Annotated in this window: 108 protein-coding genes, 2 tRNA genes, 1 pseudogene and 1 riboswitch (2 of these 112 cut by a window edge); of the genes and pseudogenes, 70 read left to right on the top strand and 41 right to left on the bottom strand. The window is 65.1% G+C overall.

Annotated elements, in window-relative coordinates:
* The 5 genes in view from cobN to cobJ are tightly spaced (at most 2 nt apart) and all read left to right on the top strand, a layout consistent with a single transcriptional unit that may run on beyond the window.
* Positions 1-1263, top strand: the 3' end of a protein-coding gene (gene cobN, locus ACSR1C_RS04600) for a cobaltochelatase subunit CobN (protein ID WP_460258165.1). The gene continues 1983 nt to the left of window position 1, outside the view; the window shows 1263 of its 3246 coding nt (coding positions 1984-3246); the start codon falls outside the window, past its left edge; it ends in the stop codon at positions 1261-1263.
* A complete protein-coding gene (locus ACSR1C_RS04605) occupies positions 1260-2462 on the top strand; it encodes a precorrin-3B synthase (RefSeq protein ID WP_460258166.1) in 1203 nt (400 codons plus the stop codon). Before cobN ends, ACSR1C_RS04605 begins: the two co-directional genes overlap by 4 nt.
* The gene (locus tag ACSR1C_RS04610; protein WP_460258167.1) at positions 2463-3092 is read left to right on the top strand and encodes a precorrin-8X methylmutase; all 630 of its coding nucleotides are present in this window, start codon (positions 2463-2465) and stop codon (positions 3090-3092) included.
* 2 nt (positions 3093-3094) lie between these two features.
* Positions 3095-3811, top strand: coding sequence for a precorrin-2 C(20)-methyltransferase (gene cobI, locus ACSR1C_RS04615; RefSeq protein WP_460258168.1), 717 nt, complete (start codon positions 3095-3097; stop codon positions 3809-3811).
* On the top strand, positions 3808-4545 hold the full coding sequence (gene cobJ / locus ACSR1C_RS04620) for a precorrin-3B C(17)-methyltransferase (RefSeq protein ID WP_460258169.1): 738 nt from the start codon (positions 3808-3810) through the stop codon (positions 4543-4545). The genes cobI and cobJ overlap by 4 nt, the downstream gene beginning before the upstream one ends.
* Here the strand turns inward: cobJ and ACSR1C_RS04625 are convergent.
* Entirely contained in the window at positions 4521-5270 is a 750-nt protein-coding gene (locus ACSR1C_RS04625; protein ID WP_460258170.1) for a cobalt-precorrin-6A reductase, read from the bottom strand. The two genes, cobJ and ACSR1C_RS04625, sit on opposite strands and share 25 nt — an antisense overlap.
* Here ACSR1C_RS04625 and cbiE point away from each other — a divergent pair.
* The 8 genes from cbiE (at position 5269) to ACSR1C_RS04665 (ending at position 11982) form a co-directional block, all read left to right on the top strand.
* The gene (gene cbiE / locus ACSR1C_RS04630; RefSeq protein ID WP_460258171.1) at positions 5269-6456 is read left to right on the top strand and encodes a precorrin-6y C5,15-methyltransferase (decarboxylating) subunit CbiE; all 1188 of its coding nucleotides are present in this window, start codon (positions 5269-5271) and stop codon (positions 6454-6456) included. The two genes, ACSR1C_RS04625 and cbiE, sit on opposite strands and share 2 nt — an antisense overlap.
* Positions 6453-6815, top strand: coding sequence for a cobalamin biosynthesis protein (locus ACSR1C_RS04635; RefSeq protein ID WP_460258172.1), 363 nt, complete (start codon positions 6453-6455; stop codon positions 6813-6815). The genes cbiE and ACSR1C_RS04635 overlap by 4 nt, the downstream gene beginning before the upstream one ends.
* Positions 6812-7597 carry a precorrin-4 C(11)-methyltransferase gene (gene cobM, locus ACSR1C_RS04640; RefSeq protein ID WP_460258173.1) on the top strand — a complete coding sequence of 262 codons (786 nt, stop codon included), beginning with the start codon at positions 6812-6814 and terminating at the stop codon, positions 7595-7597. The genes ACSR1C_RS04635 and cobM overlap by 4 nt, the downstream gene beginning before the upstream one ends.
* A complete protein-coding gene (locus ACSR1C_RS04645; RefSeq protein WP_460258174.1) occupies positions 7594-8907 on the top strand; it encodes a cobyrinate a,c-diamide synthase in 1314 nt (437 codons plus the stop codon). Before cobM ends, ACSR1C_RS04645 begins: the two co-directional genes overlap by 4 nt.
* Positions 8904-9626: a uroporphyrinogen-III C-methyltransferase gene (gene cobA / locus ACSR1C_RS04650; RefSeq protein WP_460258175.1), complete on the top strand. Its 723-nt coding sequence runs from the start codon at positions 8904-8906 to the stop codon at positions 9624-9626. The genes ACSR1C_RS04645 and cobA overlap by 4 nt, the downstream gene beginning before the upstream one ends.
* A 16-nt stretch (positions 9627-9642) precedes the next feature.
* Positions 9643-9859, top strand: a riboswitch (cobalamin riboswitch).
* A gap of 75 nt (positions 9860-9934) precedes the next feature.
* Positions 9935-10612 (top strand): energy-coupling factor ABC transporter permease, encoded by a 678-nt coding sequence (locus ACSR1C_RS04655; protein WP_460258176.1) that lies wholly within the window; start codon positions 9935-9937, stop codon positions 10610-10612.
* 62 nt (positions 10613-10674) lie between these two features.
* Complete coding sequence (gene cobF, locus ACSR1C_RS04660; protein ID WP_460258177.1) at positions 10675-11427, top strand: precorrin-6A synthase (deacetylating); 753 nt, start codon at positions 10675-10677, stop codon at positions 11425-11427.
* Positions 11428-11610: 183 nt separating this feature from the next.
* A complete protein-coding gene (locus ACSR1C_RS04665; RefSeq protein ID WP_460258178.1) occupies positions 11611-11982 on the top strand; it encodes a hypothetical protein in 372 nt (123 codons plus the stop codon).
* 494 nt (positions 11983-12476) lie between these two features.
* Here ACSR1C_RS04665 and ACSR1C_RS04670 read toward each other — a convergent pair whose 3' ends face one another.
* Entirely contained in the window at positions 12477-12845 is a 369-nt protein-coding gene (locus ACSR1C_RS04670) for a hypothetical protein (RefSeq protein ID WP_460258179.1), read from the bottom strand.
* 150 nt (positions 12846-12995) lie between these two features.
* On the opposite strand from ACSR1C_RS04670, the gene ade reads away from it, so the two are divergent.
* The 7 genes from ade to ACSR1C_RS04705 all read left to right on the top strand — a co-directional run bounded on the left by ade (position 12996) and on the right by ACSR1C_RS04705 (position 18577).
* On the top strand, positions 12996-14696 hold the full coding sequence (gene ade / locus ACSR1C_RS04675; RefSeq protein ID WP_460258180.1) for an adenine deaminase: 1701 nt from the start codon (positions 12996-12998) through the stop codon (positions 14694-14696).
* Between the two features lie 307 nt (positions 14697-15003).
* Positions 15004-15080, top strand: a tRNA-Asp gene (locus ACSR1C_RS04680).
* A 31-nt stretch (positions 15081-15111) separates the two neighbouring features.
* A tRNA-Asp gene (locus tag ACSR1C_RS04685) sits at positions 15112-15188 on the top strand.
* 55 nt (positions 15189-15243) lie between these two features.
* Positions 15244-15465, top strand: coding sequence for an RND transporter (locus ACSR1C_RS04690; RefSeq protein WP_460258181.1), 222 nt, complete (start codon positions 15244-15246; stop codon positions 15463-15465).
* Positions 15466-15591: 126 nt separating this feature from the next.
* On the top strand, positions 15592-17130 hold the full coding sequence (locus ACSR1C_RS04695; protein ID WP_460258182.1) for an alkaline phosphatase D family protein: 1539 nt from the start codon (positions 15592-15594) through the stop codon (positions 17128-17130).
* 330 nt (positions 17131-17460) lie between these two features.
* Positions 17461-17763 (top strand): hypothetical protein, encoded by a 303-nt coding sequence (locus ACSR1C_RS04700; RefSeq protein ID WP_460258183.1) that lies wholly within the window; start codon positions 17461-17463, stop codon positions 17761-17763.
* 199 nt (positions 17764-17962) lie between these two features.
* Positions 17963-18577 (top strand): hypothetical protein, encoded by a 615-nt coding sequence (locus ACSR1C_RS04705; RefSeq protein ID WP_460258184.1) that lies wholly within the window; start codon positions 17963-17965, stop codon positions 18575-18577.
* Between the two features lie 45 nt (positions 18578-18622).
* Here ACSR1C_RS04705 and ACSR1C_RS04710 read toward each other — a convergent pair whose 3' ends face one another.
* Positions 18623-19996 carry a M20/M25/M40 family metallo-hydrolase gene (locus ACSR1C_RS04710; protein WP_460258185.1) on the bottom strand — a complete coding sequence of 458 codons (1374 nt, stop codon included), beginning with the start codon at positions 19994-19996 and terminating at the stop codon, positions 18623-18625.
* A gap of 128 nt (positions 19997-20124) precedes the next feature.
* Between ACSR1C_RS04710 and ACSR1C_RS04715 the strand changes: the two genes are divergently transcribed.
* From ACSR1C_RS04715 to ispG, 4 genes are all read left to right on the top strand, one after another.
* A complete protein-coding gene (locus tag ACSR1C_RS04715) occupies positions 20125-20706 on the top strand; it encodes a 5-aminolevulic acid synthase (RefSeq protein WP_460258186.1) in 582 nt (193 codons plus the stop codon).
* A gap of 563 nt (positions 20707-21269) precedes the next feature.
* The gene (gene hemA, locus ACSR1C_RS04720; protein WP_460258187.1) at positions 21270-22493 is read left to right on the top strand and encodes a 5-aminolevulinate synthase; all 1224 of its coding nucleotides are present in this window, start codon (positions 21270-21272) and stop codon (positions 22491-22493) included.
* A 119-nt stretch (positions 22494-22612) separates the two neighbouring features.
* Complete coding sequence (locus tag ACSR1C_RS04725; RefSeq protein ID WP_460258188.1) at positions 22613-23812, top strand: helix-turn-helix domain-containing protein; 1200 nt, start codon at positions 22613-22615, stop codon at positions 23810-23812.
* 74 nt (positions 23813-23886) lie between these two features.
* Entirely contained in the window at positions 23887-25014 is a 1128-nt protein-coding gene (ispG, locus tag ACSR1C_RS04730; protein ID WP_460258189.1) for a flavodoxin-dependent (E)-4-hydroxy-3-methylbut-2-enyl-diphosphate synthase, read from the top strand.
* A 15-nt stretch (positions 25015-25029) separates the two neighbouring features.
* Here ispG and ACSR1C_RS04735 read toward each other — a convergent pair whose 3' ends face one another.
* Both ACSR1C_RS04735 and ACSR1C_RS04740 read right to left on the bottom strand, forming a co-directional pair.
* Entirely contained in the window at positions 25030-25779 is a 750-nt protein-coding gene (locus ACSR1C_RS04735) for a DsbA family protein (protein ID WP_460258190.1), read from the bottom strand.
* Positions 25780-25895: 116 nt separating this feature from the next.
* Positions 25896-27242, bottom strand: a complete 1347-nt coding sequence (locus ACSR1C_RS04740; protein WP_460258191.1) for a M48 family metalloprotease — start codon at positions 27240-27242, stop codon at positions 25896-25898.
* A 58-nt stretch (positions 27243-27300) separates the two neighbouring features.
* On the opposite strand from ACSR1C_RS04740, the gene ACSR1C_RS04745 reads away from it, so the two are divergent.
* Positions 27301-28446 carry a pyridoxal phosphate-dependent aminotransferase gene (locus ACSR1C_RS04745; RefSeq protein WP_460258192.1) on the top strand — a complete coding sequence of 382 codons (1146 nt, stop codon included), beginning with the start codon at positions 27301-27303 and terminating at the stop codon, positions 28444-28446.
* Between the two features lie 142 nt (positions 28447-28588).
* Complete coding sequence (locus ACSR1C_RS04750) at positions 28589-29803, top strand: N-acetylmuramoyl-L-alanine amidase (protein WP_460258567.1); 1215 nt, start codon at positions 28589-28591, stop codon at positions 29801-29803.
* Here the strand turns inward: ACSR1C_RS04750 and ACSR1C_RS04755 are convergent.
* The gene (locus ACSR1C_RS04755) at positions 29793-30401 is read right to left on the bottom strand and encodes a class I SAM-dependent methyltransferase (RefSeq protein WP_460258193.1); all 609 of its coding nucleotides are present in this window, start codon (positions 30399-30401) and stop codon (positions 29793-29795) included. The genes ACSR1C_RS04750 and ACSR1C_RS04755 overlap by 11 nt on opposite strands.
* 149 nt (positions 30402-30550) lie before the next feature.
* Here ACSR1C_RS04755 and ACSR1C_RS04760 point away from each other — a divergent pair, with 149 nt between their 5' ends.
* From ACSR1C_RS04760 to ACSR1C_RS04770, 3 genes are all read left to right on the top strand, one after another.
* The gene (locus ACSR1C_RS04760) at positions 30551-33103 is read left to right on the top strand and encodes a penicillin-binding protein 1A (protein WP_460258194.1); all 2553 of its coding nucleotides are present in this window, start codon (positions 30551-30553) and stop codon (positions 33101-33103) included.
* A 74-nt stretch (positions 33104-33177) separates the two neighbouring features.
* Positions 33178-34305 (top strand): peptide chain release factor 2, encoded by a 1128-nt coding sequence (gene prfB / locus ACSR1C_RS04765; protein WP_460258195.1) that lies wholly within the window; start codon positions 33178-33180, stop codon positions 34303-34305.
* A gap of 94 nt (positions 34306-34399) precedes the next feature.
* Positions 34400-35176 carry a DUF2189 domain-containing protein gene (locus ACSR1C_RS04770; RefSeq protein WP_460258196.1) on the top strand — a complete coding sequence of 259 codons (777 nt, stop codon included), beginning with the start codon at positions 34400-34402 and terminating at the stop codon, positions 35174-35176.
* Positions 35177-35243: 67 nt separating this feature from the next.
* On the opposite strand, the gene ACSR1C_RS04775 is transcribed toward ACSR1C_RS04770, so the two are convergent.
* The 4 genes from ACSR1C_RS04775 to ACSR1C_RS04790 form a co-directional block, all read right to left on the bottom strand.
* A complete protein-coding gene (locus ACSR1C_RS04775; protein WP_460258197.1) occupies positions 35244-35747 on the bottom strand; it encodes a bactofilin family protein in 504 nt (167 codons plus the stop codon).
* Positions 35737-37080: a DUF5930 domain-containing protein gene (locus tag ACSR1C_RS04780; protein WP_460258198.1), complete on the bottom strand. Its 1344-nt coding sequence runs from the start codon at positions 37078-37080 to the stop codon at positions 35737-35739. Before ACSR1C_RS04780 ends, ACSR1C_RS04775 begins: the two co-directional genes overlap by 11 nt.
* A gap of 190 nt (positions 37081-37270) precedes the next feature.
* Positions 37271-38071, bottom strand: coding sequence for a ferritin-like domain-containing protein (locus tag ACSR1C_RS04785; RefSeq protein WP_460258568.1), 801 nt, complete (start codon positions 38069-38071; stop codon positions 37271-37273).
* Positions 38072-38091: 20 nt separating this feature from the next.
* Positions 38092-38553 carry a peroxiredoxin gene (locus ACSR1C_RS04790; RefSeq protein ID WP_460258199.1) on the bottom strand — a complete coding sequence of 154 codons (462 nt, stop codon included), beginning with the start codon at positions 38551-38553 and terminating at the stop codon, positions 38092-38094.
* Positions 38554-38666: 113 nt separating this feature from the next.
* Here ACSR1C_RS04790 and ACSR1C_RS04795 point away from each other — a divergent pair, with 113 nt between their 5' ends.
* From ACSR1C_RS04795 to lpdA, 5 genes are all read left to right on the top strand, one after another.
* A complete protein-coding gene (locus ACSR1C_RS04795; protein ID WP_460258200.1) occupies positions 38667-41951 on the top strand; it encodes a YhdP family protein in 3285 nt (1094 codons plus the stop codon).
* Entirely contained in the window at positions 41948-42997 is a 1050-nt protein-coding gene (gene queA, locus ACSR1C_RS04800) for a tRNA preQ1(34) S-adenosylmethionine ribosyltransferase-isomerase QueA (protein ID WP_460258201.1), read from the top strand. The genes ACSR1C_RS04795 and queA overlap by 4 nt, the downstream gene beginning before the upstream one ends.
* A gap of 91 nt (positions 42998-43088) precedes the next feature.
* Complete coding sequence (locus ACSR1C_RS04805; protein WP_460258202.1) at positions 43089-44360, top strand: MFS transporter; 1272 nt, start codon at positions 43089-43091, stop codon at positions 44358-44360.
* A gap of 80 nt (positions 44361-44440) precedes the next feature.
* Positions 44441-45013: a DUF924 family protein gene (locus tag ACSR1C_RS04810; RefSeq protein ID WP_460258203.1), complete on the top strand. Its 573-nt coding sequence runs from the start codon at positions 44441-44443 to the stop codon at positions 45011-45013.
* A gap of 124 nt (positions 45014-45137) precedes the next feature.
* Entirely contained in the window at positions 45138-46532 is a 1395-nt protein-coding gene (gene lpdA, locus ACSR1C_RS04815; protein ID WP_460258204.1) for a dihydrolipoyl dehydrogenase, read from the top strand.
* 116 nt (positions 46533-46648) lie between these two features.
* Here lpdA and ACSR1C_RS04820 read toward each other — a convergent pair whose 3' ends face one another.
* Positions 46649-47014 (bottom strand): rhodanese-like domain-containing protein, encoded by a 366-nt coding sequence (locus ACSR1C_RS04820; protein ID WP_460258205.1) that lies wholly within the window; start codon positions 47012-47014, stop codon positions 46649-46651.
* Positions 47015-47229: 215 nt separating this feature from the next.
* Between ACSR1C_RS04820 and uvrA the strand changes: the two genes are divergently transcribed.
* Together uvrA and ACSR1C_RS04830 are read left to right on the top strand one after the other, a co-directional pair.
* Positions 47230-50094 (top strand): excinuclease ABC subunit UvrA, encoded by a 2865-nt coding sequence (gene uvrA / locus ACSR1C_RS04825; RefSeq protein WP_460258206.1) that lies wholly within the window; start codon positions 47230-47232, stop codon positions 50092-50094.
* A 7-nt stretch (positions 50095-50101) separates the two neighbouring features.
* Positions 50102-51034, top strand: a complete 933-nt coding sequence (locus ACSR1C_RS04830) for a patatin-like phospholipase family protein (protein WP_460258207.1) — start codon at positions 50102-50104, stop codon at positions 51032-51034.
* Here ACSR1C_RS04830 and ACSR1C_RS04835 read toward each other — a convergent pair.
* Positions 51031-51633, bottom strand: a complete 603-nt coding sequence (locus tag ACSR1C_RS04835) for a histidine phosphotransferase family protein (RefSeq protein ID WP_460258208.1) — start codon at positions 51631-51633, stop codon at positions 51031-51033. The genes ACSR1C_RS04830 and ACSR1C_RS04835 overlap by 4 nt on opposite strands.
* A gap of 30 nt (positions 51634-51663) precedes the next feature.
* On the opposite strand from ACSR1C_RS04835, the gene ACSR1C_RS04840 reads away from it, so the two are divergent.
* The 3 genes from ACSR1C_RS04840 (at position 51664) to olsA (ending at position 53592) form a co-directional block, all read left to right on the top strand.
* Positions 51664-51846: a DUF3553 domain-containing protein gene (locus tag ACSR1C_RS04840; RefSeq protein ID WP_460258209.1), complete on the top strand. Its 183-nt coding sequence runs from the start codon at positions 51664-51666 to the stop codon at positions 51844-51846.
* Positions 51847-51991: 145 nt separating this feature from the next.
* Positions 51992-52771 carry an L-ornithine N(alpha)-acyltransferase gene (olsB, locus tag ACSR1C_RS04845; protein WP_460258210.1) on the top strand — a complete coding sequence of 260 codons (780 nt, stop codon included), beginning with the start codon at positions 51992-51994 and terminating at the stop codon, positions 52769-52771.
* Positions 52768-53592 (top strand): lyso-ornithine lipid O-acyltransferase, encoded by an 825-nt coding sequence (gene olsA / locus ACSR1C_RS04850; protein ID WP_460258211.1) that lies wholly within the window; start codon positions 52768-52770, stop codon positions 53590-53592. Before olsB ends, olsA begins: the two co-directional genes overlap by 4 nt.
* 95 nt (positions 53593-53687) lie before the next feature.
* Here the strand turns inward: olsA and ACSR1C_RS04855 are convergent, their stop codons facing one another.
* On the bottom strand, positions 53688-54308 hold the full coding sequence (locus ACSR1C_RS04855; protein WP_460258212.1) for a thiamine phosphate synthase: 621 nt from the start codon (positions 54306-54308) through the stop codon (positions 53688-53690).
* A 94-nt stretch (positions 54309-54402) separates the two neighbouring features.
* On the opposite strand from ACSR1C_RS04855, the gene ACSR1C_RS04860 reads away from it, so the two are divergent.
* From ACSR1C_RS04860 to ACSR1C_RS04880, 5 genes are all read left to right on the top strand, one after another.
* Positions 54403-55158: an RNA methyltransferase gene (locus ACSR1C_RS04860; RefSeq protein WP_460258213.1), complete on the top strand. Its 756-nt coding sequence runs from the start codon at positions 54403-54405 to the stop codon at positions 55156-55158.
* Positions 55159-55214: 56 nt separating this feature from the next.
* Entirely contained in the window at positions 55215-56363 is a 1149-nt protein-coding gene (gene ctaA / locus ACSR1C_RS04865) for a heme A synthase (RefSeq protein ID WP_460258214.1), read from the top strand.
* The gene (locus tag ACSR1C_RS04870) at positions 56360-57838 is read left to right on the top strand and encodes a carboxypeptidase M32 (RefSeq protein ID WP_460258215.1); all 1479 of its coding nucleotides are present in this window, start codon (positions 56360-56362) and stop codon (positions 57836-57838) included. Before ctaA ends, ACSR1C_RS04870 begins: the two co-directional genes overlap by 4 nt.
* A gap of 14 nt (positions 57839-57852) precedes the next feature.
* The gene (locus ACSR1C_RS04875) at positions 57853-58749 is read left to right on the top strand and encodes a glycosyltransferase (RefSeq protein WP_460258216.1); all 897 of its coding nucleotides are present in this window, start codon (positions 57853-57855) and stop codon (positions 58747-58749) included.
* Positions 58750-58827: 78 nt separating this feature from the next.
* Positions 58828-59946 (top strand): capsular polysaccharide export protein, LipB/KpsS family, encoded by a 1119-nt coding sequence (locus ACSR1C_RS04880; protein WP_460258217.1) that lies wholly within the window; start codon positions 58828-58830, stop codon positions 59944-59946.
* Here the strand turns inward: ACSR1C_RS04880 and ACSR1C_RS04885 are convergent.
* Positions 59943-60734 carry an enoyl-CoA hydratase gene (locus ACSR1C_RS04885; protein ID WP_460258218.1) on the bottom strand — a complete coding sequence of 264 codons (792 nt, stop codon included), beginning with the start codon at positions 60732-60734 and terminating at the stop codon, positions 59943-59945. The genes ACSR1C_RS04880 and ACSR1C_RS04885 overlap by 4 nt on opposite strands.
* 59 nt (positions 60735-60793) lie before the next feature.
* Between ACSR1C_RS04885 and ACSR1C_RS04890 the strand changes: the two genes are divergently transcribed.
* Positions 60794-61213 (top strand): PaaI family thioesterase, encoded by a 420-nt coding sequence (locus ACSR1C_RS04890; protein ID WP_460258219.1) that lies wholly within the window; start codon positions 60794-60796, stop codon positions 61211-61213.
* Between the two features lie 57 nt (positions 61214-61270).
* Here the strand turns inward: ACSR1C_RS04890 and speE are convergent, their stop codons facing one another.
* From speE to ACSR1C_RS04905, 3 genes are all read right to left on the bottom strand, one after another.
* Positions 61271-62116, bottom strand: a complete 846-nt coding sequence (gene speE, locus ACSR1C_RS04895; protein WP_460258220.1) for a polyamine aminopropyltransferase — start codon at positions 62114-62116, stop codon at positions 61271-61273.
* On the bottom strand, positions 62113-62619 hold the full coding sequence (gene speD, locus ACSR1C_RS04900) for an adenosylmethionine decarboxylase (protein ID WP_460258221.1): 507 nt from the start codon (positions 62617-62619) through the stop codon (positions 62113-62115). Before speD ends, speE begins: the two co-directional genes overlap by 4 nt.
* Positions 62620-62819: 200 nt before the next feature.
* The gene (locus ACSR1C_RS04905; RefSeq protein WP_460258222.1) at positions 62820-63053 is read right to left on the bottom strand and encodes a DUF1127 domain-containing protein; all 234 of its coding nucleotides are present in this window, start codon (positions 63051-63053) and stop codon (positions 62820-62822) included.
* 96 nt (positions 63054-63149) lie between these two features.
* On the opposite strand from ACSR1C_RS04905, the gene ACSR1C_RS04910 reads away from it, so the two are divergent.
* From ACSR1C_RS04910 to rpsI, 3 genes are all read left to right on the top strand, one after another.
* The gene (locus ACSR1C_RS04910; RefSeq protein WP_460258223.1) at positions 63150-64553 is read left to right on the top strand and encodes an aminotransferase-like domain-containing protein; all 1404 of its coding nucleotides are present in this window, start codon (positions 63150-63152) and stop codon (positions 64551-64553) included.
* A 172-nt stretch (positions 64554-64725) separates the two neighbouring features.
* Positions 64726-65190 (top strand): 50S ribosomal protein L13, encoded by a 465-nt coding sequence (gene rplM / locus ACSR1C_RS04915; protein WP_460258224.1) that lies wholly within the window; start codon positions 64726-64728, stop codon positions 65188-65190.
* Positions 65190-65684, top strand: coding sequence for a 30S ribosomal protein S9 (gene rpsI / locus ACSR1C_RS04920; protein WP_460258225.1), 495 nt, complete (start codon positions 65190-65192; stop codon positions 65682-65684). The genes rplM and rpsI overlap by 1 nt, the downstream gene beginning before the upstream one ends.
* A gap of 143 nt (positions 65685-65827) precedes the next feature.
* On the opposite strand, the gene ACSR1C_RS04925 is transcribed toward rpsI, so the two are convergent.
* The 9 genes from ACSR1C_RS04925 to ACSR1C_RS04965 all read right to left on the bottom strand — a co-directional run bounded on the left by ACSR1C_RS04925 (position 65828) and on the right by ACSR1C_RS04965 (position 74804).
* Positions 65828-66448, bottom strand: coding sequence for a TetR/AcrR family transcriptional regulator (locus ACSR1C_RS04925; protein WP_460258226.1), 621 nt, complete (start codon positions 66446-66448; stop codon positions 65828-65830).
* On the bottom strand, positions 66441-67310 hold the full coding sequence (ppk2, locus tag ACSR1C_RS04930) for a polyphosphate kinase 2 (protein WP_460258227.1): 870 nt from the start codon (positions 67308-67310) through the stop codon (positions 66441-66443). Before ppk2 ends, ACSR1C_RS04925 begins: the two co-directional genes overlap by 8 nt.
* Positions 67311-67373: 63 nt before the next feature.
* A complete protein-coding gene (gene metA, locus ACSR1C_RS04935) occupies positions 67374-68297 on the bottom strand; it encodes a homoserine O-acetyltransferase MetA (protein ID WP_460258228.1) in 924 nt (307 codons plus the stop codon).
* Between the two features lie 45 nt (positions 68298-68342).
* Positions 68343-69203, bottom strand: coding sequence for an ATPase (locus tag ACSR1C_RS04940; protein WP_460258229.1), 861 nt, complete (start codon positions 69201-69203; stop codon positions 68343-68345).
* Positions 69204-69338: 135 nt separating this feature from the next.
* Positions 69339-70445: an outer membrane protein transport protein gene (locus ACSR1C_RS04945; RefSeq protein ID WP_460258230.1), complete on the bottom strand. Its 1107-nt coding sequence runs from the start codon at positions 70443-70445 to the stop codon at positions 69339-69341.
* 112 nt (positions 70446-70557) lie between these two features.
* Positions 70558-71427: a DMT family transporter gene (locus tag ACSR1C_RS04950; protein ID WP_460258231.1), complete on the bottom strand. Its 870-nt coding sequence runs from the start codon at positions 71425-71427 to the stop codon at positions 70558-70560.
* Between the two features lie 63 nt (positions 71428-71490).
* Positions 71491-71661 (bottom strand): hypothetical protein, encoded by a 171-nt coding sequence (locus ACSR1C_RS04955; protein ID WP_460258232.1) that lies wholly within the window; start codon positions 71659-71661, stop codon positions 71491-71493.
* 236 nt (positions 71662-71897) lie between these two features.
* On the bottom strand, positions 71898-73460 hold the full coding sequence (guaA, locus tag ACSR1C_RS04960) for a glutamine-hydrolyzing GMP synthase (protein ID WP_460258233.1): 1563 nt from the start codon (positions 73458-73460) through the stop codon (positions 71898-71900).
* A gap of 78 nt (positions 73461-73538) precedes the next feature.
* The gene (locus ACSR1C_RS04965) at positions 73539-74804 is read right to left on the bottom strand and encodes an OmpP1/FadL family transporter (RefSeq protein WP_460258234.1); all 1266 of its coding nucleotides are present in this window, start codon (positions 74802-74804) and stop codon (positions 73539-73541) included.
* Between the two features lie 267 nt (positions 74805-75071).
* Here ACSR1C_RS04965 and ACSR1C_RS04970 point away from each other — a divergent pair, with 267 nt between their 5' ends.
* A complete protein-coding gene (locus ACSR1C_RS04970) occupies positions 75072-76631 on the top strand; it encodes a trimethylamine methyltransferase family protein (protein WP_460258235.1) in 1560 nt (519 codons plus the stop codon).
* Here ACSR1C_RS04970 and ACSR1C_RS04975 read toward each other — a convergent pair.
* Positions 76628-76927: a DUF6477 family protein gene (locus ACSR1C_RS04975; RefSeq protein ID WP_460258236.1), complete on the bottom strand. Its 300-nt coding sequence runs from the start codon at positions 76925-76927 to the stop codon at positions 76628-76630. The genes ACSR1C_RS04970 and ACSR1C_RS04975 overlap by 4 nt on opposite strands.
* A 281-nt stretch (positions 76928-77208) precedes the next feature.
* Between ACSR1C_RS04975 and ACSR1C_RS04980 the strand changes: the two genes are divergently transcribed.
* Positions 77209-78282 (top strand): DUF6456 domain-containing protein, encoded by a 1074-nt coding sequence (locus tag ACSR1C_RS04980; RefSeq protein WP_460258237.1) that lies wholly within the window; start codon positions 77209-77211, stop codon positions 78280-78282.
* A gap of 11 nt (positions 78283-78293) precedes the next feature.
* Here the strand turns inward: ACSR1C_RS04980 and ACSR1C_RS04985 are convergent, their stop codons facing one another.
* On the bottom strand, positions 78294-78998 hold the full coding sequence (locus ACSR1C_RS04985; protein WP_460258238.1) for a VIT1/CCC1 transporter family protein: 705 nt from the start codon (positions 78996-78998) through the stop codon (positions 78294-78296).
* Between the two features lie 128 nt (positions 78999-79126).
* The gene (locus tag ACSR1C_RS04990) at positions 79127-80632 is read right to left on the bottom strand and encodes a catalase (protein ID WP_460258239.1); all 1506 of its coding nucleotides are present in this window, start codon (positions 80630-80632) and stop codon (positions 79127-79129) included.
* A gap of 98 nt (positions 80633-80730) precedes the next feature.
* On the opposite strand from ACSR1C_RS04990, the gene ACSR1C_RS04995 reads away from it, so the two are divergent.
* On the top strand, positions 80731-81672 hold the full coding sequence (locus ACSR1C_RS04995) for a LysR substrate-binding domain-containing protein (RefSeq protein ID WP_460258240.1): 942 nt from the start codon (positions 80731-80733) through the stop codon (positions 81670-81672).
* A 10-nt stretch (positions 81673-81682) separates the two neighbouring features.
* Here the strand turns inward: ACSR1C_RS04995 and ACSR1C_RS05000 are convergent, their stop codons facing one another.
* Complete coding sequence (locus ACSR1C_RS05000; RefSeq protein ID WP_460258241.1) at positions 81683-82216, bottom strand: redoxin family protein; 534 nt, start codon at positions 82214-82216, stop codon at positions 81683-81685.
* A 212-nt stretch (positions 82217-82428) separates the two neighbouring features.
* Here ACSR1C_RS05000 and lipA point away from each other — a divergent pair, with 212 nt between their 5' ends.
* Positions 82429-83379 carry a lipoyl synthase gene (gene lipA, locus ACSR1C_RS05005; RefSeq protein ID WP_460258242.1) on the top strand — a complete coding sequence of 317 codons (951 nt, stop codon included), beginning with the start codon at positions 82429-82431 and terminating at the stop codon, positions 83377-83379.
* Positions 83380-83620: 241 nt separating this feature from the next.
* Here the strand turns inward: lipA and ACSR1C_RS05010 are convergent, their stop codons facing one another.
* Genes ACSR1C_RS05010 through ACSR1C_RS05020 form a run of 3 tightly spaced genes read right to left on the bottom strand, consistent with a single transcriptional unit; the run spans position 83621 to position 85175 of the window.
* On the bottom strand, positions 83621-83803 hold the full coding sequence (locus ACSR1C_RS05010) for a hypothetical protein (RefSeq protein ID WP_460258243.1): 183 nt from the start codon (positions 83801-83803) through the stop codon (positions 83621-83623).
* Positions 83800-84309 carry a hypoxanthine phosphoribosyltransferase gene (hpt, locus tag ACSR1C_RS05015; protein WP_460258569.1) on the bottom strand — a complete coding sequence of 170 codons (510 nt, stop codon included), beginning with the start codon at positions 84307-84309 and terminating at the stop codon, positions 83800-83802. Before hpt ends, ACSR1C_RS05010 begins: the two co-directional genes overlap by 4 nt.
* A gap of 23 nt (positions 84310-84332) precedes the next feature.
* Complete coding sequence (locus tag ACSR1C_RS05020; RefSeq protein ID WP_460258244.1) at positions 84333-85175, bottom strand: capsular polysaccharide synthesis protein; 843 nt, start codon at positions 85173-85175, stop codon at positions 84333-84335.
* A 123-nt stretch (positions 85176-85298) separates the two neighbouring features.
* On the opposite strand from ACSR1C_RS05020, the gene ACSR1C_RS05025 reads away from it, so the two are divergent.
* Positions 85299-85745 carry a type II toxin-antitoxin system RatA family toxin gene (locus tag ACSR1C_RS05025; protein ID WP_460258245.1) on the top strand — a complete coding sequence of 149 codons (447 nt, stop codon included), beginning with the start codon at positions 85299-85301 and terminating at the stop codon, positions 85743-85745.
* Here the strand turns inward: ACSR1C_RS05025 and ACSR1C_RS05030 are convergent.
* Genes ACSR1C_RS05030 through ACSR1C_RS05040 form a run of 3 tightly spaced genes read right to left on the bottom strand, consistent with a single transcriptional unit; the run spans position 85736 to position 87854 of the window.
* Positions 85736-86221 (bottom strand): CinA family protein, encoded by a 486-nt coding sequence (locus tag ACSR1C_RS05030; RefSeq protein WP_460258246.1) that lies wholly within the window; start codon positions 86219-86221, stop codon positions 85736-85738. The two genes, ACSR1C_RS05025 and ACSR1C_RS05030, sit on opposite strands and share 10 nt — an antisense overlap.
* Positions 86218-86712 (bottom strand): phosphatidylglycerophosphatase A family protein, encoded by a 495-nt coding sequence (locus tag ACSR1C_RS05035; protein ID WP_460258247.1) that lies wholly within the window; start codon positions 86710-86712, stop codon positions 86218-86220. Before ACSR1C_RS05035 ends, ACSR1C_RS05030 begins: the two co-directional genes overlap by 4 nt.
* Positions 86709-87854, bottom strand: coding sequence for a bifunctional 2-C-methyl-D-erythritol 4-phosphate cytidylyltransferase/2-C-methyl-D-erythritol 2,4-cyclodiphosphate synthase (locus ACSR1C_RS05040; RefSeq protein WP_460258248.1), 1146 nt, complete (start codon positions 87852-87854; stop codon positions 86709-86711). Before ACSR1C_RS05040 ends, ACSR1C_RS05035 begins: the two co-directional genes overlap by 4 nt.
* 189 nt (positions 87855-88043) lie before the next feature.
* Between ACSR1C_RS05040 and dusB the strand changes: the two genes are divergently transcribed.
* From dusB to hflX, 9 genes are all read left to right on the top strand, one after another.
* Positions 88044-89027: a tRNA dihydrouridine synthase DusB gene (gene dusB / locus ACSR1C_RS05045; RefSeq protein ID WP_460258249.1), complete on the top strand. Its 984-nt coding sequence runs from the start codon at positions 88044-88046 to the stop codon at positions 89025-89027.
* Positions 89024-90106, top strand: a complete 1083-nt coding sequence (locus ACSR1C_RS05050; RefSeq protein WP_460258250.1) for a two-component system sensor histidine kinase NtrB — start codon at positions 89024-89026, stop codon at positions 90104-90106. Before dusB ends, ACSR1C_RS05050 begins: the two co-directional genes overlap by 4 nt.
* A 28-nt stretch (positions 90107-90134) precedes the next feature.
* Positions 90135-91502 (top strand): response regulator, encoded by a 1368-nt coding sequence (locus tag ACSR1C_RS05055; protein WP_460258251.1) that lies wholly within the window; start codon positions 90135-90137, stop codon positions 91500-91502.
* A 99-nt stretch (positions 91503-91601) separates the two neighbouring features.
* Positions 91602-93860 (top strand): sensor histidine kinase NtrY-like, encoded by a 2259-nt coding sequence (locus tag ACSR1C_RS05060; RefSeq protein WP_460258570.1) that lies wholly within the window; start codon positions 91602-91604, stop codon positions 93858-93860.
* A gap of 19 nt (positions 93861-93879) precedes the next feature.
* A complete protein-coding gene (ntrX, locus tag ACSR1C_RS05065) occupies positions 93880-95289 on the top strand; it encodes a nitrogen assimilation response regulator NtrX (protein WP_460258252.1) in 1410 nt (469 codons plus the stop codon).
* Positions 95290-95344: 55 nt separating this feature from the next.
* On the top strand, positions 95345-96721 hold the full coding sequence (trkA, locus tag ACSR1C_RS05070; protein ID WP_460258253.1) for a Trk system potassium transporter TrkA: 1377 nt from the start codon (positions 95345-95347) through the stop codon (positions 96719-96721).
* 4 nt (positions 96722-96725) lie between these two features.
* Positions 96726-98243 carry a TrkH family potassium uptake protein gene (locus ACSR1C_RS05075; RefSeq protein ID WP_460258254.1) on the top strand — a complete coding sequence of 506 codons (1518 nt, stop codon included), beginning with the start codon at positions 96726-96728 and terminating at the stop codon, positions 98241-98243.
* Between the two features lie 139 nt (positions 98244-98382).
* Entirely contained in the window at positions 98383-98616 is a 234-nt protein-coding gene (gene hfq, locus ACSR1C_RS05080) for an RNA chaperone Hfq (RefSeq protein ID WP_037206760.1), read from the top strand.
* Positions 98613-99899, top strand: coding sequence for a GTPase HflX (gene hflX / locus ACSR1C_RS05085; RefSeq protein WP_460258571.1), 1287 nt, complete (start codon positions 98613-98615; stop codon positions 99897-99899). The genes hfq and hflX overlap by 4 nt, the downstream gene beginning before the upstream one ends.
* Before the next feature lie 13 nt (positions 99900-99912).
* Here hflX and ACSR1C_RS05090 read toward each other — a convergent pair whose 3' ends face one another.
* From ACSR1C_RS05090 to ACSR1C_RS05100, 3 genes are all read right to left on the bottom strand, one after another.
* On the bottom strand, positions 99913-100551 hold the full coding sequence (locus tag ACSR1C_RS05090) for a DUF1638 domain-containing protein (RefSeq protein WP_460258255.1): 639 nt from the start codon (positions 100549-100551) through the stop codon (positions 99913-99915).
* A 1-nt stretch (position 100552) separates the two neighbouring features.
* Entirely contained in the window at positions 100553-100714 is a 162-nt protein-coding gene (locus tag ACSR1C_RS05095) for a hypothetical protein (protein ID WP_460258256.1), read from the bottom strand.
* An 87-nt stretch (positions 100715-100801) separates the two neighbouring features.
* On the bottom strand, positions 100802-101503 hold the full coding sequence (locus ACSR1C_RS05100) for a corrinoid protein (RefSeq protein WP_460258257.1): 702 nt from the start codon (positions 101501-101503) through the stop codon (positions 100802-100804).
* A gap of 163 nt (positions 101504-101666) precedes the next feature.
* Between ACSR1C_RS05100 and ACSR1C_RS05105 the strand changes: the two genes are divergently transcribed.
* A complete protein-coding gene (locus ACSR1C_RS05105; protein ID WP_460258258.1) occupies positions 101667-102773 on the top strand; it encodes a PA0069 family radical SAM protein in 1107 nt (368 codons plus the stop codon).
* Between the two features lie 13 nt (positions 102774-102786).
* Here the strand turns inward: ACSR1C_RS05105 and bmt are convergent, their stop codons facing one another.
* On the bottom strand, positions 102787-103800 hold the full coding sequence (bmt, locus tag ACSR1C_RS05110) for a betaine--homocysteine S-methyltransferase (protein WP_460258259.1): 1014 nt from the start codon (positions 103798-103800) through the stop codon (positions 102787-102789).
* A gap of 244 nt (positions 103801-104044) precedes the next feature.
* Positions 104045-104359: a DUF1476 domain-containing protein gene (locus ACSR1C_RS05115; protein WP_460258260.1), complete on the bottom strand. Its 315-nt coding sequence runs from the start codon at positions 104357-104359 to the stop codon at positions 104045-104047.
* A 207-nt stretch (positions 104360-104566) separates the two neighbouring features.
* Between ACSR1C_RS05115 and purC the strand changes: the two genes are divergently transcribed.
* The 7 genes and pseudogenes from purC to ACSR1C_RS05150 all read left to right on the top strand — a co-directional run.
* Complete coding sequence (gene purC / locus ACSR1C_RS05120; RefSeq protein ID WP_460258261.1) at positions 104567-105328, top strand: phosphoribosylaminoimidazolesuccinocarboxamide synthase; 762 nt, start codon at positions 104567-104569, stop codon at positions 105326-105328.
* A gap of 11 nt (positions 105329-105339) precedes the next feature.
* Positions 105340-105579, top strand: a complete 240-nt coding sequence (gene purS, locus ACSR1C_RS05125) for a phosphoribosylformylglycinamidine synthase subunit PurS (protein WP_460258262.1) — start codon at positions 105340-105342, stop codon at positions 105577-105579.
* Positions 105579-106253, top strand: a complete 675-nt coding sequence (gene purQ / locus ACSR1C_RS05130) for a phosphoribosylformylglycinamidine synthase subunit PurQ (protein WP_460258263.1) — start codon at positions 105579-105581, stop codon at positions 106251-106253. Before purS ends, purQ begins: the two co-directional genes overlap by 1 nt.
* 1144 nt (positions 106254-107397) lie before the next feature.
* A pseudogene (locus ACSR1C_RS05135) lies at positions 107398-107571 on the top strand (histidine kinase dimerization/phospho-acceptor domain-containing protein); the annotation flags it as partial.
* Positions 107551-108063 (top strand): sensor histidine kinase, encoded by a 513-nt coding sequence (locus ACSR1C_RS05140; protein ID WP_460258572.1) that lies wholly within the window; start codon positions 107551-107553, stop codon positions 108061-108063. The pseudogene ACSR1C_RS05135 and the gene ACSR1C_RS05140, both read left to right, overlap by 21 nt.
* A 20-nt stretch (positions 108064-108083) precedes the next feature.
* Positions 108084-109415: a sigma-54-dependent transcriptional regulator gene (locus tag ACSR1C_RS05145; protein WP_460258264.1), complete on the top strand. Its 1332-nt coding sequence runs from the start codon at positions 108084-108086 to the stop codon at positions 109413-109415.
* A 398-nt stretch (positions 109416-109813) separates the two neighbouring features.
* Positions 109814-111275 carry the 5' portion of an Rne/Rng family ribonuclease gene (locus ACSR1C_RS05150; protein WP_460258265.1) on the top strand. The gene runs 1211 nt beyond the window's last position, so the window shows 1462 of its 2673 coding nt (coding positions 1-1462); its start codon is at positions 109814-109816; its stop codon lies beyond the right edge, outside the window.

Here is a 111275-nt window from a genome sequence, read left to right on the forward strand (position 1 = left end):
GAAAGCCAGTTCTCCGAAGGCTTGCATGTTTTCGGCACCGGCGCCTGTGGTGACGCCGAACGCGCAGGCTTGATGGCGGCGCTGTCGGGGCGGTTCGTGGCGGCCGGACCCTCGGGTTCGCCTTTTCGCGGCCGATCGGACGTTCTGCCCACGGGCCGCAACCTGTTCACCACAGATCCGCGCGCCGTGCCGTCGTGTGCGGCCCATGCCCAGGGCGTGAAACTGGCCGAGGAACTGCTGCGCCGCCACCTGCAGGATCATGGCGACTGGCCGCGCGGGCTGGTGATTGATCTGTGGGGGTCGGCCACCATGCGCACGGCGGGCGAGGAATTCGCCATGGCCCTGCATCTGGCCGGGCTGGCGCCGACATGGGACGAAGGCTCGGACCGCGTGTCGGGGTTCGAGGTGGTGCCGCTGACCCTGCTGAACCGGCCCCGCATCGACGTGACCTTGCGGGTCTCCGGCCTGTTTCGCGATGTCTTTCCGGGTCTTGCCCAGATGTTCGAGGCCGCCGCCATAGCCTTGGCCGAGCGGGAGGAAGCCAGGGCCGACAACCCCTATCGCGACCGCACCCCGCGCGTGTTCGGCCCCGAGCCGGGCCAATACGGGCTGAACATGACCCGGTATCTAGGCGACTATTCCGACGCCGCCCGGCAGGCGGCGGGGGAGGCCTGGCTGGCCGCTTCGTCGCATGCGATCGATGCACAAGGCCGGATTGCTCCGGCCCGCGAAGCGCTGGAGGCGCGCCTGAACGACGCTGACAGTTTCGTGCATTTGCAGGATCTGCCGGAAACGGACCTTTTGGTGGCCTCGGACTATGCCGCACATGAGGCTGGTTTTGCCGCCGCCATGGCGCGGCTGGGGGCCGGGGCCCCCGCGCTTTATCATCTCGATGCCACCCGGCCCGACGCCCCGCGCGCCCGCGGCCTGGCCGAGGAGATCGCCCGCACGGTCCGCGCCCGCGCCGCCAACCCCGACTGGGCCAACGGTATGATGTCCCACGGTTTTCGCGGCGCGGCGGAAATCGCGGCGACGCTCGATCATATGGCCGCTTTCGCACATCTGGCGGGCGTTGTCCCTCCGCATCTCTTTGACCTTTATTTCGAGGCCACGCTGGGGCGCGACGATCTGGTGGCCTTCATGCAGGCGGCCAACCCGGAGGCTTTGGACGCCCTGCGCGATCAATTCTCCGCTCTGCGCGCAGCCGGGCTTTGGACCAGCTTGCGCAATTCGATCACCGCCGACATGGAGGATCACGGATGAGCGATCCCCTGATCCGCGGATGGTGTCCCGGGGCATTGCGCCCGATGGCCTCAGGTGACGGGCTTGTCGTTCGGGTGCGCCCGCCCATGGGACGGCTCCGTTCAGCACAGGCCCATGGTCTCGGGGCCGTGGCGCAGGCATATGGACGCGGTGTGATCGAGATGACGACCCGTGCCAACCTGCAAATCCGGGGCGTGGCCGAGACCGCTTTGCCCGCTCTTTGGTCCGATTTGCGCGCGCTGGACCTGCTGGATGACAGGGCCGAGGCCGAGGCCCGCCGCAACATCGTGCTGAACCCGTTCCGCTTCAGGGCCGGCGATGATCGGGCGCGTGATCACGAGGCCATCGCCCAAGGGTTGGCGCGCGGCCTCGCCAGCCCGGTCATGCCCGCCTTGCCGGGCAAATTCGGCTTCGTCGTCGATGTGGATATGCGGCTTCGCCATCTTGCGGCTGTCAGCGGCGACATTCGCATCGAAGGTGCCGCAGGCCATCTGATCGTGCGTACCGATGGGGCCGCGATGGGCCGCAAGGTTGCGGATGAGGGCGAGGCTGTCGCGCTGGCGCTGAAACTCGCCCGCTGGTTCGCGGAGTCTGGCGGGATCGGCGCGGACGGGCGCGGACGGATGCGGCACCATCTGGCGAACGGGGCGCGGCTGCCGCAGGATCTTTCCGGTGACCTGCTGCCCAATTCTCCCGCCTCTCCGGCGCATCCCGGCGCTTATGCGTGCGGCGTTTGCGTCGGGGCGGGCTTTGGTCAATTGCCCGCGCACCGGCTGGGTTGGCTGGCCGATCGCGCGCCGGCGGGCGTGTTTGTCACGCCCTTTCGCATGCTCTACCTGCCGCATCCCGTCGATATTACGCAGATCGAGGTGGCCGAGGAACTCGTCACTGCACCCGGCGATCCGCAGATGCGGGTCTTTGCCTGCACCGGCGCGCCGGGATGCCCCCAGGCGCTGTCTGCAACCCGCGAGCTGGCCAGGGTGCTGGCGCGGCATGTGCCGACGGGCAGGGTGCTGCATGTTTCGGGCTGCGGCAAGGGCTGTGCCCATTCTGGCCCTGCAGACATCACGCTGACCGCCACGGCGCCTGACTGCTTCGACCTGATCCGCGATGGCCGGGCCAGCGATGGCCCAGGCGGTTGCGGCCTGACTGCGGCGCAACTGACCCAGACCCCCGACCTGCTGACCGAAAGTCCCTGAATGCCCCACAGCTATGAAACCGACGGCACCAAAATCTACGCCGAAAGCTTTGCCACCATTCGCGCCGAGGCCGATCTGGCGCGGTTCGCTGCCGAGGAGGAACCGGTGGTGGTACGGATGATCCATGCCGCCGGTCTGGTGGGGCTGGAACGCGACGTGCGGTTTTCGCCCGGCATGGCCGGGACAGCCCGCGAGGCACTGGCCGAGGGCGCCCCGATCCTGTGTGATGCGCGCATGGTCTCCGAAGGGATCACCCGGTCGCGCCTGCCCGCCGAAAACAGGGTCATCTGCACCCTGCAGGACCCACGCGTTCCCGAAATGGCGCGCGAGATGGGCAACACCCGGTCGGCCGCCGCGCTGGAACTGTGGCGCCCGCATCTGGAGGGCGCGCTGGTGGCCATCGGCAACGCGCCCACGGCGCTGTTTCACCTGCTGAACATGCTGGAGGATCCCGCCTGCCCACGCCCGGCGGCGATCATCGGCTGCCCGGTGGGTTTCGTCGGCGCCGCAGAATCCAAGGATGCGCTGATGCTGGCCCCGCCTGTGCCCGCGCTGATCGTCAAGGGCCGGCTGGGCGGCTCGGCCATCACCGTGGCCGTTGTCAACGCTTTGGCCAGTCGGAAGGAATGACCATGGGCAGGGTGATCTGCGTCGGGCTTGGCCCCGGCGACCCCGAACTGATGAGCGTCCGCGCCGACCGGCTGATCCGCACCGCGCGCGATGTGGCCTATTTCCGCAAAGCCGGACGTCCCGGTCAGGCGCGTCAGATTGTCGAGGGGATGCTTGATCCCGAGGTCATCGAACATGCCATGGAATATCCGGTGACGACCGAAATTCCGCTCGCCGATCCCGAATATAACCGCCTTTTGGCGGCGTTCTATGACGACTGGACCACACGGCTGGCCACCATGACCGGCGACCGCGACGTGGTGGTTCTGTGCGAGGGGGATCCGTTCTTTTACGGCTCCTTCATGCATCTGCACAGCCGCCTGCAAGGCCGCACCCGGATCGAGATCGTGCCCGCCATCACCGGCATGTCGGGCTGCTGGACGGCCACCGGGCAGCCGATCACCTGGGGCGACGACGTGCTGACCGTGCTGATGGCCACACTGCCCGAAGACGATCTGGCCCGCCGCGCCGCCGACACCGACGCGCTGGTGGTGATGAAGATCGGGCGCAATCTGGCGAAACTGAAACGGGCTCTGACGCGGGCAGGGCGGCTGAAGGACGCCTGGCTGGTAGAGCGCGGCACCATGCCGGAGCAGAAGATCAGCCGTCTGGCCGACGCGATCGCCCCGGTTCCCTATTTCACCATCGCCGTGGTCCATGGCAACGGGCGGCGGCCATGAGCGGCTGGATCGCGGTGGCCGGGCTGGGGCCGGGCGACGATGCGTTGATCACGCCGCAGGTGCAGGCCGCGCTGGAACGTGCCACCGATATCGTGGGCTATTTCCCCTATGTCGCCCGCATCCTCCCGCGCGAGGGGCTGACCCTGCACGGATCGGACAACCGGGCCGAGCTGGATCGCGCCGCCCATGCCTTGCGGATGGCCGCCGGCGGCCGCCGGGTGGTGATCGTCTCCTCGGGTGATCCCGGGGTCTTCGCCATGGCCTCGGCGCTGTTCGAGGCTGTCGAAAACGGGCCGCCCGCGTGGCTTGATCTGGATATCCGCATCCTGCCCGGCATCACCGCCATGCTGGCCGCCGCCGCCCGGCTTGGCGCACCGCTGGGCCATGATTTCTGCGCCATCAACCTGAGCGACAACCTCAAGCCCTGGGCGGTGATCGAGCATCGCCTGCGCATGGCCGCGCGGGGCGATTTCGCGATGGCGTTCTACAATCCACGCTCGGCATCCCGTCCGCATCAGTTCGGGCAGGCGCTGGACATCCTGCGCGCGGAATGCGGCGGCGCGCGGCTGATTGCCTTTGCCCGCGACGTTTGCAAACCCGATGAGCAGCTGCTGACCACCACGCTGGCCGAGGCCACAGCAGAGATGGCCGACATGCGCACCGTGGTGATCCTCGGCAACGCGCAAACCCGGCGGCTGGGCCGTTTTATCTATACCCCGAGGTCCGTGGAATGACCGAGCCAACCCAGAACCCCGGCCACCTGAGAAAACACCATCCGCGCGGGCACCGGCGGGCGGTCAATCAGGATCACCGGCAACCCCAGCATGCGCGCGGCGCCCAGCTTGGCGCGCGCGCCGCTGCCGCCCGCATTCTTGGCGACAATCGCCTCGATCCCGTGGCGCGCCATCAAGGCGCGATCTTCATGGGCTGTGAAAGGACCCCGCGCGATCACCACCGTGTTGCGCGGCAGGGGGACAGGCGTCTCGGGCGGATCGACCAGCCGCAACAGATAGAAATGCTCGGGGCGTTCAGAGAAGGCCGCCAGATGCTGCCGCCCGATGGAAAGAAAGACGCGCGCGGGGTGGCGGGGCAAGGCCCGCGCGGCGGCGGGGATATCGGGCACGCTTGTCCAGCGGTCGCCAGACCCCGCCTGCCATGGCGCCCGCTCCAGGGCACAAAGGGCCACGCCGGTTTGGGCGCAGGCCACCACCGCATGGGTGCTCATCTGCGCGGCAAACGGGTGGGTGGCATCAACGACATGGGTGATCGCATTTTCCCGCAAAAACCGCACCAGCCCCGCAACCCCGCCAAATCCACCCACCCGCGTGGGCAGCGGCTGGGGCATCGGGGCATGGGTGCGCCCGGCATAGGAAAACACCGCATCGGCACCGGCTTTGGCCAGGGCGCGGGCCAGCGCGCTGGCCTCGGTTGTGCCCCCAAGAACAAGGATGCGCGGCATGTCTGACCTTTGGCTCAGCATCATCGGTATCGGCGAAGATGGCCTGAACGGGCTATCCCCTGCAAGCCGCGCCGCGCTGGATGGGGCAGAAATCGTGTTCGGCGGGCCGCGGCATCTGGAACTGGCCGGGGCAGGGCCACGCGGGCGGCCCTGGCCGATGCCCTTTTCGGTTGCGCCGGTGCTGGCGTGTCGCGGGCGGAAGGTGGCGGTGCTGGCTTCGGGCGATCCGTTCTGGCACGGCGCGGGCGGATCATTGGCGGCGCATCTGGCGCCCGGGGAATGGCAGTGCTTTGCTGCGCCTTCGGCCTTCTCGCTGGCCGCTGCCCGGTTGGGCTGGCGGCTGGAAGAGGTCGTCTGCCTCGGCCTGCATGCCGCGCCGTTCGAACGGCTGGTGCCGGTGCTGACCCCCGGCGTGCAGGCGATCTGCCTGCTGCGCGACGGGGCGGCGGCGGGGGCGCTGGCAGCATGGTTGACGGACAAAGGCTTTGGCGCCTCGGAATTGCATGTCCTGGAGGCCCTCGGCGGGGTTCGCGAACGGGTCCGCAAGGGGCAGGCGGATGGCTTCGATCTGGTCGGGGTCGTGGCCCCGGTGGCGGTCGCCATCTCTTGTGCCGGCGGGTCCGGCCTGTCCCGGGCCAGCGGATTGCCGGATGCGCTGTTCGCCTCGGACGGGCAGATCACCAAACGCCCGGTGCGCGCGCTGACCCTGTCGGCCCTGGCACCGCGCCCCGGCGAGCTGCTGTGGGATATGGGCAGCGGCTCGGGATCGGTCGCTGTGGAATGGGCGCTGGCCGCGCCGCGTGCGCGCGCCATCGCGCTTGAGCCGCGCGCCGGGCGATGCGCCAACATCCGCGCCAATGCCGAGTGTTTTGGGGTGGCGCATCGGATCGAGGTGGTGGAAGGCCGCGCGCCCGATGCGCTGGCCGAACTGCCCGCGCCCGATGCGGTGTTCATCGGCGGCGGCGCTGATGGCGCCCTTTTCGACAGGCTTTGGGCCGATCTCCGCGCCGGAACCCGGATCGTCGCCAATTCCGTGACACTGGAAACCGAGGCCCTTCTGGCGGAGTTGCACGCGGACAAGGGCGGCCAGTTGCTGCGCTTTGAGCTGGCCGAGGCGGCGCCGCTGGGCCGCATGCGCGGCTGGGACCGCGCGCGCCCGATCGTTCAGTGGAGCGTGGTCAGATGAGAGTGGCCGGTATCGGATTTCGGGCAGGTGCCCCGGTGGCTGCGTTGCGCGAGGCCGTGGACCGCGCGGGCGGGCGGGCCGATGCGCTGGCCACCGCCGCCGACAAGGCAACTGCACCGGCCCTGGTGGCGTTGGCCGAGGCTCTTTGCCTGCCCGTTCTGTCGGTACTCCCCGCTCAACTCGCCCGCCAGACAACGCTCAGCCAATCGCCGCGCGTCAAGGCCCTTTGGGGCACCGGCAGCCTGGCCGAGGCCGCCGCGCTGGCGGCCGCCGGACCGGGGGCGCGCCTGATCGGGCCGCGTGTGCAATCCGCAGATGGCATGGCCACCGCCGCAATCGCAGAAGGAACAGACAGATGACCGTGCATTTCATTGGCGCCGGCCCCGGTGCCGCAGACCTGATCACCCTGCGCGGGCGCGACCTGATCGCCGCCTGTCCGGTCTGTCTCTACGCCGGTTCGCTGGTGCCCGAGGCACTGCTTGCGCATTGCCCGCCCGGCGCGCGGATCGTGAACACCGCGCCGCTGTCACTGGACGAGATCATCGCCGAGATCAAATCCGCACATGCCGCCGGGCGGGATGTGGCGCGGCTGCATTCGGGCGATCTGTCGGTCTGGTCGGCCATGGGCGAACAGCTGCGCCGGTTGCGCGCCGAAGGCATCCCCTTTGACATCACCCCCGGCGTCCCGGCTTTTGCCGCCGCCGCCGCCGCGCTGGAGGCCGAGTTGACCCTGCCGGGTGTGGCACAATCGCTGGTGCTGACCCGGACCTCGGGCCGCGCCAGCGCCATGCCTGCGGGGGAGGCGCTGGAAAACTTCGCGGCCACCGGCGCGACGCTGGCCATTCACCTGTCGGTGCATGTGCTGGACGATGTGGTGGCCCGGCTGATCCCGGCCTATGGCGGCGACTGCCCGGTGGCGGTGGTCTGGCGCGCCACCTGGCCCGACCAGCGGATCGTGCGCGCCACGCTTGCCACCGTCGCGGCGGCAACGGGGGGCGAACGCGGGCGCACCGCGCTGATCCTTGTCGGCCCGGCGCTGGACCCGCGGGAGTTCGGCGAAAGCTGTCTTTACGCGCGCGATTACGACCGCCGGTTCCGCCCCCAGGGCACCAGCCCCAGATTCCCGGAGGGCCGCGAATGAGCCTGCCCCCCGGCCTGCTGATCTCGGCCCCCGCGTCAGGCACGGGCAAGACGACGCTGATGCTGGGCCTGCTGCGCGCCTTTGCCGATCAGGGCGTGGCGGTGCAACCTTTCAAAAGCGGCCCCGATTATATCGACCCGGGTTTTCACCGGGCGGCCGCCGGGCGCAGTTCGGTCAACCTTGACAGTTGGGCGATGGGCGAGGGGCTGCTGGCGCATCTGCTGCAGGCGGCCGAGGGCGCCGAACTGGTTCTGGCCGAGGGCTCGATGGGTCTGTTCGACGGGGTCGCCTGCCCGGGCGAAAGCGGCATGGGCGCCAGCGCAGATATCGCCGCGCTGACCGGCTGGCCTGTGGTGCTCGTGCTCGACGTTTCGGGCCAGGCGCAATCGGCGGCGGCCGTGGCGCGCGGCTTTGCCGATCTGCGCGCCGATGTGCCGCTGGCGGGCGTGGTGCTGAACCGGGTGGCCAGCCCGCGGCACGAGGCGCTGGTGCGCGCCGGGATGCGCGACGCGGGGATCGCGGTGCTTGGTGCCCTGCCACGCCGGGCCAGTATCGAGATGCCCGAACGCCACCTTGGTCTTGTGCAGGCCCAGGAGCATCACGCGCTTGACCATATCCTGTCCGAGGCCGCCCGGTTTGTCGCCGGTCATATCGACCTGCCGCGTCTGCGCGCCGCCGCACGGTCGACCCGACCCCTGATTGCAACGCCGCCGCCGATCCGCCCGCCGGGGCAGCGGATCGCGCTGGCACGCGACGCCGCCTTTTCCTTCGTCTATCCGCATGTCCTGGACAGCTGGCGCAATGCGGGGGCCGAGGTCATTCCCTTCTCGCCCTTGGCCGATCAGGCGCCGGACCCGCAGGCCGATATCTGCTGGCTTCCCGGCGGCTATCCCGAATTGCACGCCGGCACCCTTGCCGCCGCCCGGAGGTTCCGCGCGGGTCTGTGTGCCTTTGCCGAAACCCGGCCGGTGCACGGTGAATGCGGTGGCTACATGGCGATGGGGGCCGGTTTGATCGACAAGGAGGGACAGCGCCATGAAATGGCCGGGCTGCTGGGGCTGGTGACATCGTACCAGAAACGCAAGATGCACCTGGGCTACCGGCTTGCCGAGCTTCGTGCGCCCTTGCCCGGCCATTCCGCGGGCGCCCGGTTGCGCGGGCATGAGTTTCACTATTCCACCATCCTCGACCAACCCGACGCCCCGCTGGCGCGGGTGTTCGACGCCAATGGTGCCGAAGTGCACGAGACCGGTTCGGGCAGGGGGCATGCCACCGGCACCTTCTTTCACATGATCGCGGAGGCGACATGAGCGGGTTCGTCAGCTTCGTCTCTTCCGGCCCCGGCGATCCTGAGCTTCTGACGCTCAAGGCCGTCGACCGCCTGCAAAACGCAGATGCCGTGCTTTATGACGATCTGTCGGCAGGCCCGATCCTGGAATATGCCCGCGAAGGCGCCGACCTTGTGGGCGTGGGCAAACGCGCGGGCCGCCCGTCGCCGCGGCAGGATCACGTCAGCCGATTGCTGGTCGACTATGCTGCAACCGGCACGCGCGTCGTGCGGCTGAAATCGGGGGATGCGGGGATATTCGGGCGGCTGGAAGAGGAGATTTGCGCCCTGCGTGCGGCGGGGATCGGCTATGAGGTCATTCCCGGCGTAACCTCGGCCAGTGCCGCCGCCGCTGCCGCGGCCATCCCCCTGACCCGGCGTGTCACCGCGCGGCGGTTGCAGTTCATCACCGGCCATGACGTCACCGGCGCCTTGCCGGACGAGATCAACACCGCCGCCCTGACCGATACCAACGCCATCACCGCCGTCTATATGGGCAGGCGTACCTTTGCCGCGCTGGCCGAGCGGCTGATCGCCGGGGGGCTGCCGCCGGACACCCCCGCCTTGCTGGCCGAAGGTATCTCGACCTCGGCGCAGACCCTCAGCCGCCACACGGTTGCGGGCCTTGCAGCGCATTTGCCCGGCCTGTGCGGGAATGCCCCGGCACTTATTTTGTATGGCCCGCTGGCAGAGGAGGATTGACCACAACCGGACAAACCGACAAGATTTCCAGGACGGTTCCCAAAGGCGCGAAGCGCCCGGGATGAAAAGGGAACACGGTGCGGTGTAGCCATCAGGCGCCAAACCCGTGACTGCCCCCGCAACTGTAAGCGGCGAGCCTGCCCGGACAATGCCACTGACCCCGCAAGGGTTGGGAAGGCCCGGAACGGCACAGACCCGCAAGTCAGGAGACCTGCCGTCAGGGGCATGCGCCCCGAAACCCTGACCCGGCACATGCCGGACCAACCCCTTTGCAATGCCGTCGGGTGAGACGGCAGGGAGAAATACCAATGCATATCGAACCCGGACTTGTCGTCGGCGCCAAAATGGCGCTGAGCTATGCCACTGCCGCCGGTGCGGCCGCCTATGGGCTGAAACTGTCCATCGACACCATTCGCCAGTCGGGCGTGCCCGCGCTGATCCTGCGCAGCGTCCTCAGCACCGTGCTGGTCTTTGCCTTCTTTGAAATTCTGCCGCATTACCCGGTGGGCGTGTCCGAGGTGCACCTCATCCTTGGCTCCACCCTGTTCCTGCTGTTCGGCGCGGCCCCTGCCGCGATCGGCTTGGCCCTTGGCCTGCTGGCGCAGGGCGTGTTCTTTGCCCCGTTCGATCTGCCGCAGTATTTCATCAACGTGACCACCCTGCTGGTGCCGCTGTATGCGGTCGGCACATTGGCCAAACGGATCATCGCGCCCGGCACCGCATATGTTGATCTGAAATACGGCCAGGCGCTGGCCCTTTCAACGGCCTATCAGGGCGGCGTGGTGGCCTGGGTGGCCTTCTGGGCGCTTTACGGTCAGGGTTTCGGGGCTGAAAACGTCACCTCGGTCCTGACCTTCGGCGGCGCCTATATGCTGGTGGTGATCGTCGAGCCGCTGGTCGACCTGGCCGTTCTGGCCGGGGCCAAGGCCCTGCGCGGCCTGTCAAAGACGCCGCTTCTGACCTCGCGCGTCTACAACGCGGCCTGAAGCCGTCCAAACCCAACGTGTGCGGTCCCGGTATCGGGGGCGCACACCTTGCCGGAGCCCGCATGATCACGCTCTCCCTCGTCGGTATCGGTGCCGGCAATCCGCAGCACCTGACCCTGCAGGCCATCGAGGCGCTGAATGCCGCCGATGTCATCCTGATCCCGCACAAGGGGCAGGGCAAAGACGACCTTGCCGGTTTGCGGCGGAAGATTTGCGCACAAGTGCTGCAAGCCCCGGGGCCGGGCCTGCACGAATTCGATTTGCCCGAACGCGACCCGGCGACACCGGATTACCTTCGGCGGGTCGAAGACTGGCATGATACCATCGCCGACGTCTGGCTAGAGGAACTCACCGCCGCGCTGCCCGAAGGCGGGAGAGCCGCCTTTCTGGTCTGGGGCGATCCGTCGCTTTATGACAGTACCTTGCGGATCGCCGAGCGCCTCAAGAGCCGAATACCGCTGGAGGTCCGCGTCGTCCCCGGTATCACTGCGATTCAGACCCTCACCGCCAGCCACGCCATCCCGCTGAACACCATCGGCGGGACCTTCACCGTGACCACCGGCCGCAAGCTGTGCGAAGGCGGTTGGCCGGAAGGGGCCGAAACCCTTGTCGTGATGCTGGACAGCGGCGGCGCATTCCGGACTCTTCCTCCCGACGGCCTCCATATCTGGTGGTCGGCCTACGCCGGAATGGAAAATGAAATCCGCCTGTCCGGCCCTTTGGCCGAGATTCGCGACATCATCGTCGCGCGCCGCGCCGCCGCCCGCGCCGAGCATGGCTGGATCATGGACACCTACTTGTTACGGTGGCTTTGACCTGCCGCACCGCGGCCTTTCGCGGTCCCTGTGTATGTCCAATTGCGCGAGTGAACATTGGGCATTCTTCTGGTGTAGCGAACGTCAGCTCCCCGCCCTCGTCAGTCCGCCATGGGTCTGTTGTCGTTTGAGGTTTCCCAAATCGGTTGTTGAGTGATCCATGGTTGCCAAATGGGAGGCACCTTGATCCGCACCGCTCTGACCGACGCACTCGGAAACATGATCGGCTTCCGCCTGCTGCCCGGACAGGCTCACGACCTGCGCGGCACGGCTGCGCTGATCGAAGGGGGCTGCGGCCAGTCCCTCGCTGATCGAGCGTCCGATGCCAGCTGGTTCCGTGAGGTTCTGACCGGGATCGAGGCGCTCATCCCGCCCGAATCCAACCGCCGCTTCCCGGCCGGGCTTGATCGCGACACCTGCCAATGGCGACACTTGATCGGGAACGTCTTCGAAAAGCTAAATGAATACAGAGGGATCGCAATCCGGCGCTGCGAACCCGCTGAAAGCGTTAGCGCCTTCATCTGCCTCGCCGCAGCCGTGATCCGAACACGATGAATGTCAACAGGCGCTGGTAAATTGTTAACAAAACGTTAACGCGATGCAAAAGCGGGTTTGCTCTGATGCCTGTGGGTTTAATGCGAATTGCCCTGTTTTCACCTTATTGTGTTCATATTGCCAATATCCGCGTGCAGTGACGATTGGCTTTTGTGGAGGTTGCCCAAAATAGATTTTTAACGAAAGAGATATTGAATTGGCTATCCGCGTTTTCAGGTGCTACTTTTGCGGGCACCGCATGCGTCTTTCCGGTAAAAACTGCGGGTATTGCTATGCTCGAAAACGGACCCATCAGCGTCTGGGTTTTTATTTACCATATGTCCTTTTTCTTGTCTCGGCAGTGGTGATCGTTCTGGGTTGGGGGGCTGCAGTGCTGAGCTGACCTCCGGATCGGACGGATCGAGGCCCCGGTGTTTTCGCATCACATCCCCGCGCCGTAAAAATGGCGGCCGGCGCGAAGGCCGACCGCCAGATGGGTCGTCGGGGACTGGACGTTACTTGATGACCTCGATCTCGGTCAGTTGCGCTTTGGCCAGACGGTCCACCGCGCTTTCGGGCACGGACAAGGTGACCACGCCATCGGCGACCGCAAGGACGTCGTCGCCATCCATCTCGACCTCGTTGCCATTGGGCAGCTGGAACATGATCCGCTCCAACGCGCCGGTTTCGGGGTCGATGACCGACAGGGTCACGTTGCCGACAAACTGGCCATGTTCGCCCTGCACGGCATAGCCGGCATATTCGCCGGGGGCGTCGGGAAAGAACGGGCCTTCGTCGGCTTCACTGCTTTGTGCCAGTGCGGCACCGCCCAGCGACAGGGCGAGGATCGAGGAAAGGGCGGTCATTTTGAACATCGGTTTCATGGTCGAACTCCTTTCGTTCGGTTGCTCCATTGTGCTGTATCAACGAAGTACCGCGTCGCTTGTTCCCGGGTTTTCCGGCGCGGGCCTCTGCTGCACCTTGATCCCGCCGCCTGTGCCTGCAACTCTGTGTGAAACCGCAGGAGCCCCGCCATGACCAACCCGCGCCTTTCCGATCTCATCGACCAGGGGCGCGGGGCCGCGCCCGCCGATCTGGTGCTGCGCGGCGGGCAGGTGTTCGATCTGGTCACCGGCGCGATGATCGCGGGCGATGTGGCGATCTGCGGCGATACCATCGTCGGGATCGGCGCCGATTACGAGGCGCGCAGGGTGGTGGATGTGTCGGGCCTGACGCTGGTGCCCGGTTTCATCGACACGCATCTGCATATCGAAAGCTCTCTGGTGACGCCGTTCGAGTTCGACCGCTGCGTGTGCCCGCGCGGGGTGACCACGGCGATCTGCGACCCGCATGAGATCGCCAATGTGGTGGGCGTGCCGGGGATCGACTATTTTCTGGACGCCGCGGCACGCACGGTGATGGATATCCGGGTGCAGCTGTCGTCCTGCGTACCCTCGACGGATATGGAAACGGCGGGGGCGGCGATCGGGGCCGACGCGCTGGCCGCGCTTAAGGATCATCCGCGGGTGATCGGGCTGGCCGAGTTCATGAACTATCCCGGTGTGATTTACAAAGACCCCGGCGCCATGGCCAAGCTGGCGGCGTTTCGCGGCCGCCATATCGACGGCCATGCGCCGCAGCTGTCGGGGCGCGATCTGAACGCCTATATCGCCGCCGGTATCCGCACCGAGCATGAGGCGACGACCGCCGAGGAGGCGGTGGAAAAGCTGCAAAAAGGGATGCGGGTGCTGATCCGCGAAGGCTCTGTTTCCAAGGATATGCATGCGCTTCAGCCGGTGCTGACCGAACGCACCGCGCCCTATATGTGTCTGTGCACCGATGACCGGAATCCGCTGGACATCGCTGAATACGGCCATCTGGACTACATGATCCGCACCCTGATCGCGCTGGGTACGCCGGTTCTGGCCGCCTATCGCGCGGCCAGCCTGTCCGCGGCCGAGGCGTTCGGACTGAAGGATCGCGGCCAGATCGCGCCGGGCAAACGGGCCGATATCGTGGCGCTGCCCGATCTGGCCGATTGTCGGGCGGCGCTGGTGATCTGCGGCGGGCAGGTGGTGGAGGATGCGGCATTCGCGGCGCGCGATCTGATCGACCCGGTGGCGCGCCATTCGGTCAAGGCACCGACGGTGACGGCGGCGGCGTTCCGGTCGGTCGGCAACCGCGAAGACACCGATGTGATCGGCATTCTGCCCGGCAAGATCATCACCGAGCATCTGCACGAGGTGATCGCGGTGGCGGATGGCGACAAGCGCCCCGATCCCGCGCGCGACCTGATCAAGATCGCGGTGATCGAACGGCACGGCAAGAACGGCAATATCGCCACCGGCTTCGTGCGCGGGTTTGGCCTGCAGCGCGGCGCGATTGCCTCGACCGTCTGTCACGATCACCACAATATCGCGGTGGTGGGGGCCGATTACGACGATATGGCACTGGCCGCGAACCGGCTGGGCCAGATCGAGGGCGGCTTTGTCGTGACCGACGGCGGCAAGGTGTTGGCCGAACTGGCGCTGCCGGTGGCCGGGTTGATGAGCCTGAACAGTTTCGAACAGGTCGAGGCCGATCTGGTCGCCCTGCGCGCGGCGGCCAAATCGCTGGGCGTGGTACTGGAAGAGCCGTTCTTGCAACTGGCCTTTCTGGCGCTGCCGGTGATTCCGGCGCTGAAGATCACCGACCGGGGGCTGGTGGATGTCACGAAATTCGAGATCATCGCCTGATCTGCGTATCGTTGCACATGCTATGCCTCATGGCGGCGTTTGCATGCGTGGTTGCGGGTAAACTGTATGAGACGGGCAGCGGCAGCTGTCATCGCCGGGGCCTGTCCCGAACCTGCCCATAATCGCGGCGCGGCATGTGGCCAGCCGGTGCGCAGGCTGCCGGTGCGGTGGGCGGATATCGCGCCGCTGGCCGCGCTTGCGCGGGACGGGTCAGGAAAACGTGGTTTTGGGCTTTTATGCTGCTTGACGCCGCCGGACCACACGCCTAAAACCCCCCTCACGCCGGGCCTAGCCCGGGGAAAGCAGAGCGGTTGTAGCTCAGTTGGTTAGAGTACCGGCCTGTCACGCCGGGGGTCGCGGGTTCGAGTCCCGTCAACCGCGCCACTGCTTTTCCCGTATATGTCCTGTGCGATGCGCGGTTGTAGCTCAGCTGGTTAGAGTACCGGCCTGTCACGCCGGGGGTCGCGGGTTCGAGCCCCGTCAACCGCGCCACTTTCTTTCCTGAACCACTGACAAGATCAGGCGCAGCGCCGCCCGAAGGACAGACATGTTGCGATTCATCGACGCTTTGCCGCTGCCGTTGCTGTTGGTTCTGGTGGCCACGCTGGGCCTGGCCCCCTATGTGCCCGAGCCGCATATCTGGGAAAAGCTGACCCTGCTGGCGGCGGGCGATCTGAGCGCCCCGATTGATCTGTTCGATTTTCTGCTGCACGGGGCGCCGTGGCTGTTTCTGGCGGCGAAGCTGACGCGTGGGGATCGGGCGGGCTGAGCCCGGCGCGGGCTGTCACGGGCGCGATGCAATAAGATTACCATATCGTCACATCGGTGACGCAGCCGTGAAATGCGGCTATGCGATCCGGGCCGGGTTCTCATCCTCGAAACGCGGAGTCGTCCCATGCCAAGCATTCGTATCACCCGTCGCCAGGCCCTTGTCGGGTCGGCGGCCCTTGCCACCTCTTTTGCCATGCCGTCCCTCAGCCGCGCGGCCAGCCGCCCGGTCCTGACCCACGGCGTTCAGTCCGGCGATATCGCCCATGACGGTGCCATGCTGTGGGCCCGTGCCGACCGCGAGGCCCGCATGGCCATCGAATGGTCCACCACCGAAAGCTTTGCCAATGTGCAGCGGGTCCAGCCCCTGACCATCGGCGCGCCGACCGACTTTACCGGCAAGATGGCGCTGGCCGGGCTGCCGTCCGATCAGGACATCTTTTACCGCGTCACCATGACCGATCTGGCCGATGCCAATGCGGTGTCCGAGCCGGTGGTCGGCCACTTCCGCACCGCGCCCACGGGCCTGCGCGACATTTCCTTTGTCTGGTCGGGTGACACCGCCGGTCAGGGCTGGGGCATCGACGAATCGCGCGGCGGCATGACCACCTACAAAACCATGCTGGGCCACAAACCCGATTTCATGATCCATTCCGGCGATACCGTCTATGCCGACGGCCCGTTGAAGGAAGAGGTGACGCTGAAGGACGGCACGATCTGGAAGAACGTGGTGACCGAGGCCAAGACCAAAGTGGCCGAGACGCTGGACGAATTCCGTGGCCAGTATCTTTACAACATGATGGACGCCAATGTGCGCGCCTTCAACGCCGAGGTGCCGGTGCTGTATCAGTGGGACGACCACGAAGTGCTGAACAACTGGTATCCGAACGAGATCCTGACCTCTGACGATCGCTATAGCGAAAAGTCGGTGGCGCTGCTGGCGGCGCGGTCTGCCCGCGCCTTCCACGAGATGTACCCGATCCGCGTGAATACCGAAGAGCCGCACCGCGTTTACCGCAAGGTGTCCTACGGGCCGCTGATGGATATCTTCTTTCTGGATATGCGCACCTATCGCGGCGACAACACCGCGAACAACCAGCCCGAAGGCGCCCCCTTCCTCGGGGCCGAGCAACTGGCCTGGCTGAAGCGCGAAATGACCGCGTCCAAGGCGGTCTGGAAGGTCATCGCGTCTGACATGCCGATCGGCATGATCGTGCGCGACGGCGACAATTTCGAAAACGGCGCCAATGGCGACGGCCCGGCGCTGGGTCGCGAGCAGGACATCGCCGAGCTGCTGTCCTTCGTCAAGCACGCCAAGGTGAAGAACACGGTCTGGCTGACCGCGGATGTGCACTACACCGCCGCGCATCACTACAGCCCCGACCGCGCCCAGTTTCAGGATTTCGATCCGTTCTGGGAATTCGTTTCCGGCCCGCTGCACGCCGGCACCTTCGGCCCCAACGATTATGACAACACGTTCGGGGTCGAGGTTCGGTATGCCAAGCACCCGAGCGAGGAGCAGGGCGCGAACCTGCCGCCGTCGATGGGCTATCAGTTCTTCGGCAAGGTGGATATCGCCGCCGATACCGGGGTGATGACCGTCAGCCTGCTGGACAGCGCAGACACGCTGCTGTGGTCGACCGAGATCGAGCCTGAACTGGTCTGACCGGGTCACTGATCGGATTGCGGGGCGTCCCCACCGGGCGCCCCGTGACGTTTCTACAGGCCCCAATCTCAGGCCGATGATGCGGGGCTGGAAACGACGGATTCAAGGATGTAAGAAATAACCCCGGCAGCCAGGGGCTGCCGGGGCATACACTGCTAAGAAAGATCGCCAAGACGCCACCACTCACGGAACTTCGTCTCGAAAAAGTAATGACGCTACAGTCGCGTCAGGTGTCGTTTTTGTCAATATGATAATTTTTGAGAAACTGTTATCCTGTAGCCGGGCGGAGCTGACAACGGCGGGTAAGAGGCCGATCATGGGCATGATGCAATGGACAAGATGAACGCGATTTTCGAGCTTCGGGCGCTGTTGCGCGAGATGGAGCGCGATATCGGAATCGACACGCTGACACAGGCCGAAAAGGATGTGTTCCTGGCGGCCCGAAACTTGACCCGGAAGGTGGGGGATGTGGTTGCGTCGGACGACATCCGCAGCCACGAGCTTGTGCGTTCGCTGGCCCAGGCGACCTATCACCGGACCCTGCGGGCCCTGCTCAAGCGTGGTCTGCTCTGCAAGGCGGACGGATCCAAAGCGAAGTGTTATGTCGTGACGCCCGACATGATCGACGTCTGAAACCGCCGAAGGGATCCCCGCGAATCCTGTCCGCACGGACGGGCGACGGCGGCGGGGCGCAGGATTGCGGCCTTTTTCACGATTTTATCTCGACACTGCCGGGTTTATTTTCGGTACCGTTACGTTATGACGCAGGGGCCAGCCCGGTTGACGTTGGTCAAAGCAATTCATTCCAGACAAAACGGCCTACAATTCCCAAATGATCCAAAACCGCAAATTCTGGACCGACGCCGCCAATTTCCTGTTCATCGTTGCGGCCTATGTCCTGTGCCACGGCATGGCGGCGTTCGTGATAACACCGGTCCAAAGTCTGGTGCTTGCGGATATCACGGTTTTCGCAAGCCTGATCTATCTTCCGCATGGGGTTCGGGTGCTTGCGACCTGGTTTTGGGGCTGGAAGGCGGTGCTGCCATTATGCGTCGGTGCGTTCGTGTCAGAGCTGCTGTTCACTCCCGCGCCGGTCCGCGAGGCCATGCAGTCCGTGCTGTTTCAGTCGATTCTGGTGGGCGCGATGTCGGCCTTTGCTGCGTTCGAACTGTTCCGGCTGCTGGGTGCCAGTCTTTATGCCGGGCACAGCCGGTCGATCGACTGGAAGCGGATGCTGCTTGTCGGCGCGTTGGCGTCGCTGGTCAATTCGACGGGGCAGAGCATCGTGTTCAACGGGCTGATCCTGCCGCAAGACGGCGTTTATGTCTTCATCACCTACGCCGTGGGCGATCTTGCCGGCCTGTTTGTGGCCATGGTCGCGCTGATGATGGCATTCCGATGGATCCGGCTGTCCGGTCAGACGGCGGGCGGCGAAGATCTGCGATAACCGCACTGGCCGGGCCTGCCCCGGACCGGGGCAGGGGGCACATGTTTATTCGGCCAGCGCCGCCAGAATCCGGGCCCAGCTGCGGATACCCTTGTGGAACGATTCCAGGTCGTATTTCTCGTTCGGGGAATGGATCTGGTCGTCGTCCCGGCCAAAGCCGATCAGCATCGCGTCGGTGCCCAGGATTTCCTTGAAGAACCCGGCAATCGGAATCGACCCGCCGCAACCGACATAGGCCGCCGGGGTCTGCCATTCGTCGCTCAGCGCGGCGCGGGCCTTCTCGAACGCCGGATCGCCGATTTCCATCATCCCCGCGGCTGACGCGCCGTGGCCGTGGAACGCCACCTCGCAGTCGAAGGGCAGCAGGGCGCGGATATGGTTGCGGAAATTTTCGCGGATCACATGCGGGTCCTGACCTGGCACCAGGCGGAAGCTGATCTTGGCATGGGCCTCGCTTGGCAGCACGGTCTTGAACCCGTCGCCGGTATAGCCGCCCCAGATGCCGTTCACTTCGCAGGTGGGGCGCGACCAGATCATTTCCAGCGGGGTGCGGTCATGCTCGCCCGCAGGCACCGACAGCCCGACCTCGCCCAGGAACCTGGCATGATCGAAGGCCAGCGCCTGCCACTGGGCGCGCACCGCGTCGGGCAGTTCGGTGACCCCGTCATAGAAGCCCGGCACGGTGATCTTGCCGTTTTCATCGTGCAAAGAGGCAATGATTTGCGCCATCACCCGGATCGGGTTCATCGCAACGCCGCCATACATGCCGGAATGCAAATCCTTGGACGGGCCGGTGATGGTCAGCTCTTCGCCCAGCAGCCCGCGCAGCATGGTGACGATGGCGGGGGTCTTGCTTTCGAACAACCCGGTGTCGCAGATCAGCGCGATGTCGGATTTCAGCTCTTCGGCGTTTTCGGTCATGAACGGTACCAGTGAGGGCGAGCCGGACTCTTCCTCGCCCTCAAGGAAGAACGAGATTTTGGCGGGCAGGGCGCCATGCACCGCCTTCCAGGCGCGGCAGGCCTCGACGAAGGTCATCAACTGGCCCTTGTCGTCCGAAGCGCCGCGGCCGCGGATCACCTTGCCCTGCGGGCTGTCCTGCAGTTCGGGGTCGAACGGATCGCGGTCCCACAGGGCCAGCGGATCGACCGGCTGCACGTCGTAATGGCCATAGAACATCAGATGCGGGCCGGGCCCTTCGCCATGGGCGACCACCATCGGGTGGCCCGGCGTCGGGCGCTTTTCGGCGGCGAATCCGATGCTGTTCAATTCCGCGACCAGCCAGTCGGCAGCGCGGTCGCAATCGGCGGCATAGGCCGGATCGGTGGAAATCGAGGGAATCCGCAGCAGTGCCAACAGGCGGTCGGTCGCCTGCGGCAGCTCGGCGTCGATATGGGCAAGAACGGGATCAAGGGCCATGGCGCATCTCCGGCGTGGGGGGATTTCGGGGCGGAGCCTAGCAGGCGCGGGGCGACTGTCCAGAGGGGGTGGAACAGCCGCGCGCGCCACGCTAGTTTCAGCCTGACACCGATATGTGGGGGATGCCAATGCGCGGGTTGTTTCTGATTGCTCTTCTGGCCGCCGGCGGGGCGGGGGCGGCGCTGGCCGAACCGCCGTTGGGCGGCAAGGCCGCCCGCAAGGAAATGTTCGACGCGACCACGTCGTCGGCACGGATGGTGCCGCAGGCCACCCTCAGCGACGCCGACATGGCGCTGATCAAGCAGGTGGCCGCGACGCAGCCCTATTACGGCGCGGTCGCGATTTCGCCCAGCGAGGGGCTGATGTCCGAGGCGACCCTGGCCGCCGCCAATTTCCACGATCTGGACAATGCCCGCACCGCCGCCCTGGCCGGCTGCGACGCGCGCCGCAAGGACGGATCGGACCCCTGCGTGATCGTGTCGGAAATCCTGCCCGAAGGCCATGAGCCGCGCATGCTGCAACTGTCGGCGGCGGCGACGGACGGGTTGCAAAGCGACTATCGCAAGGGGCGGGGCGCCAAGGCGCTGGCGATTTCGCCCGCGACCGGGAAATGGGCCGTGGCAAAGGGCGACGGGGCTGCGGAGGCTGCCGTGGCCCAATGCGCGCTGGAGGCCGGGATCGGCGATTGCCGCGTGGTCGTGCAGGACTGACCGGCGGTTGCCGTTGCGGAAACCGGGGGTGCGGCCGCAAACTTGACCGAAATCAAAGCGAGGCCAGGGCGGCGCGCCTTAGGTGGCGGGGCGGCGCTCCACCGCCGCAGGAATGGCAGCGGTTATTCCGAACAGGATGCAAGTGCCGGTGCTGGCAACGAAAAAGGCAAGGGGGGCTAAGAGTGCGAGGCGCGACAACATGTGCCAATTCTTAGGTTTCCCGACTGTAATAAATATGCAAGAAACGGAACGCTTATGCTGAGGTTTCTGTTCAGCGGCCCGAAAGTGGAGGAGAGGGTCGTTGTGCGTGAAGGGGGAGGCCCGCAGGGCCGCTTTGGGCGCCGACCGCGCCCAGCCGCCAGGATCTGGACCCGCCCGGTACTTGACGTGCCCGGCCCGCTGTCCGAAAAAGATCGTCGTGCTCCCGTCACGAACAGAGACCGCCCGGCGCCGCAACAGGCGCATGGGTGCATTGGGTCTAAAAGGGGATGTTCGGGCGGCAGACGATAGGCGCCCGGCGGGACAGGCCGAAAAGGCCGCGAGAAAGACGAAGGAGACTTCTAGTGGATTACACCGCGGGATTGGATATCGCCCTGAACCGGCTGCACGAAGAGGGGCGTTACCGCACCTTCATCGACATCGAACGGCGCAAGGGCGCTTTCCCGCACGCGGTCTGGCGCAGGCCCGATGGATCCGAGAAGGAAATCACCGTCTGGTGTGGCAATGACTATCTGGGCATGGGGCAGCACCCGATGGTTCTGGCCGCGATGCACGAAGCGATCGACGCCACTGGCGCCGGATCGGGCGGCACCCGCAACATTTCGGGCACCACGGTCTATCACAAGGCACTGGAGGCCGAACTGGCCGATCTGCATGGCAAAGAGGCCGCGCTGATCTTTACCTCGGCCTATATCGCCAACGACGCCACGCTTTCGACCCTGCCCAAATTCTTTCCCGGCCTGATCATCTATTCCGACGAGCTGAACCACGCCTCGATGATCGAGGGCATCCGCCGCAACGGCGGCGCCAAGCGCGTGTTCCGCCATAACGACGTCGCCCATCTGCGCGCGCTGCTGGAGGCCGACGACCCCGCCACGCCCAAGCTGATCGCCTTCGAATCGGTCTATTCGATGGATGGCGATTTCGGCCCGGTCGCCGAAATTCTGGACCTGGCCGACGAATTCAACGCCCTGACCTATATCGACGAGGTGCACGCGGTGGGCATGTACGGTCCGCGCGGCGCCGGCGTGGCCGAGCGTGACGGGCTGATGCACCGGATCGACATCATCAACGGCACCCTGGCCAAGGCTTACGGTGTGATGGGCGGCTATATCGCCGCCAGCGCCAAGATGTGCGACGCGATCCGGTCCTATGCGCCGGGCTTCATTTTCACCACCTCGCTGCCGCCGGCGGTGGCGGCGGGGGCGGCGGCGTCGGTGCGGCATCTGAAGACCGATCAGGCGCTGCGCGACAAGCACCAGCTGCAGGCGCGTATCCTGAAGATGCGGCTCAAGGGGATGGGCCTGCCGATCATCGACCATGGCAGCCATATCGTGCCGGTTATCGTGGGCGATCCGGTCCATACCAAGAAGCTGTCGGACATGCTGTTGGAAACGTACGGCATCTATGTCCAGCCGATCAATTACCCGACCGTCCCGCGCGGCACCGAGCGGCTGCGCTTTACGCCCTCGCCGGTGCATGGCCCCAAAGAGACCGACCACTTGGTCAAGGCGATGGACGCGCTGTGGTCGCATTGTGCGCTGAATCGCGCCGAACTGTCTGCCTGACCCGCTTCTGCGAGTGCAAACGCATTTGTTCTGTGATAAATATGTCTTAAGAGTTCCGCGGATAAAAGAATCGCGGGGCTGACTGGGGACAGAACAGTGACAGGCACGGGGCGGGGCAGATGATCGGGCGCAAACAGCCGCCGGTCGCGGCTGAGGCAGAACAAGGACCGAAAGGGTTCGACGCCTTTGAATTGCGTCTGGGCGATATCATGCGCGGCGAACGCGCGACCCTCGGTAAATCTCTTCTCGATGTGCAGCGCGAGCTGAAGATCAAGGCGACCTATATCGCCGCGATCGAAAACGCCGATCCCACCGCGTTCGAGACCCCCGGCTTTATCGCCGGCTATGTGCGTTCCTATGCCCGCTATCTGGGGATGGAGCCCGAATGGGCCTATGGCAAATTCTGTCATGAGGGCAATTTCGCCACCGTTCACGGCATGGACAAGGCGGCCTCTGCCGCCAAGCCCGCCCCCGGTGCGCCGCGCAAACCCGCCACCGCCGACCCGCTGGCCGATCCCAATGCCAGTTTCGTTCCGCGCGGCGAGGCGCTGCTATCGCGGCTGGAGCCCGGGGCTGTCGGTTCGTCGCTGGTGCTGCTGGCGCTGATCGGCCTGCTGGGCTTTGGCGGCTGGTCGGTATTGAAGGAAATCCAGCAGGTGAAGCTGACCCCGGTGGATCAGGCCCCCGGCGTGATCGCCGAGGTGGACCCGCTGTCGGGTGCCGGCGCGATGGAACTGGCGGTCAACGAAACCGCCGGCATGGCCCTGCCCAGTGCCGAGGCGCTGGACCGGCTCTATCGCCCGCGACCGCTGGACGTGCCCGAGATGATCGCCCGCGACGGGCCGATCGCAACGCTGGAGCCGGGCGGGCTGAGCGCGCTGGCCGCGATCCCCGAGACGCCGCGCATCGCCACGGTGTCGCCGGCCGAAACTGCTGCCCCCGAGGATCGCGACGCGCCGGTGCGCGTGGTTGCCGATACCGCACCCGAGATCGTCCTGTTCGCCACGCGCCCGGCCTGGGTGCGGGTGTCCGCCGCCGATGGCAGTGTCTTGCTTGAAAAAATCCTCGATGCGGGGGAACGCTATGCGCTACCCCGCACCGAAGAGCCGCCGCTGCTGCGCACCGGCTATGCCGGCGCGGTGTATTTCGCGGTGAACGGTCAGGCCTACGGCCCGGCGGGCGAGGGCGGATCGGTGGTCAAGAATGTGGTTCTGGGCGCGGATGCGCTGTCGCAGACCTATCAGATTGCCGATCTGACGCAGAATCCCGATCTGGCCAGCATGGTCGCGCAGTTGTCGCAGCCGATCGGGGCCGATTGACGCGACCCCGGTTGTCGCGGCACCGGCGCGGGTCTATCTAACCCCTGTACCGAAGTCAGGCTGGGAGAGGGCGAATGTCGTTCAACCATGTGCGCCCGTGGCGCAATATCTATCGCCGCACATCGCGCCAGATCCATGTGGGGCCGGTGCCCGTGGGCGGCGACGCACCGATCAGCGTCCAGACCATGACCAACACGCTGACCACGGATGTAAAGGCGACGATTGAGCAGATTCAGCGCTGCGCCGAGGCCGGGGCCGACATCGTGCGCGTTTCGGTGCCGGACGCCGACAGTTCGCGCGCGCTGCGCGAAATCGTGGCCGAAAGCCCGGTGCCGATCGTGGCGGACATTCATTTCCACTATAAGCGCGCGATCGAATCGGCCGAGGCGGGCGCCGCCTGTCTGCGCATCAATCCGGGCAATATCGGCGATGCGGCGCGGGTCAAAGAGGTGATCAAGGCGGCGCGCGATCACGGCTGCTCGATCCGGATCGGGGTGAATGCGGGTAGTCTGGAAAAGCATCTGCTGGAAAAATACGGCGAACCCTGCCCCGAGGCGATGGTCGAGTCGGGGCTGGAGCATATCCGCATTCTGGAAGACAACGATTTTCATGAGTTCAAGATCAGCGTGAAGGCCAGCGACGTGTTCCTGTCGGCGGCCGCCTATCAGCAACTGGCCGACGCCACCGACGCGCCGATCCATCTGGGTATTACCGAGGCCGGCGGGCTGGTGTCGGGCACGATCAAATCGGCGATCGGGCTGGGCAATCTGCTGTGGATGGGCATTGGTGACACGATCCGCGTGTCGTTGTCCGCCGATCCGGTCGAAGAGGTCAAGGTCGGCTATGAGATCCTGAAGTCGCTGGGCCTGCGGCATCGCGGCGTCAATATCATTTCCTGCCCGTCCTGCGCGCGGCAAGGGTTTGATGTGATCAAGACGGTCGAGGCGCTGGAAAAACGGTTGGAGCATATCAAGACCCCGATGAGCCTGAGCATCATCGGCTGTGTCGTGAACGGCCCCGGCGAGGCGCTGATGACCGATGTGGGCTTTACCGGCGGCGGTGCGGGGGCGGGCATGGTCTATCTGGCCGGCAAGCAGAGCCACAAGCTGAGCAACGAGCAGATGATCGAACATATCGTCGAGCAGGTCGAGAAAAAGGCCGCCGAGCTTGACGCGGCGGCCCAATCGCAGGCGGCGGAATAAGCGCGGAAATCCGGGCTATTCGGCCCGGGTCTGCGCCACGACCTGTTGCATCCCCGCCAGCGGCAGATAGCCGCGCAGCATCTGGTCCTTCAGCACGAAGGTCGGCGTGCCCGTGATTTGAAGGCGCTGCGCCAGCGCGCGGTTCGACTGGATCACCAGATCGACCTCGGGGTGGGTCATCCGGGCCATGATCGCGTCGCCGTCCAGATCCAGCCTGTCGGCCAGATTGCCCAGGCTTTTCGCGGTGACATTGCCACGGAACGTGATCAGCGCGTCATGCGCGCTTTTATAGGCGTCGGCCCCGGCCAGTTGCAGCGTGGCGATGGCAAAGCGCGACGACAGCTCGGACTGCTCGCCCAGAATCGGGAATTCCTTGACGATCAGGCGGATATTGCCGTCACCCTCGACCAGTTCGGCCACTTCGCTATGCGCCTTGCGGCAATAGGTGCAGCGGTAATCGGTGAATTCCACCAGGGTCACGTCGCCCTCCGGGTTGCCGCCTACCCACGAAAAACCGTCGCTGAAAATGTCGTCGGCATTGGTGCTGATCAGGGCCAGATCGTCGTTGGCCTGTTTGTTGGTCTCACGCTGTTCCAGAACCGCGATCGCCTCCATCAGCACTTCGGGGTTGTCCAGCAGATAGGCGCGTACCTCGGCCCGAAAGGCGGCGCGGTCCGGATCGCTCATGTCGGTCAGGTCGGTGGCACGCGCCGGGGCGGCCAGGGTCAGCGCCACAAGGGCGCCGGCAAGCAAAGGGCGGGTCATGTTCGATCTCTCCGTTTTGTCGCGGTGCACATGGCGTTGCTCTTTCTATTTCATAGTCGGGCAGGGGCGGCAATCGCCACACACGCTTGCGTTACGAGTTGTCGCGGCCCGGGGGCTCAGCGCCGGGCGGCGGCGGCCTGGGCGGTGCGCAGCACGTCCTGCGCGCGCAGCCAGCCCGGCGATCCGCGCGGCAGCAGCCCTTCGGCGCGTTTGGCATGGACTGCCGCATCGGGCAGTCGGCCCAGCACCGCATAGCGTTCCGCGGTGCAGATCGAGGCCATGCCGTCATTTCCGCCCCGGGCATAGGCCACGGCCAGATCGCGCAACATCCGTGGGTCATAAGGATCGCGCCCGCGCGCCTTTTCCAGCGCCGTCAGCGCGCGGCGGTTGCCATCTGCCGTGTTCAGCGCCAGCAGCGCGCGGCCATAGCCGGCCAGGATCAGCGGCTCGCCCGGCGCCAGTTGCACGGCGCGGCCATAGGCATTCACCGCAGCGGGGAAATTGCGCGATTCCAGCAAGATCTGGCCGCGCAGCTCGTGCACGAACCCGTCCTGCGGGCGCCGGGCCACCAGCGCGTCGATCTCGCGCAGCGCGGCCTTGGTGTCGGGCTTGCGGTGATAGGCGATCGCGCGGCGCATCACCGCAGCGTCGGTATCGGCCTTGCCCACCCGGCGCAGCGTATAGGCGGGGTTTTGCAGGAAGGCGCCCAGCTTGCCCTGGGCGCGTGCGAACCAGTAATCGGCGGTCGGATTGGCGCGCGCCTTGTCGCCATATGCCGCCGCGAAGCCCTTGATCGCGCGCATCCGGTCGCGGGTCAGCGGGTGGGTCCGCACATACGGATCCTGGCGCGAGACATTCAGCGCCTCCTGGCCGCGGAACAGTTCCAGCACCTGCACCATCGCCTGCGGATCGGCGCCGGCACGCGCCATATAGCGGATGCCCGCCTGATCGGCCGAGGATTCCTCGGCCCGGGTATGGGCGAACAGCAGCCGCTGCGCCGAAGATCCGGTGCCAATGGCCAGTCCGGCGGCGGCCTCGCTGCCCGCACCGGCGGCGGCGGCGGCAATCGACAACAACAGCCCCATTGCGGCGGCGGAACTGGCGCCGCGTATATTGGCCAGCCGCCGGGTGATATGACCATTGGCGATATGGGCGATCTCATGCGCGATAACGGCCTGCACCTGTTCGGTGCTTTCCAGTTTCAGCAGCAGGCCGGAATGGATGAAGATGGTGCGCCCGTCGACGACGAAGGCGTTGAGCGAGCCGTCATTGATGACCAGCACCCGCAACTGCGACGGGCTGATCCCGGCGCTGCTGGCCATTGGCTGGGCCAGGTGGCGCAGGGCGTATTCGATTTCGGCGTCGCGGATCAGCCCTTGCGCCCGGGCCCCCGACGGGGTCAGCGCCAATGCCAGCACGAGGACGGAAACCACCAGCAGGCCCCGGCGCGGGGCGTGTGCCATTGACTGTCTGCCTTCGCGCTGAAAAAAACCCGCCATGGCGCAGACTATGGAGGGAATGATGCGAAGTTCAAGTCGGGGCGAGGTGGATCCCTTCATTGTGATGGACGTGATGGAGGCCGCCCGCCAGGCCGAGGCCGCCGGTCGCCACATCATCCATATGGAAGTGGGCCAGCCCGGCACGCCGGCCCCGGCCGGTGCGCGCGCGGCGCTGGAACGGGCGCTGGCGCAGGATGCGCTGGGATATACCGTGGGTCTGGGCCTGCCCGCGCTGCGGGCGCGTATCGCAAGGCTTTACAAGGATTGGTACAATGTCGATCTCGACCCGGGCCGCGTGGTGGTCACGGCGGGATCGTCGGGGGCGTTCCTGCTGGCCTTTACCGCGCTGTTCGACACCGGCGACCGGGTCGGGATCGGCGCGCCGGGCTATCCGTCCTACCGCCAGATTCTGAAGGCGCTGGCGCTGACCCCGGTGATGATAGAGACGGCGGCGGAAAACCGCCTGCAACCGGTGCCGGGCGATCTGCCGCCCGATCTGGCCGGGCTGATGGTGGCCTCGCCCGCGAACCCGTCGGGCACGATGCTGGACAAGGGCGCGATGGCGGCGCTGATCGGCGCGTGTCAGGCGCAGGGAACGGCGTTCATATCGGACGAGATCTATCACGGCATCGAATATGAGAAGAAGGCCGTGACCGCGCTGGAAATCAGCGACGACGTCTATGTGATCAACTCGTTTTCAAAATATTTCTCGATGACCGGGTGGCGCGTGGGCTGGATGGTGGTGCCCGAGGATCACGTCCGCAAGATCGAGCGGCTGGCGCAGAATATGTTCATTTGCGCGTCCCATGCCAGCCAGGTGGTGGCGCTGGCGGCGATGGAATGCGACGACGAATTGCAGGGCAACATGGCGGTCTATCGCGAAAACCGCCGTCTGATGCTGGACGGGTTGCCCAAGGCCGGATTCGACCGGATCGCGCCGCCGGACGGGGCGTTCTATGTCTATGCGGATGTATCGCATCTGACCGATGACAGCCGCGCGCTGGCGGCCGAGATTCTGGACAAGGCCGGGGTGGCGGTGACGCCGGGGCTTGATTTCGACGCCGAACGCGGCGCGGGCACGCTGCGGTTTTCCTATGCCCGCGCGACCGAGGATATCCGCGAAGGGCTGGCCCGGCTGACGGCATTCATGCAGGCGCGGCAGGCATGACCGGATGGCGCGGGGCATTGCCCCGCAAGTCCCTTGGGGGATTGGCGCCCGGCCAGGCCTGCGGTTCTTCTTCTTCTTCTTCTTTTCCGGGGGGCGGGGCTGCGGTAAGGTGGGCCAAAAGGCGTCGAGGCGCATGCGCGGTATGATCAGGTATTTATTGGTGGCGGCGGTCGTGGGGCTGGCCGGGGCGGCGGCGGCACAGGATCTGTCGGCGCTGGCGCGGGTCGATGCGGCCGGGTCGGGCTTTGAAGACCGGGGTGGCGGCGCGGTTCTGCGGCTCGATCTGAGCCAGCCGGTGCCCTATCGAGTGCGGATGCTGGATGCCCCGCCACGGCTGGTGCTGGATTTCCGCGAAGTGGCCTGGGACGGGCTGCGCGCCGATGCGCTGGACCGTTCGGACCGGGTGCAGACGCTGGCGATGGGGCCGGTGCGACCCGGCTGGTCGCGGCTGGTGGCCGAACTGGATCGCCCGCTTGGCCTGCGCACGGCCGAGCTGCGGCGCGATGCCGCGACCGGGCGCGGGATGCTGGAGGTAGTGCTGGAGCCGGTCACCCAGAAGGCGTTCACCGCGCAGGCGGCAGAGGCGGGCGCGGTGCTGTGGGGGCTGCCCGAACCCGCACCGCTGCCGCCGGCGCAGCGCCGTCAGGACGGCACGCGGCCGGTGCGGGTGGTGCTGGATCCGGGCCATGGCGGGATCGATCCGGGGGCCGAGCGCGACGGCGTGATCGAGGCCGATCTGATGCTGACCTTCGCGCGCGAGCTGAAAGAGGTGCTGCTGCGCGCCGGGTTCGACGTGGCGATGACGCGCGAGGAGGATGTTTTCGTGCCGCTGGAGGCGCGAATTTCCATCGCACGGGCGGCGCGGGCGGATGCGTTCCTGTCGCTTCATGCCGATGTGCTGGCCGAGGGGCGGGCCGAAGGCGCCACGATCTATACCCTGTCCGACACCGCGTCGGACGTGGCCTCGCAACTGCTGGCGGAACGGCATGACCGGGCCGATCTGCTGGCCGGGGTGGATTTGCGCGATCAGGACGATGTGATTGCCGGGGTTCTGATGGATCTGGCCCGGATCGAGACCGCACCGCGCGCCGATGATCTGGCCGATGCGCTGGTGGCGGGGCTGAAACGATCGGTCGGCCGGATGCACAAGCGGCCGCGCCTGTCGGCCGGGTTTTCGGTGCTCAAGGCGCCCGATATCCCGTCGGTGCTGATCGAGCTGGGCTTTCTGTCCAGCCCGCGCGATCTGTCGAACCTGACCGATCCGGCCTGGCGCGACCGGGCGGCGGCGGGGATTCGCGAAGCATTGCTGGACTGGTCGAAATCGGACGCGGCCCAGGCGGCACTGCTCAGGCGGTAGCGGTAAAGCGGGCCAGCCAGACAGAATGGCCCCGGCAATCGGGGTCTTCGGGCACGAAATCAATCACCGCAAAGCCGTTTTGCGCCAGGAGGTCGCGGTATTCGTCGGGCGACAGGCTGGCGTGATAGACGCTTTCGCCCTCGACCTCGCCGATGGCTTCGCCTTCGGCCTGGCCCGAGGTGAACATCAGCACCGCGCGCGGCGCTGCATGGGCGGCAAAGACCGGGAACATGGCGCGCTGATCTTCGGCCGCGAGGTGGAAAAAGCTGTTCCAGGCCAGAATCGCGTCGAATTTGCGGTTCAGCGACAACCCGCGCATATCGGCCTCGATCACGTCGGCCTCGGGCAGGTTGGCGCGAAACAGCGCCACCATTTCCGGCGCGCCGTCCACCCCGGTCACCTGCGCACGCCGTTCCGTCAGATAGGTGGCGATGGGCTTGCCGGGGCCGCAGCCCAGATCCAGCACCCGCCGCCCCACCGCATGCGACAGCATCCGGTCCAGCCAGCGGCGTTCAAACAGGCTTTTGTCGCGATTGCGGGCAAAACCCGCCGCGACGCGCGAATAGGTGGCAAGGATGTTTTCCGGGCGCATGGCCATGGCGCTACGCGGTTGCGGCGGTCGGCGCAAGCCCCTCGCGACGGTGTGACATGCGTGGCGGCGCAATTTGGCCGATGCGTCGTCGGGTTGCTTTTGACCGCACCGGCGGGGCTGCGTATATAAGGCGAGCTTATAGAGGGAGCACCGGCTTGATCCGCTTCATATTGTCCTTTTTCGGGGCGCTGTTTGGTTTCGTGACCAACGGCCTGGTGATGGCCGCGCTGACGATCGGCGCGATCTTCTGGATGTATGCGCGCGATCTGCCCAATTACGAGGAGCTGGCGAATTATACCCCCAAGACGATCAGCCGGATCTATTCGGGCGAGGGGCGTCTGATCGACGAATTCGCCGAAGAGCGCCGCCTGTACGCGCCCGCAGACGAGATTCCCGATCTGCTGAAGGCCGCGTTCATTTCCGCCGAGGACAAGAATTTCTATTCCCACAGCGGCTTTGACGCACGCGGCATCATCGCCGCCGCGATCGACGCGGTGAAAAGCCGGGGCAAGAATGTGCGCGGCGCATCGACCATCACCCAGCAGGTGATGAAGAACTTCCTGTTGTCGGGCGACCGCACCGGCGAGCGCAAGATCAAGGAACTGATCCTGGCGACCCGGATCGAAGAGACCCTGAACAAGGACCAGATCCTGGAACTGTATCTGAACGAGATTTTCCTCGGCCAGAACTCTTACGGCGTCGCCGCCGCCGCGCAGACCTATTTCAACAAGACCCTGGCCGAGCTGGAACCGCAGGAAGCCGCCTATCTGGCCGCTCTGCCCAAGGCACCTTCGACCTATCACCCGGTCCGCGCGACGGCCCGCGCGATCGAGCGGCGCAACTTCGTGCTGCGCGAGATGTTCGAGAACGGCTATATCGACGAGGCCGTATATGAGGCGGCGAAGGCCGCGCCGCTGTTGACGGTGCAGAACGGCGACTATCCCGCCTTCCGCGAGAGCCTGCCGCCGCGCGACTATTTCACCGACGAAATCCGCCGCCAGCTGAGCCAGGATTTCGGCGAGGGTGAATTTTTCGGTGGCGGTCTGACGATCCGCGCCACGATTGACCCCGATTTGCAGGTCAATGCCGCCAAGGCATTGCGCGACGGGCTGGAAGAGTACGATCGCAGTCGCGGCATCTGGCGTGGCACCGGCAAAACCCTGCCGGCCGGGCAATTGACGGCCGAACCCGACTGGCGCGCTGCGCTGGCCGGGGCCGACGTGCCCCGCGACATTGCGGGCTGGTATCCGGCGGTGGTGCTGGAACGGGCGGGCGGCGCGGCACGGATCGGAATCGAGGGCGTGGCCGAGGATGCCGATGGCCACTGGATCCCCGCAAAGGACGTGACCTGGGCGCGTAAGCTGCGCGCGGACGGCACATTGTCGTCCAGGGCGCAGGCGGCGGGCGATCTGGTTTCGGTGGGCGATGTGGTGCTGGTGCGTCAGATGGTCAGCGACAGCGACGGCAGCTTCATCCGCTGGACCCTGCGGCAGGTGCCCGAGGTGCAGGGCGGATTCGTGGCCATGGACGTGAACACCGGCCGCGTGATCGCGATGCAGGGCGGCTTTTCCTATCAGTATTCGGTGTTCAACCGCGCCACCCAGGCGACGCGCCAGCCCGGCTCGGCGTTCAAGCCCTTCGTCTATGCCGCCGCGCTGGACAGCGGGTTCACCCCTGCCACCATCGTCATCGACGCCCCGATCGAGGTGGAAACCGGCGCCGGTATCTGGCGGCCCAAGAATTCGTCGAACAAGTTTTACGGCCCCGCGCCGCTGCGCACCGGCATCGTCTATTCGCGTAACCTGATGACGGTGCGCCTGGCCGAAGAGGTGGGGATGGATCTGGTTGCGGGCTATGCCGAACGGTTCGGCGTGTATGACCGGATGGATCCGTTCCTGGCCAATGCGTTGGGCAGTCAGGAAACCACGCTGTACAAGATGGTCGCGGCCTATGCGATGTTCGCCAATGGCGGCGAGCGGGTGGAACCCACGCTGGTGGACCGGGTGCAGGACCGCTGGGGCAAGACCATCTATCGCCACGACCCACGCCATTGCGTGGATTGCACCGTCCCCGACCTGCCCGCGGGCGCGGGCCCGCGCATCACCTCGAACCGCGAGCGGGTGATGAATGCGATCACCGCTTATCAGCTGACCTCGATGCTGCAGGGTGTGGTCGAGCGGGGCACGGCGGCGCACACGGTCAATCTGCCGGTGCCGACGGCGGGCAAGACCGGTACCACCAACGACTCCAAGGACGTGTGGTTCGTCGGCTTCACCTCGAATATCGTGGCGGGCTGCTATATCGGCTATGACCGGCCGCGCCCGCTGGGCAAGGGGGCCTATGGCGGCACCATGTGCGGCCCGGTCTTCACCGAGTTCATGACCCATGCGGTCGAGAAGTTCGGCGGCGGTAATTTCAAGGTGCCGCCGGGTGGCCATTTCATCAAGATCGACCGCTATTCCGGCGGGCGGTTGCCGGATGACGCTGTCGGCGACAACGTCGTGGCCGAATATTTCCGCGATGGCGAAGAGCCGATCTTTGGCCTGGCCGCGATAATTGACGGCGGTTTTGCGATGGGGGCGAATCTGCCGCTGTTCAAACCGGGCGAGGTGGACGACGGCGAAGAGGTCACGACCTCGACCGGCAAGAAGGCCACCGTGGGGCCCAAGGCCAGCTTCGGCACTCTGTCGTCGGGCGGGTTGTACTGAGCCTTGTAGCCCCGGGCCCAAGCCGTTATCTACAGCCCCTGAACTTATGAACCGCATCAACCGAAGGTCCGCCCATGCGTGCTGACACGCAAAACACGATCGAGGATATCCGCAAGTCGCTGGCGCTTCTGGCGCAGCGTCTGGATTGGGACACCGCCCAGCACCGGTTGGAGGAATTCAACGCCCGCGTTGAAGATCCCGATCTGTGGAACGACCCCGAGAACGCGCAAAAGCTGATGCGCGAGCGTCAGGCGCTTGTGGATGCGATGGGCACCTATGAAAGCATCGGCCGCGATCTGTCCGACAATATCGAACTGATCGAGCTGGGCGAGATGGAAGAGGACACCGAGGTGGTGGCCGAGGCCGAGGCAGCGCTCAAGACGCTGGCCGAGAAGGCCGCCCAGAAAGAGCTGGAGGCCCTGCTGAACGGCGAGGCCGACGCCAACGACACCTTCCTGGAAATCAATGCCGGCGCGGGCGGCACCGAAAGCTGCGACTGGGCCTCGATTCTGGCGCGGATGTATGTCCGCTGGGCCGAGAAGAAAGGCTACAAGGTCGAGCTTCAGTCCGAAAGCGCGGGCGAAGAGGCGGGGATCAAATCCGCCACATACAAGATTTCCGGGCACAACGCCTATGGCTGGCTGAAATCCGAAAGCGGCGTGCACCGGCTGGTGCGGATCTCGCCCTACGATTCGGCGGCGCGGCGGCACACCTCGTTCTCGTCGGTCTGGGTCTATCCCGTGGTCGACGACAATATCGAGATCGAGGTGAACCCGGCCGATATCCGCATCGACACTTACCGGTCGTCCGGCGCGGGCGGGCAGCACGTCAACACCACCGACTCGGCGGTACGGATCACCCACGCGCCCACCGGCATCGTGGTGACGTCTTCGGAAAAGTCACAGCACCAGAACCGCGACATCGCCATGAAGGCGCTGAAATCGCGGCTGTATCAGATGGAGCTGGACCGCCGCAACGCCGCCATCACCGAAGCGCATGAAAACAAGGGCGATGCGGGCTGGGGCAACCAGATCCGATCCTATGTGCTGCATCCCTATCAGATGGTGAAGGATCTGCGCACCGGGCACGAGACCTCGGACAGCGCGGGTGTGCTGGACGGTGATCTGGACGCCTTCATGGCGGCGACGCTGGCGCTGGACGTGGCAGGCAAAAGCCGGGCCGAGGCCCAGGCCGCCGACTAGGCGCCCGCGCGCAGCCTCTCCCGTTTTGGTTGATCGAGTCGGCGTTGCCGGTCATTCTTGTTTTGCCTTCGGGCAAAAACAGGGAGGAAATCGAATGACACTGACGGACGTGCCCCCGGCCTCTGCCATTCCTGAAATCGCGGATATCGGCGTGGCGGATCTGCGGGCCGCGCTGCGGGCGGGCTGGCGCGACTTTCTGGCGGCCCCGGGTTATGGCGCGTTTTTCGGCGGGTTCTATGTGCTGTGCGGCATCGGGCTGTTCTGGCTGACCCAGGCGAGCGGGCAGATTTACTGGCTGGCGATCGCGGTGTTCGGTTTTCCGCTGCTGGGACCATTCGCGGCAGTCGGACTTTACGAGGTCAGCCGCCGGCTGGAAGCCGGCACGCCGCTGCGCTGGCGCGAGGTGCTGGGCGTGGTCTGGCGTCAGAAGGACCGGCAATTGCCGTCGATCTGCGCCATCATCATTCTGATATTCCTGTTCTGGTCCTTTATCGGGCACATGATCTTTGCCCTGTTCCTGGGGCTGACGACGATGACCAATATCAGCAGTTCCTACGAGGTGTTCCTGGGCACCAACGGATTGATGATGCTGGCGGTGGGGTCGCTGGTCGGCGGCGCGCTGGCGGCGCTGATCTTTGCCATCACCGTGGTCGGGCTGCCGCTGCTGCTGGATCGTGAACTTGATTTCGTCACCGCGATGATCGTCAGTGTCCGCACCACCATCCGCAATCCGGGGGTGATGCTGCTGTGGGGTGTTCTGGTGGCAGTATTGCTGTTTGTCGGGATGGTGCCGATGTTCATGGGGCTGCTGCTGGTGTTGCCGGTGCTGGGACATGCCAGCTGGCACCTGTACCGCCGTGCGCTGATCTGACCGGCAGATGGAAAACGGGCGCCGCAATGCCGCGACGCCCGTTTCGATTCGGATGCTGGATCGGGGCTCAGCCCTGCGGCAGGGCCGGTTTTTGCGGCGCCGGGGCCTTGGCGCCACCATTGCTCAGCGGGTCGTCCTGACGCTGCACAGAGCCTTCGAAATGGGCGCCGGATTCGATCGCGATGGTCTTGTGGATGATGTCGCCTTCGACCCGCGCGGTCGAGGTCAGGCGCACCTTCAGGCCGCGCACACGGCCAACGACACGGCCATTGACCACGACGTCATCGGCCACGACTTCGCCCTTGATGGTCGCGCCTTCGCCGACGGTCAGCATATGGGCGCGGATATCGCCTTCGACCGTGCCTTCGACCTGAATATCCCCAGTGGTACGCAGGTTGCCGGTGACGGTCAGGTCGGTGGACAGCACAGACGCCGGGGGCTTGGGCTTTGGCGCGATCGCCGGTTTGTCGCCAAGCGGGGCGGGAGCCTTCGCGGCCTCCGGCATTTTCGGTTTCTCCGCATCGCCCGTTTGTTTCGGACCGGGCTCATTGATCCTGCTTTTAGAAAACATCTCTGGCTGCCTTGATATAGGTCATCGGATTGACGGGTTTCCCACCTACGCGCACCTCATAATGCAAATGAGTGCCGGTGGAGCGACCGGAATTCCCCATATCACCAATCCGGTCCCCGCGCGAGACCCTTTGGCCGACCTTCACGCGAATGTTCGACAAATGGCCGAAGCGGGTTTCGACCCCGAAGTCGTGCTGAATGGTGACAAGCCGGCCATATCCGTTGGACCAGTCGGCCTTGGTGACAACGCCGTCGGCGGTGGCATAGATCGCGGAACCATAGGCGCCGGCCATATCCATGCCTTCGTGCATCCGCGAGCGGCCCGAGATCGGGTGCTTGCGCCAGCCGAACGGGCTGGTGAAGCGGAACGAGGATTTCAGCGGCAGTGCGAACGGCGTCTTTTCGGCCGCAAGCCGGTAAAGGTTCAGCTTGTCGAGTTCCCGCAAGATGGCATTGGCGCGCAGGCTGTCGGGGTCGGGGGTGGCGTCGCCCTTGGTGGACAGCGCGATCGGGGTCAGCGGGCCGCCCTGGCCGGAATATCCCTTGCGCACCTGATCAAGCAGGGTGTCGGTGTTCAGCCCGGCATTGCGGAACATCTTGTCCAGCGGCTCGACCGAAATGGACATCGCGTCCTCAAGCTGTTCGAAGATGCGGTCGTTGCGGTCCTGCGACAGGCGCCGGTCGTAATCCAGCGCGCTGGCCAGATCATAGGCGGCGGCGGCATCGGCGGCGACGGCATCGCGTTCGGTTGCGGTCAGGTTCAGCGCGTCGGACAGGAAGCTGACGGTCTGCTGCATGTCCTCGATGCGGCCGGCGTCGGATTTCGAGGATCCGCCGTCGCCCGCCAGTGCCACTGCCAGCGCGTCCGAGCGCTCCAGCGCGTCGTCGCGTTCGGTCATCGTGCGGCGCAGGGTGGACTGGATCACCTCGATCCCGGTTTCCAGCTCCTTGCGGCGATCTTCCGAACCGAGCAGCGCCGATTGCATCTTGGACACTTCGTCCAGCGCCAGCGTGAACCGCTTTTGCGCCTTCTGCGCCTCCTGGGTGCGCAGATCGCGTTCCGCGGCCAGGGCGTTCAAACGTTGTTCAAAGGCGATCTGCTCGCGCTGCGCCTGGTCGCGCAGGCTGCCGGCGCCGATACTGTCCATCAGCAGGATCGCGGTGGCGATGATCGACCAGCCGACCAGCGCGGCGCAGCCGAACAGGGCCAGAGCCTGGGTTTCCGACCGAAGCCGGATGAACCGTGTTTCGGTATCGGATCGCAGGAACAATCGCTGTTCCGGCAAGAAGCGCTCCAGCGCCATGTGCAATCGCATCAGAATTGGAAGTTTCAAGCCCCTATGCCCCGTCGTCTGCCTCATCCCCAGATCGTCGTGACCACCGTTCCCCGGAAAAACCATGGTCTTGGTTTGCATAGGGCATAGGCGGGCGCGACCGCAAGATTTTTGAGCGATTCTACTGCCTTGCTACTGGCGTAAGTTGACGAACCGGCAAGAAACTGCCGATTTTCGCCGGGCGTTGCGTTCAGGCCACGCTGCCGCCGGCGCTCAGCGGCCAATAGAAATCGGGCGGCAGCCCGGCCTCGGCGCGCTTTTCCTCGTTGAAGGGTGGCTTCAGCGCGCCGTGGAAATACTGACGCACCAGGGCGTGGAACCTGTCCTTCGGGTCCTCGTTATGGCGGCCGCACAGAAAGTGGAACCATTTCGAGCCATAGGCGACATGGGCCACTTCTTCGCCATAGATCACCTCAAGCGCGGCGACGGCCTGATCGTCGCCAGCCTTGCGGAACACCTCGATCATGCCGGGGGTCACGTCCAGCCCGCGCGCCTCCAGCACCATGGGCACCACGGCCAGCCGGCCCATCAGGTCGTCTGCGGTATCCTCGGCCGCGCGCCACATCCCGGCATGGGCGGGCAGAGCGCCGTAATGGCTGCCCAGCCGGTCCAGACAGTCGCAGACCAGATTGAAATGGCGCGACTCGTCCTCGGCCGCTTTCACCCAGTCGTCGTAAAAGCCCATCGGCATCGGCACGTCGCCGAACCGGGCCAGGATGTCCCAGTGCAGATCGACGGCGTTCAGTTCGATATGCGCGACCGCGTGCAGCAGCGCGATCCGCCCCTCGGGCGAGCCGGGGCGGCGGCGCGGCACGTCGCGTGGCGACAGCAGTTCGGGCCGTGCGGGCCGGGCGGGATGCGGTGGCGGGCTTGCGGTGCCGGTGGCCAGCGGCGTGCCGGCCGCGCGCGCGGCGAACCAGCGCGCGGCATGGGCCTGCGACAGGGCGGTTTTCGCGCGCCCGTCGGCGGTGGTCAGCACCTCGACCGCCATCTGTGCCAGGGTCGGGTCGCTCACAATGCGCGGGCCGCGTCCAGAACCTCCTGCGCGTGGCCCTTGACCTTCACCTTGCGCCATATGCGGGCAAGGGTGCCGTCGCCCGCGATCAGAAAGGTCGCGCGCTCGATCCCCATGGATGTGCGGCCATACATGTTCTTTTCGACCCAGGTGCCATAGGCCGCGCATACGGCGCCGTCTTCGTCCGACAACAGCGGCACCGCCAGATCGTGTTTGACGCGGAACTTTTCATGCTTGGCGACAGTATCCTTGGAGAGACCGAAAACCTGCACCCCGGCGGCGGCGAAGTCCGGCAGAAGCGCGGTAAAGTCGATGGCTTCCGTCGTGCAGCCGGGCGTGTCATCCTTGGGGTAGAAATACAGCACCACGGGGGCCGGGCGCAGGGCTGACAACGTGATCGTGTCGCCGCCATCGCGGGGCAGGGTGAAATCGGGGGCAGGCTGGCCGATGTCGGGCATGGGGGTGCTCCTTTGGACTTTCGCAATCGTCCCTATCTGCATAGGGTCCGCGGCGCGAGGATAGAGCCGCCGCCCGCAGAGGCAAGAGCAAGAGGGTGCCGCACAGGCGCAGGATGACCGAAACAGAACCGCAACCCCAACCGCCACGCCGGCGCATGCGCTTTGGCATCTGGCTGCTGCTCAGTCTGGCGCTGATGGCCGGGCTGTTCCTGCTGGCGGTGCTGTCGCTGACCGAGCGCACCCTGACGGTGCCCGCCTGGGCGACCGACCGGGTCGCCGAGCGGCTGAACGCGGTGCTGGCCCCGGCGGCGCTGGATCTGGGCGCGGTGCAGGTGGTGTTCTCGCGCAAGGCGCCGCCGCAGGTGCATCTGCTGGATGCGACCCTGTCGGATGCCAATGGCCGCCCGCTGGCGCGGATGCCCGACATGCAGGTCACGCTGGCCGCGCGCGCGCTGCTGGACCGTCGGATCGAGGTGCGACGGGTGGCGCTGTCGGGCCCCGAGATCACGATCCGACGGGCCGCCGATGGCCGGCTTGACCTGGCCCTGGGCGACGCGGTGGCGCCGTTCAGCGCGGCCAGCGTCGCCCAGGTGCTGGAGCAGCTGGATCAGGCCCTGACGGTTCCGGCCCTGGCCGCGGTCGAGGGGGTGTCGGCCGAAGGTTTGCAACTGCGCTATGTCGATGCGCGCGCCGGGCGCGCCTGGCTGGTGCGCGACGGGCTGCTGACGCTGGATCAGACCGCGTCGGACCTGTCGGCGCAGCTGTTCTTTTCGCTGACCAGCGATCAGGGCGTGCCGTCCGAGGTGGCGATGAGCTTCGAGACGCTGAAAGGATCGGCCGAATCGCGAATGTCGGCCAGCTTCAGCGATCTGCCCGCCGCCGACATCGCCACCCAATCCCCGGCGCTGGCGTTTCTGACCGTGCTGGATGCGCCGATCTCGGGGGCGGTGCGCACCGGGGTCAGCGCCGGCGGATCGCTGGCCCCGCTCAGCGCCGCGCTGGAAATCGGCGCGGGCGCGCTGCATCCGGTCGAGGGCGCCGCCCCGATCCGGTTCGACCGCGGCAAAAGCTATTTCCGCTACGATCCGGCGCAGGACCGGATCACCTTCGACGAGGTGTCGGTCAAGACCGGCGCGGTCAGCCTGACGGCCGAGGGCCACGCCTATCTGCGCGACTATGTGGGCGGCTGGCCGACCAGCCTGATCACCCAGATGCGGCTGCGGCAGGTCGCGCTGACGCCCAAGGGCGTGTTTGCCGAACCGGCCCGGTTCAGCGCCGGCGCGGCCGATCTGAAACTGACGCTGGACCCGTTCACCGCCACGATCGGGCAGGCCAGCCTGACCGACGAGGCCGGTGTCGAATATCGCGGCTCGGGCGTGGTGCGAGCCGGGCGCGAGGGCTGGCAGATCGCGCTGGACATGACGCTGGACCAGATCACCGACACGCATCTGCTGCAGCTTTGGCCGGTGGATCTGGTGCCGCGCACCCGGCAATGGGTGGCCGACAATGTGCAGGATGCGCTGATCTTCAATGTGCAGGGCGCGTTGCGCCGGGCGCCGGGGGCACCGGCGGTGGCCTCGCTCGGCTATGATTTCCGCGATGCCACGGTGCGCTTCATGAAAACCATGCCGCCGGTCGAGCAAGGCTACGGCTATGCCATGATCGCCGATGAAAGCTTCACCCTGGTGCTGGAAAGCGGCACCGTCGCCGCGCCCAGCGGGGGCGCGGTGGATGCGGCGGGGACGGTGGTGCGCGTACCGGATATCACCGAGCGCCCGGCGCGGGGCGAGATCACGCTGAAGACCGACAGTTCGGTCGAGGCGATGCTGTCGCTGCTGGATCAGCCACCGCTGGAACTGATGTCGAAGGCGGGCCAGCCCGTGGCCCTGGCCGAAGGCCGCGCGCAGATGGTGGCGCAGTTGTCGGTGCCGTTCGTCGGGGGCACCCAGCCACAGGACGTGGCGTATTCCGTGTCGGGCACGCTGAGCGACCTGCGCTCCGGGGTGATCGTCAACAATCGGGTGATTGCCGCACAGCAGCTGACCCTGAACGCCGACGCGACCGAGCTGTCGATCGCCGGGCAGGCCACGCTGGACGGGCTGCCGGTGCAGGGGGTCTGGAGCCAGCCCCTTGGCCCCGCGCACAAGGGCAGCAGCCGGGTCGAGGGTACGGTCGAGCTGTCGCAGCGCGCGGTCGATATCTTCAAGATCGGCCTGCCCGCAGGCAGCGTGACGGGCCGGGGCCTGGGCGCGATCACGCTTGATCTGGTGCAGGGCCAGCCGGCGCGCTTTGCCCTGAGTTCCGATCTGAACCGGGTCGGGCTGCACTTGCCGGGACTGGGCTGGTCCAAGGCCAAAAGTGCCAAGGGTACGCTGGAGGTGACCGGCAGCCTGGGCACCCCGCCGGTGGTCGAAAGCCTGAACTTCACGGCGCCCGGCCTGCGGGCCGACGGCGGGCGCGTGGCCATCACCGCCGACGGCGCGTTGCAGGAGGCGCGGTTTTCACGGGTGCGGCTGGGCGGCTGGCTGGATGCGCCGGTGACGCTGGCGGGGCGCGGCGCGGCGCGGCCCCCCGCGGTGGTGCTGGGGGGCGGCCGGGTTGATCTGCGCAACCTGCCGAAGGCCTGGGGCGGCGGCAACGGCGGCAGCGGTGCGGCGACCGGCCCGGTTCAGGTGGCGCTGGACCGTCTGGTGGTGTCGGGCGGCATAGCACTGCGCGATCTGCGTGGAACACTGTCGCAGGCGGGCGGGCTTAACGGCCAGCTGACCGGCACGGTCGAGGGCGGCGCGCCGGTCGCCGTGACCCTGGCGCCGGCGCGGGGCGGCACCGGCGTCCGGGTCCGCTCGGACGATGCGGGCGGGGTGCTGCGCGGGGCGGGGATTTTCGAGAAATCCAACGGCGGCACACTGGATCTGGTGCTGACACCGCGCGGTGCGCCGGGGGATTACGACGGAACCCTGTCGATCAAGCGCACCCGGGTGAAAGGCGCCCCGGCGCTGGCCGAGATGCTGAGCGCGATTTCGGTGGTCGGTTTGCTGGAGATGCTGGATGGCGAAGGGCTGGTCTTTTCCGAGGTGTCGTCCGAGTTCCGCTTGACCCCCGATGCGCTGCAGGTCACGAGGGGCAGCGCCGTGGGCCCGTCGCTGGGTATCTCCATGGCGGGTGTCTATCTTTTCGGGACCAATCGGATGCATATGCAAGGGGTGATCTCGCCCATCTATCTGCTGAACGGGATCGGCGCGATCTTCACCCGCAAGGGCGAGGGGCTGTTCGGCTTCAACTACAGCCTGAAGGGCGATCCGAAGAACCTGCGCGTGGGCGTCAACCCGCTGTCGATCCTGACGCCGGGGATGTTCCGCGAAATCTTTCGCAGTCCCGCACCGGAGCTTGCCAAGTGAAACTGTCCGATTTCGATTTCGACCTGCCCGAGGCGCTGATCGCCACCCGTCCGGCGCGCCCGCGCACATCGGCCCGGATGCTGGTGGCCCAGGGCGATACGATCCGTGATCTGCATGTCCGTGACCTGCCCGATCTGCTGGGCCCCGGCGATCGGCTGGTGCTGAACAACACCAGGGTGATCCCGGCCCGCCTGTTCGGCAAGCGTCTGCGCGACACGCCCGAAGGCCGGGTCGAGGCCAAGGTCGAGATCACTTTGCTGGAGCCGCAGCCGGGCGGTGCCTGGGGCGCGCTGGCCAAGCCGCTGCGCAAGCTGAAACCGGGCGAGGAGATCGTGTTTTCCGACGCGCTGTCGGCCCGGATCGTAGCCAAGGGCGAAACCGATGTTTCACTGGCCTTCAACCTGCAGGGCGACGATTTCGACGCCGCCCTGGCGCAGGCGGGGGCGATGCCGTTGCCGCCCTATATCGCCGCCAAACGCCCCGCCGACGCGCAGGACAACGAGGATTACCAGACCGTCTTTGCCCGCCATTCGGGGGCGGTGGCGGCGCCCACGGCTTCGCTCCATTTCGACGCGGATCTGCTGGCGGCGCTGCGCGCGAACGGCGTTCAGTTCACCGAGGTCACGCTGCATGTGGGGGCGGGCACCTTCCTGCCGGTGAAGGTGGACGATGTCAGCCAGCACAAGATGCACGCCGAATGGGGCGAGGTGACCCAGGCCGCGGCGGATCAGATCAACGCCACCCGCGCGGCGGGCGGGCGGATCATTCCGGTGGGCACCACCGCGCTGCGCCTGATCGAAAGTGCCGCGCACGACGACGGCACCGTGGCGCCGTGGCGCGGCGAGACCGACATTTTCATCCGCCCCGGATACCGCTTTCTTGTCACCGATGCGCTGATGACCAATTTCCACCTGCCGAAATCGACGCTGATGATGCTGGTTTCGGCCCTGATGGGGGTGGACCGGGTGCGCGCGATCTATGCCCATGCGGTGGCGCAGAAGTATCGCTTCTTTTCCTATGGCGATGCGTCGCTGCTGATCCCATAAGCCGCAAAGGCGACATCAATTGTCGCCGTGGCACATTTAGCCGATACAGGACCGTCCTAGAGAGGGCGGGAAACGCGATTCGAGGTGTGATGTGATACGGGTTCTGGCCAGTTCCTGGGCGCTGCTTCTGGGCATGTTGCTGCTGATGATGGGCAACGGCCTTCAGGGTACGTTGCTGGGTGTGCGCGGTGGGATCGAAGGATTTTCCACCTTTCAGATGTCGTTGGTCATGTCGGGCTATTTCCTGGGCTTCCTGGGGGGCTCGCGGCTGGCGCCGGAAATGATCCGGCGGGTGGGTCATGTGCGGGTCTTCGCGGCGCTGGCCTCGTTCATCTCGGCGGCGTTGATCCTGTTTCCGGCGATAACCGAGCCCATGGCCTGGATCGTCCTGCGGGTGGTGATCGGATTCTGCTTTTCCGGGGTCTATGTGACCGCCGAAAGCTGGCTGAACAATTCGGCCACCAATGAAACCCGCGGTCAGGCGCTGTCGCTTTACATGATCGTGCAGATGGCCGGGCTGGTGGCGGCGCAGGGCATTCTGACGCTGGGCGATCCGTCGGGCTTCATTCTGTTCATCGTGCCGTCGGTGCTGGTGTCGATCTCGTTCGCGCCGATCCTGCTGTCGGTGGTGCCGACACCTGCGTTCGAGCGGACCAAGCCGCTGAGCATCCGCGCGCTTTACCGCATTTCGCCGCTGGGCTGCGTCGGCACCTTCCTGCTGGGCGGGGTCTATTCGGCGCTGCTGGGCATGGCGTCGGTCTACGGTACTCAGGCGGGGCTGAGCGTGGCGCAGATTTCCGCCTTCGTGGCGTCGATCTTTGTTGGCGGACTGCTGCTGCAATATCCGATCGGCTGGGTTTCCGACCGGATCGACCGGCGTCGGCTGATCCTGGTCGCGGCGGCGGTGGGCGGCGGGGGCGCGATCGCGGGGATGCTGATGGGCAGCCAGTTCGCGGTGCTGCTGGGCGCGGCCTTTGTGGTGGGCGGCACCACCAACCCGCTTTATGCACTGCTGATCGCCTATACCAACGACTTCATGGAGCATGAGGACATGGCCGCCGCGTCGGGCGGGCTGATCTTTCTGAACGGGGTGGGGGCGGTGACAGGGCCGCTGATCACCGGTTGGATCATGGGCGTTTTCGGGCCAGAGGGGTTCTTTCTGTTCATCGCCGTGCTGATGGGGGCGCTGTCGGCCTATGCCGGGTACCGGATGACGCAGCGCCCGGCCCCCGATGTCGATCACACCGGCAGCTATGCGCCGGTGCTGCCCTCGGCCACGGCCGTGGCGGTCGAGGTGGCGCAGGAAATGTTCATCGAAGCCCAGGAAGAGGAAGAGGCCGCATCGGTCGCACCGGCGGCCTGACCGGTAACCGCCTTGCGGCCCGCCCCGGTATCTGAAACGGTCGTGGCATGACCCACACGCAGCAGGTACAGGAGCAGACCATGCAGACCCCGCAAGAGGTGATCGACTACTGGCTGTCCGAAGTGGGGCCCGAGGGCTGGTATACCGGCGGCGATGCGCTGGACCGCCAGATTCGCGATCGGTTCGAGCCGATGTGGCAGCGGGCCCATAACGGCGAATTCCACGACTGGCTGACCCAGCCGCGCAGCGCGCTGGCCTATCTGATCCTGACCGATCAGTTCCCGCGCAACATGTTCCGGGGCGAGGCGCGCGCCTTTTCCACCGACCCGATGGCGCGGGCGGCGGCCAAGCAGGCGATTCATCTGGAATTCGACATGAAGGTGGACGAGCCCGAGCGGCAGTTCTTTTACATGCCGCTGATGCATTCGGAATGTATCAGCGATCAGGACCGCTGCGTGCGTCTGATGCTGACACGGATGCCGCAGACCGGCGCCGACAATCTGCTGCACGCCAAGGCCCACCGCGAAGTGATCCGCCGCTTTGGCCGGTTCTCGTTCCGCAACGACGCATTGGCGCGCTGCTCGTCCAAGGACGAGGAAAGCTTCCTGGCCGAGGGCGGTTATGGAAAGATCGTGGAAGCGCTGCGCGGCTGATCGCCTGTCAGAATCAGCGGTTTGGCGGCGCGAGGCTAAAAAACCACCCGGGGCGACGCCCACCGCGTTGATGCGGTGCTGGAGATAGTTTAACATCAAACTAAATCTCATTCAGGGGGCGCGCATGGCTGCCAAAACTTTTGACATGATCGTAATCGGCGCCGGGCCGGGGGGCTATGTCGCCGCCATTCGCGGCGCGCAACTGGGCCTGAAGGTGGCCATCGTCGAGCGCGAGCATATGGGCGGCATCTGCCTGAATTGGGGCTGCATCCCCACCAAGGCCCTGTTGCGCAGTTCCGAGGTGTTTCACCTGATGCACCGGGCCAAGGAGTTCGGGCTGTCGGCCACCGGCATCGATTTTGACCTTGATGCGGTGGTGAAACGCTCGCGCGGGGTGGCCAAGCAGCTGAATGGTGGCGTCGGCCATCTGATGAAAAAGAACAAGGTGACCGTGGTGATGGGCGAGGCCACGCTGCCCGCCAAGGGCAAGGTTTCGGTCAAGACCGACACGGGCACCGAAGAGCTGACCGCCAAGCATATCGTGCTGGCCACCGGCGCCCGCGCGCGCGAACTGCCGGGGCTGGAGGCCGACGGCGATCTGGTCTGGACCTACAAACACGCGCTGGTGCCGCCGCAGATGCCGAAAAAGCTGCTGGTCATCGGATCGGGTGCGATCGGCATCGAATTCGCCAGCTTCTACAACACGCTGGGCGCCGACACGACCGTGGTCGAGGTGATGGACCGAATCCTGCCGGTGGAGGACGCCGAAATTTCGGCCTTCGCCAAGAAGCAGTTCGCCAAGCAGGGCATGAAGATCATGGAAAAGGCCATGGTCAAGCAGCTCGACCGTGGCAAGGACAAGGTCACCGCGCATATCGAGGCGGGCGGCAAGGTTGAAACCCATGAGTTCGACACGGTGATTTCTGCCGTGGGCATCGTCGGCAATGTCGAGGGGCTGGGGCTGGAAGGCCTGGGCGTCAAGATCGACCGCACCCATGTGGTGACGGACGAGTTTTGCCGCACAGGGATCGAGGGGTTGTATGCCATCGGCGATATCGCCGGCGCGCCCTGGCTGGCGCACAAGGCCAGCCACGAGGGCGTGATGGTGGCCGAGTTGATCGCGGGCGGGCATCCGCATCCGGTAAAACCCGAAAGCATCGCCGGCTGCACCTATTGTCAGCCGCAGGTGGCCAGCGTCGGCTATACCGAGGCCAAGGCGAAAGAGCTGGGCTATACGGTCAAGGTTGGCCGCTTCCCCTTCATTGGCAACGGCAAGGCGATTGCCCTGGGCGAGCCCGAGGGGATGATCAAGACCGTGTTCGACGCCAAGACCGGCGAATTGCTGGGCGCGCATATGGTGGGGGCTGAGGTGACGGAGCTGATCCAGGGCTATGTGGTCGGCCGTCAGTTAGAGACCACCGAGGAAGATCTGATGAACACGGTCTTCCCGCATCCGACGCTGAGCGAGATGATGCATGAAAGCGTATTGGATGCTTACGGGCGCGTGATCCACATGTAAGCGGGTCTGGTCCAAAGGCCGCGCCTGCGGCGCGACAGCTTTGGTATGCGCCGCGCGATGCGCGGCGCGGGGCCTCCGGCGGGAGTATTTGTGCCGAGAAGAAGCGGCGGCGGCGGTCAGTGGGTGACGGTGCCGCCCGCCATCTGCCAGTGGTGCAGTCCGCCGAGGTTGTAGACCTCTTTGTAGCCCATTTGCAGCATCAGTTGCGCCGCCATTTGCGAGCGTGCGCCGGACGCGCAATAGAGCGCCACCGGCTTGTCCACCGACAGGGCGGGGTGGCATTCGGGGCTGCTCGGGTCGGTCTGCATCCGAAATACTGGCATCGGGATATGGAGTGCCCCCGAGGCGTGGTCGGTCATCTTCAGTTCACCCGCGTCGCGGACGTCCACCAGTGTCAGTTCGCCGGCTGCGGCCCGTTTGACCGCATCCTCCGGGTCGATCGCGCCGACGCGCGGCCCGGATTGCCTGAATTTCGAGAGCATTCGCGTTTTCCTTGTTGTCCTGTGTCGCGCCGGTCTGGCGGTTGAGGGGGTATATGTATGCCGCATTCAGAATGTGAAGCCCCGCCCGTATGCCGCATCCGCCCAGCGTGGCGCAATTACGCTGCATATGCAAATGTTCGTGTCTTGTTCCTAGTTTTCGGTTGGAGATTCGGTTTGCGTCCACTATTTCTTAAGGATCGAACCGGGGGGCATTCATGGCCGAGATGAAAATGATCGAGGTGCGCGGCGCGCGCGAGCATAACCTCAAGAACATCGATGTGGATATTCCGCGCGATGAGTTGGTGGTGATCACCGGCCTGTCGGGCTCGGGCAAGTCCAGCCTGGCATTCGATACGATCTATGCCGAAGGGCAGCGCCGCTATGTGGAATCGCTGTCGGCCTATGCGCGGCAGTTTCTGGACATGATGGAAAAGCCCGATGTGGATCACATCAGCGGGCTGTCCCCCGCGATTTCCATCGAGCAGAAGACGACCAGCAAGAACCCGCGCTCGACCGTCGGCACGGTGACCGAGATTTATGATTATCTGCGGTTGCTGTTTGCCCGGGTCGGCACGCCCTATTCGCCCGCCACCGGCCTGCCGATCGAGGCGCAGCAGGTGCAGGACATGGTGGATCGCGTGATGGCGCTGGAAGAGGGCACGCGCGGTTTTCTGCTGGCGCCGATCATCCGCGACCGCAAGGGCGAGTACCGCAAGGAATTTCTGGAACTGCGCAAGCAGGGCTTTCAGCGCGTCAAGGTGGACGGGCAGTTCCATGAGCTGGACGAGCCGCCCACGCTGGACAAGAAGTTCCGTCATGACATCGATGTGGTGGTGGACCGGATCGTGGTGCGCGAAGGTCTGGAAACCCGGCTGGCCGACAGTTTCCGCACCGCGCTGGATCTGGCCGATGGCATCGCCATTCTGGAAACCGCGCCGCGCGACGGCGAAGGTGAGCCCGAGCGCCTTACGTTCAGCGAAAACTTCGCCTGTCCGGTATCGGGTTTCACCATTCCCGAGATCGAGCCGCGGCTGTTTTCCTTCAACGCGCCGTTCGGGGCCTGCCCAGATTGCGGCGGATTGGGGGTGGAGCTGTTCTTTGATGAACGGCTGGTGGTGCCCGACGCGGCGCTGAAGCTGTATGACGGGGCGCTGGCACCCTGGCGCAAGGGCAAGTCGCCCTATTTCCTGCAGACGATCGAGGCGATCGCGCGCCATTACGAATTTGACAAGAACACGCCGTGGAAGGAGCTGCCGGCGCATGTGCAGCAGGTTTTCCTGTACGGTTCGGGCGACGAGGAAATTCAGTTCCGCTATGACGAGGGCGGGCGGGTCTATCAGGTGTCGCGCGCGTTCGAAGGCGTGATTCCGAACATGGAGCGCCGCTATCGCGAGACCGACAGCAACTGGGTGCGCGAGGAATTCGAGCGGTACCAGAACAATCGCCCGTGCCATACCTGCGACGGCTACCGGCTGCGGCCAGAGGCGCTGGCGGTGAAAATCGCCGGGCTGCATGTGGGGCAGGTGGTGCAGATGTCGATCCGCGAGGCCTATGCCTGGTGCGCGACGGTGCCGGAAAACCTGACCGCCCAGCGGAACGAGATCGCCCGCGCCATCCTGAAGGAAATCCGCGAAAGGCTGGGGTTCCTGAACAATGTGGGTCTGGAATACCTGACCCTCTCGCGCAATGCTGGCACGCTGTCGGGCGGCGAAAGCCAGCGGATCAGGCTGGCCAGCCAGATCGGATCGGGGCTGACCGGGGTTCTTTACGTGCTCGACGAGCCCTCGATCGGGTTGCATCAGCGCGACAACGGGCGGTTGCTGCAGACGCTGAAAAACCTGCGCGATCAGGGCAACACGGTGATCGTGGTCGAGCATGACGAGGAAGCGATCCGCGAGGCCGATTACGTCTTCGACATCGGCCCCGGCGCGGGGGTGCATGGCGGCCGTGTGGTGGCGCATGGCACGCCCGCGCAGATCGCGACCGACCCGGCCTCGATCACCGGGCAGTACCTGTCGGGCACGCGGGCGATCCCGGTGCCGGGCACCCGGCGCAAGGGCAACCGCAAGAAGATCACCGTGGTCAAGGCCAGCGGCAACAATCTGCACGACGTGACGGTGGATTTCCCGCTGGGCAAATTCGTCTGCGTCACCGGCGTGTCGGGCGGGGGCAAGTCCACGCTGACCATCGAGACGCTGTTCAAGACCGCCTCCATGCGGCTGAACGGGGCCCGCCAGACGCCCGCGCCCTGCGAGACGATCAAGGGGTTGGAGCATCTGGACAAGGTGATCGATATCGACCAGCGCCCGATCGGGCGCACGCCGCGGTCGAACCCGGCCACCTACACCGGTGCATTCACGCCGATTCGCGACTGGTTCGCGGGCCTGCCCGAGGCCAAGGCGCGCGGCTACAAGCCGGGGCGGTTTTCGTTCAACGTCAAGGGGGGGCGCTGCGAGGCGTGCCAGGGCGACGGGGTGATCAAGATCGAGATGCACTTCCTGCCCGATGTCTATGTGACCTGCGAAACCTGCAAGGGCGCGCGCTATAACCGCGAAACCCTGGAGGTGAAGTTTAAGGGCAAAAGCATCGCCGATGTTCTGGACATGACGGTCGAGGATGCGCAGGAATTCTTCAAGGCGGTGCCGGGCATCCGCGACAAAATGGATGCTCTGGCCCGCGTCGGTTTGGGGTATATCAAGGTCGGGCAGCAGGCCACGACCCTGTCGGGGGGCGAGGCGCAGCGGGTGAAGCTGTCGAAGGAGCTGTCGAAACGCGCCACCGGCCGGACGCTTTATATCCTCGACGAGCCCACCACGGGGTTGCATTTCGAGGATGTGAAAAAGCTGTTGGAGGTGCTGCACGAACTGGTCGAGCAGGGCAATACGGTGGTGGTGATCGAGCATAACCTGGACGTGGTCAAGACCGCCGACTGGATCATCGATATCGGTCCCGAAGGCGGCGATGGCGGCGGCCGGGTGGTGGCCACCGGCACCCCCGAACAGGTGGCCGAGGCCGAAGAAAGCCATACCGGGCGCTATCTGAAGGACATTCTGGCGGCACGGGGCGTCGCGGCGGAGTAGGGGTGATATGCGGAAGCCGAAGATCGGATTGGCGCTTGGCTCGGGCGGGGCGCGGGGCTGGTGCCATATCGGCGTCGTCCGCGCGCTGGATGCGCTGGGGGTAAAGCCCGACGTGATCGCCGGCTGCTCGATGGGGGCGCTGGTGGGTGCGGCCCATGCGGGCGGGCGGCTGGATGCGCTGGAAAGCTGGCTGGCCGGGCTGACGCGCACGCGCTTTGTCTCGCTGATCGACATCCGGCCCGCCAGCGGTGGACTGGTCGAGGGGCAGGAAATCCTGCGCATGATCGAATCCCTTGGTCTGGCGACAAAGATCGAGGATCTGCCGACCCGCTTTACCGCCGTTGCCACCGATATGGAAACCGGGCGCGAGATCTGGTTACAGGATGGCAATGTCGCCCAGGCGGTGCGCGCTTCGGTGGCAATTCCGGGTGTGATCAGCCCGTACCGGATCGACGACCGCTGGCTGATGGACGGGGCGCTGACCAATCCGGTGCCGGTCTCGGCCTGCCGGGCGATGGGGGCGGATGTGATCATCGCGGTCAATCCGAATGCCCGGCTGGATGGCACCGTCTGGCGCGGGGGCAGGGCCGTGTCGTCCACCGCGCCCAGCTGGGCCAACATTTATGATTATCTTCCGGCCTCGTTCCAGAAGCGGTTCGAAGGGACCATTCCACCCCGCAAGGAACGCGACCGTGCGCCGCATTATGTCGACGTGATCTCGACCGCGATCGACGTGATGACCGAGCAGATCCGGCGCAGCCGCCTGGCCGGCGAGCCGCCGCATGTGCTGCTGAACGCCAATCTGTCGCGCATGTCGGTGCTGGAACTGTATCGCGGTGACGAGGCCATTCGCGAGGGCGAACTGATGGTCGCGCGCAACGCCGACTGGATTCGAAGCTGCGTGGGTCTGCCTGTCGCCGGCTATGAGTCCACTACCTAGAACCACACCTCGATCGCGTCCGTGCCCAAGGTTACCGACAGCGCGCGCCCGGCCTCGGCCGCCGCGTGCGGCAGTAGCGCGAACTGCACCTCGGCCGGGGTGACATCGCCGGGCGGCTGCGGCTGGGTCAACGCGGACCAAAGCCGGTCTTCCACCTTCAGCCGCTCGGCGTCCGCGCGCAACTGCCAGCGCCCGGCGCCGCCCGACAGCGCGATATCACCGCCCCGCGGCAGCGCGCTTTCCAGACACAGCAGCACCAGCAGCGCCAGTTTGGCGTCGGCGCGCGCCAGATCGGGGTCGAACCGATGGGTCAGCGCGATCCGCCCTTCGCGATAATAGTCGTCCAGAACGCCGGCCAGATCGGTACGCCCGATCCGCTGATCGCCCGCCGCCGCGCCAAAGGCGATGCGGAAGAACCGGATGCGGGCATTGGCGCTTTGTACGCTGTCGGCCATCAGCGCGGCCTCGGGCCCGTCGCCGGTGCCGGTCATGCGCAACAGTTCCAGCCCATTGCCGATGGCGCCCAAAGGGCTGATAAGGTCGTGACAGATGCGCGAGCCAAGCAGCGCGGTCAGATCGGGGCGGCTGGGGGAACTCATTCCGGCCCCCCGCTGCGGAAGGGACGTGCCATGAGTGATATGAATGCGATGCTGGAGCCCGGCATGTTGGTGCGCCACCCCGACCGGCCCGATTGGGGGCTGGGACAGGTGCAATCGAATATCGGGGGGAAGATCACCGTGAATTTCGAGCACCAGGGCAAGGTGGTGATCGATGGCGCGCGGGTCGGGCTCATGCCGGTTTTCGACTCCTGACAGATTGTTTTTGACTCCCGATGCCTCGCATATCAGTCTTAACAGGGCGTTAACCCGAACACGGCGTCACCGCGCTGTTGCAAATCCGCGTGGCAATGCCTAGAACCCTGCCACCCTTGGACGGAACGGAAACGCTCAGCCCGCCATGCTCCCCAGTGACGACCATTTCGAGCTGAAGCTCGCCACCGCGCCCAATGATCTGCTTGCCGCGCAGCGCTTGCGGTATGAGGTTTTTGTGGCCGAACTGGGCGGCGACGGCGCCATGGTCGATCATGATGCGCGGCTGGAGCGTGACGCGTTCGACCCGTTCTACGATCACCTGATTCTGATCGACAAACGGCGCGATGCCGCCGCGCTGGAGCATGTGGTGGGGGTTTACCGGTTGCTGCGCAGCGATCAGGCCGAAAAGCTGGGCCGCTATTATTCCGAGGCCGAATACGATCTGACCGTGCTCAAGCAAAGCGGGCGGCGGTTGCTGGAACTGGGCCGCTCCTGCGTGCACCGCGATTACCGGGGCGGCACCGCGCTGATGCGTCTGTGGAACGGGCTGGCGCGCTATGTGCTGGATCACCGGATCGAGGTGCTGTTCGGGGTGGCCAGTTTCCATGGCACCGATCTGGAGGCGCTGAAAACGCCGCTGGCCTATCTGCACCATTTCCACCTGGCACCGCCTGAATTGCGGGTGCGGGTGCTGCCCGAACATTTCCATTCGATGGATCTGATCCGGAAAGACGAGGTCGACCGCAAGGCGGCGATGCTGGCGACCCCGGCGCTGATCAAGGCCTATCTGCGGCTGGGTGGGTTCGTGGGCGAGGGAGCCTATGTCGATCACGCCTTCAACACCACCGATGTCTGCCTGATCATGGACACAGAGAAGATGACCGCGAAAAGCCGCGCGCGCTATTCGGGGGATCGCGGCCGGTGAGCCCGGTCTGGGATGACGGCAGTACGCCCGACATGCCGGCGATCACGCCGATGGGCTGGCTGCGGGCAATCTGGCGCGGCACCGCGCTGGGGCTGCTGGTGTTCGGCGGTTTGGCCTTGCTGCTGCTGCTGCGACTGATCGAGCGGCCGCTTTTTGGCTGGCATCGCCCGGTCACACCCTTCATCACGCAGTTTGTCTGTCGCGCGGCCTTTGTCATCCTGCGCATCCCCTATCAGGTGCGCGGCGCACGGATGACGCAGCGTGGCGCGGTGGTGGCGAACCATTCGTCGTGGCTGGACATCTTCGCGCTGAATGCGCGCAAGCGGGTCTATTTCGTCTCCAAGGCCGAGGTGGCGCAGTGGCCTGGCATCGGCTGGCTGGCGCGGTCCACCGGCACGGTATTCATCAACCGCGACCGGCGCGAGGCGAAGGCGCAGACCGCGCTGTTCGAAGCGCGGCTGAAGGCCGGCCACAAGCTGTTGTTTTTCCCCGAGGGCACCTCGACCGACGGGCAGCGGGTGCTGCCGTTCAAATCGACGCTGTTCGCGGCGTTTTTCAGCGAGGCGCTGCGCGGCTTTCTGCATGTGCAACCGGTCACGGTGATTTACCGCGCGCCTAAGGGGGCGGATCCGCGTTTCTATGGCTGGTGGGGCGAGATGGCGTTTGGCCCGCATCTGCTGAAGATATTGGCGGCGCGGCGGCAGGGATCGGTCGAGTTGGTGTACCATCCGGCGCTGAAAGTGGCCGATTTCGACAGCCGCAAGGCGCTGGCGCTGGCCTGCGAACAGGCGGTGCGCAGCGCGTTTCCTGTCGCGGGATAAAAAAATTTTCCCGAAAATTTTTAAGCGAAAAATTCTTCGTGAAGAATTTTCCTGGCCTCCGGCGGGAGTATTTGCGCCAAGAAGAAGGGGCAGGGTCAGACCATGGCCGCGATCAGCGCACCGAGGGCGGCGGCGGGGTCATCCTGGGACCAGATTTCTTCGCCCACGCCGAAGAAATCGGTGAAGGGCGCCAGTTGGGCCACGAGTTCGGGGGTCAGCGCGCCTTCGGCCACCACCGGTACTTCGATCACTTCGGACCACCACGCGAACAGGTCGTGCTCGGCGCAGGTACCGTCGCCCAGGGCGCTGTCGCCGACCGGGCCGAAGCTGATGTAATCGGCACCGGCTTCGCCCGCGTTCAGCCCGTCATGGCGCGACGCGCCGCAGAACGCACCGACGATGGCATCGGCGCCCAGTGCCTTGCGCACCTTGCGCACCGAGCGTGCGCCGTCGGTCAGGTGCACCCCGTCGAGGCCGAGCCGGTCGACCAGTTGCACATGTTCCTCGATGGTCAGGGCGATGTCGCGGGCATGGCAGATCTCGCGCAGCGCATCGGCGGCGCGACCGACCCGGTCTTCGTCTTTCGAGGCCAGGGCCAGGCGCACGCAGGCCACCGGATGCGCGTCCAGCACCGCGGCCAGCCGGTCGGGAAATGTGGACAGGTCGAATTCGGGCGGGGTGATCAGATAGATTTGCGGTGCCTGGTCTTCGGACATGGGGCCATCCTTTTCGGGTTGCGCCCTCATAGCTTGGGTGTGGGCGGCTCACAAGTGCTTGCCCTGAGGCCGGGCCCGGCGTAAATGCGCGGCCATGGCACAGAACATGCAAACCGGCCCGCAGCCCGCCTTTGTCCTGGTTCGCCCGCAGATGGGCGAGAATATCGGCGGGGCCGCGCGGGCGATGTGGAATTTTGGGCTGGACCGGATGCGCATCGTCGCCCCGCGCGACGGCTGGCCCAATCCGCGCGCGGTGGCGTTGGCCTCGGGGGCGGGGCGGTTGCTGGATCAGGCGGGGCTGTTCGACGACACCGGCGCCGCCGTGGCCGATTGCGATTTCGTTTTTGCCACCACGGCGCGGGGCCGCGATCTGACCAAGCCCGTGATGACGCCCGAGCGCGCGATGGAACATGCCCGCGCGCTGGTGGCCGAGGGGCGCCGCGTCGCGGTTCTGTTCGGCCCCGAACGCGCCGGGCTGGAAAATGACGATGTGGCGCGGGCCAATGCCATTGTCTCGGTCCCGGTGAATCCGGATTTCGCCTCGCTCAATCTGGCGCAATGCGTGTTGCTGACCGCCTATGAATGGCGCCGTCAGACCGCCGATATCGTGCCCGAGGTAGTCGAGATGGCGAAGACCGAGTTTGCCAGCCAGATCGAGATCGAGAAGCTGGGCGATCATTACGAGGAGCGGCTGGACGAGGCCGGCTTCTTCTTTCCGGAGATCAAGGCCGCGGGGATGAAACAGAACCTGCGCAACATGTGGAGCAGGATGCCGCTGACCCGCGCCGATGTGCAGATCCTGCATGGGGTTCTGCGGCAAATGGTGCGGTGGAAAACCCACGGAGAGTGACTTGAAGCGCCTTCGGGCGGGGCCTACTGTCCGGGCAGGACAGAGCGGGGGACGGCATGAGCGGCAAGCGCAGCATTTTCGAAGAGGTCGGCGGCGACACGCCTGCCGGGCAGCCCGTGCCGCAGCCGGGCGGGATCGACAAGGCGCATAAGGGCGCGCGTGGGGCGGTGCGGATCTGGCTGATCGTGCTGTTTGCGATGGTCGCGGCGATGATCCTTATCGGCGGGCTGACCCGGCTGACCGATAGCGGGCTGTCGATCACCGAGTGGAAGCCGGTGACCGGCGCGCTGCCGCCGATGGATCAGGCCGCCTGGATGGCCGAATTCGGGAAATATCAGGCCACCCCGGAATTTCAGTTGCAAAACCGGGGCATGACGCTGTCCGAGTTTCAGTACATCTATTGGTGGGAATGGGGCCACCGGCAGCTGGGCCGGATGATCGGGCTGGTCTGGGCGGTCGGTTTTCTGTTTTTTCTGCTGACAAAACGCATCCCCACCGGCTGGACCGGGCGCTTGCTGGGTATCGGTGTGCTGGGCGGGGCGCAGGGCGCGATTGGCTGGTGGATGGTCAGCTCCGGCCTGACCGGCGCACGGCTGGATGTGGCGTCTTATCGGCTGGCCGTGCATCTGGGGCTGGCCTTTGTCATCCTCGGTTTCATTGCGTGGTATGTGTTCGCGCTGGCCCGCAGCGAGAAGGATCTGATGCAGGCCCGGCGCGGGCGCGAGGCCAAGCTGTTCTCGATGTCCACCGGGCTGATGCATTTCGCGTTTCTGCAAATCCTGCTGGGGGCACTGGTGGCGGGGATCGACGCGGGGCGCAATTTTACCGACTGGCCGCTGATGGCGGGGGGCGTTCTGCCGCCCGATCTGTTCGCGCTGTCGCCCTGGTGGCGCAATTTCTTCGAGGATGCGGGGCTGGTGCAGTTCCTGCACCGCATGGCCGGGTATCTGCTATTCATCTTCGGGATGGTGGTCTGGAACCGTGCCCGTAAAAGCGGCAACCTCAGGACCCGCCGCGCCTTTGACTGGATGGGGCTGATGCTGTTCGGTCAGGTGGTGCTGGGGATCGTCACGGTGATGCATTCGGCACCGTTGCAGATCGCGATTTTCCATCAACTGGGCGCGATCGTGCTATGGGTGCTGATCCTGCATGCGCGCTTCTTGTCGCATTATCCGTTGCAACAATCCATCCGGGGGACCGCATGACCGCTTTTGACGCGCTGATGGCGTTTCAGCACCAGACCGAGGCTTTGGCCCAGGTCGCCGGCCGCCTTGGCTGGGATCAGGAAACCGTGATGCCGCGCGGTGCCGCCGCCCAGCGGGCCGAAGAAATCGGCGCGCTGGAGGGTGTGCTTCATGCCCGCCGCACCGATCCGAAGATCGGCGGATGGCTGGATGCGATCGACGATGGCACGCTGGATGCGGTGGGCGCGGCCAAGATGCGCCATATCCGCCGGTCCTATGCCCGTGCCACGCGCCTGCCCGAAACGCTGGCCGCCGAACTGGCCCGCGTGACCAGCCGCGCCCAGGGCATCTGGGCCGAGGCCCGCGCCGCCGATGACGTGGCGCATTTTCTGCCCACGCTGGAACGGGTCGTCGCGCTGAAACGCGAAGAGGCCGCCGCGCTGGCCGATGGCGGCGATCTGTATGACGCGCTGATGGACGATTACGAACCCGGCGCCACCGCCGCCGAAACCGGTGCGATGTTCGACCGGATGCGCCCGCGTCTGGTGATGCTGCGCGAGCGGATCATGGGATCGGGCCATGTGCCCGCGCCGCTGACGGGCGACTTCGCCGAGGCCGGGCAGTTGCAGCTTGCGCGCGAGGCCGCGACCCATTTCGGCTATGACTGGCGCCACGGGCGGATGGACAAGGCGGTGCATCCGTTCAGTTCCGGCTCCGGCTCTGACGTGCGGATCACCACGCGGGTGGTCGAACCCGAGCCGTTCAACTGTCTTTACTCCACCATCCACGAGGTCGGGCATGGCTGTTACGAGCAGCGGATCGACCCGGCCTATGCGCTGACGCCGCTGGGGCAGGGCGTGTCGATGGGGGTGCATGAAAGCCAAAGCCGGATCTATGAAAATCAGCTGGGCCGGTCGCGCGCCTTTACCGGCTGGCTGTTCGGCCGGATGCAGGCGATTTTCGGCGATGCGGGGGCGGCGGATGCCGATGCGTTCTATGGCGCCGTCAACCGGGTGCATTCGGGGTTCATCCGCACCGAGGCCGACGAGGTGCATTACAACCTGCATATCATGATGCGCTTCGATCTGGAGCGGCAACTGATCGCGGGCACGCTGGATGTGGCCGACCTGGAAGCGGCCTGGAACGCGCGGTTCGTGCATGATTTCGGGGTGGCGGTCGACAAGCCCTCGAACGGGGTGCTGCAGGATGTGCACTGGTCGGTGGGGCTGTTTGGCTATTTCCCGACCTATACGCTGGGCAATGTCTATGCGGGCTGCCTGAATCTGGCGATGCGGGCCGCCGTGCCCGATCTGGACGACGCCCTTGCGCGCGGCCGGACCGAGGGCGCGACCGATTGGCTGCGCGCGCATGTGCAGCGCCATGGCGGGCTTTATACCCCGGCCGAGGTGATCGAAAACGCCTGCGGGTTCGCGCCCAACGAAGGACCGCTGCTGGATTATCTCGACGCCAAGTTCGGCGCGCTTTACGGGGTCTAGGGCCCCGGGGGACGATGCTGGAGGTTGCGATCTTTTCCTACAACCGCGGGGCCTATGTCGCGAATTGTCTGGCGTCGGTACGCCGCAATCTGCCCGGCGCACGGGTGCGGGTCTATGACGATGGTTCGGACGCGCCCGAAACCCTGGCGTATCTGGACACGCTGGGCGATCTGGTGATCCGCCCCGACAGGGCGCGCGCGGCGCGGCTGGGCGGGCTTTACGGCAATATGCAGGCCGCCCTTGACGCGGCCGAGGGCGAATTTCTGCTGTTTCTGCAAGACGATGTGCAGGTGGTGCGCGCCGTCACGGCCGAGGAACTGGACGCCTTGCGCGGCTGGTTCGACGCGCACCCGGACGCGGCATTCGTCAGCCCGGTATTTCTGAAGGGCGCGCGCCGGGCCAGTCGCCGCCGCCTGCTGCGCCCGGTGCCCGGCTGGCGCGGCTACACCTTCGCCACGACCGACGCGCGGCGCGTGGTGGACATGTTCTATAACGACATGACCGTCGCCCATGTCGGCCGGCTGCGCGCGGTGGGGTGGCGGTTTCAACCTTCTGAACGGGCCAATGCCGAACGCGCCCGCGACGCGGGCTTCGCGCAGATGATGGTGATGGGCGATCCGTTCGTGTTCTTCTGCCCCGAGGTGCCGTTTTTCCGCTATAAGGATCAGACGCTGGGCGCCCGATGGGCCGACCGTATTCTGGGCCGCGATGTGCGCCGGTTCACCGACATGGACCCGTCCACGCGCGCCGCGTTCCTGGCGCGCCCGCTGACCGATTTACCCTTCGCCGAGGATTACCTGACCCCCGAAAACCCACATGTGCGCCGACCCTTCGTCTTTAAGTCCGTCAATGCGCGGTGGTATACGCGGGCGCTGAACAAGCTGGAGCTGGCGCTGCGCCCCCGGCGCTGATCCGGTTGGCGTGCGCCGTCCGGCACGCTATAAGCCGCCGCCAGAGGCCCCGGTGCCCCCCTTCAAAGGTCCGTACACGTGCTTATCCTTCTCCAGACGCTGCTGCATCCGTTCATCGCCTGTTTCTGGGTCACGCTGTCGCATCTGACGCACCGCCCGATCTATATCGCCACCGCGATGCGGCATCAGAAACCGATGATCCGGCATCTGGCCGCGCCCGACGGGCTGTGGTTTCGCGGAATCACGCCGCGGTTTCGCAAGCGCTGGCACCGGGTGCTGAAACGGCCATTTTCCGCCGTGGCGCGCGCCATCTATGGCCTCGGCAACCGCAAGACGCTGATCTTCGTGCATTGGGGCTATTCCGACAAACAGCGCTTCGGCTTCGATTTCCGCGATCTGGGCTATCAGGTGCGCTATCTGGAAAACACGCTGATCGGCTTTGGCATCAAATACGGCTTTCCGGTCATCGGCTACCTGAGCGACAGCCAAAGGCCCTATTTCGACGGGCGCGGACCAAGTGATCTGGAGGATATCCTGAACGCCACGCGCCCCGGCGACTGGCGCGACGATCCCGCCATCGCCGATTTCGTTGAAACCGCCCGCAACAGCAGCCTTCAGAAATTCCTGGAATACGATCAGGCCTCGCCGCTGGCGATCACCGGCAGCGATGTGGTCGTGGTCGGCCAGGTGCCGGGCGACGCCGCCTGGATCGAGACCGTGCCGACCGTGGCCGACAATCTGGCGCTGGTGTGCGCCGCGGTCGATCTGTTCGGCCCCGCGCGACGCATCTTTTACAAGCCGCACCCGCGCAACCCGATCATCGTACAGGAACGCCGGGCCATCGCCGCGGCCTTTCCGCAGGTGGTCGAGATCGGCACCGACGTGTCACTCAAACAGCTGTTCCGCGCGCGCCCGGCGGTGGCGGTCAACACCTCGGGGGCGGGGCTGGATGCGGGCATGGCGGGCTGCGCGGTCCACGCGTTCGGGGTGTCGTTCTATGCGGGCTGGGGCGCCACGACCGATCACTTCGCCCCCGTGACGCGCCGTGCCAACCGGCTGACATTCGAGGATATCTTCGCCACTGCGCTGGTGCGCTATACCCGGTATTTCGAGCGCGACAGCCTGCGCGACGCGCCGATCGAACGGGTGACCGGGATCATCCGCAGCTTCGACGCGGATCAGGCCGCAAAGCGTTAGGTCTGCCAGTCGGGCGAACGCTTTTCCAGAAAGGCGCTGATGCCTTCCTCGGTGTCACGAAACAGCATGTTCTGCACCATCACGTCGCCGGCATAGGCATAGGCCTGATCTACGGGCATCTGGATCTGCTCGTAAAACGCGGCCTTGCCGATCCGTACGGCGGCCCCCAGCTTGGCCGCCACCGTGTCGGCCAGATCGCGGGTGACGGCGGCCAGATCATCGGGCGCCACGGCGCGGTTGATCAGGCCCAGTGCCTCGGCCTTTGCGGTGTCGATGAAGCGGCCGGTGGTCAGCATCTCGAAGGCGTGCTTGCGCGGCACGTTGCGCGACAACGCCACCATCGGGGTCGAGCAGAACAGGCCGATATTCACCCCGTTCACGCCAAAGCGCGTGCCTTGTGCCGCCACAGCCATGTCGCAGGACGCCAGAAGCTGACAGCCGGCGGCCGTGGCGATGCCATGCACCTCGGCGATCACCGGCTGCGGGATGCGCTGCAACCCGGTCATCACCCGCGCGCAACGGGCAAAAAGATCGGCGAAATAGGCGCGCCCGCCGTCTTCGGCCTGCCGGCCCGCGGTCATCTCTTTCAGGTCATGACCCGCGCAGAACACCTTGCCCGCGCCGCGCAGGATCACCGCGCGGGTGGCGGTGTCATCGGCCAGCGCGTCGATCTGCGCCTGAAGTGCCGCCAGCATCGCATCCGACAGTGCATTCAGCCGCCCCGGCATGTTCAGCGTCAGCTCGGCCACGCCGCCCCGATCCGTGCGTAACAGTATCTCGTCACTCATCTTGCCATTCCTCCCTTTTCAGCAAAGTCTAGGGCGGGAGTGGGAGAGGGGAAAGAGACATGCAGCCAGTGATGGACAGCGCAGCGCTGGAGGAGTTCCTGCGCGCCGAATTTCCACAGGTCGCGCAGGATTTCACGGTCGAGCAGGTCGCCCCGATGACCGCGCGCCTGCGCCTGAAGGTGGGGCCGCAGCATCTGCGCCCCGGCGGTACGGTGTCGGGCCCGTCGATCTTTGCGCTGGCGGATGTGGCGATCTATCTGGCGGTGCTGGCGATGATCGGGCCGCGGGCGCTGGCCGTGACCACCAATTGCAGCATAGATTTCATGCGCAAACCGGCGGCGGGCCGCGATCTGATCTGCGAGGCGAAGCTTCTGAAACTGGGCCGGGTGCTGGCGGTGGGGACGGCGACGATCCTGTCCGACGGCGCACCCGATCCGGTCGCCCATGCCAGCCTGACCTATTCGATCCCGCCGCGCTAACCCCTTCTTCTCGGCAAAAATACTCCCGCCGGAGGCGAACCAGGTCTCGCGCCCGGTTCAGGGCAGCAGCTTTTTCACATAGGCGGGCAGGGCGAAGGCGGCCTTGTGCACCTCGGGCGTATAATACCCGGTCGCGAATCCGGCCTCGGCGAACCGTGCCTGTAGCGTGGCCACATCCACCGCCCCCGCACCGCCATCGGTGCCCCAGCCAAAGGCCATCGGCCCGCCGGCATAGGTCGGGATCGTGGCCATATAGCAGCCCCAGTCGGTAAACAGCGCCTTGAAGGCACGCAGCGTGTTGGTCAGCTCGTCACCTTGCAGGAACGGCACGCCGTTCTGGGTGACCAGAATGCCGCCCGGCGTCAGCGCGCGTTTGGCGTGGCCATAGAACGTGTCGGTGAACAGCACCTCGCCCGGTCCGATCGGATCGGTCGAGTCGACGATGATCACGTCGAATTTCTCTTCCGTTTCACGCATGAAGGCGGCGCCGTCGTTGATGGCCAGATCCAGGCGCGGATCGTCGAACGCGCCCTGCGACAACATCGGCAGATACGCCTTGGAAAATTCCACTACGCCCGCGTCGATCTCGACCATGGTGACATGCGTGACCGAGGCATGGCGCAGCACCTCGCGTGCCATGCCGCCATCACCGCCGCCGATGATTAGCACCCGCTTTGCCGCGCCATGGGCCAGAATCGGCACATGGGTCAGCATCTCGTGATAGATGAAATTGTCGCCCTCGGTGGTCTGCACCACATCGTCCAGCGTCAGCACCCGGCCGAAAGTGCCGTTCTGAAACACTTTCAGCCGCTGATGTTCGGTCTTGCTGTCATATAGCATCTCGTCCACCCGCAGCGCCTGGGCATAGTCGGGATGCAGGCTTTCGCGAATCCAGTCGCTCATGCTGCGGCCTCGTCCGATACCAGCCCGTCGCCGCGCAGCAGTTCCTCGACCCGCACATCGTCGGTGCCGAAGGCTGCCTTCAGCACATCCACCGCGCGCCACGGGTCGGCGTCGCCGCACATGAACACGTCAAATGCGCCATAGCCGATCTCGGGCCAAGTGTGCACCGAGATATGGCTTTCGGCCAGAACCGCCACGCCGCTGACGCCCTGGGGGCTGAACTTGTGGGTATGGATATGCAGCAGGGTCGCGCCACATTCATCGACGCAATCGCGAAAGGCACGCTGGATGCGGGCCTCGTCATCCAGCCCGTGGCCGTTCACCACCTCGATGATCAGATGGGTGCCAGCAAAAACCTTGCCGTCGCGGCGAATGAAATGGTCGTCGCGGTCCGGGTCGAAAATGTCACTGGCATCGTTGGCAGCCGCAAGGCTGCGTGTGTCTTCCGCATGGGCGCCTGTCTCCAGACCGATCCCCAGTTGGAAGAGGTCGGCGCGGTCCATGGCGCATCCCCTTCTTTCCAGCAGATTGAATCCAGTAGGTCCCTTAGCGCCCCCCCGGATGTTCCGAAGTTGGGATCGGTCCCTAACGTGAGGCGGCACCTAAGCGGCGCGCGGGATTCGATCAATCCCTTTTCGCCGCAGTCGCGAAAAAAAAGAGGCCGGGCACAAGGCCCGGCCAGTGAAGAGGTTCCTGAAAAGTCCTATTCCCGCCAGAACGGCTTGGCCGCCTCTGCCGCGACATCGCGAGGATGAAGCCCCATATCGCGCATCTGGGCCGGGGTAAGACGGGCCAGTGCGGTACGGATCTTGCACCGTGCGTCCCATGTCAGAAGCAGGGCCGCCACCGGGTGGGTGCGGCGCTTGGTCGGAACCTCCGGGGAAAAGCCGCCATCGGGGCTGAATATCGGGGCTGGTCTGACAATGTGGGCACGCATCGAATTAGTCCTTGCTTTGTATCGGTACAATCCTGTAGTTTCGCTACAATCAAAGAGATACAATGCGGCGGATCGAAAGGCGAGTGAAACATTGTGATGGATACAATTCTGGATGTTGATCTGTCCGATGTGGACGGCCCGAAATATCTGGCCCTGGCCGAGGCGATCCGCAGTGCGATCCGCGCGGGCCGTCTGGCACCGGGCGACAAGATGCCGCCGGTGCGCGACCTGGCCTGGCAGATGAAGGTGACGCCGGGCACGGTGGCGCGGGCCTATCAGCGGCTGACCGATGCGGGCAAGCTGCGTGCGCATGTCGGGCGCGGCACGTTCGTCGCCGAGGCCGAGGCAACGCCGCCCGCGGTGCTGCCGGTCGAGATCCGGCCGCTGCCGATCCTGTCGGACCCCGACGTGCTGGATCTGCGCTCGCCGGTTCTGCCCGATGTGGGGCAGGGCGATCAGATCCGCCGCGCCCTGCACCAGGTCGCGGATCTGCCGACCGATTGCTTTCTGGACTATCCCACCCCCAGCGGCGATCTGGCGGTGCGCGGACTGGTGCTGCGCAAGATCGAATCCTTCGATGCCGCGTGTCTGACGCCGGAACATGTGGTGCTGACCCATGGCGGCCAACACGCGCTGTCGCTGATCTTTCAGGTGGCGCTGAGCGGCGCGCGGCCGGTGGTCCTGACCGAAGAGCTGTCCTATTCCGGGTTCCGCCATGCGGCGCGGCTGGCGCGCGCCACGGTGATTGCGATCGAGCAGGACGAGGAAGGTCCGGTGCCGGCCTCGGTGCGTGCGGCCTGCGAGCGGCACGAGGTGCAGGTGCTGGCAACCTCGGGCCATGCCCACAACCCGACCACCATCACCACCAGCCCGGCCCGGCGTCAGCAGATCGCGGCGCTGGCGCGGGAATTCGATTTCCAGATCATCGACGATCAAAGCTACAGCCTGGTGCGGCGCGATCGCCCGTCCTATCGGGATCTGGTGCCGGAACGTGTGTGGTACGTGTCTTCGGTGTCGAAATCGGTGGCGCCGGGCCTGCGTATGGGCTGGTTCATTGCCCCCGACGGCAAGGCCGAGATCGGCCAGCTGGCGGCGCGGCATTCGTTTTTCGGTCTGTCGCGCCCGATCCTGGAGGTGGCGGCCGATGTGCTGGGCGCGCCCGACGCGGCCGAGCTGCGCCAGCGCGTGGTCGATGAAACCGCCGCCAGGGTGGCGATCCTGCGCGCGGCGCTGGACGGTTACGCGCTGCGGTCGCGTTCGGACGTGGCCTTTGCCTATCTGCCGCTGCCGCTGGGCTGGCGCGCCTCGTCGTTTCAGCGCGCCTGCGAGCGCAAGGGGATCCTGATCCGCTCGGCGGATGAATATGTGCTGCAGAACGGGCGGGCGCCCAATGCCGTGCGCTTCGGGATCAATGGCCGCGTCCCGCGCGCCGAGTTCGAGCGCGGCTGCCAGGCCCTGCGCCGCCTGTTGGACGCCCCGCCGCATGAAATGGGGGTCTGAAATGGCGCCGACAAATGGGGTATTTAAATACCTATTTTGTAATGCGTTGAAAACATGCGTATAAATCAGCATCCATGCGCTTGACTGCGCGCGTGAAACCCGTAGAACTCGCCCATCCAAGACACCGGGGTGCCGCACTGGCCCCCAAGACCAAGCCATAGGGCCAAGAACCATGAAAACCTTTACCGCTACCCCGGCGGATATCGAGAAGAAATGGATCCTGATCGACGCCGAAGGCGTCGTTCTGGGACGTCTCGCCTCGATCGTCGCCATGCGCCTGCGCGGCAAGCACAAGGCCACCTTTACTCCGCATATGGATATGGGTGACAACGTGATCATCATCAACGCCGACAAGGTGCAGATGACCGGCAAGAAGCGCGATGACAAGAACTACTACTGGCACACCGGCCATCCGGGTGGCATCAAGTCGCGGACCGCGCGCCAGATCCTGGAAGGCGCGCACCCCGAGCGTGTCGTCACCAAGGCCGTGCAGCGCATGCTGCCCGGCAACCGCCTGTCGCGCCAGCAGATGACCAACCTGCGCGTCTATGCCGGCGCCGAGCATCCGCATGAGGCACAGTCGCCGGAAGTGCTGGATGTGAAATCCATGAACCCGAAAAACACCCGGAGCGCATGATGGTTGATGAAATCAAATCCCTCGACGAGCTGAACGCAGCCGTCTCCGGCAGCGACGCAGCGGTTCTGATGGAACTGGCCGCACCGCGCGAGCCGGTTCGCGACGAGCTGGGCCGCTCCTATGCTACCGGCAAGCGGAAGGACGCGATCGCTCGTGTCTGGATCAAGCCGGGCTCCGGCAAGGTCACCGTGAACGGCAAAGAGATCAATACCTACTTTGCGCGCCCGGTGCTGCAGATGATCCTGCGCCAGCCCTTCACCGTGTCGGGCACGGAAGATCAGTTCGACGTGATGGCGACCGTCAAGGGCGGTGGTCTGTCGGGCCAGGCCGGTGCGGTCAAGCACGGCATCTCGAAGGCGCTGCAGTTGTATGATCCCAGCCTGCGCGCCGCGCTGAAGGCTGCGGGCTTCCTGACCCGCGACAGCCGCGTGGTGGAACGCAAGAAGTTCGGCCGTGCCAAGGCGCGCAAGAGCTTCCAGTTCTCCAAGCGCTGATCACGCTGCCATATGTTTCGAAAGGCCCGGCCGTCTGTGCCGGGCCTTTTGTGTTTTCAAAATGCGCGCCTGCGGCGCAGCCCGTTTCGCACTGCGTGCGGGGCGCCTCCGGCTGGAGTATTTGTGCCGAGAAGAAGGGGCGGTCAGGTGTCGGGCGGGATCAGGCCCAGGCCGCGCAGGTAGATGCCGATGCCGCTTTCCAGCAGTTCCTCTGGCGGAAACGGCGCGCGGGCGCCGGGGGTGCCGCGGGCGTAAAGTTCGACCACGCCGTGGCTCATGGCCCAGATATGGGCCGAGACCATCGCTGCGGGCGGGCGTTTTTCGGGCGGGATATGCTGCGACAGGTCGCTGGCGGCCTGTTCCAGAATGCCGTTGGCGCGGCTCGCGGCACGGGCCAGTTCGGGAGTCACATTGAGCGACACGCCGCTTTCGAACATCGCCATGTAATGGCCGGGATATTTGCGGGCGAAGGCCAGATAGGCGCGGCTGGTGGCCTCGAAACTGGCCAGGGCCGAGGGCTGGCCCTTTTGATAGGCGTAGTCCATCAGATCGGCAAAAATTTCATATCCCTGGCGGGCGGCTTCAGCGATCAGATCGTCGCGGCCCTGAAAGTGGCGATAGACGGCGGCGGGGGTGACGCCCGCGGTCTTGGCCGCTTCGGACAGGGTGAAGCCTTGGGGGCCGGTCTGTTCGATCAGGGTCAGGGCGGCGTCGACCAGCGCCTGTTTCAGGTTGCCGTGATGATAGCCGCGTTTCTTAGGCATCCCAGATCTCGGGGCCGCCGGCGATTTTCGGGTCGGGTACGCAGGTGACCTTGGGGTTCTTGCCGGGGTAGTCGACCTGGCACAACACCTGCTGGATCGCGGCGATCCGGGCGCGGCGCTTGTCGTCCGAGCGCACCACCGTCCACGGCGTGACCGGGTTGTGCGAAAAGGCGAAGTTTTCCTGGATGGCCGTCGAATAGGCATCCCATTTCTTCAGCCCCTCGACGTCGATCCAGCTGAGTTTCCACTGCTTGAGCGGATCTTTTTCACGCTTGAGGAACCGGCGCATCTGTTCGGCCCGGCCCACGTTCAGCCACAGCTTGATCAGGTGGATGCCTTCTTCGACCAGCATCGACTCGAACTCGGGCAATTGGGCGAAAAAATGCGCGCGCTGCTGCGGGGTGCAAAAGCCGAACACCTGTTCGACCACGCCGCGATTGTACCAGCTGCGGTCGAACAGCACGATCTCGCCGCCTGCCGGGAGCTGCTCGATATAGCGCTGGAAATACCATTGCGTGGCTTCACGGTCCGAAGGTTTGGGCAGCGCCACCACCCGCGCCACGCGCGGGTTGAGGTTTTCGCGGAACCGTTTGATCGTGCCGCCCTTGCCGGCGGCATCGCGACCTTCGAACACCACGGCCACGCGCTTGCCGCTGTCCTTGACGTGGGATTGCAGTTTGACCAGTTCGATCTGCAGATCGGCCATCACCGCGTCGTATTTGTCGCGATCCATCTGTTCGGCGTAGGGATAGCTGTCGGACAGGATGTCGTTCTTGTCGGCCTTGTTGATGGCCGCGCGCAGCGATTTGGGGGCGTCGTCGCGGAAATAGGCGCTGATGGCCCCGTCGAATGGAAGTGTCATGTGAACCCTCCTGTCTGGTCCGGTCAGTATGGCGATTGCGGCGCGCGGCGCAATCCGGCGCGCTTAGCCGCCGATCCGGCCGATGTCGTAAGGCGTTGTCTGATAGATCTCGTTGATCCAATTGCCATAAAGCAGATGCGCGTGGCTGCGCCAGCGGTTTTGCGGCGGCTGGCTGGGGTCGTCGTCGGGATAGTAGTTCTGCGGCACGTTGATCGCGGTGCCCGCGGCCACGTCGCGGTCATATTCCTGTTTCAGCGTGTCGCTGTCATATTCGAAATGATTGAAGATATAGAGCGCGCGGTGCCCCGGATCCTGCACCAGGCAGGGGCCCACCTCGTCGCTGCCCAGCAGGGTGATCAGATCGGGCACGGCGTCGATTTCGGCCTGGCGCATTTCGGTCCAGCGGCTGACGGGGATCACGCAGTCGTCGGAAAAGCCGCGCAGATAGGGCGAGGCGGGCGCCAGGTTGCGGTGCCGGAAACAGCCGAAGGCCTTGCGATCCAGCATGTGTTTTTGAACGCCGTGGAAGTAGTTGATCATCGCCATGCCGCCCCAGCACACCCCGAAGGTGGAGTGCACATGGGTCTGGGTCCACGCGAAGACCTGTTTCAATTCGTCCCAATAGGTGACTGCCTGGAAGGGCAGATGCTCGATCGGGGCGCCGGTGATGATCAGGCCGTCGAATTTCTCTTCCGAGGCGCGCACCTCGGCGAAGGGGCGATAGAACGCCTCCATATGTTCGGCGGCGGTGTTTCTGGTCTCATGCTCGGTCATGCGGATCAGCGACAGCTCGATCTGCAGCGGTGTGGCGCCGATCAGCCGGGCGAACTGGTTTTCGGTCTGGATTTTCTTGGGCATCAGGTTCAGCAGCCCGATCCGCAACGGCCGGATGTCCTGCACCGCGGCGCGGGTTTCGTCCATGACCATGACACCCTCGTTCGTCAGAACGTCGAAGGCGGGCAGGTCAGTGGGCAATTTGATCGGCATCGGGCAGGTCCTGTTTGCGGCAAGAGGCGTGAAATAAGCGGTTTTTCAGCGCGCCTCAAGGGCATGGGCGATCAACGCCTCGAAATCCTCGGGCGATTTCACCTTGGCCACGTCATGGGCGCTGATCCGCAGGCCCCAGTTTTCGGCCATCGCGGCATAGCGCGGCTGACGGTGCGCCAGCGCGCGGGCATAGGTCCAGCGCACGAAGGCGTCAGGATCAACACCGCCTTCTTCAACCTTGATTTCGTTCAGATATTCTGCCCATGCGGCGGTCAGGAATTCGGGCTGATAATACATCGGCTTGGGGGCGCGGTCGAAGCGGCGGATCAGTTCCTGCGCGTGGGCGTCGCTGCCTTCGATCCAGACCATCAGCAAATTGTCGGACAGCGCCTTGAGAACCGGATCGTCGGCATCGTCGGGTGCCACCACCTCGCAGATCGACCCGCCCGAGTCGCAGACGAAATTGGCATAGCCATAGATGTCCTGCGCGCGATCGATGAAATGCGGCGTGTCCAGCAGGGCGCTGATTTCGGCCACGCGGTGCTGTTCCTGGCGTTTCATGTATTCATCGAAGGGCAGGCCGCCCTTGGCCGGATCGCCCGGCTTGCCCAGATAGGTCGAAAGCGGCGCCAGATTGTCGAAGGTGATGTTCGACGCGATATAGACGCTGTCGGTCATCAGCAATTCGCGCAGCAGGGGCACGCGCATTGCCTCGCGCTTGAAATTGTCGGCGATGTGTTCGCCCATGTAACGGGTGCCGATGCGGTAATCGACGGAATAGTGAAACCAGCCACCGCCCGCGCGCAGCATGTTCGACAGATAGGTCTTGCCCAGACCCGACATGCCGAACAGCAGCACGCGCTTGCGATCCGCCGCATGCCAGTCTTTCGCCGATTGATAGAGCATTGCCTGTCCCCGTAGCCTTCGGGTTTCGTAGCCAGCGGCGCGGAAACGGTCAAATGCTAATACATCCGGCGGTCCGATACACGACGATAAAGGCCCCGCCGTGCTGGCGGGGCCTTCGTATGCGTTCGATGCGGATCAGAAGCGATAGCCGATCTGAATGCCGTAGGCGACGCCGGTATTGTCCTCGAAATCGCCCTGGGTGGTGCCCGCAATCAGCGGCGATTCCGTTTCCGCGTCACCGATCCAGATATAGCGCGCACCGCCGGTGATGGTGATCTTGCCGGCGGTATAGGACGCCGCCAGACCCACGCTGGTGAAGCCATCGGTCGGGCCCAGGTTGCCGACATAGCCGCCCTGGGTTTCCTCATAACCCACAGTGACCGCGCCGGACCAGGTTTCGGTGAAACGGCGGCCGAGGCCCAGGTTATAGGTGACCGTGTCGTTGTCATAGGCGACCAGCGAGCCGCCCGGATCGACCAGCGTGGTATAGACCGTCGGCGTGATGTCGAACGCGGTCCAGTCGGCCCAGCGGACCGAGCCGAACAGCAGCGTGTCGGCGGCGATTCCGGTCTGGAATTCCAGGTTCAGCGATTGCGGCACTTCGGTGGTGAAACTGGTCGGGTCCGCAGAAAAGCTTTCGCTGGCGGTGAAGTCATGCTCGATCGCCGAATTGTAGGTCAGCGCCACGCGCGCGGCAATCTCCGGCTTCTCCCAGGCTGCGCCGATGACATAGCCCCAGTCCGACGCGGTGTCGGTGGTCATGGTATAGCCGTTGAACAGGGCGACCTTGCCCGACGCCTGCTCATTTCGGACCCCGCCGAACACGCTGAAATTCGACGGCAGCTTGTAGCGTGCCAGAAGGGTCAGCGCGTCCGAATCGATTGATGCGGTCGATCCGCCATAAAGGTAGGCCGGGTTGCCGTAATTCACATCGGCCCCGATCGGCCGGTTCAGGATCAGCGCGAAGTCGAGCTTGTCCGACAGCGCCGCCTTGAAGGCCAGGCTTGGCGCCAGATAACCGCCCGCGATATCCCCGGTTGGGGCGCCTTCTGCGAAAAATGGCGGAATTGCAGAGGCTTGTGTGCCGCTGACATCGGGCGACACATAGCCGAATCCAAGCTCCAGATAGGTGCCTTCCTCGAACAGAATGTCGGCAGACTGCGTTGAGCGTTCGACGCCGCCAGCATATGCCGTGCCTGCGCACAGCGCGGCCAGCGCCGCTCCTCCCATTAGTTTTTGCATTTTATGTCCCTTTGGTGGCATGCAATTTGAACGGTGACGCTATCGAAAGGTACCTTTGCACGTCAATTATTGACGCGGCGTAAGATTGAGAACCGGGCCCGAGAGAGACACGTTAGCGTGTTCCGGCGCGGATGTTTACCAGATTTGCACCAAAAATCAGGACGGCCCCGGCGGCGACGGCCCATTCAAGCGGTTCGTCATAAAACAGCATCCCAATGACCGCGATCACAGGCAGCCGGACAAAATCCATCGGTACGACGATGATCGCCGGCGCGACCGACAGCGCCCGGGTCAGGCAGAAATGCGCGGTAAGGCCGGCGCAGCCCACCAGCAGCACCCAAGGCAGGGTCGCGGCCGAGGGCAGGGTGATCGTGCCGTCCAGCGCCGCAGTGCCAAGCCCCAGTCCGGCCTGGATCAGGGTCAGCCAGAACAGGATGCAGGTGATGGTCGCGCCTTCGGTCAGGCGCTTGGTGAACAGGATTGATCCGGCAAAGCCGATGGCGGCCAGGGCGGCGGCGATCGTGCCGGGGTTGAGGCTGGCCGGGCCGGGATGTGTGATCACCAGTACGCCCAGAAAGCCCAGTCCGGCGGCCAGAGCACGGGCGCCGGTGATGCGTTCGCCCAGCACCAGCGGCGCCAGCAGCGTGACCCAGAGCGGCGAGCTGAATTCCAGTGCGAAAAGCTGCGCCAGCGGGATCATCGTCAGGGCGAAGAACCACAGGTTCTGTCCGGCGAAATGGCTGATATTGCGGATCAGATGCAGCCCCATCCGCTGTGTCGTGATCTGCCGCAACGTGCCGGCGACCGCGCCCGCCGCCAGCACGGCGACCAGCCCCACGAGCGAACGATAGAGCATCAGCTCGAACGTATCCAATTCGACCCGGGCCGCCCGACCGGCAATCGCCATGGTCGTGAATGCGGTGATCGCACCGGCCATCCACAGCGGGGCTTGTATCGCCGCAGACACTTTGGTGTGCTCCAAGACACGCTCCCCCCGCCATTTTGGTGGTGGGACGCTACGCCGGATGGGTGCGAAAGGAAAGCGTCAGGTCATTGCGGCCAGAAAGAGCCCGAGCGTGATCGGCAATGCCGCCAGAAGGCAGACCAGCACCGAGTTTTGGAAGGCGCTTTTGGGGCGATAGCAATAGCCACAGCGATTACCCGCAAAGCGCATCTTGTGACCGCAATGCTTACAGCGAAAGAGCCGGACCGTCATCTAGTGCTCCGTATTCAATATGAAAATCCGGCAGGGACTGCCGGGTTAAAAATACTTTTCACTCGTTAAATGTCGGCAGATCTACACGATTCAGAAAAAGTTAACAGCTTCTACATCGAGTCTTTTTTCAGATCCAGTGACCCGGTGATCACTCTATAAGTGCACCTTTGGGCCGCCCGGATCGCAGAAATCGTGCAAAGGGCTTGTGGTTCTGCACGGGCCTGATCAGGGCAGGGTCATTCCCACTCGATCGTGCCGGGGGGTTTCGAGGTCACGTCATAGGTGACCCGGTTGATGCCCTTGACCTCGTTGATAATCCGGGTGGCGGTTTCGCCCAGAAATTCATGGCTGAACGGATAGTAATCTGCCGTCATCCCATCCACGGACGTGACCGCGCGCAGGGCGCAGGCAAAGTCATAGGTTCGCCCGTCGCCCATCACGCCGACAGTGCGCACCGGCAGAATCGCGACGAAAGCCTGCCAGATCTCGTCATACAGGCCATGCTTGCGGATCTGGTCGATATAGACCGCATCGGCGCGGCGCAGGATCGCCAGCTTTTCGCGGGTGATCTCGCCCGGGCAGCGGATCGCCAGGCCGGGGCCGGGAAAGGGGTGGCGGCCGATGAAACTTTGCGGCAGGCCCAACTCGCGGCCCAACGCGCGAACCTCGTCCTTGAACAGTTCGCGCAGCGGCTCGACCAGCTTCAGCCCCATCTTTTCGGGCAGCCCGCCCACATTGTGATGCGACTTGATCGTGACGGACGGGCCGCCTGAAAAGCTGACCGATTCGATCACATCGGGATAAAGTGTGCCCTGGGCCAGAAACTTTGCCCCGCCGACCTCGCCCGCGTGTTTCTGGAACACGTCGATAAACAGTCTGCCGATGATCTTGCGCTTTGTTTCCGGATCGGAAACGCCGTCAAGCTCTCCAAGGAAAAGATCCTGCTCGTCGGCGTGGATCAGCGGCATGTTGTAGTGGTCGCGGAACATGGTCACGACCTCTTCGGCCTCACCCTGCCGCAGCAGTCCGTGATCGACGAAAACGCAGGTCAGCTGATCGCCGATCGCCTCGTGGATCAGCACGGCGGCGACCGAGCTGTCGACGCCGCCCGACAGGCCGCAGATCACCTTGGCATCGCCGACCTGTTCCCGGATCTGGCGGATCGCCTCTTCGCGGTAGGCGCCCATGGTCCAGTCGCCGGCAAAGCCCGCAAGGCGCACGAAATTCTCATAAAGCTTGGCGCCGTTGGGGGTGTGATGCACCTCGGGGTGAAACTGTACCGCATAGAAATGACGCTCGGGGTCCGCGGTGATCGCGAAGGGCGCGTTGGGCGAGGTGCCGTAGACGTGAAAACCCGGCGCGATCCGCGAGACATGGTCGCCGTGACTCATCCAGACCTGTTCATGCCCGTCCTCGAACCAGCCGTCCAGCAGCGGCAGCCTGGCGGCGCTGGGGGTGACATAGGCGCGGCCGAATTCGGCGGTGCCGTGGCCCGACTCGACCAGACCGCCCAGCATCTGCATCATCACCTGCTGGCCATAGCAGATGCCCAGGATCGGCACGCCCAGCCCGAACACCGAGTCCGGCGGGCGCGGCGAATTCGCGTCGATCACGCTGGCGGGGCCGCCGGAAAAGATCACCGCCTTGGGCGCGAAATCGGCCAGGAAGGCGTCGGTGACAGTCTGGAACGGGTGGATTTCACAATAGACGTTCAACTCGCGCAGGCGGCGCGCGATAAGCTGCGTTACCTGGCTGCCGAAGTCGATGATAAGAAGGCGGTCATGCGATGCGCTGGTCATACCGTGGCTGATAGGGCGGGGGGCGCATTTGTGCAAGAGGCACCGCGCCGCAACAGGGCCGCGCGGTGCGAAAAACGGCTACCACTTATAGGTCATGCCGATGGCGAATTCATCCTGCACCATCCGAAGCGAGATCGGCTGGCCGAAGCCCGGCGTCTGGTTCGCGCCGTTCTTGTGGGCCTCGAACGCATGGGTGTAGGAACTGGTAAGGCCCCAGCTCGCGTTCAGTTTGTAGCTGGCTCCGACCGAGGCGTGCCATTGCGGCGTGGCCGGCGCCAGGGTGTTGAACAGCACTTCGTCGCCTTCGGTGAAGCTGGTGGCATAGCTGACCCCGCCGCGCAGCGTCAGCTTGGGGCTGTGCCGCCAGATTGCGCCGACCCGGATCACATCCATGTCGTCCCAGCCGAATCCGGGGCCGTCATCGGCACCCAGCGGGGTGGCCAGAACCGCGCCGCTATTGGCCAGCGCCGGGATGTCGCCATAGAAAATCCGCTGATACTCGGCGGTCAGGGTCAGCCTGGTGTTGGTGGGCGGGGTATAGGCCGCACCGAGCGTGGCCACGGCGGGGATGTCGAAGCCGCCCTGTTCGGCGAACAGGCCGGAATATTTATCGAATTCCTCCATGTCCATCTGGCTGCGATAGGCTGCGCCGAAGCTCCATTGCGCGTTCGGTTCCCACAACAGGCCCATATTCAGGCCATAGCCTTGCGACCAGTCATCGCCGTTATTGGTGACATTCGCCGGGTCGATCGACGATGCGGCAAAGGTTTCCAGCCCGGTCGCGCTGAACCGTTGCAGCGCGAAAACCGGCGCGATGCCGAAGGACAGCTGATCGGTCACCTGATAAGTGTAGTTCACCGACAAGAAGACCTGCTCCAGGCTGACACCCAGCGGGGCGCTGCCGCCCAGGGGCGAGAACGGGTTGGACTCGTACTCGGTGTTCATGCCGCCATTGCCGAAGATGAACAAGCCAAGCGCGCTCCGCTCGTTCAGGGTGAAGTTCGCGCCGCCGCAGGGGATGAAGAACACCGAATTCTCGCTGTCATAGGTGCCGGGGATCAGCGGCCCGGCGCCGCCCACATCGAAACTGCGGTCCGGTGCGAAGGTGGTCAGGCAGAACCCGGCCTGATTGCCCACCTTCATTCCCATCGCCGGGTTTTGCGCCAGGCCCAGAACGCCGGTCGGCACCGCGACGCCCGCGCCGGCCATGCCTTTCGATCCGCCGCCATAGCCGTTGGCAATATAGCCGTTGGTTGCCTGTGCCGGGCCGCCCAGGGTGGCCAGTGCGCAGGCAACGGCGCAAAGCTGTGCCGGCGCCGCGCGCCGCACATCGAGATTGATCATTGGTAGTCCTCCCAGTCGCGCAGGTGCATTGATTGCCCTGCTTTTCTTGTATGTGGTGCCGCCGTCCAGCAAGGCCGAACAGCGGCTGTCTCTCTCCCTTCATCCAGATCGACACATTCATATGTGTTGTGTCAACCGTCTTGCACGATGTCGCACTTGACGGGCAGAGCGGCGCAAACTCTCCTTTGCGGCAGCGGGAAACTGACTAAAACCAAGCGCAGGTCCGCGCCACGGCGCGACCCGTGGGCGATGGGCAGGAGCATGGAAATGGCCGATACCGATGACATGCCGGCACGGGCCGGGCGCAAGGGACGCGGCGGCGGCGGGGCCGCGCGGCGGGCTGAACGCCGCGCCATCCGGATCGACACCGCCCGGTTCATCGAGCGCAAGATTCCCAATTTCGAGATGCTGAACGAAGAGGCGCTGGCGATCATCGAGGCCAATGCCGAAACCGTGCTGGAAGAGATCGGCGTGGCCTTCGTGGAAAATCCCGGCGCGCTGGATCTGTGGCGCGCGGCCGGGGCCGATGTGCGCGGCGAGCGGGTGCATATCCCGCGCGGCCTGGCGCGCAAACTGTGCGCCACCGCGCCCGCCCGGTTCACCCAGCACGCGCGCAATCCGGCCCGCAATGTGGAAATCGGCGGTGACAGTCTGGTGCTGGCCCCGGTCTATGGCCCGCCTTTCGTGCGCGATCTGGCCGGCGGGCGCCGCTATGCGACGATGGCCGATTTCCGCACCTTCGTAAAACTGGGCTATATGTCGAAATGGCTGCACCATTCCGGCGGCACCCTGTGCGAGCCCACGGATGTGCCCGTCAACAAGCGGCATCTGGACATGCTGCACGCGCATATGACCCTGACCGACAAGCCGTTCATGGGCTCGGTCACCGAACCGTCGCGGGCACAAGATTCGGTCGAAATGTGCGAGATCCTGTTTGGCCGCGATTTCGTGGCCCGGAACACGGTGATGACCTCGCTGATCAACATCAACTCGCCACTGACCTTCGATGCCACGATGATGGGCGCGCTTGAGGTTTATGCGCGCGCAAATCAGGCCTGTATCGTGTCGCCCTTCATCGTCGGGGGCGCGATGGCGCCGGTCTCGGTGGCGGGCACGCTGACCCAGGTTCTGGCCGAAGTGCTGGCCGGTGTGGCCTATTCCCAACTTGTGCGTCCCGGCGCGCCCGTGATTTTCGGGGCTTTCGTGACCTCGATCGACATGAATTCCGGCGCACCCACCTTCGGCACGCCCGAGGCCAGCCAGATCCTGTACGGCGCGGGACAGCTGGCGCGGCGGCTGGGCCTGCCGTTCCGGTCGGGCGGCGGGCTGTGCGGCTCGAAACTGCCCGATGCGCAGGCGGCCTATGAAACCACGCATACGCTGAACGCGGCGCTTCTGGGCGGGGTGAATTTCATGCTGCACGCCTGCGGCTGGCTGGAAGGCGGGCTGGTCGCCAGCTTCGAGAAATTCGTGATGGATGCCGATCAGCTGGGTGTGCTGCACAAGCTGGCGGCCGGTGTGCCGGTGGATGTGCAGGCCCAGGCGATGGACGCGATCCGCGAGGTCGGGCCGGGCGGGCATTTCCTGGGCTGCGCCCATACCCAGGCTCATTTCAAGGATGCGTTCTGGCGCACCGATCTGCTGGACTACAAACCGTTCGAAACCTGGGACGAGGACGGCGCGCGCGATACGCAGGCGCTGGCCGCGGCCCGGGTGGCGAAACTGCTGGGCGACTATCAGCAGCCCGCCCTGGACCCCGCGATTGCCGAGGCGCTGGACACCTATGTGGCCGAAAAGAAGGCCGCCCAGCCCGACGCGTTCGTCTAACCCTGCGCCTGCCGGGGCGGCTGCGGCATCAGCCGCGCCTCGGCCATCATCGCGATCAGCAGCTCCACATGGCACGCGATCGAATAGGCCGCATCGCCCGCGCGGCGGGTTTCCTCCATCCGTTCCTCCTGTTCCAAAAGCGCGCCCAGGGCCTGGGCCGGCGAGGGCAGCCGCGTCCCCCTGACCAGCCGGGTCAGATCGCGCTCGCGCCGGTAATCGGTCAGGCCGAACCGGGCCGCGCGGATCAGCAGTCGGGGACGGCGCAGCGCCTTCAGAATGGTGATCGGGTCTGTCATGGAAAACACCTCCTGCATGTGTTGGTCATGACAGAATGGCGCAACCACAGCGGGTGTTGCATTTTCGAATGATCCTCCGTTCGGAGGTTTCAGAGAAGTTTATCTTTCCCGGACAATTATAATAAACGGCCCCTATGTTAACGGCTTGGTAACAAACACAACCATAGCGTGTTTTTCGTCAGGTAGGGGCGGCAGGGTCGCAACCGGGCGCGGCCAAGGGGGCAAGGGTGATAGGGCAGAAGATACCGCCATCGGAATTAACCGCAGATCTGCCCGGTTGGGTGTCCGGAACAGTCGGCCTGTACCTGGCCCACACGGTGTGCGGCCATTCAATCCGCGCACTGGCCCGGGCCGAGGGCCGGCATGCCTCGACCATCCTGCGGCATGTGCGCCGCCTGGAGCAGCGGCGCGACGATCCGCTTGTCGATGCCGCGCTTCAGACCCTGGGACGTTCCCTGTTTACCGAAAACGAAGAAGAGGACTGCAACCCGATGACAGCACCGATGCGACATGCAAACCGTCCCGCCGATGAGGCCACCGTCACCCGCGAAGCGCGCCGCATCCTGCGCCGGTTGTGCGAAAGCGGCGCGTTCCTGGCGATCGCGCCGGATCTGGAAAAGGCGGTCGTGCTGAAGGAGAACGACAAGGGCGAAACCACCCGCATCGCCGTGGTGTCCCGCGGCGCGGTCGAGGCCTTCGCGCTGAAGGATTGGATCACCTGCAAGGCGCCGGGCCGGGTCGCGACCTATCAGATCACCCAGGCCGGCCGTGCGGCACTGAAACGGATGCTGGCCGACGACCCGCGCACGGCCCAGGCGGGGTTCGCCGAGGCCTCCGCGCCCTTCGCCGAGCAACATCGTGATTGGGCCGAGCGTTCGGTGATCGACGATGGCGCGGAAGGCCCGCGCCAGATGCGCTATAATCTGGCGGAATCGCCGCTGGCGCTGCTGGCGCGGCGCAAGGACAAGACCGGCGCGCCGTTCCTGACCGCCGATCTGGTGGCCGCGGGCGAACGTCTGCGCGAGGATTTCGAGCTGGCGCAGATGGGGCCACGCATCACCCAGAACTGGGACCGGTTCCTGTCGGGTGGCAGCCGGGGCACGTTCAATGGTGGCGGTCAGGCCGACGGGCCGCGCGCCGCGCGCGACCGGGTGGCGGCGGCGCTGCGCGATCTGGGGCCGGGGCTGGGCGATGTGGTGTTGCGCTGCTGCTGCTTTCTGGAAGGCATGGAAGCCGCGGAAAAGCGCATGGGCTGGTCGGCGCGGTCGGGCAAAGTCGTGCTGCGTATCGCGTTGCAGCGGCTGCGCCGGCACTATGACGACCATGCCGGACCGGGCCGTGACATGATCGGCTAGGACCGGGCCGTTCAGCCGCCCACGATTACCCCGACCAGGAACGCCACGATGGCGCAGACCCCGCCGACCAGCACGGTTTCCCCGACCGCGCGTCCCAGCCGCGTGCCCGTGGCGTTCCCCCGCAACAGCCCCAGAATGATCAGCGCGCTGATCGTGGCCAGACAGGACAGCTGAAAGGTGGTCGTGGTCGGCTCGTACAGAAAATAGGGGATCAGCGGCAGCACCCCGAAGGTGATGAAGGACAGGAAGGTGACCAGCCCGCTCAGTGCGGGCGTGTCGGCATCGGGGTGCGACATCCCGGCCTCGTACCGCATGATCATCTCGGCCAGCAGCTTGGGCTGGCGCGCGATCAGGGCGCTGGCCGCGTCCGCGTCGGTCGAACTGAGCCCGCGGTCGCGCAGCAGCCCGGCCAGCGTGGCCTGCCCGGTGCGCGACTCCCGCGTCAGCCGCTGCATCAACGCCGCGTGTCGCCCGTGATACAGGTCGCGCCGCGCGCGCGAGGACAGAAATTCGCCCAATCCCATCGACACCGCATCGGCAAAGAGGTTCGCCAGCCCGAACAGCAGCACCGCAAGGCTGCCGATCTGCACCACGCCCTCGGCCTTGGCGCCGGCAAAGCCCGCCACAATGGCGAAGGTGGTGACAATGCCGTCATTGCCGCCAAAGACGATCTGTTTGAGAAACTCCTGGGTGTGGCCCAGCGTCCGGTTCGCCATGGGAATCTCCTTGCGGTGGCTGGGTGGGGACACACGGCTTATGTACGATAGCGGTTGCCGCAGATGACTGGAACAGCAAAGGGCGCCCGGTGCCCCGGACGCCCTGAAAACTGTGTCATGCCGGTTTCCTATTGCGCGGCGGTCACCTCGGTTTCTTCGGTGACCGGAATGGCATTCACGTCACTGTCCGACGCCGCATCCGCCGCGCGCACACCGGCGGCATAATCGGGATGCACCTTCGCCAGCACCGCCAGCCAGCGTTCCTTGACCGGGGTCGAGCAGGGACCGAAGGCCGCCGCCATGTTGGAATGCAGACGCGCCCGTTCGCCATCCGACAGCAGATTATACAGCGCACGCGGCTGAACATAATCGGCGTCCTCTTCGTGCTGGACATATTTGTCGGCATCGCCCGAGATTTTCAGCGGCGGTTCGGCCACGGATGCGTCCGGCTTGGCGCTGTCGGCGTATTGGTTCGGCTCGTAATAGGCATCGATGTTGCCGGTGCGCTGGCCGATGAAATTCATCGCTCCGTCCTTGTGATAGTGATGCATCGGGCATTTCGGCGCATTGACCGGCAGCGTTTCGTAATGGGTGCCCAGCCGGTAGCGATGCGCATCGGCATAGCTGAAGACCCGCGCCTGCAGCATCTTATCGGGGCTGAAGCCGATGCCGGGGATCTTGTTCGACGGGCTGAAGGCCGCGTTTTCGATCGTCTGGAAATAGTTGTCGGGGTTCTTGTTGAATTCCAGCACCCCCACCGGGATCAGCGGGTAATCGGCATGTGGCCAGACCTTGGTCAGATCGAACGGGTTATAGGGTACCTTCTCGGCGTCGGCCTCGGGCATGACCTGGATGTTCAGCTCCCAGCGCGGGAAATCGCCGCCCTCGATCGCATTGAACAGATCTTCCTGAAAGCTTTCGCGCGTCTTGCCGATCAGGGCCTCTGCCTCGGCGTTGGTGTAGTTCTTTATGCCCTGCTGGCAGCGGAAGTGGAACTTGACCCAGACCCGTTCGCCATCGGCATTCCACATCGAATAGGTGTGGCTGCCATAACCGTGCATGTGCATCGGATTCACCGGAATACCGCGATCCGACATCAGGATGGTGACCTGATGCACCGATTCAGGCTGCGCCGCCCAGAAGTCGAACATCGCCTCGGGCGAGCGCATGTTGGTCTTGGGGTGGCGTTTCTGGGTGCGGATGAAGTCGGGAAACTTGATGCCGTCGCGGATGAAGAAGACCGGCGTGTTGTTGCCCACCATATCCCAGTTGCCGTCTTCGGTGTAGAATTTCACCGAAAAGCCGCGCACGTCGCGCTCGGCATCGGCGGCGCCCATCTCACCGGCTACGGTGGACCAGCGCGACAGGATTTCGCAACTGTTGCCGACCTTTTGAAAGATTTTGGCGCAGGTATACTGGCTGATGTCATGGGTCACGGTGAACACGCCCTGTGCGCCCCAACCCTTGGCATGTACCACACGCTCGGGGATACGTTCGCGGTTCTGATGGGCCAGTTTTTCGATCAACTGGTAATCGTCCAGCAGAACCGGGCCGCGCGGGCCGGCGGTTTTCGATGTGTCGTTGCTGGGAACCGGCGCACCGGCGGATGTGGTCAGGCGTTTGGTGTCAGTCATGGTTGCCTCCCTGAAATGAATTTTGGCAAGGCCGAGTGTGACTGATATCCGTCATAAATAGAAATTGTATTATATTACATATACGATAATAAAAACCTATGAATATTACATTGAAACAACTTAGCTACTTCTTGGCGTTGGCCGAGGCGCGAAATTTCGGCCGCGCGGCCGAGGCGGTGCATGTCAGCCAGCCCGCGCTGTCGGTCCAGATCAAGGAACTGGAAACGCAGCTCGGCGCGCAACTGGTCGAGCGGCAGCCGCGTCAGGTGGTGCTGACCCCGGCCGGACACGAGCTGCTGCGCCACGCGCAGGTGATCATGAACGAGGTCCGGGCGCTGCAACTGTCGGCGCGCTGGCAGCGCGGCCTTGCGGGCAAGCTGACGCTGGGTGCGATCCCCACGGTGGCGCCTTATCTGCTGCCGGTGGCGCTGCCGCTGTTGCGCACCCAGAACGTGACGCTGGAGTTGGGCGTGCGCGAGGCCCGGACCGAACGCTTGCTGGAAGAACTGGGCGAGGGCCGGCTGGACGCCGCCATCATCGCCATCCCCAGCCACCTGGATCACCTTGTGGAAGAGCCGCTGTTCGAGGACCGCTTTCTGCTGGCCGGATCGGCAGTTCAGCTTGCGGCTTTTGATGACCGGGCCGACGGGCTGCGCCCGACCGCGCTTGACCCCGATCGGCTGCTGCTGCTGGAAGAGGGGCACTGCCTGGCCGATCAGGCGCTGGAGGTCTGCGCGCTGAAACGGTCGCAGACCCGGGTCGATCTGGGGGCATCGTCGCTGGCCACGCTGTGCGGGCTGGTGGCCGAAGGTTTCGGGATGACCTTCCTGCCGGAGATCGCGCTGAAATCGGAAACCGCGGGGGCGCCCGGTCTGGCGTTGCGCCGGTTTCGCGGCGAAGAACCGCACCGCACCATCGGACTGGTCCGCCGCCGGCTGTCGCGCGATGACGGGTGGTTCACCGAACTGGCCGCGTTACTGCGTCAGGCGGGGCAGGGGCTGGTACAACAGGCGCGCCGGGCGTTTCCACCCGGCGCGTGATTGCAGGGGCTCAGGCGTTGTCTTTGAGCCAGGCCAGAACAGTCTCGGGCGACGACACGCCGTAAGGGTCTTCGCCGTGGTTGTCACACAGGCCGGGCTCTTCGAACCATGCCTCGATCACGCCGTCGTTGATGACGGCGGCATAACGCCACGAGCGCATCCCGAAACCCAGGTTGTCCTTGTTGACCAGCATGCCGACGCGGCGGGTGAACTCGCCCGATCCGTCGGGGATGACCTTGACGTTCTTGATGCCCTGGGCTTCGGCCCATTTGTTCATCACGAAGCTGTCGTTGACCGACATGCAGTAGATCGCATCGATGCCCTGCGCCGCGAAATCCGCGAACCCGTTCTCATAGCCCGGAAGCTGATAGGTCGAGCAGGTGGGCGTGAACGCGCCCGGCAGCGAGAACAGCACGACCCGCTTGCCGGCGAAGTAGTCGGCGGTGGTCTTGTCTTCCCATTTGAACGGGTTGGACCCGCCGATGCTGTCGTCGCGGACACGGGTGTGGAAGGTCACGTCGGGAAGGCGATATCCTGGGGTCATGATGCTGATCCTGCTGTTTCAAATTCAAAAGCCCGCAAGCTTTGCCGCATAAGCAAAGCCGCGTTGCTGCATGTGTTAGAACGATTCCAGATTCTGTTCAATCTTTTCGGTAAGTATTTCGGTAAGGTATTCCGCCGGGCCCGTGGCCGCGCAAATCGGGCGTTACATTTGCGGCAAAGAGCGCTAAGTAAAGGGCAACAAAGAGGTCTGTGATGCGCGATCTGAAAATTCCCGAACAACGCCACCCCGAAAAGGCGCACCGCCCTTCGACCGAGCGGCTGCGCAAGCCTGACTGGATCCGGGTCAAGGCGCCCGGCTCGCAAGGCTACCGCGACACCCACAAGATCATGCGCGAGCACAATCTGGTCACCGTCTGCGAAGAGGCCGGTTGCCCGAATGTGGGCGAATGCTGGAGCCAGGGCCACGCGACCATGATGATCATGGGCGAGATCTGCACCCGCGGCTGCACCTTCTGCAACGTCGCCACCGGCCGCCCCGACGCGCTGGATGTATTCGAACCTGGCCGGGTCGCCGATGCGGTCAAGAAACTGGGGCTGAACCATGTGGTCATCACCAGCGTGGACCGCGACGACGTGGCCGATGGCGGGGCCGAGCATTTCGCCCAGACCATCCGCGCCGTGCGCCGCCAGGCCCCCGGCACCACGATCGAAATTCTGACCCCCGATTTCCTGAAATGCGACCCGCAGGTGCTGGATGTGGTGGTCGCCGCCAAGCCGGATGTGTTCAACCACAATCTGGAAACCGTACCCGGCCTCTATCCCACGGTGCGCCCGGGCGCACGCTATTTCCACAGCCTGCGTCTGCTGCAGCGGGTGAAAGAGATCGATCCGGCGATGTTCACCAAATCGGGCATCATGGTCGGCCTGGGCGAGGACCGCCAGTCGGTCCTGCAGGTGATGGACGACATGCGCGCGGCGGATGTGGATTTTCTGACCATCGGGCAGTATCTGCAACCCACGCCCAAGCACCACGCGGTGGACCGCTTCGTGACGCCCGAGGAATTCAAGGCCTATGAACAGGCCGCTTACGGCAAGGGTTTCGGGATGGTTTCGGCTACGCCGCTGACCCGGTCGAGCTATCACGCCGGCGACGATTTCGCGAAACTGCGCGCCGCACGGCGAAAGAAGCTCGGGCTGGGATGAACCGGTCGCTGCGGTGCGGTGCGCCCGGCCTGATCAAATTGCGCGCCTGCGGCGCACGACATGCGTTTGATTGGGGCGCTGCCCCAAACCCCGGGATATTTCGCCCAAAGCAACATACGAGGGGATTCCCTTCCAATTGCTTTGGTGCAAATATCCCCGCCGGAGGCACAGCGGCCCGCAGGGCCGCAAATCAATGGCTTGCGCCGCAGGCGCGCCGGTCGGGCGCAGGGCTTTGCATGATCTAGTTGCCGATGCGGTACCCGGAACCCATGTCCGGGGTCAGCCAGTCGGGCCAACCCACCAGCCGCTCGATCCCGAACAGCACCAGGCACAGCGCGATCACCGCCAGCACCAGCTTGACCCGCTTTTCGCTGGGCGGGCGCCGGCCCCATCGGGCCATTCGCAGGAAGGGGCGCATGTTCATGCGGTAAACCTGACTTTGCCGATATAGGGCAGGTTGCGGTTTCTCTGGGCATAGTCGATGCCGTAGCCCACCACGAATTCATCGGGGATCTCGAATCCGGTCCAGGTGGCGCGCACCGGCACCTCGCGGCGCGCGGGTTTGTCGAGCAGGGCGCAGACTTCGAGCCGGGCGGGCGCGCGTCCCTTCAGCAGATGCAGCACATGCGACAGGGTGTGGCCGGTATCGACGATATCCTCGACCACCAGTACATCGCGCCCGGCGATCTCGCCGCGCAGATCCTTCAGGATCCTCACCTCGCGCGAGCTTTTCGTGGCATTGCCGTAGGAGGAGGCTTCGAGGAAATCCACCTCGACCGGCAGGTCCAACTCGCGCACCAGATCGGCGATGAACACGAACGACCCGCGCAGAAGCCCGACCACCACGAGCTTGTCGGTATCGGCGAAATGGCCGTGGATCTGGCCTGCCAGCACCTCGATCCGCGCGGCGATGGTTTTGGCCGAGATCATCTCGTCTATGACATAAGGTTTGCTCAAGTTGCGCGTGTCCCTTGTGCTTTGTCGGTTTCGGGGGCGGGCCGCCGGAACATCTGTTCGGGCCAGTCCAGTCTCCAGTTCAACTTGTGGATTGGACTCTTGTCCAGCAGATGCGGCACGAATTCGATGAATTCGGACCGAGAGGACGTGCCGAACGTCTGACCGACCAGTTGCGGCAGCAGGGCCGAGCGTTTGGGGACGGCCTGCCATATTCCTTGGGCCTCAGGATTCGTGTCGACCAGATACTGAAACAGGTAATGGGTGCTGAAATACAGATGATAGGGATATTGGCCACCGCGCGCCGGATCGACGCTCCAGACCGGGTCGGCCTGGGCGTTCTGGTGCCACCAGCGGTGAATCCGCCGCCGTTTTGACGGTATGAGGCGCCGCCGTTTCGAGGGCATGTTCAGCGTGTGGTCGATCTGCCAGTGCTGAATCAGTAAATCCAGCCACATCCGGGGCAACGGGTTGCCGGGTTTTGCGGCCATCAGCCATGTGGACAGCGGCCGATCTTTGCCGGGCCGCGCCGGGGTGAAGAAGCCGGCGGGTTCCAGCAGCGGCGGCAGCCAGTCGCCGGGCGGGCAGGTCGGCAGAACCGTGGCATCGATCCAGACCCCGCCATGCTCGCTCAGAAGCTTGAGCCGCAACAAGTCAGATTTCGTCTGGATGCTAAGGGGCCTGTCGGCCAGGCGGAGCTGCGCCATGTGGCGTTCCAGATCGGCCCCGTCCAGAATTTCGAGTGTCCCGGGGGGCAGGTAGTCCTCCCAGCGGGCAAGGACATTCTGAACAACCGGGGGCGCCGCATCACGGGGCGTATCCCAAAGCATAAAATGACGCATGTCGCCTGCCTAACACCAAGTTGACGCGCCGGGGAAGACATTTGTGCCACCCGGCAAGGCGGTCGCGCGCCCGTGCGGCATAACGGCTTGTCACCGCAGGAAACACCCATTATTTCGCGCCCCATGCCAAGCCATTCCGAGATCCGCACCCTGCCATATTCCGCCGCTCAGATGTACGATCTGGTGGCCGATGTCGCGTCTTATCCACAGTTCCTGCCCTGGACCGCCGCCGCGCGCATCCGTTCGCGCACGCCAGTCGAGGGCGGCGAAGTGATGGAGGCCGATCTGGTCGTGTCGTTCAAGGTGTTCCGCGAGCGTTTCGGCAGCCGCGTGACCCTGTGGCCCGAGGCGCGTCGGATCGACACCGAATATCTGGACGGGCCGTTCAAGCACATGAAATCGACCTGGGCCTTTCGCGATCTGCCCGAAGGTGGCTGCGAGGTGGATTTCTTCGTCGATTTCGAATTCCGAAACCGGGTGCTACAAGGTGTGATCGGCGTGGTGTTCAACGAGGCGATGCAGCGCATCGTCCGGGCGTTCGAGGCGCGCGCGCAGGCGCTTTACGGCTGAGGCTGCAGCGCGCGGATCATCAGCGACAGCGCATGCTCGACCGTGGCGCGGCGTACATTGGCGCGGCCCAAGGCGCCGAACTCCACCGTTTCGGTGGTGGTGGGGCGGCCTGTGATCGCCAGGCCGAAACAGACCCGGCCCTCGGGTTTGTGTTCTGACCCGCCGGGCCCGGCGATTCCGGTGACCGATACGGCCAGTCCGGCCGTGGATCGGGCCAGCGCGCCCTCGGCCATCTCTGCCGCCACCTGTTCGGACACCGCGCCATGGGCGGCCAGCGTGTCGGCGCGCACCCCCAGCATCTGTTGTTTGGCAGCGTTGGAGTAGGTCACGAAGCCGCGGTCGAAACTGTCGGATGATCCCGCCACATCGGTCATCGCGCCGGAAATCAGCCCTCCGGTGCAGCTTTCGGCGGTGGCGATCATTATACCGCGCGCGCGGGCCAAATCCAGCAGCGTGGTGGCAGGGCCCAGTGTCATCGCATCAAGACCCCGTGATAAAGGCCCGCGGCCAGAAACACCCCTATCCCGGCGAAAACGCCCGCGATCAGATCATCCAGCATCACCCCCGCCGTGCCGCTGCGCCGGTCGGCCCAGCCCACCGGCCCGGGTTTCCAGATGTCGAACAGCCGGAACAGCACAAACGCCCCGACCCAACCGGGCCAGGGAAAATTCCAGTTGTCCAGCCCGGCCATCCAGAACCCGAGCGAGGGCGCGAGCATTGCCAGCCACTGGCCGGCGACCTCGTCGATGACGATCTCGGACGGGTCCTTGTCGTCGCGCCCGGCAATGTCGCGCCCCACCGCCCAGAAGCCCAGAACGGTGACTGCGACGGTGGCCACGGCCAGCAGGGGAAAGCCCCCCAGCCCGTGGATCAGCAGCGCCAGCGCCACCGCCACGGCGGATCCCCAGGTGCCCGGCGCCGGGCGCAGCCGGCCGACATAGAAGAAGGTGGTCAGGAAACGGATCATGCTTTCACCAATGTTGCGGTTGCCAGGGCGGCGATGCCTTCCGCGCGGCCGGTGAACCCCAGCCGCTCGGACGTGGTGGCCTTGACGCTGACGCGGGTCGGGTCGAGCCCCATGATCCGGGCCATTTCCGCTTTCATCGCAGCGGCATGGGGGCCGATCTTCGGGCGTTCGCAGATCAGGGTGACATCCGTGTGGGTCACGGTAAAACTGTGGTCGCGGGCCAGCGCCACGGCATGTGCCAGAAAGATATGGCTGGCCGCGCCCTTCCATTGCGGGTCGGAGGGCGGGAAGTGCTGGCCGATATCGCCCATGGCCAGCGCGCCATAGATCGCATCCGTCACCGCATGCATCCCCACATCGGCGTCGGAATGGCCTTTCAGCGCGTGGCTGTGCGGGATGGTCACGCCACACAGGGTCACGCTGTCGCCCTCTTCGAAGGCGTGCACGTCGAACCCGTTTCCGGTGCGGATATCCATGTCAGCCCCCTGCAGCAGCCGTTCGGCGCGGGCGAAGTCGCCCGGATGGGTGATTTTCAGGTTGTCCTCTTCGCCCTCGACGATCCTTACGTCAAGCCCCGCGGCCAGTGCCACCTCGACATCGTCGGCCGCGTGACCGGCATATCCAGCATGGGCGGCCCGGATTGCCGCCAGGCGAAAGCCCTGCGGCGTCTGCGCCCGGAACAGCCCGTCGCGCGGATGTGGGGCCAGAACCCGGCCACCCGCGCCATGCCACAGCGCATCGGTCACCGGCAGGGCCGGGGCCGCGCCCGGCGCATGGGCCAGCGCCGCGATCACCCGGTCGATCAGCGCCGCACTGACCAGCGGCCGCGCCCCGTCATGGATCAGCACCGTGTCGCAGCCGTCCGACAGCGCCGCCAGACCGGCCTGAACCGACGCATCGCGCGTGGCCCCGCCGGGCACATGGGTCACATTGCCGGCCAGCGCGCCCAGGGCGGCGCTGAAAAGCGCGTCATCTTGTGGATGGGTCACCACAACGATCTGTCCGATGGCCGGATGGGCAGCAAAAGCGGCGACTGTCCGGGCCAGGACGGGCTGTCCGCGAAGCATCTGGTATTGCTTCGGAATCCCCCCCCCGGCGCGGGTGCCGCGCCCGGCGGCGACGATGATGGCCGCTGTCTGCATCCTTGCTCCGCAAATCCGTTGCTTTCCCCGTGTATGTGCTGCCGCGAGGCAGGGCAATGGGGCAGATCGCCCGGTGCGGTTGATTAAAAAACAGGCAAACAATGTTTCGCTATCATCAGACGCGTGGGCGCGATTGCCTTTTGGGCTTTACGGGGTTAGTCGGACACTAATTGCACAAGGATTGAGCATTTGGCCATTCAGGTGGCAGATATCGCCCTAGACCCGCCCGTTTTCCTGGCGCCACTGGCCGGGATCACGGATCTTCCGTTTCGCAACCTGGTCTCGTCTTTCGGGGCCGGGCTGGTGGTGAGTGAAATGGTGGCAAGTCAGGAAATGGTGCAGGCCAAACCCGGCGTGCGTGAACGGGCCGAACTGGGGTTCGGTCTGGACAATACCGCCGTGCAGCTGGCCGGGCGCGAGGCGCATTGGATGACCGAGGCCGCCCGCATGGTCGAGGCCAACGGCGCCCGGATCATCGACATCAACATGGGCTGCCCGGCGCGCAAGGTCGTCAGCGGCTATTCCGGCTCGGCCCTGATGCGCGACCTCGACCATGCGCTTGGCCTGATCGAGGCGGTGGTCGGCGCGGTCTCGGTGCCGGTCACGCTGAAGACCCGGCTGGGCTGGGACGATGCGCTGCTGAACGCGCCCGAACTGGCCCGGCGGGCCGAGGCGGCGGGCATTTCTATGATCACGATCCACGGCCGCACGCGCTGTCAGTTCTACAAGGGCGCGGCCGACTGGGCGGCGATCGCGGCGGTGAAACAGGCGGTGTCGATCCCGGTCATCGCCAATGGCGATATCGTTGATGCCAACAGCGCGGCGCGCGCGCGTGCCCTGTCGGGCGCCGATGGCGTGATGGTGGGGCGCGGCGCGCAGGGGCGGCCCTGGCGGCTGGCCCAAATCGCATCGCGGCTGTTCGGCACGCCCGCACCGCAGGTGCCTGCGGGGGCGGCGCTGGCCGATATGGTGGCGGGCCATTATCAGGCGATGCTGTCGTTTTACGGCACCACGCTGGGCGCCCGCGTCGCGCGCAAGCATCTGGGCTGGTACATGGACGAGGCGGGCACGCCCGCCGCGCTGCGCCGCGCGGTGCTGACCGAATCCGGCCCCGACCGGGTGCTGACGCTGCTGCCGGCGGCGCTGGCGCAAAGTGAAAGGCGGGCCGCATGAAGCCCCGGCAACGCGATATCGTCTGGTCGGCCTTGCCGGTGCCTGCGCTGATTCTGGACGGCGACAACCGGATCTCGCAGATCAACCCGGCGGCCGAGGAGTTCATCAATACCTCGATCCGGTCGGTCAAGGGCGCGCAGGTCTGGGAAAAGCTGACCATCGCTGCGTTGCTGGGCGAAGCCTTCGACCGGGTGCGGCTGAACCAGTCGGAACTGGTGATCAACGATGTGGAGGTGTCCGGCCCGAACCGGAATCCGGTTCAGTGCAACATTCAGATCGCGCCACTGGACGAATCCGAAGGCACGATCCTGATGCTGATCTCGCCGCGCGACATCGCCGAACGTCTTGGCAGGGCGCAATCGTCTAAATCGGCGGCGAAATCGGCGATCGGCATGGCCGAGATGCTGGCGCATGAAATCAAGAATCCGCTGGCGGGGATCACCGGCGCGGCGCAGCTTTTGTCTATGAGCCTGACCGATGACGATCTGAAACTGACCGATCTGATCGTCGCCGAAAGCCGCCGCATCGTGAAGCTGCTGGAACAGGTCGAGCAATTCGGCAATCTGCGCCCGCCCGAAACCCGGCCGGTGAATATTCACGACCTGTTGGACCGGGCCTGCAAATCGGCCGCGGTCGGCTTTGCCGCGAACATGAAGATCATTGCGGAATACGATCCCTCGTTGCCATCGACGCTGGCCGATGGCGATCAGTTGCTGCAGGTGTTCCTGAACCTGCTGAAAAACGCGGCGCAGGCGGCGCAGCGCTCCGGGGTCGGAGAGACGATCCGCATCCGCACCTTTTATGACCAATCTCTGCGGCGGCGGCGCGAGGACGGCTCCGGGCTGCGCGTACCGCTTCAGGTCGAGATCATCGACGACGGCCCCGGCCTGCCGCCCGAGATCGCCAGCGAGATTTTCGAACCTTTCGTTTCAGGCCGCGAGAACGGCACCGGGTTGGGGCTGGCCCTGGTGTCAAAGATCATTTCGGACCACGACGGGCTGATCGCGGTGGAATCGGTGCCGGGGCGCACCGTGTTCCGGATTTCGCTGCCGGTGGCCCCGAAGGAGAAGAAGACATGAAACCGCCGAAACAATCGGAGGAAAACTGATGGATGGCACGGTTCTGGTCGCAGATGACGACCGCACGATCCGCACGGTACTGACCCAGGCCCTGACGCGCGCGGGCTGCAAGGTACATGCGACCTCGTCGCTGATGACGCTGATGCGCTGGGTCGAGGAGGGCAAGGGCGATCTGGTGATTTCAGACGTGATCATGCCCGATGGCAACGGGCTGGAAATGCTGCCCAAGATCAGCCTGGAACGGCCCGGCCTGCCGGTGATCGTGATCTCGGCGCAAAACACGATCATGACCGCGATTCAGGCGGCCGAGGCCGAGGCCTATGATTACCTGCCCAAGCCCTTCGACCTGCCCGATCTAATGAAACGCGCCGCGCGGGCGCTGGAATCCAAACGCCGGGCGCCGGCACCGCGGACCGAGATCATGCGCGAAGGGTCCGACGATCTGCCGCTGGTCGGGCGCACGCCGCAGATGCAGGCGCTGTACCGGCTGGTGGCGCGGGTGATGAACACCGATCTGGCGGTTCTGATCACAGGCGAAAGTGGCACCGGAAAATCGCTGATCGCCCGGGCGATCCATGATTTTTCCGACCGGCGCACCTTGCCCTTCGTGGCGGCCTCGGCCTCTGATCTGACCGGGATGGACGGCCCGTCCGAGCTGTTGGCGCGGGCGCGGGGCGGCTCGATCCTGTTTGACGAAGTGTCGGATCTGGATCCCGAGGCGCAGGCGCGCATCGTGCGGATGCTGGACGCGTTCGGCGACAACGCGCCGCGGATCATGGCCACCTCGCAGACCGACCTGATGGGCCGGATGGAGGCGGGCGCCTTTCGTCAGGATCTGTTCTATCGCCTGGGCGGGGTCACGGTGAACGTGCCCTCGTTGCGCGAGCGGGTCGATGACATCCCGCTGCTGGCCGAGCATTTCCTGGCCCGCGCCGAACGCGAGGGCCTGTCCCTGCGTCGCTTTGCCGATGATGCGATGGAACTGATCCGCGCCTATAGCTGGCCGGGCAATGTGCGGCAGCTGGAAAACACCATCCGCCGGCTGGTCGTGACCTCGTCCGAGGATGTGATTTCCCGCGCCGAGGTAGAATCGGTGCTGGGCAGCCAGCCCGAGATCGAGCCGCTGGTGGGGGGGGGCGAGGGCGAAAAGCTGTCCTCGTCGGTGGCCAAGCATCTGCGCCGCTATTTCGACCTGCATGGCGGGGTGTTGCCGCCGCCGGGGCTGTATGGCCGGATTCTGCGCGAGGTCGAACTGCCGCTGATCGAGATCGCACTGGACGCGACCGGCGGCAATCAGGCGAAATGTGCAGATCTGCTGGGCATCAACCGAAATACGTTGCGCAAGAAGATCACCGATCTGGATATTCGCGTGACACGTCGCCGCAAATTGATGTAAATGGGCAACATGGGCGTTGCCGTTCGGTGTCAGGCCGAAAGCGGGCGCGTCTGAATGGCGGTAAGTCGCGGAAAGCGACGCAATAAGAAGAGGCTGGTGGTGCGAAGCCCTGCGCGGAGCGCAACCTGGGAGCGGCTGGTGCGACTGCGCCGCCAGCGCCGTGTGGAAAACGCGGCGACGCTGGGTCTGGTGATTCTCGGCCCGCTTCTGGCTATTGCAACATTTCTGATGCTCGGGCCCCTTGGTCAGGGGGCCTCGTCACTCTGGTTGCGCACGGTTCTGCTGGGCGATCTGGTCTATGTTCTGGTCGTCGCCACGCTGGTGCTGCAGCGCGTGGCGCAGATGATCGCGGCACGGCGGCGCCAGTCCGCGGGGTCGCGGCTGCACCTGCGCCTGACCGGCGTGTTCGCGCTGGTCGCGCTGATTCCCACGGTGCTGGTGGCGGTTTTTGCCGGGCTGACGATCCATACCGGGCTCGAAGGCTGGTTTTCCGAGCGGGTGCGCCAGGTGGTCGGCACCTCGCTGGCGGCGGCGCAGGCCTATGAGACCGAGCACCGCGACGGGCTGACCGACGATGCCGAGGCGATCGCCGGCTATCTGAACCTGACCCGGCAATCGACATTCTTCCTGACCGATGGCGAGATCAGGCAGGCGCTGACCACGGTTCAGTCGCAGGTGCAGCGCGGGTTGAAAGAGGCGTTCGTGATCGACGCCAACGGCGAGATCCGCGCCCGCGGCGAACGTTCGTACCTGTTCGACTATGAACGGCCCACCCCGGCCCAGATCGCCCGCGCCGAGCAGGGTGAAACCGTGGTGATCGAGGATTGGGACAACAACGAATACCGCGCCCTGATCAAGCTGGACGCCTATGTGGACCGTTTTCTGTTCGTGTCGCGCGTGGTGGATGGCGATATCCTGAACCTGCTTGACGAAACCCAGGCCACGGCCGGCATCTATCAGCAACTCGAAAGCGATCGCGGCCGGATCCTGTTCGAGTTCAGCCTGCTTTACATCGGCTTTGCGGTGATCTTGATTCTGGCGGCGATCTGGCTGGGCCTGTGGTTCGCGGAACGGCTGTCACGCCCGGTGGGGCGGCTGGCGGGGGCGGCACAGCGGATCGGCACAGGGGATCTGGACGTGCGCGTGCTAGAGGAACCGGGCGATGACGAGATCGCCATGCTGGGCCGGATCTTCAATCAGATGACCCGGCAGCTGAAGGGCCAGCGCGACACGCTGATGGAGAATAACCGTCAGATCGAGCGCCGGCGGCGGCTGTTCGATTCGGTGCTGTCCTCGGTCACATCGGGTGTGATCGGGCTGGATGCGACCGGACGGCTGGAATTTCAGAACCGCTCGGCGCTGCGGCTGCTCGACATGGACAAGGCCGATGAGGCCGCGCTGCCGCTGGAGGTCGCGGTGCCCGAATTCGCCCCGCTGTTCACGCGGCTGCGCAGCAGGGGGGCCGAGGCCGCGCAGGACGAGATCAAGGTGCTGCGCCTGGGCAAGATGGAAAACCTGCTGGTGCGCATGGCGACGCGGCGCAACGCGGCCGGGCAGCTTGAAGGCTATGTGGTCGCCTTCGACGATGTGACCGATCTGGTGACGGCGCAGCGCATGGCCGCCTGGGGTGACGTGGCCCGCCGCATCGCGCATGAGATCAAGAACCCGCTGACCCCGATCCAGCTGTCGGCCGAACGCATCAAGCGCAAGTTCCGCCCGCTGGTGGGCGATGAGGCCGAGGCGCTGGACCAATATACCGACGTGATCATCCGCCAGACCGCCGATCTGCGCCGGATCGTCGACGAGTTTTCCAAATTCGCACGGATGCCCGAACCCGACCGCCGGATCGGCGATCTGGTGGCGCAGGTTCGCGATGCGGTGCTGTTGCAGGAAAACGGCCAGCCCGATGTCCGCTTCGTGACCGAGCTGCCCGACGGGCCGGTGCTGGCCGAGCTTGACGGGACGATGATTTCGCAGGCGCTGACAAACCTGATCAAGAACGCGGGCGAAGCTATTGAAACATTGGTGGAAAAGGGCGCTCCAGACGGGTTCGCACCGGAAATCCGCATATCGCTGACGGTGCAGGACGATGTCGCGCTCATCCGTATCTGCGACAACGGGATCGGTCTGCCCGAGGATCGCGCGCGGTTGTTCGAACCCTATGTGACGACCCGCGACAAGGGCACCGGGCTGGGCCTGCCGATCGTGAAGAAGATCATCGAGGAACATGGCGGCGCGCTGGCTCTGATCGATGCGCCGATCTTTGACGGAAACAACCACCACGGCGCGCAGGCCGAAATTCGCCTGCCGCTGGCCGATGCGGGTGTGCAGCGGCCGGATACAGCCGTGGCCGAATAGCGTAAAGAGGATTGGGTATATGGGCGACATTCTGATCACCGATGACGAACGCGACATCCGCGAGCTGATCTCGGACATCCTGCGCGACGAGGGCTACAGCACCCGGCTGGCGGGCAATTCCGACGACTGCATGCAGGCGATCAACGAAGAGCCGCCGGCGCTGATGATTCTGGATATCTGGCTCAAGGACAGCCGGATGGACGGCATCGACATTCTGACCCAGGTCAAGCGCGACAACCCCGATATTCCGATTGTCATCATCTCGGGGCATGGCAATATCGAAATCGCGGTGGCGGCGATCAAGCAGGGCGCCTATGACTTCATCGAAAAGCCCTTCAACATCGACCAGTTGCTGGTGGTGATCCGCCGCGCGATGGAAACCTCGCGCCTGCGCCGCGAAAATCTTGAACTGAAGCGCCGCGATGTCACCTCGGCCGAGATGGTCGGATCAAGTTCTGCCTTCAAGGCGCTGAAATCACAGCTTGAAAAGGTCACGAAATCAAATGGCCGGGTGATGCTGACCGGCCCGGCCGGCAGCGGCAAAGAGGTGGCCGCGCGCTATATCCACGCCAATTCAAACCGCGCTGCGGGCCCGTTCGTGACGGTCAATTCGGCCTCGATCGCGCCCGACCGGATGGAAGAGGTCCTGTTTGGCCGCGAAACGCCCGAACGCGGGGTCGAACCCGGCCTGCTGGAACAGGCGCATGGCGGCGTGCTCTATTTCGACGAGGTGGCCGACATGCCGATCGGCACCCAGTCCAAGATCCTGCGGGTGCTGGTCGATCAGCAGTTCCAGCGCGTCGGCGGGGCGGCAAAGATCCGGGTCGATATCCGGGTGATTTCCAGCACCAACGGCAACCTCGCGGCCGAAATCGAGGCCGGAAATTTCCGCCAGGAACTGTATCACCGGCTGAACGTGGTGCCGATCGCGGTGCCCGCGCTGGATGAGCGGCGTGAGGACATTCCAGAACTGTCGGCCCATTTCATAGCCGAATTCAACCGCGTTCAGGGCCTGCCCCTGCGCGAGATGAGCGATGAAGCCCAGGCGCTGCTGCAGACCATGCTGTGGCCGGGCAATGTGCGCCAGTTGAAAAACGTGATCGAGCGGGTGCTGATCCTGGGCGATGGCAACGGCCCGATCTCCGTGGCCGAATTGCCGATGCCCGCCGAGCAGCCGCACGAGGAGGGACGCATGATGCTGTCGGGTCCGCTGGCCACCCTGCCGCTGCGCGAGGCGCGCGAGTTGTTCGAGCGCGAATATCTGCTGACCCAGATCAACCGTTTCGGCGGCAATATCAGCCGCACCGCCACATTCGTGGGGATGGAACGCTCGGCCCTGCACCGCAAATTGAAATCGCTGGGTGTGGTGACGAGCAACAAGACCGGGGCGCGGGTCGCCCATGTCGAAAGCGACAGCGAGGTCGATTGACGGGTTTCGCCGCATCTGCGATGGATGAGTTTCACTTCGCATCCGGGGCGCGATCATGAAGGTCATCATATGTGGCGCAGGCCAGGTCGGCTGGCAGATCGCGCGCCACCTGTCCAACGAAAAGAACGACGTCACCGTTGTCGACAACAATCCCGATCTGGTGCGCCGCGCGACCGATACGCTGGACGTGCAGGGGGTCGCGGGGTTTGCCTCCTATCCCGACATTCTGGACCGGGCCGGCGCGCGCGACGCCGACATGATCATCGCGGCCACCTATTCGGACGAGGTGAACATGGTCACCTGTCAGGTGGCGCATTCGGTCTTCGCCATCCCGCGCAAGATCGCGCGGCTGCGCAGCCAAAGCTATCTGACGGCGATCTATTCCGACCTCTATCGCCGCGATCACATGCCGATCGACGTGGTGATCAGCCCCGAGCGCGAGGTGGCCGAGGCCGCGCTGCAACGGCTGGCCGCGCCGGCGGCGTTCGATACCGAAAGCTTTCTGGACGGGCAGGTGCAGCTTCTGGGGATTTCCATCGACGCCGACTGCCCGGTGATCAACACCCCGCTGCGCCAGCTGACCGACCTGTTTTCAACCTTGCGCGCGCTGGTGGCCGGGGTGCGCCGCGATGGCACGCTGTTCGCGCCCGAAGCGGCCGATCAGCTGTTCCCCGACGATCAGATCTATGTCTTCGTCCATACCGAGGACGTGAAGCGGACGCTGGAGATTTTCGGAAAATCCACCAAAAAGCAGGAGCGCGTGGTGATCATCGGCGGCGGCAACGTGGGGCTTGCGGTGGCACAGGCGCTGGAAACCCGCACCGAACGGATCCGCGCCAAGGTGATCGAAAAGAACCGCGGCCGGGCCGAACGCGCGGCGGATGCGCTGGAACGCACCATCGTGCTGCATGGCGACGGCATGGACATGGCGCTGCTGACCGAGGCCAGCATCGACCGCGCCGACGCGGTTCTGGCGGTCACCGATGACGACAAAACCAACCTTCTGGCCTCGGTCCGGGCCAAGGCGGCGGGCTGTCCGATGGCGATCTGTCTGGTCAACGATCCCTCGCTGGTGCCGATGATGGGGCCGTTGGATATCGACGCCCATATCAACCCGCGCGCCACCACCGTCAGCTCGATCCTGCGCCATATCCGCCACGGCCGGGTGCGCGGCGTCTATTCCATCGGCGACGCCGAGGGCGAGGTGATCGAGGCACAGGTGCTGTCGACCTCGCCGATCTCGGGGCAGATGATCCGCGATATCGACTTTCCGCAAGGGGTGCTGGTGGGCGCGATGAAGAAGGGCACCAAGGTGATCCGCCCCGATGGCAGCACCCGCATCGACGAGGGCGACGTGATCGTCCTGTTCTGCCTGGCCGCCGATGTGCCCGAGGTGGAGCGCCTGTTGCAGGTCTCCATCGACTTTTTCTGACGCGATGCACCGCCTGCTGAATATCCCGTTGATGGTCATCCTGATGGGCATCGCCGCGCTGGCCATGTTCCTGCCGGCCTTTCATGCGATGGTGCTGCACGATCTGTCGACGGCGCGCAGCTTTTTCTATGCGTTCCTGCTGTTTTTGTTTCTGGCGCTGATCCTGGGCATCACCACCTATAACGGCCGGGCGCGCAATCTGGCGCGCAGCCATCTGCTGGCGCTGCCGGCGACCTTCGCGTTGCTGCCGCTGATGCTGGCGGTGCCCTTCGCCGAAGCGGTGCCCGACACCACTTTTCTGAGCGCTTATTTCGAGATGGTTTCCAGCCTGACCACCACCGGGGCAACGCTGTTCGACGACCCCGCGCGGCTGCCGGATTCGGTGCATCTGTGGCGCGCGCTGGTCGGTTGGCTGGGCGGCTTTTTCGTCTGGGTGACCGCGATCGCCATTCTGGCGCCGATGAATCTGGGTGGGTTTGAGGTGATCTCGACCGACACGATCGACCGCGGCGCTCGCCCGGTCGAGGACAGCGTGCGCACCACCGACCCGCGCGAGCGGCTGCTGCGCTATAGCGCCCAGCTTTTGCCGGTCTATGCCGGGCTGACGGCGCTGCTGTGGCTGCTGCTGATCCTGGCGGGCGAGGATTCGTTTATCGCCGCCTGCCATGCGATGTCGACCCTGGCCACCAGCGGCATCTCGCCGGTGGGCGGGCTGCAGGGGGCGCAGGCGGGCATTCCGGGCGAGATGTTCATCTTCGTGTTCTTCGCCTTCGCCCTGTCGCGCCAGACCTTTACCCCCGATGCCGGGCGCGACGGCTGGCGCCGCCTGACCCGCGACCCCGAATTCGCCATGGGGCTGGGCTGTGTCGCGGTGGTGCCGATGTTCCTGTTCCTGCGTCACTGGCTGGGGGCCTATGACGTGGACGAGCAGCAGAATATCGTTGCCGCGCTGCACGCGCTGTGGGGATCGGTGTTTTCGGTGCTGTCGTTTCTGACCACCACCGGCTTTGCCTCGGCCGACTGGGCCCAGGCGCGCGACTGGTCGGGGCTACAGACGCCGGGCCTGGTTCTGCTGGGGCTGGCGCTGACCGGGGGCGGGGTGGCGACCACGGCGGGCGGGGTGAAACTGTTGCGGGTCTATGCGTTGTACAAGCACGGGCTGCGCGAGATGGAAAAGCTGGTCCATCCGTCGTCGGTGGGCGGCGCGGGCGCTTTTGCGCGACATATCCGGCGGCACGGCGCCTATGTGGCCTGGGTGTTTTTCATGCTGTTCGCGCTGTCGATCGCCGTGGTGATGACCGCGCTGTCGCTGACCGGGCTCAGTTTCGAGGATGTCACGATCCTGTCGGTTTCGGCGCTGTCGACGACCGGCCCTTTGGCGGCGGTGGCGGGCGAGATCCCGATCCAGTTTTCCGAGCTGGGCGTCGCCGGAAAGCTGATCGTGGCGGCGGCCATGGTCTTGGGCCGACTGGAAATGCTGGCCATTATCGCGCTTTTGAACCCGGAATTCTGGCGGCAGTAATGCCGCGCCCGCAACATCATCGGGTAAAACGCCGTTATTTGGGCTGGAATCTCCCGAAACTGCACTCCATACTTAGTGCGTACGCGCGAAGGATTGCCCCGTTTTTAGGGGCCAAGCATCAAAAAAGGCAAGAAAAACAATGGCTGCCGATAAACAGAACCTGCAGGACGCCTTTCTGAACCACGTCCGGAAGACAAAGGTTCCGGTAACGATATTCCTGATCAACGGGGTCAAGCTGCAAGGCGTGATTACCTGGTTCGACAATTTCTGTGTGCTGCTGCGCCGCGACGGCCAGTCGCAGTTGGTTTACAAACACGCGATTTCCACGATCATGCCGGCCCAGCCGATCAACCTCTATGATGGTGAGGAATAATTTCGGGCTTTGAAGATCACCGCCCCACGCCCACCCGGGCCTGGGTGCTGCATCCCGATATAGCATCCGATCGGCAGCGCCGCCCCGCGGCCCCCGCATTGGAAGAAGCCGTGGCTCTGGCTGCCGCGCTCCCCGGTCTTGCGGTCGTGGGGGCTGAAATCGTGCCGCTGTCGAAGATGCGCGCAGGCTATCTGTTCGGTTCGGGCAAGATCGAGGAAATCGGCGCGCGGCTGAAGGCGGCCGAGGTCACGCTGGTGCTGGTCGATGGTCATGTGACCCCGGTGCAGCAGCGCAATCTGGAACGCGACTGGGACGTCAAGCTGCTGGATCGCACCGGCCTGATCCTGGAAATTTTCGCCGATCGCGCCCGCACCCGCGAAGGCGTGCTGCAGGTCGATCTGGCCGCGCTCAGCTATCAGCGGACCCGGCTGGTGCGCGCCTGGACCCATCTGGAACGCCAGCGCGGCGGGCTCGGCTTTGTCGGCGGCCCCGGCGAGACCCAGATCGAGGCCGACCGCCGCGCCATCGACGAGGCGATCACGCGGCTGAAGCGGCAATTGTCCAAGGTGGCCAAGACCCGCGATCTGCATCGCGCCGCGCGCAAGAAGGTGCCGTTCCCGGTGGTGGCGCTGGTCGGCTATACCAATGCCGGCAAATCGACGCTGTTCAACCGTCTGACCGGGGCCGAAGTGATGGCCAAGGACATGTTGTTCGCCACGCTGGATCCGACGATGCGCGGGGTCACACTGCCGTCGGGGCGCAAGGTGATCCTGTCCGATACGGTGGGGTTCATCTCGGATCTGCCGACGCAACTTGTGGCGGCGTTCCGCGCCACGCTGGAAGAGGTGCTGGAGGCCGATCTGATCGTGCATGTGCGCGACATCGCCCATCCCGACAGCGAAGCGCAGGCGCGCGACGTGCGGGCCATTCTGGCCGATCTGGGTGTGGCCGAGGCGACCCCGGTGATCGAGGTATGGAACAAGATCGACCAGTTGGCGCCCGAGCGCCGCGAGGCGTTGCAGATCAAGGCCGACCGGGAACCGGCGCTGTTCAGCCTGTCGGCCCTGACCGGCGAAGGGATCGACACGTTGCTGGATGCCGTGTCGGAGGCGCTGAGCGAGGCCAAGACCGAACGCGAAATCACGCTGGGCTTCAACGAGGGCAAGCGCCGCGCCTGGCTGTTCGATCAGGATGTCGTCGTGCACGAGGCGCAGACCGAGGACGGTTATGTGCTGACGGTGCGCTGGACCGCACGCCAGGAAGCGCGGTTCCGCGACGTATAGGCGGGCAGGGGCCTTAGCCCTGCGCCACCGCGCGCAGCGTCACCGCCAGATCGCCGTAGCCGGTAAAGCGCCGCTCGAAACGCAGACCCAGCCGGGCGGCGTGTTCCGCGGCCTGCGCGGTCAGCGCCGGATCGTCGGTCTGGGCCTGATAGACCAGGGTTTCGTAATTGTCGAAATACATCTCCAGCAATTCGGGGTGGCGGTCCAGCCCAAGGGGTTTCCATACGAAGGCATCGAACTGGCGCACCAGAAAATCGGTCAGATAAAAGCTCGTGACCTCGGCCCGCTCCGCGAAGGCGGCGTTGCCTTCGAAGAACGAATAGCAATGCGGCCCCTCGATCATGCCCACGCCCATCCGGTCGCAGGCGGCCTGCAGCAGCCCGCCGGTGCCGCAATCGGCATAAACCACGAAGATTTCATCATAATCGGCCCGGTGCTGCGCCACCGCCTGTTCCACCGCCGGGGTGATCCGGTCGGGGTGATTGTGCAGGATCGCGGGCAGGCAGGTCAGGCTGATATGGTCCCAGCCATTGGCGGCGATCAGCGCCAGAATCTCATGCGCCAGCGCGCCGCAGGCCAGCAGCAGGATACGGGCCCTGGGGGCGGGAATCTCCAACCCCTTGGTCGTCAGGATCTTGTCGTCGGGTGTCATGTCATGATCCGCGCGGCGCAAGCCAGCGCCACAGGACCGCCGCGCCAAGCGCCAGCGGCAGGCCCAGCCCGGCGACGGCGGGAAACTGCGCCGCGACATACACGGTCACCCCGGCGGCAACGATGACGGCAGCAAGGATAACGACCAGTCGGGACAGCGGCATTGCATTCTCCTTTCCCCATTATCTGGGGGCGGATGCAGGCGAAGAAAACCCCGCCGCCGCACCAAGAGCGTTCCGGCCGTACCCGTGTCAGCCCGCCAGTTGGTTGTGCCGGCGGGCGATGAAATCCTTGGCGGTTTCCACCGCCACGGCCGCATCGCGGCAATAGGCATCGGCGCCGATCGCTTTGCCGAATTCCTCGTTCAGCGGCGCGCCGCCGACCAGCACGATGTAATCGCCGCGCTTGCCCTGTTCCTTCAGCGTGTCGATGACGACCTTCATGTAGGGCATGGTGGTGGTCAGCAGGGCGGACATGCCCAGAATGTCGGCCTCTTCACGCTCCAGCGCTTCCAGATAGGATTCGACCGCATTGTTGATGCCCAGATCGACGATCTCGAATCCTGCACCTTCCATCATCATGCCGACCAGATTCTTGCCGATGTCGTGGATATCGCCCTTCACCGTGCCGATCACCATCTTGCCCATGCGCGGCGCGCCGGTTTCGGCCAGCAGCGGTTTCAGGATCGCCATGCCGGCCTTCATCGCGCCGGCGGCCAGCAGCACCTCGGGGACGAACAGGATCCCGTCGCGAAAGTCGTTGCCGACAACCGTCATGCCCGCCACCAGGGCCTCGGTCAGAACCCTGTAAGGGGTCCAGTCGCGGCTCAGCAGGATTTCGACCGCTTCGACGATCTCGTCTTTCAGACCGTCATACAGGTCGTCGTGCATTTGCAGCACAAGCTCGTCATCGGGTAGTTCCGACAGAATGATGTCGTCTTCTTCCTCGGCCATTTCGTTATCTCCCATCCGGGGCGGTGTTCGCGCGGGTTGATGTGTATTTGATCTGATTGCGGCGGGCACAGTTGGCGGATTGCGACATGGGCGCAGGCGCAACCGACCTGTACGCGGCGTTTTTCGCCGCCGGGCGCTGCGGGCACTGGTGCCGGCTGCGTGAATGTTCTATTTTCGTTCCATGTCCGACTCCGAACAACATGAGATCCCTTCCGCGCGCCGACCCGGCCGCGCCTCGGCCAGTAACCACACCGGCCGGTTCGAACCCTATGCCCGTGTGGCGGTGGCGGACGGCTGGACGCCGGATGAGGATTTGCCGCCGGTGCGCACCGAGGTGCGGCTGGAACGGCCGCGCAGCGTGATCACGCGCAACAGCTCGCCCGATGTGCCGTTCGACCGTTCGATCAACCCCTACCGGGGCTGCGAACACGGCTGCATCTATTGCTTCGCCCGTCCGACCCATGCCTATCTGGGGCTGTCGCCGGGGCTCGATTTCGAGACCCGACTGATTGCCCGCCCGACCGCGCCCGAGGTTCTGGCGCGTGAGCTGTCCAAGCCAAGCTACCAGCCCCGGGTGATTGCCATCGGCACCAATACCGACCCCTATCAGCCGATCGAGCAGGAGCACCGCATCATGCGCCGCATCCTGGAGGTGCTGCTGGACTTTCGCCACCCGGTCACAATCGTCACCAAGGGCACGCTGATCGAGCGGGACGTGGATATCCTGGCCGACCTGGCGGCGCTTGATCTGGTGCGCGTCGGCATTTCCGTCACCACGCTGGACCGCAAGCTGGCCCGCGCGATGGAACCACGGGTGCCCGCGCCCGAGCGACGGCTGCGCGCGATCCGCACCCTGGCGGAGGCCGGGGTCGCGGTGCGCGCCATGGTGGCCCCCGTCGTGCCCGCCCTGACCGATCACGAGGTCGAAGCGATCCTGGCCCGCTGCCACGATGCGGGCGCGGTGGCGGCAAGCTGGGTCATGCTGCGGTTGCCGCAGGAGGTGTCGCCGCTGTTTCAGGACTGGCTGGCCGCGCATACCCCCGACCGCGCCGCGCGGGTCATGGGCCATGTGCGCGCGATGCATGGCGGGCGCGATTATTCGGCCCAATGGGGCAAGCGGATGCGCGGCGAGGGCGCTTATGCCCGGTTGATCGGCGCGCGGTTCCGCCACGCGGTGGCGCGGCTGGGGCTGGACGCAGATCTGCCGCCACTGACCTGCGCGCGGTTCCGTGTGCCGCCCCGGCCCGGCGATCAGCTGTCGTTGTTCTGACATCGGCGCGGGCTCAGCCCCGGCGGCGGCGGCGCGGACGGGCCGGCGCGGCCGCATCGTCGCCGGTGCCGTCCGAGGCCGAGGAATAGCCGCCCAGCTTTTCGGCGATTTCCTCCAGCGTCGGGCGCGGGCCGCGCGGGCGGGTTTCCAGCGCTTCGCGCATCGCACGCAGATGATCGGGCGTGGTGCCGCAGCAGCCGCCGATGATCGTGGCGCCGCAATCGCGGGCCAGCACCGCGTAATCGGCCATCAGCGCGGGCGTGCCATCGTAATGGATGTGGCCATGCACATATTTCGGAATGCCGGCATTGCCCTTGGCGATCAGCGGCAGCGTGGTCCCGGTGGCGGCAAAGCCCAGCACGGTGCGCAGCAGGTCGGACGCGCCGACACCGCAATTGGCACCAAACGCCAGCGGCGGATAGGGCAGCTTTTCCACCATCGAGGCCATGTCGGACGAGGTGATCCCCATCATCGTGCGCCCGGCGGTGTCGAAGCTCATGGTGCCGCACCAGGGCATCCCGGCCAGGCGCGCGGCCTCGCCCGCGGCCTTGTATTCATCCTGCGCGCTGATCGTTTCGACCCACAGCACATCGGCGCCGCCTTCTTTCAGGCCCTCGGCCTGTTCATGGAAAATCTCCACCGCCATGGCATAGGACAGCGGCCCCATCGGCTCCATGATCTCGCCGGTCGGGCCGACCGAGCCTGCCACCACCACCGGATGATCGGCGGCATCGGCCACCTCGCGGCCCAGTTCGGCGGCGACGCGGTTCAGCTCGCGCACCCGGTTCTCGGCGCTGTGCAGCTTCAGGCGCGAAGCATTGCCGCCGAATGTGTTGGTCAGGAACAGGTCCGACCCCGCCTCGACCGCGCCGCGATAGAGGGTGCGGATCTTTTCCGGCTCGTCGACATTCCACAATTCCGGCGCATCGCCCGAGCTGAGCCCCATGTTGAACAGGTTGGTCCCCGTCGCGCCATCGGCCAGCAGCCAGTCGCGGGTTTCCAGCAGGCGGGTCAGGGCGTTGCTCATGGGGTGTCCTTTCGACAAACGGGAAGGGCGGCCCGAAAGCCGCCTTTGGCCGCGACAGGTGCCATGATCGGCGCGCGGGTGCAAATTCTTATTGGTCATAATCATGTTGAAGGCGGCGCATGTTCGCCGTGCATTCAGGCGTCGGGCGCAAAATCCCGCGCGTGATGTCAGCGCGGCGTGCGGCGGCACGAAAAAGCGTGCCGAGGGTGTCCCGGCACGCTTTCTTTCAGATCACGGCGTGATCTCAGATTTCTTCCATCAACTGGGTCTTGGCCGCAGCCAGAAGCTCCAGCATCTTGGTGCGGATGGTGATCTCGTCGGCCTTGTCGCCCAGATCGCCCGACACTTTGCGGAACACATCTTCGCGGCCGGCCTCGATGAAATCGGCGTGGATGACGTCGCGCGCATAGGCTTCGGCCTCTTCGGCGGACTTGCCCATCAGCGAGGCGGCCCAGAGTCCCAGAAGCTTGTTCGCACGGGCATGCGCCTTGAAGCTCAGCTCTTCGTCATGGGCGAATTTGTTCTCGAATGCGCTTTCGCGCTCGTCGAAGGTGGTCATCGGCCTTGCTCCTCCAGATTCTTGTCGGGGGGGTTTTTAAGGGATTGTTTAACATATTCATAGGGGTCGTGGGTGCTACATTCCGGGCAAAATGGTCCCGGCACGTCAGGTTTTGCGGCCTGTCTTGCTCTGAGCACGGGCTTGGCATATGAGAAGCGCAAGAACGGGCGTGGCATAAAGGCCTGACGCCCGAGGATCGGAGATTCCATGGCACGGCGCAAAAAGATCTACGAAGGCAAGGCGAAGATTCTTTATGAAGGCCCCGAACCGGGTACCCTTGTGCAGTATTTCAAGGACGACGCGACCGCCTTCAACGCCGAAAAGAAGGCGACGATCGAAGGCAAGGGCGTGCTGAACAACCGCCTGAGTGAATTTTTCATGACGGGCCTGAACACGATCGGCGTGCCGACCCATTTCCTGAAACGCATCAACATGCGCGAACAGCTGATCCGCGCGGTCGAGATCATTCCGCTGGAAGTGATCGTGCGAAATTTCGCCGCCGGGTCGATGGCCAAACGGCTGGGCATGGAAGAGGGCACGCCGCTGCCGCGCCCCATCGTCGAGTTTTCCTACAAGGACGACGCGCTTGGCGATCCGCTGGTGCCCGAGGAATATATCATCACCTTCGGTTGGGCCAGCCAGCAGGATCTGGACGATATCGTAGCGCTGGCGCTGCGGGTCAATGATTTCATGTCGGGCGTCATGTATGGCGTCGGCATCAAGCTGGTCGATTTCAAGATCGAGATCGGCCGCGTCTACGAAGGCGACTACATGCGCCTTGTCGTGGCGGACGAGATCAGCCCCGACAGTTGCCGGCTGTGGGACATCAAGACCGGCCAGAAGCTGGACAAGGACGTGTTCCGCCGCGATCTGGGCAGCCTGACCGACGCCTATACCGAGGTGGCCAAGCGGCTGGGCGTCATGCCCACCAACGTCACCCATGCCAACAAGCCCACGCTGATCAACTGAAGGAAGCCCCGATGAAAGCCCGCGTACACGTCATGCTGAAAAACGGTGTTCTCGATCCGCAGGGCGAGGCCGTGCGCCACGCCCTGGGCACGCTTGGCTTCGACGGGGTCGAAGGGGTGCGCCAGGGCAAGGTGATCGAGCTGGACCTGGCCGAAACCGACACCGCCAAGGCCGAGGAAACCGTCAAGGCGATGTGTGAAAAGCTGCTCGCCAACACGGTGATCGAAAGCTATTCGGTGGAGATCGCCTGATGCGCAGCGCGGTCATCCAGTTTCCCGGTTCCAACTGCGACCGCGATCTGGTCGTGGCGCTGAACGCAGTGGCGGGCAACGAGCGGGCACAGGTCGTCTGGCACAAGGAAACCAGCCTGCCCGACGGGCTGGATCTGGTGGCCATTCCCGGCGGGTTCTCGTTCGGGGATTATCTGCGTTGCGGCGCGATCGCGGCCCGCTCGCCCATTGCGGGGGCGATTGTCGATTTCGCGAACCGGGGCGGCTATGTTCTGGGCGTGTGCAACGGGTTTCAGGTGCTGACCGAAACCGGGTTGCTGCCCGGCGCGCTGATCCGCAACGCGGGGCTGAAATACATCTGCAAGCCGGTTCCGCTGACGGTCGAAACCGCCGACAGCGCGTTTACCGCGGGCTATGACAAAGGGCAGGCGATCACCGTGCCGATCGCGCATCACGATGGCAATTACAACGTCGATGCCGAAACGCTGACCCGGCTGAACGCCGAGGATCGGGTGGCCTTTCGCTATGCCGACAATCCTAACGGATCCGTGCAGGACATCGCCGGGGTACTCAGCGAAAATCGCCGGGTTCTGGGGATGATGCCGCATCCCGAACGTGCCGCCGAGCCCGCCCATGGCGGCACCGACGGGGCGGTTCTGTTTCGTGCGCTGGCCGGGGCGATGGCCCCCGCGTAAGCCCGCGCTTGTCCCCGCGCCATGCGGGGCTTAGATTTGTGCAATGTTGGATAGCACCCATAGCGAGACCCGGACCGCACCGCCCAATGGGGGCCGCGGCTGGCGGACCCGTGCGGTTCTGTTCGGGTTTCTGGCCGTGGCGGTGGGTGTGGTCTGGTTCACCAACAGCTGGCTGACCGAACGCTTTACCGCCAGCACCCGCAACCGCGCCGAGGTGCGGCTGGCGCTCTATTCCGGCAACGTGGTGTCCGAGTTGCAGCGCGCCTCGGTCGTGCCGCTGCTGCTGTCGCGCGACCCGACGTTGATCGACGCGCTGAACTCGGGCGAATATTCGCAAAGCTCGCAACGGTTGATTTCCTATCTGGACGAGATCGGCGCCGCCTCGCTGCTGCTGCTGGACAATACCGGGCGGGTGGTCGCGGCCAGCGATCGCTCCAGGATCGGCAGCAACCTGCGCGCGGCGCATTACTTCGTGGATGCCCAGCGGGCCAATGATACGGTGTTTATCGCAGCCCAAAGCGACCATGGCGCGTTCGAGTTCACCTATTCGCGCAAGATCACCAGCGACCGCCAGACCGTCGGCGTGATCGTCGTCGCGGTGGATCTGGCCAAGCTGGAGGACAGCTGGGCCGGGATTTCGGACGCGGTGATCGTGACCAATTCCGAGGGCCGGATCATCCTGTCGACCGAGCCGCGCTGGCGCGGGCTGGGCGTGGACGAGGCACTGGCCGCGCGATCTGCCCCCAGCGCCATCCAGCGCGCCATTCAGGCCACCGCCGACTGGGCCGCGCTGCCGCCCGACGCCTATCTGCTGGGCGAGGCGGTGATGCGCAACGAGGCGCGGATTCCGTTTCAGGGCTGGCGGCTGGTCAGCTTCACCACCTATTCGTCGATCCGCGAGCGGGTGAACGGCGTGCTGGCGCTGGAGATCATGGGCTTTGCCATCCTGCTGGCGCTGACCTTCTATGTGATGTCGCGCCGGGCGCTGTCGCAATCGGTTTTCTTCCAACGGGAATCGGCAGAACTTCGCGCACTGAACGCAAGGCTGCAGCGAGAAATTGCCGAGCGCGAGAAGGCCGAAAAGAGCCTTGAAGTGGCCGAACAGACGCTGGCGCAAAGCTCCAAACTGGCGGCGTTGGGCGAGATGTCGGCCGCCGTCAGCCACGAGCTGAACCAGCCGCTGGCGGCGATGAAGACCTATCTGGCTGGCGCGCGGCTGCTGCTGCGGCGCAAGCGCCCCGACGAGGCGCTGTCGTCGTTCCAGCGGATCGACGATCTGATCGAGCGGATGGGCGCGATCACCAAGCAGCTCAAAAGCTATGCGCGCAAGGGTGGCGATGCGTTCGAAGCCCTTGATTTCAAGGCATCTTTGTCGTCTGCCCTGTCGATGATGGAACCCCAGCTCAAGCACCGGCAGGTGACGATCACGCGGACCGTGCCGCAGGGGCCGGTGATGGTGATGGGCGACCGCGTGCGGCTGGAACAGGTGATCATCAATCTGCTGCGCAACGCACTGGACGCAACCAAGATGACCCGCGATGCGCAGATCGATCTGATCCTGTCGGCGGGCGAGACGGCAACCCTGACGGTGCGTGACAACGGTCACGGTATCGATGATCTGGAGGCCTTGTTCGAACCCTTCTACACCACCAAGTCACCAGGAGACGGCGTTGGCCTGGGGCTTGCCATTTCCTCGGGCATCGTGAACGACCTTGGCGGACGGCTGACCGCCCGCAACGCCCGTGGCGGCGGCGCCGTGTTCGAAGTGCAACTGCCGATCCTCGGCGAAGAGATCGAGGCGGCGGAATGAGCAACAGACGAGGAGAGCCGATGAACCGCGGCATCAAGATCGCTATCGTGGATGACGAACAGGACATGCGCCAGTCGATCAGCCAGTGGCTGGCATTGTCGGGCTTCGACACTGAAACCTATGCTTCGGCCGAGGATGCGCTGAAGGGCATCGGCTCGGACTATCCGGGCATCGTGGTGTCCGACATCCGGATGCCGGGCATGGACGGCATGGTGTTCCTGAAAAAGCTGATGAGCCAGGACAGCAGCCTGCCGGTGATCATGATTACCGGCCATGGCGACGTGCCGATGGCGGTCGAGGCGATGCGCGTCGGCGCCTATGACTTTCTGGAAAAGCCGTTCAACCCCGACCGGATGACCGAACTGGCCAAGCGCGCGGCGCAGAACCGCCGCCTGACGCTGGACAACCGCGCCCTGCGGCGCGAGCTGTCGGACGGCACGGTGCTGATGAAAAAGCTGATCGGCACCTCGCCGGTGATGGACCGGCTGCGCGAGGATATCCTCGATCTGGGGCAGGCCGACGGTCATGTGCTGATCGACGGCGAAACCGGCACCGGCAAGACGCTGGTGGCCCATGCGCTGCATGCGGTGGGGCCGCGGGCCGGGCGCAAATTCGTCCAGGTGTCCTGTACCGCCTATGCCGAAGGCGATCTGACCACGCGGCTGTTCGGCCCGCCGGGCGCCGACGGCAACCTGCCGCTGGTCGAAGAGGCGCGGGGCGGCACCCTGTGCCTTGAGGATATCGAGGCACTGCCGCAGGCGCTTCAGGCGCGGCTGCTGACCTTCATCAACGATCAGGGCACACCCGCCGAGACCCGGATCATCGCGGTCAGCAACCTGCAAGAGCAGGGCAAGACCTGCGAGGACATGCTGCGCCCCGATCTGTTTTACCGGCTGGCGGCGATGAAGATCACCCTGCCGCCGCTGCGGACGCGCGGCGAGGATATCCTGACCCTGTTCACCCGCCTGTCCGACCAGTTCGCCGACGAATACGGCTGTGACGCACCCGAGGTCAGCGCCCAGGAGGCCGCGCAGCTGTTGCAGGCGCCCTGGCCGGGCAATGTGCGCCAACTGATCAACGTGGCCGAGCGGGCGGTGCTGCAGAACCGGCGCGGCTCGGGGACGATCGCGTCGCTGCTGATGTCGGACGATGACGAAATGCAGCCGGTGATGACCACCGAGGGCAAGCCGCTGAAGGAATATGTCGAGGCGTTCGAGCGGATGCTGATCGACAACACGATGCGCCGCCACAAGGGCTCGATCGTCAATGTGATGGAAGAGCTGTGCCTGCCGCGCCGGACCCTGAACGAGAAGATGGCGAAATACGGGCTCAGCCGCTCCGACTACCTGTAAACCGGGCTGTGGAAAAAACACCATTGTCATTCCCTGCCGTCTGCCGCTAAGGTCGGCGAACGGCAGGCTGTCTGCAAATTGCAGCCCTGCGTTGTACAGTTTCGCTGTTTTTCGCGTCGCCTCGGCACGACGTCCGACCCGACAGAAAGCAGACCGATCGGCCATCTGGCCACAAGATTGACCCGGCCCCAACGTGGGCGGGTTTTACCAACGGATGCCGGTTCCCGGCATCGGAGATAAACCGCGATGGAACGCGTGAGCACGAACAGGCACCAAGCAGGCAGGCATGACGCCGCCTGGCATGCCGTCGTTGCTCAGCCCCACGCCCAAACCAGACACCACCCGCAACGTTCCCGCCCGCCAGGGCCGGGGCGCTTGCTGCGGTGCAAAGAGACACAATGGCTAAGAAAATGCTTATCGACGCCACCCACGCGGAAGAATGCCGCGTTGTGGTGGTTGACGGAACCAGAGTTGACGAGTTCGATTTCGAATCCGTCAACAAACGCCAGCTTGCTGGCAACATCTATCTCGCAAAGGTAACCCGGGTCGAACCGTCGCTTCAGGCGGCCTTTGTCGATTACGGCGGCAACCGCCACGGGTTCCTGGCCTTCTCGGAGATCCACCCGGATTACTATCAGATCCCGGTGGCCGACCGCGAGGCGCTGCTGGCCGAGGAACGCGCCTATGTGCAGTCCCTGGAAGAGGAAGAGGACAAGCCCACACGCTCCAGCTCCAGCCGCTCGCGGTCCCGGTCGCGGTCCAAGCCGAAGGCCGAAACGGCCAAGACCGAAGATGCGGTCGAAACCCGCGATGTGCCCGACTCGATCCCCGGTATGGATGTGGTCGATCTGACCGATGAGACCACCGCGGCCAGCGACGAGGACGCGCCGGGGCAGGAACCCACCGCCGAGGATGCGCAGGTCGAAGAGTCCACCGACGCCACCGACGCTGCGGATAAAAACAACACCGAGGACAACGGGTCGGACAGCGACGAAAACGGCGATTTCTCTGACGCCTCCGACCGCGATTCCGAAATCGAATCCGTCGCCGACGAAGACGTGACCGAGGAAATCCGCCAGCCGCGCAAGCCGCGGCCCAAGCGCTATAAAATCCAGGAAGTCATCAAGGTTCGCCAGATCCTGCTGGTGCAGGTCGTCAAGGAAGAGCGCGGCAACAAGGGCGCGGCGCTGACCACTTACCTGTCGCTGGCCGGCCGTTATTGCGTGCTGATGCCCAACACCGCGCGCGGCGGCGGCATCAGCCGCAAGATCACCAACGTCGCCGACCGCAAGAAGCTCAAGGAAATCGCGGGCGAGATCCTGGTGCCCGAAGGCGCCGGCCTGATCATCCGCACTGCGGGCGCCAATCGCACCAAGTCGGAAATCAAGCGCGACTACGAATATCTGCAGCGGCTGTGGGAACAGATCCGCGAGCTGACGCTGAAATCCGTCGCCCCGGCCCCGATCTATGAAGAGGGCAACCTGATCAAGCGTACGATCCGTGATCTCTATAACCGCGAGATCGACGAAGTGCTGGTCGAGGGCGAGGCCGGCTATCGCGTGGCCAAGGACTTCATGAAGATGATCATGCCGTCCCACGCCAAGAACGTGAAGCATTACACCGACCCGCTGCCGCTGTTCGCACGGTTCCAGGTCGAAAGCTATCTGTCGTCAATGTTCAACCCGACGGTACAGCTGAAATCCGGCGGTTACATCGTGATCGGCGTGACCGAGGCGCTGGTGGCGATCGACGTGAACTCTGGCCGGGCCACCAAGGAAGGTTCGATCGAGGATACCGCGACCAAGACCAACCTGGAAGCCGCCGAAGAGGTGGCCCGCCAGCTGCGTCTGCGCGACCTTG

This window comes from Actibacterium sp. D185-2 (assembly GCF_054954595.1).

What these genes read in the sequence shown, in the direction of transcription:
- ACSR1C_RS04695 (WP_460258182.1), top strand. Translation starts at nt 15,592, where the DNA reads ATGCCAAGCATTCGTATCACCCGTCGCCAGGCCCTTGTCGGGTCGGCG.
- ACSR1C_RS04605 (WP_460258166.1), top strand. Translation starts at nt 1,260, where the DNA reads ATGAGCGATCCCCTGATCCGCGGATGGTGTCCCGGGGCATTGCGCCCG.
- ACSR1C_RS04860 (WP_460258213.1), top strand. Translation starts at nt 54,403, where the DNA reads ATGGCACAGAACATGCAAACCGGCCCGCAGCCCGCCTTTGTCCTGGTT.
- ACSR1C_RS04655 (WP_460258176.1), top strand. Translation starts at nt 9,935, where the DNA reads ATGCATATCGAACCCGGACTTGTCGTCGGCGCCAAAATGGCGCTGAGC.
- trkA (WP_460258253.1), top strand. Translation starts at nt 95,345, where the DNA reads ATGAAGGTCATCATATGTGGCGCAGGCCAGGTCGGCTGGCAGATCGCG.
- cobJ (WP_460258169.1), top strand. Translation starts at nt 3,808, where the DNA reads ATGAGCGGCTGGATCGCGGTGGCCGGGCTGGGGCCGGGCGACGATGCG.
- ACSR1C_RS04705 (WP_460258184.1), top strand. Translation starts at nt 17,963, where the DNA reads ATGATCCAAAACCGCAAATTCTGGACCGACGCCGCCAATTTCCTGTTC.
- ACSR1C_RS04975 (WP_460258236.1), bottom strand. Translation starts at nt 76,927, where the DNA reads ATGACAGACCCGATCACCATTCTGAAGGCGCTGCGCCGTCCCCGACTG.
- ACSR1C_RS04770 (WP_460258196.1), top strand. Translation starts at nt 34,400, where the DNA reads ATGACACTGACGGACGTGCCCCCGGCCTCTGCCATTCCTGAAATCGCG.
- rpsI (WP_460258225.1), top strand. Translation starts at nt 65,190, where the DNA reads ATGGTTGATGAAATCAAATCCCTCGACGAGCTGAACGCAGCCGTCTCC.
- ACSR1C_RS04690 (WP_460258181.1), top strand. Translation starts at nt 15,244, where the DNA reads ATGTTGCGATTCATCGACGCTTTGCCGCTGCCGTTGCTGTTGGTTCTG.
- ACSR1C_RS04905 (WP_460258222.1), bottom strand. Translation starts at nt 63,053, where the DNA reads ATGCGTGCCCACATTGTCAGACCAGCCCCGATATTCAGCCCCGATGGC.
- ACSR1C_RS04740 (WP_460258191.1), bottom strand. Translation starts at nt 27,242, where the DNA reads ATGGCACACGCCCCGCGCCGGGGCCTGCTGGTGGTTTCCGTCCTCGTG.
- cobF (WP_460258177.1), top strand. Translation starts at nt 10,675, where the DNA reads ATGATCACGCTCTCCCTCGTCGGTATCGGTGCCGGCAATCCGCAGCAC.
- lipA (WP_460258242.1), top strand. Translation starts at nt 82,429, where the DNA reads ATGCGCGATCTGAAAATTCCCGAACAACGCCACCCCGAAAAGGCGCAC.
- ntrX (WP_460258252.1), top strand. Translation starts at nt 93,880, where the DNA reads ATGGGCGACATTCTGATCACCGATGACGAACGCGACATCCGCGAGCTG.
- ACSR1C_RS05145 (WP_460258264.1), top strand. Translation starts at nt 108,084, where the DNA reads ATGAACCGCGGCATCAAGATCGCTATCGTGGATGACGAACAGGACATG.
- cobI (WP_460258168.1), top strand. Translation starts at nt 3,095, where the DNA reads ATGGGCAGGGTGATCTGCGTCGGGCTTGGCCCCGGCGACCCCGAACTG.
- ACSR1C_RS05010 (WP_460258243.1), bottom strand. Translation starts at nt 83,803, where the DNA reads ATGAACATGCGCCCCTTCCTGCGAATGGCCCGATGGGGCCGGCGCCCG.
- ACSR1C_RS04925 (WP_460258226.1), bottom strand. Translation starts at nt 66,448, where the DNA reads ATGCCTAAGAAACGCGGCTATCATCACGGCAACCTGAAACAGGCGCTG.
- hfq (WP_037206760.1), top strand. Translation starts at nt 98,383, where the DNA reads ATGGCTGCCGATAAACAGAACCTGCAGGACGCCTTTCTGAACCACGTC.
- purQ (WP_460258263.1), top strand. Translation starts at nt 105,579, where the DNA reads ATGCGCAGCGCGGTCATCCAGTTTCCCGGTTCCAACTGCGACCGCGAT.
- ACSR1C_RS05100 (WP_460258257.1), bottom strand. Translation starts at nt 101,503, where the DNA reads ATGGCCGAGGAAGAAGACGACATCATTCTGTCGGAACTACCCGATGAC.
- ACSR1C_RS04970 (WP_460258235.1), top strand. Translation starts at nt 75,072, where the DNA reads ATGGCCGATACCGATGACATGCCGGCACGGGCCGGGCGCAAGGGACGC.
- guaA (WP_460258233.1), bottom strand. Translation starts at nt 73,460, where the DNA reads ATGACCAGCGCATCGCATGACCGCCTTCTTATCATCGACTTCGGCAGC.
- purS (WP_460258262.1), top strand. Translation starts at nt 105,340, where the DNA reads ATGAAAGCCCGCGTACACGTCATGCTGAAAAACGGTGTTCTCGATCCG.
- lpdA (WP_460258204.1), top strand. Translation starts at nt 45,138, where the DNA reads ATGGCTGCCAAAACTTTTGACATGATCGTAATCGGCGCCGGGCCGGGG.
- ACSR1C_RS04610 (WP_460258167.1), top strand. Translation starts at nt 2,463, where the DNA reads ATGCCCCACAGCTATGAAACCGACGGCACCAAAATCTACGCCGAAAGC.
- ACSR1C_RS04725 (WP_460258188.1), top strand. Translation starts at nt 22,613, where the DNA reads ATGATCGGGCGCAAACAGCCGCCGGTCGCGGCTGAGGCAGAACAAGGA.
- ACSR1C_RS04790 (WP_460258199.1), bottom strand. Translation starts at nt 38,553, where the DNA reads ATGCCCGACATCGGCCAGCCTGCCCCCGATTTCACCCTGCCCCGCGAT.
- ACSR1C_RS04940 (WP_460258229.1), bottom strand. Translation starts at nt 69,203, where the DNA reads ATGCTCTATCAATCGGCGAAAGACTGGCATGCGGCGGATCGCAAGCGC.
- ACSR1C_RS04745 (WP_460258192.1), top strand. Translation starts at nt 27,301, where the DNA reads ATGCGAAGTTCAAGTCGGGGCGAGGTGGATCCCTTCATTGTGATGGAC.
- uvrA (WP_460258206.1), top strand. Translation starts at nt 47,230, where the DNA reads ATGGCCGAGATGAAAATGATCGAGGTGCGCGGCGCGCGCGAGCATAAC.
- ACSR1C_RS04775 (WP_460258197.1), bottom strand. Translation starts at nt 35,747, where the DNA reads ATGTTTTCTAAAAGCAGGATCAATGAGCCCGGTCCGAAACAAACGGGC.
- ACSR1C_RS04995 (WP_460258240.1), top strand. Translation starts at nt 80,731, where the DNA reads ATGAATATTACATTGAAACAACTTAGCTACTTCTTGGCGTTGGCCGAG.
- ACSR1C_RS05115 (WP_460258260.1), bottom strand. Translation starts at nt 104,359, where the DNA reads ATGACCACCTTCGACGAGCGCGAAAGCGCATTCGAGAACAAATTCGCC.
- metA (WP_460258228.1), bottom strand. Translation starts at nt 68,297, where the DNA reads ATGCCGATCAAATTGCCCACTGACCTGCCCGCCTTCGACGTTCTGACG.
- cobM (WP_460258173.1), top strand. Translation starts at nt 6,812, where the DNA reads ATGACCGTGCATTTCATTGGCGCCGGCCCCGGTGCCGCAGACCTGATC.
- ACSR1C_RS04890 (WP_460258219.1), top strand. Translation starts at nt 60,794, where the DNA reads ATGCAGCCAGTGATGGACAGCGCAGCGCTGGAGGAGTTCCTGCGCGCC.
- ACSR1C_RS04965 (WP_460258234.1), bottom strand. Translation starts at nt 74,804, where the DNA reads ATGATCAATCTCGATGTGCGGCGCGCGGCGCCGGCACAGCTTTGCGCC.
- ACSR1C_RS04700 (WP_460258183.1), top strand. Translation starts at nt 17,461, where the DNA reads ATGGACAAGATGAACGCGATTTTCGAGCTTCGGGCGCTGTTGCGCGAG.
- ACSR1C_RS04885 (WP_460258218.1), bottom strand. Translation starts at nt 60,734, where the DNA reads ATGAGTGACGAGATACTGTTACGCACGGATCGGGGCGGCGTGGCCGAG.
- bmt (WP_460258259.1), bottom strand. Translation starts at nt 103,800, where the DNA reads ATGAGCAACGCCCTGACCCGCCTGCTGGAAACCCGCGACTGGCTGCTG.
- ACSR1C_RS04945 (WP_460258230.1), bottom strand. Translation starts at nt 70,445, where the DNA reads ATGCAAAAACTAATGGGAGGAGCGGCGCTGGCCGCGCTGTGCGCAGGC.
- ACSR1C_RS04735 (WP_460258190.1), bottom strand. Translation starts at nt 25,779, where the DNA reads ATGACCCGCCCTTTGCTTGCCGGCGCCCTTGTGGCGCTGACCCTGGCC.
- purC (WP_460258261.1), top strand. Translation starts at nt 104,567, where the DNA reads ATGGCACGGCGCAAAAAGATCTACGAAGGCAAGGCGAAGATTCTTTAT.
- ppk2 (WP_460258227.1), bottom strand. Translation starts at nt 67,310, where the DNA reads ATGACACTTCCATTCGACGGGGCCATCAGCGCCTATTTCCGCGACGAC.
- ACSR1C_RS04910 (WP_460258223.1), top strand. Translation starts at nt 63,150, where the DNA reads ATGGATACAATTCTGGATGTTGATCTGTCCGATGTGGACGGCCCGAAA.
- ACSR1C_RS04810 (WP_460258203.1), top strand. Translation starts at nt 44,441, where the DNA reads ATGCAGACCCCGCAAGAGGTGATCGACTACTGGCTGTCCGAAGTGGGG.
- ACSR1C_RS05020 (WP_460258244.1), bottom strand. Translation starts at nt 85,175, where the DNA reads ATGCGTCATTTTATGCTTTGGGATACGCCCCGTGATGCGGCGCCCCCG.
- ACSR1C_RS04820 (WP_460258205.1), bottom strand. Translation starts at nt 47,014, where the DNA reads ATGCTCTCGAAATTCAGGCAATCCGGGCCGCGCGTCGGCGCGATCGAC.
- ACSR1C_RS04750 (WP_460258567.1), top strand. Translation starts at nt 28,589, where the DNA reads ATGATCAGGTATTTATTGGTGGCGGCGGTCGTGGGGCTGGCCGGGGCG.
- ctaA (WP_460258214.1), top strand. Translation starts at nt 55,215, where the DNA reads ATGAGCGGCAAGCGCAGCATTTTCGAAGAGGTCGGCGGCGACACGCCT.
- ispG (WP_460258189.1), top strand. Translation starts at nt 23,887, where the DNA reads ATGTCGTTCAACCATGTGCGCCCGTGGCGCAATATCTATCGCCGCACA.
- ACSR1C_RS04840 (WP_460258209.1), top strand. Translation starts at nt 51,664, where the DNA reads ATGAGTGATATGAATGCGATGCTGGAGCCCGGCATGTTGGTGCGCCAC.
- ACSR1C_RS05095 (WP_460258256.1), bottom strand. Translation starts at nt 100,714, where the DNA reads ATGCCGCTGTCCCGACTGGTCGTTATCCTTGCTGCCGTCATCGTTGCC.
- ACSR1C_RS04715 (WP_460258186.1), top strand. Translation starts at nt 20,125, where the DNA reads ATGCGCGGGTTGTTTCTGATTGCTCTTCTGGCCGCCGGCGGGGCGGGG.
- ACSR1C_RS05025 (WP_460258245.1), top strand. Translation starts at nt 85,299, where the DNA reads ATGCCAAGCCATTCCGAGATCCGCACCCTGCCATATTCCGCCGCTCAG.
- ACSR1C_RS04955 (WP_460258232.1), bottom strand. Translation starts at nt 71,661, where the DNA reads ATGACGGTCCGGCTCTTTCGCTGTAAGCATTGCGGTCACAAGATGCGC.
- ACSR1C_RS05000 (WP_460258241.1), bottom strand. Translation starts at nt 82,216, where the DNA reads ATGACCCCAGGATATCGCCTTCCCGACGTGACCTTCCACACCCGTGTC.
- ACSR1C_RS05090 (WP_460258255.1), bottom strand. Translation starts at nt 100,551, where the DNA reads ATGACACCCGACGACAAGATCCTGACGACCAAGGGGTTGGAGATTCCC.
- ACSR1C_RS05075 (WP_460258254.1), top strand. Translation starts at nt 96,726, where the DNA reads ATGCACCGCCTGCTGAATATCCCGTTGATGGTCATCCTGATGGGCATC.
- ACSR1C_RS04645 (WP_460258174.1), top strand. Translation starts at nt 7,594, where the DNA reads ATGAGCCTGCCCCCCGGCCTGCTGATCTCGGCCCCCGCGTCAGGCACG.
- olsB (WP_460258210.1), top strand. Translation starts at nt 51,992, where the DNA reads ATGCTCCCCAGTGACGACCATTTCGAGCTGAAGCTCGCCACCGCGCCC.
- cobA (WP_460258175.1), top strand. Translation starts at nt 8,904, where the DNA reads ATGAGCGGGTTCGTCAGCTTCGTCTCTTCCGGCCCCGGCGATCCTGAG.
- speE (WP_460258220.1), bottom strand. Translation starts at nt 62,116, where the DNA reads ATGAGCGACTGGATTCGCGAAAGCCTGCATCCCGACTATGCCCAGGCG.
- ACSR1C_RS05035 (WP_460258247.1), bottom strand. Translation starts at nt 86,712, where the DNA reads ATGATCCGTTTCCTGACCACCTTCTTCTATGTCGGCCGGCTGCGCCCG.
- ACSR1C_RS04875 (WP_460258216.1), top strand. Translation starts at nt 57,853, where the DNA reads ATGCTGGAGGTTGCGATCTTTTCCTACAACCGCGGGGCCTATGTCGCG.
- ACSR1C_RS05050 (WP_460258250.1), top strand. Translation starts at nt 89,024, where the DNA reads ATGAAGCCCCGGCAACGCGATATCGTCTGGTCGGCCTTGCCGGTGCCT.
- ACSR1C_RS04830 (WP_460258207.1), top strand. Translation starts at nt 50,102, where the DNA reads ATGCGGAAGCCGAAGATCGGATTGGCGCTTGGCTCGGGCGGGGCGCGG.
- ACSR1C_RS04990 (WP_460258239.1), bottom strand. Translation starts at nt 80,632, where the DNA reads ATGACTGACACCAAACGCCTGACCACATCCGCCGGTGCGCCGGTTCCC.
- ACSR1C_RS04710 (WP_460258185.1), bottom strand. Translation starts at nt 19,996, where the DNA reads ATGGCCCTTGATCCCGTTCTTGCCCATATCGACGCCGAGCTGCCGCAG.
- ACSR1C_RS04755 (WP_460258193.1), bottom strand. Translation starts at nt 30,401, where the DNA reads ATGGCCATGCGCCCGGAAAACATCCTTGCCACCTATTCGCGCGTCGCG.
- hpt (WP_460258569.1), bottom strand. Translation starts at nt 84,309, where the DNA reads ATGATCTCGGCCAAAACCATCGCCGCGCGGATCGAGGTGCTGGCAGGC.
- ACSR1C_RS04855 (WP_460258212.1), bottom strand. Translation starts at nt 54,308, where the DNA reads ATGTCCGAAGACCAGGCACCGCAAATCTATCTGATCACCCCGCCCGAA.
- ACSR1C_RS04670 (WP_460258179.1), bottom strand. Translation starts at nt 12,845, where the DNA reads ATGAAACCGATGTTCAAAATGACCGCCCTTTCCTCGATCCTCGCCCTG.
- ACSR1C_RS04870 (WP_460258215.1), top strand. Translation starts at nt 56,360, where the DNA reads ATGACCGCTTTTGACGCGCTGATGGCGTTTCAGCACCAGACCGAGGCT.
- prfB (WP_460258195.1), top strand. Translation starts at nt 33,178, where the DNA reads ATGCGTGCTGACACGCAAAACACGATCGAGGATATCCGCAAGTCGCTG.
- ACSR1C_RS05055 (WP_460258251.1), top strand. Translation starts at nt 90,135, where the DNA reads ATGGATGGCACGGTTCTGGTCGCAGATGACGACCGCACGATCCGCACG.
- ade (WP_460258180.1), top strand. Translation starts at nt 12,996, where the DNA reads ATGACCAACCCGCGCCTTTCCGATCTCATCGACCAGGGGCGCGGGGCC.
- ACSR1C_RS04985 (WP_460258238.1), bottom strand. Translation starts at nt 78,998, where the DNA reads ATGGCGAACCGGACGCTGGGCCACACCCAGGAGTTTCTCAAACAGATC.
- ACSR1C_RS04625 (WP_460258170.1), bottom strand. Translation starts at nt 5,270, where the DNA reads ATGCCGCGCATCCTTGTTCTTGGGGGCACAACCGAGGCCAGCGCGCTG.
- cbiE (WP_460258171.1), top strand. Translation starts at nt 5,269, where the DNA reads ATGTCTGACCTTTGGCTCAGCATCATCGGTATCGGCGAAGATGGCCTG.
- ACSR1C_RS05040 (WP_460258248.1), bottom strand. Translation starts at nt 87,854, where the DNA reads ATGCAGACAGCGGCCATCATCGTCGCCGCCGGGCGCGGCACCCGCGCC.
- speD (WP_460258221.1), bottom strand. Translation starts at nt 62,619, where the DNA reads ATGGACCGCGCCGACCTCTTCCAACTGGGGATCGGTCTGGAGACAGGC.
- ACSR1C_RS04835 (WP_460258208.1), bottom strand. Translation starts at nt 51,633, where the DNA reads ATGAGTTCCCCCAGCCGCCCCGATCTGACCGCGCTGCTTGGCTCGCGC.
- ACSR1C_RS04795 (WP_460258200.1), top strand. Translation starts at nt 38,667, where the DNA reads ATGACCGAAACAGAACCGCAACCCCAACCGCCACGCCGGCGCATGCGC.
- ACSR1C_RS04785 (WP_460258568.1), bottom strand. Translation starts at nt 38,071, where the DNA reads ATGGCGGTCGAGGTGCTGACCACCGCCGACGGGCGCGCGAAAACCGCC.
- ACSR1C_RS05105 (WP_460258258.1), top strand. Translation starts at nt 101,667, where the DNA reads ATGTTCTATTTTCGTTCCATGTCCGACTCCGAACAACATGAGATCCCT.
- rplM (WP_460258224.1), top strand. Translation starts at nt 64,726, where the DNA reads ATGAAAACCTTTACCGCTACCCCGGCGGATATCGAGAAGAAATGGATC.
- ACSR1C_RS04635 (WP_460258172.1), top strand. Translation starts at nt 6,453, where the DNA reads ATGAGAGTGGCCGGTATCGGATTTCGGGCAGGTGCCCCGGTGGCTGCG.
- ACSR1C_RS05030 (WP_460258246.1), bottom strand. Translation starts at nt 86,221, where the DNA reads ATGACACTGGGCCCTGCCACCACGCTGCTGGATTTGGCCCGCGCGCGC.